General features: G+C 61.1%; 111 protein-coding genes and 2 pseudogenes (2 of these 113 cut by a window edge). 63 read left to right on the top strand and 50 right to left on the bottom strand.

Annotated features, from left to right (window positions below; genetic code table 11):
• Positions 1 to 228 carry the 3' end of an HlyD family secretion protein gene (locus NXC14_RS17570; protein ID WP_085779220.1) on the top strand. Its footprint begins 996 nt before the window's first position, so only the last 228 of its 1224 coding nucleotides appear in the window; its start codon lies beyond the left edge, outside the window; its stop codon occupies positions 226 to 228.
• Positions 221 to 1762: a DHA2 family efflux MFS transporter permease subunit gene (locus tag NXC14_RS17565; protein ID WP_085779219.1), complete on the top strand. Its 1542-nt coding sequence runs from the start codon at positions 221 to 223 to the stop codon at positions 1760 to 1762. Before NXC14_RS17570 ends, NXC14_RS17565 begins: the two co-directional genes overlap by 8 nt.
• On the opposite strand, the gene NXC14_RS17560 is transcribed toward NXC14_RS17565, so the two are convergent.
• The 3 genes from NXC14_RS17560 to NXC14_RS17550 all read right to left on the bottom strand — a co-directional run bounded on the left by NXC14_RS17560 (position 1763) and on the right by NXC14_RS17550 (position 3675).
• On the bottom strand, positions 1763 to 2362 hold the full coding sequence (locus NXC14_RS17560; protein WP_198175532.1) for a DNA-3-methyladenine glycosylase: 600 nt from the start codon (positions 2360 to 2362) through the stop codon (positions 1763 to 1765).
• A gap of 66 nt (positions 2363 to 2428) precedes the next feature.
• Positions 2429 to 2743 (bottom strand): hypothetical protein, encoded by a 315-nt coding sequence (locus NXC14_RS17555; RefSeq protein ID WP_085779217.1) that lies wholly within the window; start codon positions 2741 to 2743, stop codon positions 2429 to 2431.
• A gap of 23 nt (positions 2744 to 2766) precedes the next feature.
• Positions 2767 to 3675 (bottom strand): LysR family transcriptional regulator, encoded by a 909-nt coding sequence (locus tag NXC14_RS17550; RefSeq protein ID WP_085779216.1) that lies wholly within the window; start codon positions 3673 to 3675, stop codon positions 2767 to 2769.
• A gap of 116 nt (positions 3676 to 3791) precedes the next feature.
• Between NXC14_RS17550 and NXC14_RS17545 the strand changes: the two genes are divergently transcribed.
• Positions 3792 to 4535, top strand: a complete 744-nt coding sequence (locus NXC14_RS17545; protein ID WP_085779215.1) for an SDR family oxidoreductase — start codon at positions 3792 to 3794, stop codon at positions 4533 to 4535.
• Between the two features lie 242 nt (positions 4536 to 4777).
• Here NXC14_RS17545 and NXC14_RS17540 read toward each other — a convergent pair whose 3' ends face one another.
• A complete protein-coding gene (locus NXC14_RS17540) occupies positions 4778 to 5689 on the bottom strand; it encodes a LysR family transcriptional regulator (protein ID WP_085779214.1) in 912 nt (303 codons plus the stop codon).
• A gap of 163 nt (positions 5690 to 5852) precedes the next feature.
• On the opposite strand from NXC14_RS17540, the gene NXC14_RS17535 reads away from it, so the two are divergent.
• The 5 genes from NXC14_RS17535 to NXC14_RS17515 all read left to right on the top strand — a co-directional run bounded on the left by NXC14_RS17535 (position 5853) and on the right by NXC14_RS17515 (position 14470).
• Entirely contained in the window at positions 5853 to 6668 is an 816-nt protein-coding gene (locus NXC14_RS17535) for an alpha/beta hydrolase (RefSeq protein ID WP_085779213.1), read from the top strand.
• Positions 6669 to 6714: 46 nt separating this feature from the next.
• Positions 6715 to 7905, top strand: coding sequence for an efflux RND transporter periplasmic adaptor subunit (locus NXC14_RS17530; protein WP_085779212.1), 1191 nt, complete (start codon positions 6715 to 6717; stop codon positions 7903 to 7905).
• A gap of 118 nt (positions 7906 to 8023) precedes the next feature.
• Positions 8024 to 11224: a multidrug efflux RND transporter permease subunit gene (locus tag NXC14_RS17525; protein ID WP_085779211.1), complete on the top strand. Its 3201-nt coding sequence runs from the start codon at positions 8024 to 8026 to the stop codon at positions 11222 to 11224.
• 285 nt (positions 11225 to 11509) lie between these two features.
• Entirely contained in the window at positions 11510 to 13294 is a 1785-nt protein-coding gene (locus NXC14_RS17520; protein WP_085779210.1) for an IlvD/Edd family dehydratase, read from the top strand.
• Between the two features lie 327 nt (positions 13295 to 13621).
• On the top strand, positions 13622 to 14470 hold the full coding sequence (locus NXC14_RS17515) for a GNAT family N-acetyltransferase (protein WP_085779209.1): 849 nt from the start codon (positions 13622 to 13624) through the stop codon (positions 14468 to 14470).
• A gap of 2 nt (positions 14471 to 14472) precedes the next feature.
• Here the strand turns inward: NXC14_RS17515 and NXC14_RS17510 are convergent, their stop codons facing one another.
• Positions 14473 to 15390, bottom strand: a complete 918-nt coding sequence (locus NXC14_RS17510; protein WP_085779208.1) for a DMT family transporter — start codon at positions 15388 to 15390, stop codon at positions 14473 to 14475.
• A 192-nt stretch (positions 15391 to 15582) separates the two neighbouring features.
• Between NXC14_RS17510 and NXC14_RS17505 the strand changes: the two genes are divergently transcribed.
• Together NXC14_RS17505 and NXC14_RS17500 are read left to right on the top strand one after the other, a co-directional pair.
• Complete coding sequence (locus tag NXC14_RS17505; protein ID WP_085779207.1) at positions 15583 to 16881, top strand: adenylosuccinate synthase; 1299 nt, start codon at positions 15583 to 15585, stop codon at positions 16879 to 16881.
• 60 nt (positions 16882 to 16941) lie between these two features.
• Complete coding sequence (locus NXC14_RS17500) at positions 16942 to 19428, top strand: hypothetical protein (protein ID WP_085779206.1); 2487 nt, start codon at positions 16942 to 16944, stop codon at positions 19426 to 19428.
• 296 nt (positions 19429 to 19724) lie between these two features.
• Here NXC14_RS17500 and rpoH read toward each other — a convergent pair whose 3' ends face one another.
• Both rpoH and NXC14_RS17490 read right to left on the bottom strand, forming a co-directional pair.
• Positions 19725 to 20633: an RNA polymerase sigma factor RpoH gene (gene rpoH, locus NXC14_RS17495; protein ID WP_085779205.1), complete on the bottom strand. Its 909-nt coding sequence runs from the start codon at positions 20631 to 20633 to the stop codon at positions 19725 to 19727.
• Between the two features lie 189 nt (positions 20634 to 20822).
• Positions 20823 to 21848 (bottom strand): RluA family pseudouridine synthase, encoded by a 1026-nt coding sequence (locus tag NXC14_RS17490; RefSeq protein ID WP_085779204.1) that lies wholly within the window; start codon positions 21846 to 21848, stop codon positions 20823 to 20825.
• A gap of 41 nt (positions 21849 to 21889) precedes the next feature.
• On the opposite strand from NXC14_RS17490, the gene NXC14_RS17485 reads away from it, so the two are divergent.
• Together NXC14_RS17485 and NXC14_RS17480 are read left to right on the top strand one after the other, a co-directional pair.
• Positions 21890 to 22273 carry a hypothetical protein gene (locus NXC14_RS17485; protein ID WP_085779203.1) on the top strand — a complete coding sequence of 128 codons (384 nt, stop codon included), beginning with the start codon at positions 21890 to 21892 and terminating at the stop codon, positions 22271 to 22273.
• 6 nt (positions 22274 to 22279) lie between these two features.
• A complete protein-coding gene (locus tag NXC14_RS17480; RefSeq protein ID WP_085779202.1) occupies positions 22280 to 23101 on the top strand; it encodes an RNA methyltransferase in 822 nt (273 codons plus the stop codon).
• Between the two features lie 3 nt (positions 23102 to 23104).
• Here NXC14_RS17480 and NXC14_RS17475 read toward each other — a convergent pair whose 3' ends face one another.
• Together NXC14_RS17475 and NXC14_RS17470 are read right to left on the bottom strand one after the other, a co-directional pair.
• A complete protein-coding gene (locus NXC14_RS17475) occupies positions 23105 to 24265 on the bottom strand; it encodes a hypothetical protein (protein ID WP_085779201.1) in 1161 nt (386 codons plus the stop codon).
• Between the two features lie 116 nt (positions 24266 to 24381).
• Entirely contained in the window at positions 24382 to 24969 is a 588-nt protein-coding gene (locus tag NXC14_RS17470) for an EipA family protein (RefSeq protein WP_085779200.1), read from the bottom strand.
• 194 nt (positions 24970 to 25163) lie between these two features.
• On the opposite strand from NXC14_RS17470, the gene NXC14_RS17465 reads away from it, so the two are divergent.
• Both NXC14_RS17465 and NXC14_RS17460 read left to right on the top strand, forming a co-directional pair.
• The gene (locus NXC14_RS17465; protein ID WP_085780171.1) at positions 25164 to 25811 is read left to right on the top strand and encodes a histidine phosphotransferase family protein; all 648 of its coding nucleotides are present in this window, start codon (positions 25164 to 25166) and stop codon (positions 25809 to 25811) included.
• Positions 25812 to 25929: 118 nt separating this feature from the next.
• Complete coding sequence (locus NXC14_RS17460; RefSeq protein ID WP_011426567.1) at positions 25930 to 26292, top strand: response regulator; 363 nt, start codon at positions 25930 to 25932, stop codon at positions 26290 to 26292.
• 217 nt (positions 26293 to 26509) lie between these two features.
• On the opposite strand, the gene ctrA is transcribed toward NXC14_RS17460, so the two are convergent.
• Positions 26510 to 27211 carry a cell cycle two-component system response regulator CtrA gene (gene ctrA, locus NXC14_RS17455; protein ID WP_007533606.1) on the bottom strand — a complete coding sequence of 234 codons (702 nt, stop codon included), beginning with the start codon at positions 27209 to 27211 and terminating at the stop codon, positions 26510 to 26512.
• A gap of 438 nt (positions 27212 to 27649) precedes the next feature.
• Between ctrA and NXC14_RS17450 the strand changes: the two genes are divergently transcribed.
• The gene (locus NXC14_RS17450; RefSeq protein WP_085779199.1) at positions 27650 to 28003 is read left to right on the top strand and encodes a flagellar export protein FliJ; all 354 of its coding nucleotides are present in this window, start codon (positions 27650 to 27652) and stop codon (positions 28001 to 28003) included.
• Positions 28004 to 28159: 156 nt separating this feature from the next.
• Here NXC14_RS17450 and NXC14_RS17445 read toward each other — a convergent pair whose 3' ends face one another.
• Entirely contained in the window at positions 28160 to 28438 is a 279-nt protein-coding gene (locus NXC14_RS17445; RefSeq protein WP_085779198.1) for a GNAT family N-acetyltransferase, read from the bottom strand.
• A 135-nt stretch (positions 28439 to 28573) separates the two neighbouring features.
• Here NXC14_RS17445 and NXC14_RS17440 point away from each other — a divergent pair, with 135 nt between their 5' ends.
• The gene (locus tag NXC14_RS17440) at positions 28574 to 29041 is read left to right on the top strand and encodes a paraquat-inducible protein A (protein WP_085779197.1); all 468 of its coding nucleotides are present in this window, start codon (positions 28574 to 28576) and stop codon (positions 29039 to 29041) included.
• Between the two features lie 21 nt (positions 29042 to 29062).
• Here NXC14_RS17440 and NXC14_RS17435 read toward each other — a convergent pair whose 3' ends face one another.
• The gene (locus tag NXC14_RS17435; RefSeq protein ID WP_007533628.1) at positions 29063 to 29338 is read right to left on the bottom strand and encodes a DUF1153 domain-containing protein; all 276 of its coding nucleotides are present in this window, start codon (positions 29336 to 29338) and stop codon (positions 29063 to 29065) included.
• A 488-nt stretch (positions 29339 to 29826) separates the two neighbouring features.
• Between NXC14_RS17435 and NXC14_RS17430 the strand changes: the two genes are divergently transcribed.
• Complete coding sequence (locus tag NXC14_RS17430; protein WP_085779196.1) at positions 29827 to 30027, top strand: helix-turn-helix transcriptional regulator; 201 nt, start codon at positions 29827 to 29829, stop codon at positions 30025 to 30027.
• Here NXC14_RS17430 and NXC14_RS17425 read toward each other — a convergent pair.
• Together NXC14_RS17425 and cysQ are read right to left on the bottom strand one after the other, a co-directional pair.
• Complete coding sequence (locus NXC14_RS17425) at positions 30004 to 30729, bottom strand: sugar transferase (protein WP_085779195.1); 726 nt, start codon at positions 30727 to 30729, stop codon at positions 30004 to 30006. The genes NXC14_RS17430 and NXC14_RS17425 overlap by 24 nt on opposite strands.
• A 585-nt stretch (positions 30730 to 31314) precedes the next feature.
• Complete coding sequence (gene cysQ / locus NXC14_RS17420; protein ID WP_085779194.1) at positions 31315 to 32112, bottom strand: 3'(2'),5'-bisphosphate nucleotidase CysQ; 798 nt, start codon at positions 32110 to 32112, stop codon at positions 31315 to 31317.
• 533 nt (positions 32113 to 32645) lie between these two features.
• Between cysQ and NXC14_RS17410 the strand changes: the two genes are divergently transcribed.
• The 6 genes from NXC14_RS17410 (at position 32646) to NXC14_RS17385 (ending at position 38179) form a co-directional block, all read left to right on the top strand.
• Positions 32646 to 33548, top strand: a complete 903-nt coding sequence (locus NXC14_RS17410; protein WP_064811172.1) for a branched-chain amino acid ABC transporter permease LivH — start codon at positions 32646 to 32648, stop codon at positions 33546 to 33548.
• 4 nt (positions 33549 to 33552) lie between these two features.
• A complete protein-coding gene (livM, locus tag NXC14_RS17405; RefSeq protein WP_085779193.1) occupies positions 33553 to 34944 on the top strand; it encodes a high-affinity branched-chain amino acid ABC transporter permease LivM in 1392 nt (463 codons plus the stop codon).
• Complete coding sequence (locus tag NXC14_RS17400) at positions 34944 to 35819, top strand: ABC transporter ATP-binding protein (RefSeq protein ID WP_064804536.1); 876 nt, start codon at positions 34944 to 34946, stop codon at positions 35817 to 35819. Before livM ends, NXC14_RS17400 begins: the two co-directional genes overlap by 1 nt.
• On the top strand, positions 35819 to 36562 hold the full coding sequence (locus NXC14_RS17395) for an ABC transporter ATP-binding protein (protein WP_176536353.1): 744 nt from the start codon (positions 35819 to 35821) through the stop codon (positions 36560 to 36562). Before NXC14_RS17400 ends, NXC14_RS17395 begins: the two co-directional genes overlap by 1 nt.
• Positions 36563 to 36580: 18 nt before the next feature.
• Entirely contained in the window at positions 36581 to 36934 is a 354-nt protein-coding gene (locus NXC14_RS17390; RefSeq protein ID WP_085779192.1) for a DUF6867 family protein, read from the top strand.
• 120 nt (positions 36935 to 37054) lie between these two features.
• Positions 37055 to 38179, top strand: a complete 1125-nt coding sequence (locus NXC14_RS17385; RefSeq protein ID WP_085779191.1) for a branched-chain amino acid ABC transporter substrate-binding protein — start codon at positions 37055 to 37057, stop codon at positions 38177 to 38179.
• Positions 38180 to 38372: 193 nt separating this feature from the next.
• Here the strand turns inward: NXC14_RS17385 and NXC14_RS17380 are convergent, their stop codons facing one another.
• Together NXC14_RS17380 and NXC14_RS17375 are read right to left on the bottom strand one after the other, a co-directional pair.
• Positions 38373 to 39290 carry a response regulator transcription factor gene (locus NXC14_RS17380; RefSeq protein ID WP_085779190.1) on the bottom strand — a complete coding sequence of 306 codons (918 nt, stop codon included), beginning with the start codon at positions 39288 to 39290 and terminating at the stop codon, positions 38373 to 38375.
• On the bottom strand, positions 39283 to 42666 hold the full coding sequence (locus tag NXC14_RS17375) for an ATP-binding protein (protein WP_085779189.1): 3384 nt from the start codon (positions 42664 to 42666) through the stop codon (positions 39283 to 39285). The genes NXC14_RS17380 and NXC14_RS17375 overlap by 8 nt, the downstream gene beginning before the upstream one ends.
• Positions 42667 to 42843: 177 nt before the next feature.
• Here NXC14_RS17375 and NXC14_RS17370 point away from each other — a divergent pair, with 177 nt between their 5' ends.
• The 19 genes from NXC14_RS17370 to ureG all read left to right on the top strand — a co-directional run bounded on the left by NXC14_RS17370 (position 42844) and on the right by ureG (position 59780).
• On the top strand, positions 42844 to 44748 hold the full coding sequence (locus NXC14_RS17370) for a phosphatase PAP2 family protein (RefSeq protein ID WP_085779188.1): 1905 nt from the start codon (positions 42844 to 42846) through the stop codon (positions 44746 to 44748).
• 179 nt (positions 44749 to 44927) lie between these two features.
• A complete protein-coding gene (gene urtA / locus NXC14_RS17365) occupies positions 44928 to 46220 on the top strand; it encodes an urea ABC transporter substrate-binding protein (protein ID WP_085779187.1) in 1293 nt (430 codons plus the stop codon).
• Between the two features lie 111 nt (positions 46221 to 46331).
• Complete coding sequence (gene urtB / locus NXC14_RS17360; protein WP_085779186.1) at positions 46332 to 47957, top strand: urea ABC transporter permease subunit UrtB; 1626 nt, start codon at positions 46332 to 46334, stop codon at positions 47955 to 47957.
• Positions 47954 to 49117, top strand: coding sequence for an urea ABC transporter permease subunit UrtC (gene urtC, locus NXC14_RS17355; RefSeq protein WP_085779185.1), 1164 nt, complete (start codon positions 47954 to 47956; stop codon positions 49115 to 49117). The genes urtB and urtC overlap by 4 nt, the downstream gene beginning before the upstream one ends.
• Before the next feature lie 6 nt (positions 49118 to 49123).
• Positions 49124 to 49879 carry an urea ABC transporter ATP-binding protein UrtD gene (urtD, locus tag NXC14_RS17350; RefSeq protein WP_085779184.1) on the top strand — a complete coding sequence of 252 codons (756 nt, stop codon included), beginning with the start codon at positions 49124 to 49126 and terminating at the stop codon, positions 49877 to 49879.
• Between the two features lie 72 nt (positions 49880 to 49951).
• A complete protein-coding gene (locus tag NXC14_RS17345) occupies positions 49952 to 50470 on the top strand; it encodes a hypothetical protein (protein WP_085779183.1) in 519 nt (172 codons plus the stop codon).
• A gap of 18 nt (positions 50471 to 50488) precedes the next feature.
• Entirely contained in the window at positions 50489 to 51184 is a 696-nt protein-coding gene (gene urtE / locus NXC14_RS17340; protein ID WP_085780169.1) for an urea ABC transporter ATP-binding subunit UrtE, read from the top strand.
• Between the two features lie 151 nt (positions 51185 to 51335).
• Positions 51336 to 52157, top strand: coding sequence for an urease accessory protein UreD (locus NXC14_RS17335; RefSeq protein ID WP_085779182.1), 822 nt, complete (start codon positions 51336 to 51338; stop codon positions 52155 to 52157).
• 28 nt (positions 52158 to 52185) lie between these two features.
• Positions 52186 to 52488, top strand: coding sequence for an urease subunit gamma (locus NXC14_RS17330; protein ID WP_064695492.1), 303 nt, complete (start codon positions 52186 to 52188; stop codon positions 52486 to 52488).
• Between the two features lie 9 nt (positions 52489 to 52497).
• Complete coding sequence (locus NXC14_RS17325) at positions 52498 to 52749, top strand: DUF1272 domain-containing protein (RefSeq protein ID WP_085779181.1); 252 nt, start codon at positions 52498 to 52500, stop codon at positions 52747 to 52749.
• Between the two features lie 10 nt (positions 52750 to 52759).
• Complete coding sequence (locus tag NXC14_RS17320; protein WP_018243288.1) at positions 52760 to 53065, top strand: urease subunit beta; 306 nt, start codon at positions 52760 to 52762, stop codon at positions 53063 to 53065.
• Positions 53066 to 53082: 17 nt separating this feature from the next.
• Entirely contained in the window at positions 53083 to 53490 is a 408-nt protein-coding gene (locus NXC14_RS17315; RefSeq protein WP_085779180.1) for a lysozyme inhibitor LprI family protein, read from the top strand.
• A 1-nt stretch (position 53491) separates the two neighbouring features.
• Complete coding sequence (locus tag NXC14_RS17310; RefSeq protein ID WP_085779179.1) at positions 53492 to 54130, top strand: Urease operon accessory protein; 639 nt, start codon at positions 53492 to 53494, stop codon at positions 54128 to 54130.
• A 3-nt stretch (positions 54131 to 54133) separates the two neighbouring features.
• Positions 54134 to 55846, top strand: a complete 1713-nt coding sequence (gene ureC / locus NXC14_RS17305; protein ID WP_085779178.1) for an urease subunit alpha — start codon at positions 54134 to 54136, stop codon at positions 55844 to 55846.
• 12 nt (positions 55847 to 55858) lie between these two features.
• Entirely contained in the window at positions 55859 to 56530 is a 672-nt protein-coding gene (locus tag NXC14_RS17300; RefSeq protein WP_157131425.1) for a TIGR02117 family protein, read from the top strand.
• A 330-nt stretch (positions 56531 to 56860) separates the two neighbouring features.
• A complete protein-coding gene (locus NXC14_RS17295) occupies positions 56861 to 57724 on the top strand; it encodes a GGDEF domain-containing protein (RefSeq protein ID WP_085779176.1) in 864 nt (287 codons plus the stop codon).
• 76 nt (positions 57725 to 57800) lie between these two features.
• Entirely contained in the window at positions 57801 to 58403 is a 603-nt protein-coding gene (ureE, locus tag NXC14_RS17290) for an urease accessory protein UreE (protein ID WP_085779175.1), read from the top strand.
• A 6-nt stretch (positions 58404 to 58409) separates the two neighbouring features.
• Entirely contained in the window at positions 58410 to 59081 is a 672-nt protein-coding gene (locus tag NXC14_RS17285; protein WP_085779174.1) for an urease accessory UreF family protein, read from the top strand.
• 87 nt (positions 59082 to 59168) lie between these two features.
• On the top strand, positions 59169 to 59780 hold the full coding sequence (ureG, locus tag NXC14_RS17280) for an urease accessory protein UreG (protein WP_085779173.1): 612 nt from the start codon (positions 59169 to 59171) through the stop codon (positions 59778 to 59780).
• A 300-nt stretch (positions 59781 to 60080) separates the two neighbouring features.
• On the opposite strand, the gene NXC14_RS17275 is transcribed toward ureG, so the two are convergent.
• The 6 genes from NXC14_RS17275 to NXC14_RS17245 all read right to left on the bottom strand — a co-directional run bounded on the left by NXC14_RS17275 (position 60081) and on the right by NXC14_RS17245 (position 69089).
• Entirely contained in the window at positions 60081 to 63401 is a 3321-nt protein-coding gene (locus NXC14_RS17275; RefSeq protein ID WP_085779172.1) for an efflux RND transporter permease subunit, read from the bottom strand.
• 12 nt (positions 63402 to 63413) lie between these two features.
• On the bottom strand, positions 63414 to 64604 hold the full coding sequence (locus NXC14_RS17270) for an efflux RND transporter periplasmic adaptor subunit (protein WP_085779171.1): 1191 nt from the start codon (positions 64602 to 64604) through the stop codon (positions 63414 to 63416).
• A 398-nt stretch (positions 64605 to 65002) separates the two neighbouring features.
• On the bottom strand, positions 65003 to 65974 hold the full coding sequence (locus NXC14_RS17265) for an ABC transporter substrate-binding protein (RefSeq protein ID WP_085779170.1): 972 nt from the start codon (positions 65972 to 65974) through the stop codon (positions 65003 to 65005).
• Between the two features lie 59 nt (positions 65975 to 66033).
• On the bottom strand, positions 66034 to 67164 hold the full coding sequence (locus NXC14_RS17260; protein WP_085779169.1) for an ABC transporter permease: 1131 nt from the start codon (positions 67162 to 67164) through the stop codon (positions 66034 to 66036).
• The gene (locus tag NXC14_RS17255; RefSeq protein ID WP_085780168.1) at positions 67161 to 68090 is read right to left on the bottom strand and encodes an ABC transporter permease; all 930 of its coding nucleotides are present in this window, start codon (positions 68088 to 68090) and stop codon (positions 67161 to 67163) included. The genes NXC14_RS17260 and NXC14_RS17255 overlap by 4 nt, the downstream gene beginning before the upstream one ends.
• A gap of 213 nt (positions 68091 to 68303) precedes the next feature.
• On the bottom strand, positions 68304 to 69089 hold the full coding sequence (locus NXC14_RS17245) for an ABC transporter ATP-binding protein (protein WP_085779168.1): 786 nt from the start codon (positions 69087 to 69089) through the stop codon (positions 68304 to 68306).
• 94 nt (positions 69090 to 69183) lie between these two features.
• Between NXC14_RS17245 and NXC14_RS17240 the strand changes: the two genes are divergently transcribed.
• Positions 69184 to 69597: a cupin domain-containing protein gene (locus tag NXC14_RS17240; RefSeq protein WP_011426527.1), complete on the top strand. Its 414-nt coding sequence runs from the start codon at positions 69184 to 69186 to the stop codon at positions 69595 to 69597.
• 58 nt (positions 69598 to 69655) lie between these two features.
• Here the strand turns inward: NXC14_RS17240 and hydA are convergent, their stop codons facing one another.
• The 4 genes and pseudogenes from hydA to NXC14_RS17225 all read right to left on the bottom strand — a co-directional run bounded on the left by hydA (position 69656) and on the right by NXC14_RS17225 (position 73181).
• On the bottom strand, positions 69656 to 71110 hold the full coding sequence (gene hydA, locus NXC14_RS17235) for a dihydropyrimidinase (protein WP_085779167.1): 1455 nt from the start codon (positions 71108 to 71110) through the stop codon (positions 69656 to 69658).
• Positions 71107 to 71700, bottom strand: a complete 594-nt coding sequence (locus tag NXC14_RS17230) for an endonuclease domain-containing protein (RefSeq protein WP_348630259.1) — start codon at positions 71698 to 71700, stop codon at positions 71107 to 71109. Before NXC14_RS17230 ends, hydA begins: the two co-directional genes overlap by 4 nt.
• A gap of 15 nt (positions 71701 to 71715) precedes the next feature.
• A pseudogene (locus NXC14_RS33955) lies at positions 71716 to 71928 on the bottom strand (hypothetical protein); the annotation flags it as partial.
• Entirely contained in the window at positions 71928 to 73181 is a 1254-nt protein-coding gene (locus NXC14_RS17225; RefSeq protein ID WP_085779166.1) for a Zn-dependent hydrolase, read from the bottom strand. The pseudogene NXC14_RS33955 and the gene NXC14_RS17225, both read right to left, overlap by 1 nt.
• A gap of 299 nt (positions 73182 to 73480) precedes the next feature.
• On the opposite strand from NXC14_RS17225, the gene NXC14_RS17220 reads away from it, so the two are divergent.
• A complete protein-coding gene (locus NXC14_RS17220; RefSeq protein ID WP_085779165.1) occupies positions 73481 to 74125 on the top strand; it encodes a TetR family transcriptional regulator C-terminal domain-containing protein in 645 nt (214 codons plus the stop codon).
• Positions 74126 to 74154: 29 nt separating this feature from the next.
• On the opposite strand, the gene NXC14_RS17215 is transcribed toward NXC14_RS17220, so the two are convergent.
• Positions 74155 to 75054, bottom strand: a complete 900-nt coding sequence (locus NXC14_RS17215; protein WP_085779164.1) for a LysR family transcriptional regulator — start codon at positions 75052 to 75054, stop codon at positions 74155 to 74157.
• A 102-nt stretch (positions 75055 to 75156) separates the two neighbouring features.
• Here NXC14_RS17215 and NXC14_RS17210 point away from each other — a divergent pair, with 102 nt between their 5' ends.
• Positions 75157 to 76179, top strand: coding sequence for an NAD(P)-dependent alcohol dehydrogenase (locus NXC14_RS17210; protein WP_085779163.1), 1023 nt, complete (start codon positions 75157 to 75159; stop codon positions 76177 to 76179).
• A 40-nt stretch (positions 76180 to 76219) separates the two neighbouring features.
• Here the strand turns inward: NXC14_RS17210 and NXC14_RS17205 are convergent, their stop codons facing one another.
• Positions 76220 to 76630, bottom strand: coding sequence for a rhodanese-like domain-containing protein (locus NXC14_RS17205; RefSeq protein WP_085779162.1), 411 nt, complete (start codon positions 76628 to 76630; stop codon positions 76220 to 76222).
• A gap of 69 nt (positions 76631 to 76699) precedes the next feature.
• On the opposite strand from NXC14_RS17205, the gene ftrA reads away from it, so the two are divergent.
• Positions 76700 to 77698 (top strand): transcriptional regulator FtrA, encoded by a 999-nt coding sequence (ftrA, locus tag NXC14_RS17200; RefSeq protein ID WP_085780166.1) that lies wholly within the window; start codon positions 76700 to 76702, stop codon positions 77696 to 77698.
• Between the two features lie 99 nt (positions 77699 to 77797).
• On the opposite strand, the gene NXC14_RS17195 is transcribed toward ftrA, so the two are convergent.
• Positions 77798 to 79369, bottom strand: a complete 1572-nt coding sequence (locus NXC14_RS17195; RefSeq protein WP_245362164.1) for an alpha-glucosidase — start codon at positions 79367 to 79369, stop codon at positions 77798 to 77800.
• 617 nt (positions 79370 to 79986) lie between these two features.
• On the opposite strand from NXC14_RS17195, the gene NXC14_RS17185 reads away from it, so the two are divergent.
• The 3 genes and pseudogenes from NXC14_RS17185 to NXC14_RS17175 all read left to right on the top strand — a co-directional run bounded on the left by NXC14_RS17185 (position 79987) and on the right by NXC14_RS17175 (position 82477).
• Positions 79987 to 80988, top strand: coding sequence for a TIGR03885 family FMN-dependent LLM class oxidoreductase (locus NXC14_RS17185; protein ID WP_085779161.1), 1002 nt, complete (start codon positions 79987 to 79989; stop codon positions 80986 to 80988).
• 79 nt (positions 80989 to 81067) lie between these two features.
• Positions 81068 to 81502 (top strand): DUF6766 family protein, encoded by a 435-nt coding sequence (locus NXC14_RS17180; RefSeq protein ID WP_085779160.1) that lies wholly within the window; start codon positions 81068 to 81070, stop codon positions 81500 to 81502.
• A 160-nt stretch (positions 81503 to 81662) separates the two neighbouring features.
• Positions 81663 to 82477: pseudogene (locus NXC14_RS17175) on the top strand (SIR2 family protein).
• On the opposite strand, the gene treZ reads toward NXC14_RS17175, so the two are convergent.
• From treZ to NXC14_RS17150, 5 genes are all read right to left on the bottom strand, one after another.
• Positions 82478 to 84472: a malto-oligosyltrehalose trehalohydrolase gene (gene treZ, locus NXC14_RS17170; RefSeq protein ID WP_085779159.1), complete on the bottom strand. Its 1995-nt coding sequence runs from the start codon at positions 84470 to 84472 to the stop codon at positions 82478 to 82480.
• Between the two features lie 141 nt (positions 84473 to 84613).
• Positions 84614 to 85927, bottom strand: coding sequence for an NAD-dependent dihydropyrimidine dehydrogenase subunit PreA (preA, locus tag NXC14_RS17165; RefSeq protein ID WP_064811151.1), 1314 nt, complete (start codon positions 85925 to 85927; stop codon positions 84614 to 84616).
• A gap of 15 nt (positions 85928 to 85942) precedes the next feature.
• Positions 85943 to 87304, bottom strand: coding sequence for an NAD(P)-dependent oxidoreductase (locus tag NXC14_RS17160; RefSeq protein WP_085779158.1), 1362 nt, complete (start codon positions 87302 to 87304; stop codon positions 85943 to 85945).
• A 399-nt stretch (positions 87305 to 87703) separates the two neighbouring features.
• Positions 87704 to 88699 carry a sensor histidine kinase gene (locus tag NXC14_RS17155; protein WP_176536356.1) on the bottom strand — a complete coding sequence of 332 codons (996 nt, stop codon included), beginning with the start codon at positions 88697 to 88699 and terminating at the stop codon, positions 87704 to 87706.
• A gap of 192 nt (positions 88700 to 88891) precedes the next feature.
• On the bottom strand, positions 88892 to 89686 hold the full coding sequence (locus NXC14_RS17150) for a response regulator (RefSeq protein ID WP_020922074.1): 795 nt from the start codon (positions 89684 to 89686) through the stop codon (positions 88892 to 88894).
• A 251-nt stretch (positions 89687 to 89937) separates the two neighbouring features.
• Between NXC14_RS17150 and NXC14_RS17145 the strand changes: the two genes are divergently transcribed.
• Complete coding sequence (locus NXC14_RS17145) at positions 89938 to 90144, top strand: NepR family anti-sigma factor (RefSeq protein WP_011426508.1); 207 nt, start codon at positions 89938 to 89940, stop codon at positions 90142 to 90144.
• A 9-nt stretch (positions 90145 to 90153) separates the two neighbouring features.
• On the top strand, positions 90154 to 90711 hold the full coding sequence (locus NXC14_RS17140; RefSeq protein WP_011426507.1) for an RNA polymerase sigma factor: 558 nt from the start codon (positions 90154 to 90156) through the stop codon (positions 90709 to 90711).
• 347 nt (positions 90712 to 91058) lie between these two features.
• Here NXC14_RS17140 and NXC14_RS17135 read toward each other — a convergent pair whose 3' ends face one another.
• The 7 genes from NXC14_RS17135 to NXC14_RS17105 all read right to left on the bottom strand — a co-directional run bounded on the left by NXC14_RS17135 (position 91059) and on the right by NXC14_RS17105 (position 96085).
• Positions 91059 to 91457 (bottom strand): hypothetical protein, encoded by a 399-nt coding sequence (locus NXC14_RS17135; protein ID WP_085779157.1) that lies wholly within the window; start codon positions 91455 to 91457, stop codon positions 91059 to 91061.
• A gap of 9 nt (positions 91458 to 91466) precedes the next feature.
• Positions 91467 to 91811 carry a DUF883 family protein gene (locus tag NXC14_RS17130; RefSeq protein ID WP_085779156.1) on the bottom strand — a complete coding sequence of 115 codons (345 nt, stop codon included), beginning with the start codon at positions 91809 to 91811 and terminating at the stop codon, positions 91467 to 91469.
• 147 nt (positions 91812 to 91958) lie between these two features.
• The gene (locus tag NXC14_RS17125; RefSeq protein WP_085779155.1) at positions 91959 to 92753 is read right to left on the bottom strand and encodes a heme ABC transporter ATP-binding protein; all 795 of its coding nucleotides are present in this window, start codon (positions 92751 to 92753) and stop codon (positions 91959 to 91961) included.
• Between the two features lie 23 nt (positions 92754 to 92776).
• On the bottom strand, positions 92777 to 93889 hold the full coding sequence (locus tag NXC14_RS17120) for an iron ABC transporter permease (protein WP_085779154.1): 1113 nt from the start codon (positions 93887 to 93889) through the stop codon (positions 92777 to 92779).
• 2 nt (positions 93890 to 93891) lie between these two features.
• Positions 93892 to 94821, bottom strand: coding sequence for an ABC transporter substrate-binding protein (locus NXC14_RS17115; protein ID WP_085780164.1), 930 nt, complete (start codon positions 94819 to 94821; stop codon positions 93892 to 93894).
• An 11-nt stretch (positions 94822 to 94832) separates the two neighbouring features.
• Positions 94833 to 95882: a ChuX/HutX family heme-like substrate-binding protein gene (locus NXC14_RS17110; RefSeq protein WP_085779153.1), complete on the bottom strand. Its 1050-nt coding sequence runs from the start codon at positions 95880 to 95882 to the stop codon at positions 94833 to 94835.
• Between the two features lie 20 nt (positions 95883 to 95902).
• Positions 95903 to 96085 (bottom strand): hemin uptake protein HemP, encoded by a 183-nt coding sequence (locus NXC14_RS17105; RefSeq protein WP_085780163.1) that lies wholly within the window; start codon positions 96083 to 96085, stop codon positions 95903 to 95905.
• A 177-nt stretch (positions 96086 to 96262) separates the two neighbouring features.
• Between NXC14_RS17105 and NXC14_RS17100 the strand changes: the two genes are divergently transcribed.
• The 5 genes from NXC14_RS17100 (at position 96263) to NXC14_RS17080 (ending at position 99286) form a co-directional block, all read left to right on the top strand.
• Positions 96263 to 96688: a hypothetical protein gene (locus NXC14_RS17100; protein WP_085779152.1), complete on the top strand. Its 426-nt coding sequence runs from the start codon at positions 96263 to 96265 to the stop codon at positions 96686 to 96688.
• Positions 96689 to 96828: 140 nt separating this feature from the next.
• On the top strand, positions 96829 to 98178 hold the full coding sequence (locus NXC14_RS17095; RefSeq protein ID WP_085779151.1) for an energy transducer TonB: 1350 nt from the start codon (positions 96829 to 96831) through the stop codon (positions 98176 to 98178).
• Positions 98179 to 98285: 107 nt separating this feature from the next.
• Positions 98286 to 98693 carry a DUF2325 domain-containing protein gene (locus tag NXC14_RS17090; RefSeq protein ID WP_085779150.1) on the top strand — a complete coding sequence of 136 codons (408 nt, stop codon included), beginning with the start codon at positions 98286 to 98288 and terminating at the stop codon, positions 98691 to 98693.
• Positions 98690 to 98962, top strand: a complete 273-nt coding sequence (locus NXC14_RS17085) for a hypothetical protein (RefSeq protein WP_085779149.1) — start codon at positions 98690 to 98692, stop codon at positions 98960 to 98962. The genes NXC14_RS17090 and NXC14_RS17085 overlap by 4 nt, the downstream gene beginning before the upstream one ends.
• A 9-nt stretch (positions 98963 to 98971) precedes the next feature.
• Positions 98972 to 99286, top strand: a complete 315-nt coding sequence (locus NXC14_RS17080; RefSeq protein ID WP_085779148.1) for an antibiotic biosynthesis monooxygenase — start codon at positions 98972 to 98974, stop codon at positions 99284 to 99286.
• 264 nt (positions 99287 to 99550) lie between these two features.
• Here NXC14_RS17080 and NXC14_RS17070 read toward each other — a convergent pair whose 3' ends face one another.
• Positions 99551 to 99922, bottom strand: coding sequence for a DUF423 domain-containing protein (locus NXC14_RS17070; protein WP_085779147.1), 372 nt, complete (start codon positions 99920 to 99922; stop codon positions 99551 to 99553).
• A gap of 2 nt (positions 99923 to 99924) precedes the next feature.
• The gene (locus NXC14_RS17065; RefSeq protein WP_085780162.1) at positions 99925 to 100314 is read right to left on the bottom strand and encodes a group II truncated hemoglobin; all 390 of its coding nucleotides are present in this window, start codon (positions 100312 to 100314) and stop codon (positions 99925 to 99927) included.
• Positions 100315 to 100479: 165 nt separating this feature from the next.
• Between NXC14_RS17065 and NXC14_RS17060 the strand changes: the two genes are divergently transcribed.
• From NXC14_RS17060 to NXC14_RS17045, 4 genes are all read left to right on the top strand, one after another.
• Positions 100480 to 101043, top strand: a complete 564-nt coding sequence (locus tag NXC14_RS17060) for a TetR/AcrR family transcriptional regulator (RefSeq protein WP_085779146.1) — start codon at positions 100480 to 100482, stop codon at positions 101041 to 101043.
• Between the two features lie 19 nt (positions 101044 to 101062).
• Complete coding sequence (locus NXC14_RS17055) at positions 101063 to 101404, top strand: SMR family transporter (protein ID WP_085779145.1); 342 nt, start codon at positions 101063 to 101065, stop codon at positions 101402 to 101404.
• Between the two features lie 194 nt (positions 101405 to 101598).
• On the top strand, positions 101599 to 102384 hold the full coding sequence (locus NXC14_RS17050) for a ThuA domain-containing protein (RefSeq protein ID WP_085779144.1): 786 nt from the start codon (positions 101599 to 101601) through the stop codon (positions 102382 to 102384).
• Positions 102385 to 102393: 9 nt separating this feature from the next.
• Positions 102394 to 103437 (top strand): Gfo/Idh/MocA family oxidoreductase, encoded by a 1044-nt coding sequence (locus NXC14_RS17045; protein WP_085779143.1) that lies wholly within the window; start codon positions 102394 to 102396, stop codon positions 103435 to 103437.
• A gap of 149 nt (positions 103438 to 103586) precedes the next feature.
• Here the strand turns inward: NXC14_RS17045 and NXC14_RS17040 are convergent, their stop codons facing one another.
• The 6 genes from NXC14_RS17040 to NXC14_RS17015 all read right to left on the bottom strand — a co-directional run bounded on the left by NXC14_RS17040 (position 103587) and on the right by NXC14_RS17015 (position 109807).
• Complete coding sequence (locus NXC14_RS17040; RefSeq protein WP_064705948.1) at positions 103587 to 103982, bottom strand: DUF1236 domain-containing protein; 396 nt, start codon at positions 103980 to 103982, stop codon at positions 103587 to 103589.
• Positions 103983 to 104112: 130 nt separating this feature from the next.
• Positions 104113 to 105225 (bottom strand): ABC transporter permease, encoded by a 1113-nt coding sequence (locus NXC14_RS17035; protein ID WP_085779142.1) that lies wholly within the window; start codon positions 105223 to 105225, stop codon positions 104113 to 104115.
• 1 nt (position 105226) lies between these two features.
• Positions 105227 to 106354 (bottom strand): ABC transporter permease, encoded by a 1128-nt coding sequence (locus NXC14_RS17030; protein WP_085779141.1) that lies wholly within the window; start codon positions 106352 to 106354, stop codon positions 105227 to 105229.
• On the bottom strand, positions 106351 to 108096 hold the full coding sequence (locus NXC14_RS17025) for an ATP-binding cassette domain-containing protein (RefSeq protein WP_085779140.1): 1746 nt from the start codon (positions 108094 to 108096) through the stop codon (positions 106351 to 106353). The genes NXC14_RS17030 and NXC14_RS17025 overlap by 4 nt, the downstream gene beginning before the upstream one ends.
• Positions 108093 to 109106, bottom strand: a complete 1014-nt coding sequence (gene hlyD, locus NXC14_RS17020; RefSeq protein ID WP_085779139.1) for a secretion protein HlyD — start codon at positions 109104 to 109106, stop codon at positions 108093 to 108095. Before hlyD ends, NXC14_RS17025 begins: the two co-directional genes overlap by 4 nt.
• Positions 109103 to 109807, bottom strand: a complete 705-nt coding sequence (locus NXC14_RS17015; protein WP_085779138.1) for a CerR family C-terminal domain-containing protein — start codon at positions 109805 to 109807, stop codon at positions 109103 to 109105. The genes hlyD and NXC14_RS17015 overlap by 4 nt, the downstream gene beginning before the upstream one ends.
• A 177-nt stretch (positions 109808 to 109984) precedes the next feature.
• On the opposite strand from NXC14_RS17015, the gene NXC14_RS17010 reads away from it, so the two are divergent.
• Together NXC14_RS17010 and NXC14_RS17005 are read left to right on the top strand one after the other, a co-directional pair.
• Positions 109985 to 110305: a hypothetical protein gene (locus NXC14_RS17010; protein ID WP_157131424.1), complete on the top strand. Its 321-nt coding sequence runs from the start codon at positions 109985 to 109987 to the stop codon at positions 110303 to 110305.
• 239 nt (positions 110306 to 110544) lie between these two features.
• Complete coding sequence (locus tag NXC14_RS17005) at positions 110545 to 110859, top strand: hypothetical protein (RefSeq protein WP_085780161.1); 315 nt, start codon at positions 110545 to 110547, stop codon at positions 110857 to 110859.
• Positions 110860 to 110877: 18 nt separating this feature from the next.
• Here the strand turns inward: NXC14_RS17005 and NXC14_RS17000 are convergent, their stop codons facing one another.
• Entirely contained in the window at positions 110878 to 111894 is a 1017-nt protein-coding gene (locus NXC14_RS17000) for an NAD-dependent epimerase/dehydratase family protein (RefSeq protein ID WP_085779136.1), read from the bottom strand.
• Between the two features lie 215 nt (positions 111895 to 112109).
• Here NXC14_RS17000 and NXC14_RS16995 point away from each other — a divergent pair, with 215 nt between their 5' ends.
• Positions 112110 to 112235, top strand: partial view of an endonuclease/exonuclease/phosphatase family protein gene (locus NXC14_RS16995; RefSeq protein ID WP_085780160.1) — the 5' end (the start) only. It continues 831 nt past the right edge of the window; only the first 126 of its 957 coding nucleotides appear in the window; the start codon lies at positions 112110 to 112112; its stop codon lies off the right edge, out of view.

Here is a 112235-nt window from a genome sequence, read left to right as displayed (position 1 = left end):
GCTTCGAGTTCCAGCTTCTCGCTGTTGCCGGCGCAGAACACCACCGGCAACTGGGTGAAGGTCGTGCAGCGTATTCCGATGCGCGTCAGCATCGAGGATGCCGCAGGCAAGCCGCCGTTGCGCGTCGGCATGAGCACGGTCGTCGATGTCGATACCGGCCATGCCCGCGGCCTGCCCGATTTCGTCAACACGCTTCTGGGCTGGCCTCAGGGCAAGGACCATGAGTAACGCTCCTGTATCTCCGGCGACCCGGGTCGCCAATCGCGGCGCGATCACGGCCTGCGTCATTCTCGCCGTCATCATGCAGGCGCTGGACACGACGATCGCCAACGTGGCGCTGCCCTATATCCAGGGCAGCGTGTCGGCCTCCGCCGACCAGATCAACTGGGTGCTCACCTCCTACATCGTTGCGGCGGCGATCATGACACCGCCCTCCGGTTTCCTCGCCGCCAAATTCGGCCGCAAGCGCGTGCTGCTCGTCGCTATCGCTGGCTTCGTGGCCGCCTCCGTTCTCTGCGGCCTGGCGCAATCGCTGAACCAGATCGTTGCCTTCCGCCTGCTGCAGGGCCTGTTCGGCGCCTCGCTGGTGCCGCTTTCCCAGGGCATTCTCCTCGACATCTATACGGTGGAGGAACGCGGCTCGGCCATGGCGCTTTTCGGCGTCTCGGTCATGGTCGGGCCGGTGCTCGGCCCGGTCATCGGCGGCTGGCTGACCGACAATATCAGCTGGCGCTGGGTGTTCTATATCAACGTGCCGATCGGCGCGCTCGCCTTCATGGGCATCGTTGTCTTCGTTGCCGAGACCAAGCGGGATGCGCGCGCCAAACTCGACTGGTTCGGCTTCGGGATGATGAGCCTGTTCATCGCCGCGCTGCAGCTCTTCCTCGATCGCGGCGAGCAGCTCGACTGGTTCTCTTCGGGCGAGATCGTGGTCGAAGCGATTGTCTGCGCCGCCGCCTTCTATCTGCTTCTGGTGCACACGCTCACCGCAGAGAAATCCTTCGTCAATCCGAAGCTGTTACTCGACCAGAACTTCACGGTGAGCATGATCTTCATCTTCGTGGTTGGCGTGACCTACCTCGCCTCGCTGGCGCTGATGACCCCCTATCTGCAGACGCTGATGGGCTATCCCGTCATTACCGCCGGCATCGTCATGGGGCCGCGCGGGCTCGGCACCATGCTCTGTATGTTCATTGCCGGGCGGCTGATCGGCAAGGTCGATACGCGCTTGCTGCTGGTGCTCGGTCTCGGCCTGACTGCCTGGGCGATGTACGATATGACGGGATGGACGCCTGATGTTTCGCAATGGACGATCGTCTCGGTCGGCTTCATCCAGGGCGCCGGGCTCGGCTTTCTCTTCGTGCCGCTGACGACGATCGCCTTCGCGACGCTGCCCGCCCAAATGCGTGGCGACGGCACCGGCCTCTATAATCTGTCGCGAAACATCGGCTCGGCGGTCGGCATCTCGATCGTCTCGGCACTGATCGTCGAGAACACGCAGAGCAATCACGAGTCGATCGCAGCCTATGTGACGCCTTTCAACCACGCCTTCAATGCTGTCGCGGCGCAGGGGTTGAGCCCGCTCACGGCCGCCGGCCGCGCTTCGCTCAACGAGATGATCACGCTGCAATCGACGATCATCGCCTATATGGACGATTTCAAGCTCTTGATGCTGATGTCGCTCGCGGTCATTCCGCTGGTGCTATTGCTGCGCAAGCCGAAGGCCGCGCCTGCCGTCGACCACAGTGCGGTCATGGAGTGATCAGCGAAACGGCTTGCTGAGAAAACGCGATCCCTGAATGCCGAAGCGCCACGGTGCTTCGGCATTTCTCGTGATGCCGATGCGTTTCCCCACAACAATCGGCACCGGCGTGGACGGCGTCAACGCATAGGGCGGGCGGTCGAGCAGTCTGTCATTGATTTCGATGTCGACGCCGAGCGCCTGGCAGAGCTTGCCCGGGCCGCTGCAGAGCGCCGTCAGCATATCAGTGCCGCGCCGCTCCGTCATAGCGGCAATTCCCGTTTCCGGCTCGAGCGCCCGGATCAGCACGGCCGAGCCCGGATGACAGACGAAGTTCAGGCACCAGTACATGCCGTAGATGCGGTAGATGTAGACATTGCCGGGCCGGCCGAACATGGCGCCATTGCGCCTGGTGGGCCCGCGAAAACTGTGCGAGGCTTCGTCATCGGGGAAATAGGCTTCGGTCTCGGTGATGCGGCCGCCGGCGCCATCCACGCTCAGATGGCAGCCGAGCAGGGCGCGGGCCACAGTGATCGCATCGCGCTCGAAAAACGCCCTGAGGCCTTCGCCGGCAAGCGTGCCGTCGCCGATCGCGCCTTTTGTCATTCCACCATCGGTCATAACCGAGGCAGATAACATTCGCTGCCGCCGCCGTCATCCCAAAACCACTTGATGGGGCTGGCCGCGTCAGCGGCCGGCATTCGGATTACGCATGGGGATCGAGGATGATGTAACCGAGACCGGATCGCTCGCGGGGAAGGAATCTTCCAGGCCTTCCTCCAGTTCCTCTTCGAGCAGGGCCGGATCCTTACTGCGCGCGCCGTCACCATGGGCCGGTTCGATTGCTGCCGCAAGCAGGGCCTTTGCACGCCGGATCGCGTTTTCCAATGTCAGTTCGGGTGCGCTTCGCAGCGTTACGGCAATGCTGTCTTCGCCCTCACCGCCGAATTCGACGACGAAGCCATCTTCCGTCTGGTAGACGGTGATATCGCTGAGTGCCATGGCTCTTCCCCTAAACGCTTATATTAGCAAAGCGTGTTTTTGGAATTTTGTCGAGCGAAGAGCTTCACCAGCCAATCGATGAAAACGCGGACGCGGGGCGAAAGCTGGCGGTTGCGGGGGTAGAGCAGGGAAGCCGGGGTCGGGGTCGGTGGAAAATCCCGGAGCACGTGGACCAGCGTGCCGTCGGACAGATCTTTTTCGGCGTGGTAGCGCGGGATGTGAATCAGGCCGAGGCCCATCCTCGCTGCCGCAACATAGCTTTCAGCGGCGTTGACCGTGATCGTCGCTGGAATGGTTATGTTACGTGCCGCACCGCCGATGGTGAATTCAAGCGGGAGCAGACTGCCGGTGCTGCTGGAGTGGAAGCCGACCATGCGATGGCCGGCAAGCCGGTCAGGATGCTGCGGCGGGCCGCGGGCGGCGATATAGGCGGGAGAGGCGAGCGTGACCTCATCAAGCATGGCGACGCGCCTGATGACCATGTCGCTGTCGGCAGGCGTGCCGACGCGCAGCACGCAATCGATGCCCTCGCGCACCAGATCGACCAGCCGATCGCCTTCGCTCATATAGAACTCGATCTCGGGATAGGTCTCCAGAAAGGACGGCAGGCTCGGCAGCACGAAATGGCGCGCGAGCGTGCCGTGCAGATCGACGCGCAGCAGGCCTTTCGGTCTGGCGCCTGCAAAGGCTCCTTCCGCATCCTCGATGTCGGCGAGGATCGACAGGCAGCGCTGGTAGTAGGCCTCGCCGTCGAGCGTCGGGCTGACATGGCGTGTCGTGCGCTGGAGCAGGCGCACGCCGAGGCGGGCCTCGAGCTGCTTGACCGCGTCGGTAACGGTCGAGCGCGGCAGGCCCGTGTCTTCCGCTGCGAGGGTGAAGCTGCGGCGCTCCACAACACGGCAGAACACACGCATGGCATCGAATCTGTCCATCTTGTTTGTTCGTGTTCTCCGGATAGTGATGCCGGAGAATGCACGATTAACCGGCACAAGAAAAGGCGCATCTTCTTCTCATCGAAAACGCGCTGCGGCGTAAAAGGAGAAGAACAATGGCTTCCAACAAAGACAGCAAGGTCGCACTCGTCACCGGCGCTTCCCGCGGTATCGGCGCGGCCGTTGCCAGACGCCTCGCCAGGGAGGGTTTCACCGTCGTCGTCAACTATGCCGGCAGTGCGGCAGCGGCCGAGGACCTCGCCCGGGAGATCGAACAGGCTGGCGGCAGGGCGCTGACGGCCAAGGCGGATGTCAGCAATGCTGAAGCCGTCCGGCGGATGTTCGACGCTGCGGAAGGCGCCTTTGGCGGCGTTGATGTGCTTGTCAACAATGCCGGCATCATGATGCTGTCGCCGCTCGCCGAGACTGACGACGAAAACTTCGATCGCCAGATCGGCGTCAATCTCAAGGGCACGTTCAATACACTCAGGGAAGCGGCCCGGCGTCTGCGCGATGGCGGCAGGGTCATCAACTTTTCGACTTCGGTCGTCGGCTTGAAGCTCGAAACCTACGGCGTTTACGCCGCCACCAAGGCCGCCGTCGAAACGCTGACGGCAATCATGGCCAAGGAGATGCGCGGCCGTAACATCACCGTCAACGCCATTGCGCCCGGGCCGGTGGCGACCGATCTTTTCCTCAATGGCAAGACGGAGGAACTCATTACCCGCATGTCGAAGATGAATCCGCTGGAACGGCTCGGATCGCCCGAGGACATTGCCTCCGCAGTCGCCTTTCTCGCCGGCCCGGACGGCGGCTGGATCAATGGTCAGACACTGCGCGCCAACGGCGGCGTGATCTGATGAAGGCGCCCTCATCGCAATCATGTGATTGAAGATTGTAGGTCTCCCCCCTTACAATCGTGTGGAGAGTGCCTATAGTTGTTTTATCGCGAGAGAGTGGAGTTCCCTGACGCTCTCTCCCGAACCTCCAGAGCCTGCCGCGCCCAGTCTGCGGCGCGACAGGTCCGATGTTCAAATTTTACGGCCCGTCGAAGGTTTCTCTGCCTTCCGGGCCGTCTCTGTTTGCCGCCGCGTGGCATGCTCTAGAAATCGTTCAGCTTGGCCTCGACCAGGAGCTTGACCAGCCAATCGACGAAGACGCGGACTTTGTTGCTGAGGTGGCGGTTCGGCGGATAGACCACATAGAGCGGCACCGGGTCACGGCGCCAGTCCGGCAGCACGCGGACGAGTTCGCCCCGCCGCATCGGTTCACGCGCCATGAAGGTCGGCACCTGCGCGACGCCGAGCCCCGTCAGGGCCGCGGTCAGATAGGTGCGGCTGTCATTGACCGAGGCAATGCAGCGTGGGGTCGTCTCGACCATTTCGTTGCCCCTGCGGAATTCGAAAGGCAGCGTCCGGTTGTTCTGGGCGCGGAAATAATTGACGGAGTAGTGCGTGGTCTCCAAATCCTCAGGCCGTTCGGGCATGCCGAATTTCTGAATGTAGCTCGGCGAAGCGCAGGTGATCAGCTCCATCTCCGAAACCCGCCGGGCGATCAGTGACTGATCGGTGGGCGTACCGGCCCGCAGCGCGCAATCGACGTTTTCGACCAGATAGTCTACCGTGCGGTCCCCGACGCCCAGGTCCAGACGGATATCGGGATAGCGCTGGTAGAAGTCGCAAAGTGCCGGAACGACAATGGCGTCGGCAAAAGCGCCGCTCATTTCGATGCGCAACCGCCCACTCGGCAGGCTTTGCGAATTGGAGAGGCTGCCATCGAGTTCCTCCAGCTCGGAGATGATCTGGGCGGCGCGTTCGTAATAAAGTGCACCGTCGGTGGTCACCATGACCCGGCGCGTGGTGCGGTTCAGGAGCTTGGTGCGCAGATGCGCTTCGAGGCCCTGAATAAGGTTGGTCACCGTCGCCTTGGGCATGGCGAGCATGTCGGCGGCGCGGGTGAAGTTGCCCGTCTCCACGACGCGGATGAAGACGCGCATTGCCGAAAGTTGATCCATCGGTTTCAATCCGCAGTTTGCGTTGCACCATTATTCGAGAATCGGAACAGTGTTATCGTGATATTGCTTCTTATTCCCTGTTCTGAATAACAATATCTTTTTTATACGAAATGCAAGCGGCAGGTGTTGTGTGCCTGCGGTTGCGTGCAAAGAGACCGGACCGATGACGGTAGAATGGAAGGACATGATGCTGGACAAGGTGGCCATCGGCCCCGTTTCCGCGCGTGTCTACCAGGGCGCCGATTACGGCAAGGGTCCGCCCATCGTGCTTTACCTGCATGGGGGCGCATTTCTCGACAGCGAAACGAATGTTGACCGGCCGGTTGCCGTCAGTCTCGCCAAAGCCGGCGCCATCGTCGCCGCCGTCGACTACAGCACACTGTCCGGCAACCTCTTTCCGAAGGCATTGGAAGTCTCCTTCTCCGTTTTCACCTATCTCGCCAACAAGCGCGCCGCCGGTCTCGGCGACCGGAAGTCGCTGCTGTTTGTCGCCGGCGAGGAGGCGGGCGGCAATGTCGCGGCCGGAGTGGCGCTCAAGGCGCGCGATCAGATGCCGCACGCGCTCGACGGCCAAGTACTGATTTCACCGCTGCTCGATCCCTTCATGGGCACGTCGTCCATCCGCAAGGCCGAAGCGATCGGCATGCGGCAGCGCTGGGCGGACGGCTGGAGCCATTATCTGAGCGGTGGCGGCTGCCACCCCTACGCGGCCCCCTGCCTCTGTTCGCGTCTTTCAGGCGTCGCGCCGGCGCTGATATTCACCGCGGAGGATGATCCCCTGCACGACGAAACACTTGGTTACGGTGCCCGCCTGAAAAAGGCCGGCGTCGGTGTGCGCCAGCATGTCCTTCCCGCCGGGACGGGCTGGCCCTCGATTTATGGTGGGAAATCTGGGGAGACACCCGACTGGCAGGAACACGTCAGCCGCCATTTCGGAAGTTTCCTTCAGGACGTAAGCGTCCAACCGCAATTGCATTGAAGAAGATCTGATATTTCGGCGGCCTGAGGCCGCAAGGAGAGTACTGATGACGTCCAGAAGCAAGCGCTGGGCCCTCGTGGGCGCCGGCATAGGACTTATTGCGTCCGTTTCAGGCGCTGCATTGTTTTTCGAGCTGCCGATGAGCACGACGGCTACGGCAGCTTCCGCTCCCGCGCAGCCTCCTGCCGTACCGGTGACGGTGGCCATGGTCGAAGCCCGCGACGTGACGGCCTGGGAGACCTTTTCCGGCCGTCTCGAAGCGGTCGATCGTGTCCAGGTCCGTCCCCGTGTCGAAGGCGCCATCCTTTCGGTGGCTTTCCGTGAGGGGGCGCTGGTGAAGCAGGGTGACCTGCTCTTCACCATCGATCCGGCTCCTTACCAGGCTAGCGTGGCGCAGGCTCAAGGCCAGGTCGCTTCGGCCGAAGCCAAGGTCAGCCTGGCGCAGACCGAGCTTGACCGCGGCCGCAGGCTGTCCGACAACCGCACCATCTCCCAGAGCGATCTCGATCAGCGCCAGAGCGCGCTGGCCGAGGCGCAGGCAGGACTGCGATCAGCGCAGGCTGCGTTGCAGTCGGCCCAGCTCAATCTCGATTACACTCAGGTGCGGGCGCCGGTTTCCGGCCGCATCGGCAAGATCGAGGTGACGACAGGCAACCTGGTTGCGGCCGGATCGGCTTCGCCTGCGCTGACGACACTCGTTTCGGTTGATCCGATCTATGCGAGCTTCAACGCCAGCGAAGAGATGGTGACCCGCGCTCTCGCCCAGTTGCCGCAGACGGATGGCGCTCTGCCGCCCGTCGAAGAGATTCCGGTCGAGGTCGGCACGCTCGCCGACGAAGGCACGCCGATCAAGGGCAAGCTGCAGCTGATCGACAACGAGGTCGACGCATCGAGCGGCACCATCAGGGTGCGCGCCGTCTTCGATAATCCGGGCGGACGCCTTATCCCCGGCCAGTTCGTGCGCGTGCGCATGGGCCAGCCGAAGGCTGAGAACAAGATCGTCATCAGCGACCGCGCCGTCGGCACGGACCAGGACAAGAAGTTCGTCTTCGTCGTCGACGGCGACAACAAGGTCGCGTACCGGCAGGTCCAGCTCGGTGCTCTGGCTGACGGCCAGCGGGTGGTTGAAAGCGGCCTCACCGCCGGCGAAAAGATCGTCGTCAACGGCTTGCAGCGCATCCGTCCGGGCGCCGTCGTCATTCCGCAGATGGAAGAGAAAGTCGCGACCGCGCAGTAAGACGCAGCCTTCCCCTCTCGGGGAGGGCCAATATCCGAAATGACAGGACCCGCCGGCGGCTCCCCAAACCGCCGGAAAGGGACGTTGCATCCATGTTCACCCCGGAGAGGGCTTTGATATGAACATCTCCAGATTCTTTGTCGACCGGCCGGTCTTTGCCGGCGTTCTTTCGGTCCTCATCGTGGTTGCCGGCCTGATCGGCCTGCGCGCGCTGCCGATTTCCGAATATCCAAACGTCGTGCCGCCGTCGGTCGTCGTGCGCGCCACCTATCCCGGCGCCAATCCGAGCGTCATTGCCGAAACGGTGGCAACACCGCTCGAAGAGCAGATCAACGGCGTCGAGGACATGCTCTACATGTCGAGCCAGGCAACCTCGGATGGCGTGCTCAACGTAACCGTCACCTTCAAGCTCGGCACCGATCCAGACAAGGCGCAGCAGCTCGTCCAGAACCGCGTCAGCCAGGCCGAACCGCGCCTGCCGGCGGAAGTGCGCGCGCTCGGGATCACCACAGTCAAGAGCTCGCCCGACTTCATCATGGTCGTCAACCTTGTCTCCGACGGGAACAGCCACGACATCACCTATCTTCGCAACTACGCGACCTTGAACATCAAGGATCGGCTCGCCCGCATCCCCGGCGTCGGCCAGGTGCAGGTCTTCGGCGCCGGCGATTATTCGATGCGTGTCTGGATCGACCCGCAGAAGGCCGCCGAGCATGAACTTGCCGCCAGCGACATCAGCAACGCGATCAGCTCGCAGAACGTCCAGGCGGCCGCCGGCATTATCGGGGCGTCGCCGAGCCAGCCGGGCGTCGACCTGCAGCTCAACGTGAATGCACAGGGCCGCCTGCGCACGCCCGAGGAGTTCGGCAACATCATCGTCAAGACGGGGGCCAATGGGGAGATCACCCGCCTTCGCGACGTCGCCCGCATTGAGCTTGGTGCCGCCGACTATACGCTAAGGTCGCTGCTCGACGGCAAGCCGGCCGTTGCCGTTGCCGCCCTTCAGGCGCCCGGCTCGAATGCGATCGAAATCGCCGACAATGTGCGCGCAACCATGGATCAGCTGCAATTGGCCATGCCTGAGGGCGTCAAATACGAGATCGTCTACGATACGACGAAATTCGTGCGCTCCTCGATCGAGAAGGTCATCGACACGCTGCTCGAAGCCATCGCGCTCGTCGTCCTCGTCGTCATCGTCTTCCTGCAGACATGGCGCGCGTCGATCATTCCGCTGATCGCGGTTCCGGTCTCGATCATCGGCACCTTCGCGGTCATGTATGTCTTCGGCTTCTCGATCAACGCGCTCAGTCTGTTCGGGTTGGTGCTAGCGATCGGTATCGTGGTGGACGACGCCATCGTGGTGGTGGAAAACGTCGAGCGCAATATCGAGCATGGCCTGTCGCCGCGCGCGGCCACCTATAAGGCGATGAAGGAAGTGTCCGGTCCGATCATCGCGATCGCATTGGTGCTCGTCGCGGTCTTCGTGCCGCTCGCCTTTATCTCTGGCCTGTCGGGTCAATTCTACCGTCAGTTCGCGCTGACGATCGCGATCTCGACCGTCATCTCGGCCTTCAACTCGCTGACCCTGTCACCGGCGCTTGCCGCCCTTCTGCTGAAGGGCCACGACGCGCCCAAGGACTGGCTCACGCGCTTCATGGACGCGATCTTCGGTTGGTTCTTCCGTGGCTTCAACCGCGTCTTCGGCGCAGGCTCGAATGCCTATGGCAAAGGTGTTGGCGGCCTGGTGTCGCGCAAGAGCATCGTCATGGTGGTCTACCTGGCGCTGGTCGGCGCGACCTACAGCATGTTCACCACGGTTCCCGGCGGCTTCGTGCCGTCGCAGGACAAGCAATATCTGATCGGCTTCGCTCAGCTGCCGGATGCCGCAAGCCTCGATCGCACGGAAGACGTCATCAAGCGCATGACCGATATCGCGCTCGCGCAGCCCGGCGTCGCCAATGCAATCGCCTTCCCCGGCCTGTCGATCAACGGCTTCACCAACTCCTCGAATGCCGGCATCGTCTTCGTGACGCTGAAGGATTTCGAGGAGCGCAAGACGCCGGATCTTTCTGGCGGCGCCATCGCCATGGCGCTGAACCAGAAATTCGGCGCAATCCAGGATGCCTTCATCGCCATGTTCCCGCCGCCGCCGGTCAACGGTCTCGGCACGACGGGCGGTTTCAAGCTGCAGATCGAGGATCGCGCAGGCTTGGGCAACCAGGCGCTCGACGAGGCGACCAAGGCAGTGCTTGCCAAGGCCTACCAGACGCCTGAGCTCGCCGGGCTGTTCTCCAGCTTCCAGATCAACGTGCCGCAGCTCTATGCCGATCTCGACCGCGCCAAGGCCGAGCAGCTCGGAGTGTCCGTCACCGACGTCTTCCAGACGCTGCAGATCTATCTCGGCTCGCTCTATGTGAACGACTTCAACGCCTTCGGCCGCACCTACAGCGTCCGTGTGCAGGCCGACGCGAAATTCCGCGCTCAGCCGGAAGATATCGGTCAGCTGAAGGTTCGTTCGGCGTCGGGCCAGATGATCCCGCTTTCGGCACTTCTGAAGGTGGAGCCGAGCACGGGTCCGGAGCGGGCGAACCGCTATAACGGCTTCCTCGCCGCCGATATCAACGGCGGGCCGGCGCCGGGCTTCTCGTCCGGCCAGGCACAGGCGGCGATCGAGAAGATCCTACACGAGACGCTGCCTGCTGGCATCGACTTCGAATGGACGGACCTGACCTATCAGCAGATCCTTGCCGGCAATTCGAGCGTCGTCGTCTTCCCGCTCGCGCTGTTGCTGGTGTTCCTGGTGCTTGCCGCCCAGTATGAAAGCCTGACCCTGCCGCTGGCGATCATCATGATCGTACCTATGGGCGTCCTGGCCGCTCTGACAGGCGTCTGGCTCACCGGCGGAGATAACAACATCTTCACCCAGATCGGCCTGGTCGTCCTTGTCGGCCTGTCGGCGAAGAACGCGATCCTCATCGTGGAATTCGCTCGCGAACTGGAGTTCGAGGGCCGGACGCCGCGCGAAGCCGCGGTCGAAGCCAGCCGCCTGCGCCTTCGCCCGATCCTCATGACTTCCATGGCCTTCATCATGGGCGTCGTGCCGCTCGTCGTCTCGACCGGCGCCGGCGCGGAAATGCGCGCGGCGATGGGCGTTGCGGTGTTCTCGGGCATGATCGGCGTGACTTTCTTCGGCATCTTCATGACGCCGGTGTTCTACGTGCTGCTGCGGCGGCTGACGGGCAATCGCCCGCTCATCCAGCACAAGCCGGACGAACACAAGGAGGAAGAGGCCGAGGTCATTCGGCTCGCGGCGGAATAAGCGGAATTCAACCTTCCTTTGTCGAGTAAATCGGGCGGGAACTTCGGTTCTCGCCCGTATCGTTTTGTGACACCCGATGAAAATGCGTTACGTTCATCAAAACGGTTGCAACCGTGGAGGAGGGGACTATCAAAGGCGGATAGCAGCTGGGAGGATCGGCGCGGGCCCCGCTGTCCGGATAAGCAAGACCGGCAAAGCCGACGCGCTTGCGGAAGTTGGTGAGGCGGACTGCAGCGCTTGGCTTCTAAATTTCGAAGAGAAGAGTGGCCGATCGGGAGGATAATGATGACGGACCGCCAACCGAAGAAACGCCGCCTGCGTTCGCAGGATTGGTTCGACAATCCCGATCATATCGACATGGCGGCGCTCTATCTCGAGCGTTTCATGAATTACGGCATCACCCCGGAAGAGCTGCGCTCGGGCAAGCCGATCATCGGGATTGCCCAAAGCGGCAGCGATCTAACGCCCTGCAACAGAGTGCATATCGAGCTCGCCAAGCGCGTGCGCGACGGCATTCGCGACGCAGGCGGAATACCGATCGAGTTTCCGACACATCCGATCTTCGAGAACTGCAAGCGTCCGACCGCCGCCCTCGATCGCAATCTTGCCTATCTCGGCCTCGTCGAAATCCTCTACGGCTATCCACTCGACGGTGTCGTGTTGACTACCGGCTGCGACAAGACCACGCCTTCTGCGATCATGGCTGCTTCGACGGTCGATATTCCGGCTATCGTGCTTTCCGGCGGTCCGATGCTCGATGGCTGGCACGAAGGGGAACTGGCCGGTTCCGGCACCGTCATCTGGCGGATGCGGCGGAAATATGCGGCAGGCGAGATCGATCGGGAGGAGTTCCTGCAGGCAGCGCTCGACTCGGCTCCGTCCGTTGGCCATTGCAACACGATGGGCACAGCCTCAACGATGAATGCGCTGGCGGAAGCACTCGGCCTGTCGCTCACCGGCTGTGGCGCCATCCCGGCCGCCTACCGCGAGCGGGGGCAGATGGCCTACCGCACCGGACGGCGCGCCGTCGAGATCGTGTTCGAGGATCTGAAGCCATCGGATATCCTGACGCGGGCTGCTTTCCTCAATGCGATCCGCACCAATTCGGCGATCGGCGGCTCGACCAATGCGCAGCCGCATCTGGCTGCGATGGCGAAACATGCCGGTGTCGAACTTTATCCCGATGATTGGCAGGTGCACGGCTTCGATATCCCCCTTTTGGCCAATATCCAGCCGGCCGGCGCCTATCTCGGCGAGCGCTACCACCGCGCCGGCGGCACGCCGGCGATCATGTGGGAGCTGCTGCAGGCCGGAAAACTCGACGGCGATTGTCGCACAGTGACGGGGAGGACCATGGCCGAGAACCTCAACGGTCGGCAGGCCAGCGACCGGGAGGTCATTCGGCCATTCGACGAACCGCTGAAGGAGCGGGCGGGCTTCCTCGTTCTCAAGGGCAATCTCTTCGATTTCGCGATCATGAAGATGAGCGTCGTCTCGGAGGATTTCCGCCAGCGCTATCTTCTGGAACCCGGGCGGGAAGGTGTATTCGAGGGCAAGGCGGTGGTTTTCGACGGTTCCGAGGATTATCACAAGCGCATCAACGACCCCGAACTCGGCATCGACGAGGATACCATCCTCGTCATCCGCGGCGCGGGGCCGCTCGGCTGGCCGGGATCGGCCGAGGTCGTCAATATGCAGCCGCCGGATCATCTGTTGAAGCGTGGCATTCGCAGCCTGCCGACAATCGGCGACGGGCGTCAGTCGGGCACCGCCGACAGCCCGTCGATCCTCAATGCATCACCGGAAAGCGCTGCCGGGGGCGGCCTCGCCTGGCTTCGCACCGGCGATATCATCCGCATCGACTTCAACCAGGGGCGCTGCGACATGTTGGTCGACGACGCGGAGATCGAGCGGCGCAGGAGCGACGGTATTCCGCCGGTGCCGGCAGATGCCACGCCATGGCAGCAGATCTACCGCCGCTCGGTGACGCAGCTGTCGGACGGCGCGGTTCTGGAAGGTGCGTCGGAGTTTCGCCAGATCGCGAAAAACCCGCCACGGCACAACCATTGATTCTGGCGCAGGGCAGCGATAGTGGCTAATTTCCGCTGAAATGCTTCCCGTCCTCCGGGTTGAGTAAGCGAGAGATTTCGGCGCGACATTTATCCGCGCCGGAAGTTATTGGGCGCCAAGTAATTTTCTTGAGCTTGCAACGGCATTGTTTCATGGTAATGCGGAAACGAAGCTTACTGCATTGCATCGAAAACGATTATACGCGTGGTCAAGACCATCGGCGCGGCTTCTCCATCGTTCGTCCGGTGCGATCGGGTGGCGGTGATCTGAAAATTGCTTTGCCGTCGGCGGGATGGACTTGCGGGACATTCAATCTGGGAAGGTCGCATGAATTCGGAATTTGCCGTTCGTTCGATGCGGCCCGGCGAATTGGAACTCGTGCTCGAATGGGCGCGTCAGGAGGGGTGGAATCCGGGTCTCGACGATTCGCTTGCATTCCTCGAAGCCGATCCGTCGGGATTTTTCGTCGGCTCTATCGGTGAAGTCCCCGTCGGCTCGATCTCGGTCGTCAAATATGGGGACAGCTTCGCCTTTCTCGGCCTCTACATCGTCCACCCGGATTTCCGCGGCAAGGGTTACGGCAAGGCGATCTGGGAAGCGGGGATTGCCACGGCGGAAGGCCGAACGATCGGTCTCGACGGCGTTGCCGCGCAGCAGGGGAACTATCGCAAGGCCGGCTTCGAGCCCGCCTATTCCACCATTCGTTACGGCGGTGTTGCCTCCTCTTTGCCGGCCTCCACGCTTGTCGCGCAGCCGGTGCTGGACTCACGCCTGGAAGGATTGCAGCGTTATGATGCGGCGATCTTTCCGCAGCCGCGGGATGCCTTCCTCGCCGCCTGGTGCACCAGCCGCAAGGGGCGGCGTACGGCCGTAGTCCGCAAAAGCCACAAGATCCGCGGTTACGGCACGATTCGCCGCTGTTACGAGGGCTACAAGATCGGCCCGCTTTTCGCCAACGATGCAGACAGCGCCGCGGCACTGCTTGCCGGATTGATCCCCGAGGCAAAGGGCGCTCAGATCTTCATCGATATCCCCGCCGACAATCGCGAGGCGATTGCACTTGCCGAAGGCATGGGTCTTCAGCCGGTGTTCGAGACCATGCGGATGTATCGAGGACCCGCCCCGGCGATCCCGCTGAAACACGTCTTCGGCGTGACGACGCTGGAGCTTGGTTAAGCCTAATCCACGGGGGAGGCGGGCACGGTTGGAGCGGACGCTTTCGGCCGGCCCTTTTCGGCGATTGCGATGCCGCCGAGCGTCAGCATCAGCGCTACCATATGGAAGGACTGAAGCCTTTCTCCGATCAGTACGACGGAAAGCAGTGTTCCGAATACCGGCACGAGATTGATGAAGAGACCGGCGCGGTTGGCGCCGATAGCCTCAACGCCTTTGATATAAAGGATCTGCGCCAGCAATGAGGGGAAGATCGCTGTATAGAAGGTGATGCTCCAGCCGGCCTGGTCAGGCCACTGCGCAGCGCTGCGGCCGATCTCCCAGAGAAGCAGCGGCAGCGAGGTCAGCATGGCGGCGAGGGCAGGGAAGGCCATTAGCGTGCGCCAGTCGACCGGCGGTTTCCAGCGCAGGAAAATCGTGTAGAGCGAATAGGCGGCAATAGCGATCAGCATCAGCCCGTCGCCGCGGTTGAGCTGCAACTGCAGCAGCGTGGCGAGGTCGCCATGGGCGGCGGTCAGCGCCACGCCCATCAGCGTCATGCCGAAGCCGAGACATTGCGCCAGCGAGATGCCAGTGCGGAAAAAGAAAAAATTCAACAGGAAGATCAGCATCGGAATGCCGGCTTGCTCGATGGCGACGTTGATCGCCGTTGTATATTGCACTGCCGAATAGAGCATGGCGTTGAAGAGCGTGTAGCCAATGGCGCCGTAGCAAAGAAGCAGCGGCAGGTTTTTCCTCGCCACGGGCCAATCCTTCTTCAGTTGCGGCACAGATATGATGGCGATGAACGCGACGGCGAGGAACCAGCGCAGAAAGGTCAGCATCATTGGGCTGATATGGCCGACCGCGAGTTTGCCGGCGACGGAGTTGCCGCCCCAGCAGAGGGTGGCGATGACGAGGCAGATATAGGCTGTGGCTTGCAAGAGCGTTCTTCCTCGTCTTCTTGCGATCGAAGTTCGGATTTTTCCCAGGGGAAATAGACTGCCGGCTGCTGATTTGTCACGTAAAAAGCCCAATCGTCTGTGACAACAGGGTCGCTTTCCCAAAAACAAAGCTTTATAGATGCGCGGGTTTGAGCAGGTGCGCGGTTTTCCGCCGGTAACAGGAAGAGTTGGATGACGAACGTAGTCGTGGTCGGTTCGCAATGGGGTGACGAAGGCAAAGGCAAGATTGTCGATTGGCTTTCGGAACGTGCGGATATTGTCGTGCGCTATCAGGGCGGCCACAATGCCGGCCATACGCTCGTCATCGACGGCACGAGCTATAAGCTCTCGCTGTTGCCCTCCGGCGTCGTGCGTCCCGGCAAGATGGCGGTGATCGGCAACGGCGTCGTCGTCGATCCGCATGCGCTGATCGCTGAGATCGGCCGACTGGAGGCGCAGGGCGTGACGGTTACGCCTGACAATCTGCGCATCGCCGACAATGCGACGCTCATCCTGTCGCTGCATCGCGAGCTCGACGCGATGCGCGAGGATGCCGCGTCCAACAGCGGCACCAAGATTGGCACGACGCGCCGCGGCATCGGTCCGGCCTATGAGGACAAGGTCGGCCGCCGCGCCATCCGGGTCATGGATCTCGCCGATCTCGACAGTCTTTCCGGCAAGGTCGACCGTATCCTGACGCATCACAATGCGCTTCGCCGCGGCCTCGGAGTCGCCGAGATCAGCCACCAGGCGATCATGGACGAGCTGACCTCAATCGCCGATCGGGTGCTGCCATTCCGCGACACGGTCTGGCTTTTGCTTGATAGGGAGCGCCGCAAGGGCGCCCGCATCCTGTTCGAAGGTGCGCAGGGCAGCCTGCTCGACATCGATCACGGCACCTATCCTTTCGTGACCTCCTCCAACACCGTGGCTGGCCAGGCGGCGGCCGGTTCCGGCATGGGGCCAGGCTCGCTCGGCTATATCCTCGGCATCACCAAGGCCTATACGACACGCGTCGGCGAAGGCCCGTTCCCGACGGAGCTGACCGACGAAATTGGCCAGTTCCTGGGTGAGAAGGGGCATGAGTTCGGTACCGTGACAGGGCGCAAGCGCCGCTGCGGCTGGTTCGACGCGGCACTGGTGCGTCAGTCGGTTGCGACCAACGGCATTACCGGCATCGCGCTTACGAAGCTCGATGTGCTCGACGGTCTCGAGGAACTGAAGATCTGCGTCGGTTATATGCTCGACGGGGAACAGATTGATCATCTTCCCGCAAGCCAGGGAGCGCAAGCTCGGGTCGAACCGATCTATGTCACGCTTGAGGGATGGAAGGAATCGACCGTCGGCGCCCGCAGCTGGGCGGATCTTCCGGCACAGGCGATCAAATATGTTCGCCAAGTCGAGGAACTGATCGGGGCGCCGGTCGCGCTCCTTTCCACCAGCCCGGAGCGAGACGACACGATACTTGTGACCGATCCGTTTGAGGATTAAGGTCACGGCCCACTGTGGAGGACAGTTCGGCAGAAGGTCGGACTTCTTGAGAAAGTAAGAATGGCGGATTTTATTGCAGTTATTCGGCGGGCCGTCGACGGCTTGGCTGAAAACACCCCCGAGATGCGGGTGAAAGTCTACGAACGTGCTCGCGGTGCAGTGCAGCGGCAGCTCGAGAACATGAAGCCGCGTCCGCCGGAAGCCATGCTGCAACGCCAGCTCGAAAAGCTCGAGGCCGCCATCCGCGAAGTGGAGGCTGAAAACTCCGAAGCGCTGCCCCTCGAGGAGACGGTCGGCGCCGGTGCTGCGCCGGAAACCTTGGAAGAACAAGCGGTTCCTGACGAAAGCACCTTGCCGCCTGCGCCCCAGACCGCTGTCGGCGAGCCGGCCGGTGAAGCCGATGTGGAACCGGCGACGGCCGACGCCGCCCATGAGCCGGATCACCATGAAGCTGACACACGGCAGGAAACTGAGGAAGAGGTCGCGGCCGAGGAGCCGCTTTCCGCGGAAGCTGAGGCCGCACAAACACCTGTTTCCGCTGAGACAGCTGCACCCGCCGAGACCTATTGGCATCCCTCGCATGAGGAGGAGGCTCCGGCCGAGGAATGGCATGCCGGCGAGGCGCGTGACGTCGCCGCCGAAGAAATGCAGCCGGAACATCACGGCTTCGAAACGCCACCTGCCGATCATTCTTACGAGGAAGCCGACGAGCATCGTGCCGATGAAGAGCATCCCGTGGAGGCCGAGGAGATCGCGGCCGAACCGGCGATGGCGGAAAGCCGTGAGCCCAAGGCCGAGGCCGCTTACGAGCCCATCGAGTCGTTTCAGCCGATCACACGCGGCCTAGAGCATGCATCCAACCGGCTCGTGGAGCCGGTCGCCGATTTCAATCGTGCCCAGGAATTCGTCGAACATAGCCGCGAGCAGCCGCTGCAGGCGGATGCTGCGGGACATTTCGATCCTGTCTGGGCCGAGCCTGCCGTCGAGACGCCGGCTCCGGCGCCCAAGGATGCGGAGACCGAATGGGCCGAAGAGGAGCTCCGCCAATATTCGGAAACGGCGCCAGTTACCGCCGACGCTTCGGCGCGTGCCTTCGAAGACGTGATATCGAGCCTCGAAAAAATGGCGCCCGCCGCTGTCATGCCGGCCGCCAAGGAAGCTTTCTCCTGGGAGAAGGCTGCCTTCGACGACCTGCCGCCGCTCGAGGCGGGCACCGACAAGAAGACGCCGGTGTCCTCGCATTTCGACGACGTTGATGTCTTTGCGGAGGTGCACGACGGCAAGCCTACACCTCCCGCCGGCGCGCCGAGCGAGGCATGGCGCGAAGCGAAGGCGCTGCGGGGCTATGACCGCCGCGGCCCGATCGCCACTGACGATGACGACGCCAACCCGGCGATGGATATCGATCAGATCGTCGCCTCGAAGCTGCAGGGCAAGAATTTCCGCATGGAACCGAAGCGCCGCCGCTTCGGCATCGGCACGATAATTACTCTTCTCTTCGCGCTTATCCTGATCGGTGGCGGCGCCTATGCCGGCTGGGTGAACAGAGAAGCGCTGGTGGCGATGGTCGATGGGCTTGTCAGTTCGGCACCGTCGCAGGCTACGAGGAACGAGGCGGCAATGACGCCGGCGGGCTCCGAGACGCCGGCCCAGCCCGCGCCGACGCCAGCCCAGCCAGCCGCACCAGAAGCACAGAATACGCCGCCGGCGCCGGCACAGCCTAACCAGCAAGTAGCGTCCTTGAACAATGACGGCGCGGCGGCCAATTCCAAATTCACGCAACGACTGCTTTCCGACGGGACCGAAGTCGACAGCGGCCCGGCGACGGTGCCGGGAACGCCGACGGCTGAAGGAAAATCGGTGGCCGAGCAGAACGTCGCGGCGGCGGATACGCCGGCGGCCAGTGCGCAAGGCGATGCGGCCCCGCCCGAAACGCTGACGCCCAACGGTCCTGCGGCATCGCCGCAGCAGGCTGCGCCGGTTGGTTCGTCGGAAAAAATGTTCCTCTATGAGGAGCGTATCGGCCAGAGCTCGCCGACGGCGATCGAGGGAACAGTCGTCTGGACCGTCCAGCACGAGGCCGGCCAGGACGGCCGGCAGGAAGCGACGGTACAAGGCAATGTCACCGTTCCCGAGCGCAACCTCTCGGCTCTCGTCACCTTCAAGCGCAATTCCGATCCGTCGCTTCCGGCGAGCCATCTCGTCGAGATCGTCTTTTCGGTGCCGCCCAATTTTGAAGGCGGCAGCATCGAAAGCGTCCAGCGCATCTCGATGAAGCGCACCGAGCAGGATCGCGGCGATGCGCTGATCGCGGTTCCGGCCAAGATCACGGATGATTTTCACATGATCGCGCTCAACGACTATCCCGATGCGCGCAAGGCCAATCTCGATCTGCTGTCGACCCGCAACTGGATCGATATTCCGATCACCTACCGCAACGGCCGCCGTGCGCTGCTGACGATGGAGAAGGGTGGTACGGGAACGGATGCCTTCAATACAGCCATCAAGGAGTGGACTGCACTCGGGGATGTCTCGACGAGCCAGTGAGTGGGTCTCGGTGCGTTGTGCCACCGGCCCCCTCATCCGCCTGCCGGCACCTCCCCGCGGGGGAGAAGGGAATCGTGGCAGCGTCCTGTCTTTCTTAAAGCATTCCTTTTGGATATGAGGGCGAGCAGCTTTCTTCTCCTCTTCTCCCCAGGGGGAGAAGGTGGCCCGAAGGCTCGGATGAGGGGGCTGCACGGCACGCCCTTCAACGTCCTTCCTGCCGGCATCGCCCGCCACAAAACAAAAACGCCACCTCCCGCATCCGGAAGGTGGCGTTTCCAACCGTCAGTTCAGTTCTATCAGGCCGTGGCTTCGACGACGCGAATGGCCTTGGCGCGTTCCAGGGCTTCCTTGCGGACAGCATCCTGCACCTTTTCAAAGGCGCGGACCTCGATCTGGCGGACGCGTTCGCGGCTGATGTCGAACTCGGCCGAGAGATCCTCCAGCGTCACCGGATCCTCGGCAAGGCGGCGGGCTTCGAAGATGCGGCGCTCGCGTTCGTTCAGAACACTCATTGCTTTTGCCAGCATGCGCCGGCGGGTTTCGAGCTCATCCTGTTCGATCAGCACGTCTTCCTGGCTGTCGTGGTCGTCCACAAGCCAATCCTGCCATTGACCGCTGTCGCCTTCGGCCGCCTTGATCGGCGCGTTCAGCGAAGCGTCGCCGGAGAGACGGCGGTTCATCGAGATGACCTCCTCCTCCGAGACATTCAGCTTGGTGGCGATTTCCGAGACGTGCTCCGGCTTCAGGTCGCCGTCGTCGATCGCCTGGATGCGGCCCTTCAGCCGGCGCAGGTTGAAGAACAGGCGCTTCTGGTTGGCCGTCGTGCCCATTTTCACCAGCGACCACGACCGCAGGATGTATTCCTGGATCGAGGCCTTGATCCACCACATGGCGTAGGTGGCGAGGCGGAAGCCGCGTTCGGGATCGAATTTCTTGACGGCCTGCATCAGACCGACGTTGCCTTCGGAGACAACTTCGCCGATCGGCAGGCCGTAGCCGCGATAGCCCATCGCGATCTTCGCGACGAGGCGAAGATGGCTGGTGACGAGCTTATGGGCAGCGTCGCGGTCGCCATGCTCGGCATAACGCTTGGCCAGCATATATTCCTGCTGCGGCTCCAGCATCGGGAACTTGCGTATTTCGTCTAGATAACGGTTGAGACCGGCTTCGCCGGCGGTAATGGACGGCAAGGTATTTCGGGCCATATTGCACCCTCCTAAAGTGAATTCCGGTTCCCGATGGAAACGCGCCCCCGCGTTAAAAGGCGAACCGGGACGTGCGGCTTTTGTTCCAAGCCCGCACTAAGTCCATATACAGATAAGTATGGCGAAACGGCGGTTCAAGGTGCTGCTCACGCAGGTGTGAGGCGGCGAGAGCGGTATCCCGGACCGCCTTTATCGTCGCAAAGCTTCGACCAGTTTCATCATATCGTCCGGCAGCGGCAATTCGAAATGCATGAGTTCGCCGGTGCGGGGATGCTCGAATTGCAGCATGAAGGCATGCAGTGCCTGACGGCGGAAACCGTTGACGATCTTGCGGATTTCTTCGGGCAGAAGATTGGCCTTGGTCCTGAAGCCGGCGCCATAAACGGTGTCGCCAACGAGCGGATGACCGATATGGGCCATGTGCACGCGGATCTGATGGGTGCGACCGGTTTCCAAGTGGCACTCGACCAGCGAAGCGAGCGCGGTCGCGTCAGGGTTTTCCTGGAAGCGCTCGATTACTTCGTAGTGGGTGATCGCCGCGTCCGCATCCTGGCTGTCGGGGCGCTTGACGGCCCGGCGGGTGCGGTCGCCGGTGGCGCGGCCGAGAGGCGCATCGATTGTTCCCGACAGAGTGCGGGGACGGCCCCAGACGACTGCCCGATAGGCCCGCTCCAGCGGCATGGTGCGGCCGTGGTCGGCAAATTGAAGCGAGAGGTGGCGATGGGCGACGTCGTTCTTGGCGACGACCATGACGCCTGTCGTGTCCTTGTCGAGACGATGGACAATGCCGGGACGGCGCACGCCGCCGATGCCTGAGAGCGTATCGCCGCAATGATGGATCAGCGCGTTGACCAGCGTTCCTGTCCAGTTGCCAGAGCCGGGATGGACGACCAGACCCGCCGGTTTCGATATGACGATAAGGTCATCGTCCTCATGCAGGATGTCGAGCGGGATATCTTCACCCTTTGGGGTCGGGTCCTCCGGCTCGGGCAGGGTGATCTCGAAACTGTCGCCGACGCGCACCTTGCGCTGCGGATCGGTAACCTGCTCGCCTCTCAAAGAAACCAGCCCCTCCTTGATCAGCGCCTTGATGCGGCTACGGGAAAAATCCTCACCGACCTGCGCCGTCAGCCAGGCGTCGAGCCGGCCTTCGGCGGTTTCATCGGCGGTCAGGACTTTTCTAATGCCGGCTGCTTGTTTAAAGGGGTCGCTCAAGACGCTTCTTCTCCGACGTATTTTTAGAACGGAACGCACAGATGACAGCAATCGAGCCAGACGACCAGGAAGAGAAGCCCCTTGATCCGGCGATGGAAAGTGTCCGGCGCAAGATGGTCCGCCTGCAGATTGTTTCCGGCGCCATCATGTTCGTCAGCCTTATGGCGGTCTTCGGCGCTGTTGTCTACAAGACGATGCGCGAGCCCAAGGAGACTGCGTCCACTGCCGCAGCCTCCGGCGTGCCTGCGGATGCACCGCTTGCGGCGAGCCTCTCCCTGCCTCTCGGGTTCAAGGTGCAGTCCACCTCGTTTTCGGCGGGACAGATGCTGTTCTATGGAGAAACGGTTGAAGGCACGAGGAAGGCGCTGGTATTCGATCTGAGGACCGGCCGCACGGTCGCCGACGTCACCGTCGGGGGAAATTGAGGCGGGATGGTCGCCCCGATCGTCATCGACAGCGCCAACGATCCACGCATCGCCGAGTTTCGCGATATAAGAGAGCGTGACCTGACGGGCCGGGAAAACCGCTTTATCGCCGAAGGCACTGTCGTGCTGCGCATGCTCGTCGAGGCGCATGCGGCACGTCGCGGCTTCTCGGCCGAGAAAATCCTGCTGCTGCGCAATCGCGTCGACGGCCTGCAATCCATCCTGGAACGGTTTCCGGCTAGTGTGCCGGTTTATGTCGCCGAGGCCGAAGTGCTCGATGGTGTCGTCGGCTTTCATCTGCATCGCGGCGTTCTCGCCCTTGGAAAGCGAGAGGACCGTGGCGAGGCGGCACTTCTCGACGCATTGCCGGAACGGGCGCTGGTGCTGGTCGGCTGCGGCATTTCCAACCACGACAATGCCGGCTCGATGTTTCGCAATGCTGCTGCCTTCCGGGCGGATGCTGTGTTGCTCGACGAAACCTGCTGCGATCCGCTCTATCGCAAGGCGTTACGTGTGTCGGTCGGCTCGGTGCTTAGCGTTCCGCACCGGCGCGGCGGCAAGGCGCTGGACCTGCTCCGGACGCTTGCCCAACGGGGCTTTGCCATCTGGACGCTTTCGCCGCACGGAAAGACCGACATCCGCGCCATTCCCGCTGCGGCACGCATGGCGCTCGTCATCGGCACGGAGGGGGAGGGCTTGCCGGAGGCGCTGCTGGCGCGGTTTCAGAGCGCGCGCATTCCCCAATCGGACGAGCTCGATAGTCTCAACGCGGCAACTGCGACAGGGATCGCATTGTTTTCCATGGCCTCCGCCATGGGGCGGCTATGAGCTTTAACGCAGCGGATTGGCGATGATGGCGGCCGCCCTGTCTGCAAGACTGACGCGATCGCTCGGATTTTTGTTGCCGGCATCCGGCAGTAGCGCGCGGATCGGCGACGAAGGGCCTTCGTTGAGTGCGGTCAGCGCCACCATGTTGGCGGCGATCGAGGCGATCTCCTCGCGGATCGCGCCATCGCGTCCGGTGACGGACTTTGCCTTCTGCAAGCGTTCGGCAAGGGCGGCGCTGCGCTTGCGGACATCCTCGCCTATCTCAGCCGTCACAGCGGCCATGTCGAGCACGGATGCGGTCGTGTCTTCGACTGTCAGTTCCGTCGGTAGTTCTGCCGCTATCTTGGCCAGGCCGGCGTCGCGCAGCACCCGGTTGATCTTGCGGATCTCGGCATTGGCGGCTTTCAACTGCTCCTTCAACTTGGCGATCTCCTGCTGACGGCGGGCGAGCTGCGTTTCCTTCTCGGAGGCGGAAGCACTTTCGCGCGCAGCCTTGTCCTCCAGGCGGATCACCAAATGCTGCTGCTGCGTCAGTTTCTGCTCGACATCCCTAGCCCGCTTCTGCAGCAAGTTGACGTCCTGGCGCAAGGTGTCGCGTTCGTCGCACAACGCGTTGGCGCGGAATTTCAGGCTTTCCGCTTCGGTCTCACGCGCGGCGAGATCGATTCTCAGCCCGTCGGCCTGTTCGCTGAGTTTGCTCAGCCGCGTCCGCATTGCCGTCAGTTCGGCCTCCTTGTTGGCGGCGGATTGTTCGGCAATATGCAGATTGGTCTTCAGTTGGCTGATATAGCTCTCATCCTTACGCAGGTGCGAGCGCTGCTCGGCCGCCTCGACGTGCATCTCGCCGATCTGGGCCTGCAATTCGCCAATCTCGGCGGCGAGCCTGCCGGCATCGACGGCGAGCGCATCGTGGCGCAGCTGGAGAGACAGGGATTTCTCGCGCTCACGCAGAAGGTCCTGGGTGGTGCGGGCATTTTCGGCGGCATGAAGCGCGCGCACCATATCCTTCTGGGCGCGAACCTCCTGCGGGCTCAGGGGCATTGTCGCCTTCAGGCGGTTCTCGGTATACCAGACAATGCGGCGGTGAACGGCCGGCGAAACCAGAAAGACGAGGAAGGCCGCGGTCAGGAAGCCCAATCCGAACAAGAGAGCGTATTCGATCACGGCGCGGCCATCGGTTCGACAGTTAATGCGGGGTCAGCCGCGATGATTAAAGAGGCATGGCACGCATGGCAAGGCCGCCGGCGCCGGCGGCGGCCGATTCCTGCCGCTTTACGGCCTCAGAAGGGGTTCCAGGTCGGCGCTTGGGTGATCTTGAGATAACCCACATTGACCCCGAGGCGGGCGCCGACGCCGGTGCGGATCGGCACAACCAGCACGTCATTGTTTTTCAGCACCGTCATGCCGAAGCCGGCGATCACATAGGCCGAACCGCTGACGCCGCCGAAGCGGGCATAGATGCCGTCGATAGAGGGCAGGTCGTAGACCAGCATCATGACGCGCGAACCCTGGCCGCCGTAATCGATGCCGAGAGACGGGCCCTGCCAGTAGAGCGGATGCTCGCCGGCATTCTTGGTGTTGAGTTGGCCCTCGCCGTAGGTGAGACCGGCGATGAAGGCGCCGCCGCCTTCCTGCCCGAGAATATAACCGTTCGGCAGGCCGTATTTCTGGAAGGCGCTCTCGACCACCTTGGCAAGGCCGCCACTGGCTGAGCCGAAGAAGGAGTGGCCGGTATCGATGATTTCCTGCATCGTATACTGCCCGTTGTTCTGGGCGGCGGCCGGCGCGGCAATCATCAGCGAGGAGAAGACGAGGGCCGAAAGCAACCTGCAGAAGCCAATGAATCGGTGCGGAAATCGAGGGCGCATGATGTCATCCGTTCGTCGTTTGGCTGGAGCGGGCACCCGCTCGCGTCGATTGCTGCATTTTGCGCCGATGATCTTAACAATCGGTTTACCAAATATGGTGTCATTATGGCGCGGAATACGATCGCAAACTTCGCGCAATTTTGATGAAGCATATTTGCGGGCGCGATGAGATTGCCGCCTTTCAGGAGACGATGATGTCCAAGAACCCGAACCTCACCCTGTCCGGCCCGGATCTGGCCGCGCTTCTCTGCAGCCGCGTTTGCCACGACGTCATCTCGCCCGTCGGCGCGATCAACAACGGCCTGGAACTCTTGGATGAAGGCGGCGCTGATTCCGATGCAATGGATCTGATCCGCACCAGTGCGCTCAACGCCTCGGTCCGTTTGAAATTCGCGCGCCTCGCCTTCGGCGCCTCCGGATCCGTCGGGGCCTCGATCGATACCGGCGAGGCCGAGCGGGCCGCGAAGGATTTTGCACTCGCCGAGAAGAAGACCGAGGTGATCTGGAATGGACCGCGTGCCATCGTCGCCAAGAACCGCGTCAAGCTGCTGCTCAACCTCTTCCTCGTCGCCTATTCGGCGATTCCGCGCGGCGGGGTGCTCGAGGTAACGCTCGAAAATCCCGAATTCGACGCCAAGTTCACGCTGACGGCGAAAGGCAAGTTGATGCGTCTGCCGCCGAAATTCGTCGAGATATCGACGGGCACGATCGAGGAAGCGATCGACGCCCATTCGATCCAGCCGTACTACGCCGTGCTTCTGGCCGAGGAGTGCGGAATGACGCTTGACCACAGCGCAAGCCCGGACGAACTGGTGTTTACTGCGACGGTTGCTGCGGTCTGATTTTCGGGTGCAGCAGCATGCTCTCGCCCGTCTGGTAACGATTCCTTAGCCTGATGGACCTATTCTCTTAGGTTGTGGAAGACCCCTCGTTACGACGAATGCGGGGAAAGGAGCAGTCATGCAAAGGTTCATGATCACCGATAATTCGGATATTGTCCGTAAGGTCGGCAAGCGCATTCTCTCCGAACTCGACTTTCTCGTCAGCGAGGCCTCCAATGCCGCCGAGGCGCTGCAGCGCTGCCAGACAGAGTTGCCGGAATACCTGATCGTCGATTCCGGCATGGAAGGTGCGCTCGATCTCATCGCGGCCATCCGCGCCATGGACGGCGGCAAAGAGGTCAAGATCTATTACTGCGTTATCGAGGCGGATCTAAAGAAGCTGATGGCGGGTAAACGAGCCGGCGCCACCGATTTCCTGCTGAAGCCGTTCGATCGTAAGATCCTAACCGCGGTTTTCGGAAACCGCGCGATTGCTGCCTGACAGCAGCTTTCTTCCCGGCCGCATCGGCCGTCCCCGAGCATAGTGCCGAAAGCGCCGCCGGGCTCCGGCTGACGCTGCGCTTTTCCTTGACCGGGATATCAGCCTATTCGACCAGATCAAGCGGGCTCCCTCTAATGCGACGGCAGCGCCGGCGGTACAAACGAAAAATCCCGCCGAAAGGGCGGGATTTCTTCATCCGATAAGGGGGATCGGAAGATCAAGCGGTTTCCGCATATTCGGTGCCATCCGGCTCGCGAAGAACGTAACCACGGCCCCAGACGGTTTCGATGTAGTTGGCGCCGCCGGCGGCGTTGGCGAGCTTCTTGCGCAGCTTGCAGATGAAGACGTCGATGATCTTCAGTTCCGGCTCGTCCATACCGCCGTAAAGGTGGTTCAGGAACATTTCCTTGGTGAGCGTGGTGCCCTTGCGAAGCGACAGCAGCTCCAGCATCTGATATTCCTTGCCCGTCAGGTGGACGCGCTGGCCTCCGACTTCGACAGTCTTGGCGTCAAGATTGACGATCAACTCGCCGGTCATGATGACCGACTGGGCGTGACCCTTGGAGCGGCGAACGATAGCGTGGATGCGGGCGACCAGTTCGTCCTTGTGGAACGGCTTGGTCATGTAGTCGTCGGCGCCGAAGCCGAGGCCGCGAACCTTGTCCTCGATGCCTGCCATGCCCGACAGAATCAGGATCGGTGTCTTGACCTTGGAAAGCCGGAGAGTGCGGAGCACTTCATATCCGGACATGTCGGGCAGGTTCAGATCGAGAAGGATGATGTCGTAATCATACAGCTTGCCCAGATCGACGCCTTCTTCACCGAGATCGGTGGTGTAAACATTAAAACTTTCTGATTTGAGCATCAATTCGATGCTCTGCGCCGTAGCGCTGTCATCCTCGATGAGAAGTACCCGCATAATTATCCCCTTTACCGCCGCCGAAAGGTGGTCTGGCCCCCAACACGCTACCCGAACAAGCTACGTGATTTGGAAGCTGCCACGAAATGGTTAACAAATTCTAATTCACTCTGGCAAGGAGTATCGAATTTATTAAATAATTTTTCCATTTCTCTGTTTTCCAATAGGAATCTCAAAAAGGCGTTCCTCAACTTTAACATTAGGAAACAGCGCTAAGTGATTCATCCGACTCGCCAATGAAAAGGTTCGAACTTCATGCCGTGGCATTTACCGACCCTTAAATCATCGGGCCTATCATTAACGATGCCCGTAAACGAAAGGTTACCAGCGGTAGGTTTTTGTTAATATCGCAGGAAATTTTTTAGCAAACCGTGTCAAAGCGGCGCGCAGGGCGGTTTTCAAGTTGAGCCGGGGTCTCGCATCACGGGAGTAATGCGTATGAAGTCGCGAGAAAGTCTCGTTCGCCTGAAAGAGTTTCAGGTGAACGAAAAACGACGTCAATTGCAGCAATTGCAGATGATGATGTCCGAATTCGAACGGATGACGAAGGATCTGGAGAGCCAGATCGTCGTCGAGGAAAAGAAGTCCGGTATATCCGACCCGAATCACTTTGCTTATCCGACCTTCGCCAAGGCCGCGCGTCAGCGGGCCGACAACCTGCAGGTTTCAATCAAGGAACTGAAGATGCAGGAAGAGGCGCTGGAATTGGCGCTTGAGGAGATGCAGGCGGAATTTGCAAGGGCGACGGCGCTGGAAGAACGTGACAGCGGCGCCCGCGCCGCCAGGGCCTGAGAGAAAATGCGGGCGCCGGCGTCGGCGCCCCGGGATTCGCCAGAGAGAAGCCATGTATGATGGGCGTGCCGTCCGTCATACATGGCTTTTGGTGTTTCCCTTGTTTTGCGTCCGCACGCCGCCGCTCCACGCGACGACCGCTTCAAGCGTCGCGAATCAGTTCACGACATCCTGCCATTCCGGATGACGTTGTGCTTGCGCCTTGAAGAACGGACAGAGCGGAATGATCTTCCAACCGCCGGCGCGGGCCGCTCCCACCGCGTGAAGCGCCAATGCCTGGCCGACGCCCTTGCCACGCAGGGCATCGGGAACCGCCGTGTGATCGATGATCACGAGCTTCGGCGACGCACGTGAATAGGTCATCTCCGCCTCGTGTCCCTCGACATCCACGGCATAACGGCCGCCGGATTCGCCTTCCTCATTTCGGATATCCATCGTCTTTCCTCGTACTCAGATATTTATTGCAGCCGACGGTGACACGGCGGCGCGGTCGTGCCAAGCGGGTGGAACAGATCCTCAGGGAGACGCAGTGTTCATGAAAAATGTCGGATTTGCGCGAGGTCTTTGGGAATGAGCGCGCTTTCGATCGTCCGCCCTGCTCTTCTCGTGACAGCGCCGTTCCTCCTGGCGCTTGGCCTGATCTTGCCGCTGGTCCGTTTCGAGACGCTGTATTTCTTCGATCAGACTCCGTCGCTCATCGAAATCGTCGTCTCGCTCTGGAAAGGCGGAGATGGGCTGCTGGCGCTGATCGTCGCGCTGGTCTCGATCGTGCTTCCGTTTCTGAAGATGATCGGGATTGCGGCGGAAGCGACGGCTGCCGGCAGCGGGGCCGGGAGCCTCTTCTATCGTCGCGTCGTGCCGCATCTGTCCAAGTGGTCAATGATGGACGTACTGCTTGTCGCGATCGTCATTGCGGCGGCGAAGACAACGGGGTTGGCGGATGCCTTCACGCAGCCCGGCCTCTGGTGCTACGCGGCCTCGTCAATGATTTCGGGCCTTCTTCATTCCCTGATGGGAGATGCGTCGGGCCCGAAATAAGTGGCGACGAATGGCGCGTGATCAGTGGCGATACTGCTGGATGCGGGTGGTGCGCAGCCCGGCGAGGCCGTGGCTGTTGATCGACGACTGCCAGGAAAGAAATTCTTCGACCGTGAGCGTGTAACGCTCGCAGGCCTCTTCCAAGCTCAACAGGCCACCGCGAACAGCCGCGACAACCTCTGCCTTGCGGCGGATTACCCAGCGCCGCGTATTGGGCGGCGGAAGGTCCGCGATGGTCAGGGGGCTGCCATCGGGGCCGATGACATATTTCACTCGGGGACGTATCATTTCGGTCATTGGACTCTCTACACAACGCAAGACCACGAGCGCCACTCTAGCCTGCCACATTTAAAAATTGCCTAAGCCCAACGTAAGACTTTGATAACAAATTTAGGTGCCGGAGTGGCCGGTGAACGAGCGAAAAAAATCTTGCCGGCTCTCACGAGCACGTCGATCTCTTCTATGGCATCAGACCGGTGACGCCGATGAAGCGTACGGTTCCGCCGATCTTCTGCGAGGATGGATCGATTGCGGGCGGTGCTGCCAATCAGGAAAATTGCCGCCTCGACGCGCTGTTCCAGGTGTCCGGCCTGAACATCCCTTCGCATTGCACGACACTGACCGGAAGCAATACATTTTCGCTACTCGGGCAGCGATGTCGGCACGGGAGTACTCTGTGGCAATGCGCTATGGCTGCGTGAGATTCTGGACCGCCTCTCACGCAACAGCAATCCGGAAGATGGCTTGCCGGAAACGTCTAGCCGGCGCCAGATCGAAGAGCTGCGTTGTCGGCGAAACGCACGAGCAGCGATGAGATTGCGATCATTCTCGATCTCTCGTCGCACGCGGTCGATGGTTATCTGAAGAGCGCGATGTCCAAGCCATATACGGTCAACCGCACGCAGGAGATCGCCAGAACGGCACCGGCCGCCCTGGGGCAGCCGGCCCTTTCTCACAAAAGTTTAGAAGCCTTTTCCGCCGGTTAGTTCGGATACGACGGTCCCGGCGATGATTCGCATATCCATCAAAATCGAGAAATTCCCGACATAATAAAGATCACAAGCGATGCGGGCGCGCGCCTTGGCGGGACGATCGGTCGGACCGCGCAGGCCACGCATCTGGGCAAGACCGGTCATGCCGGGGCGCATCGCATGGCGCTGATGATATTCGGGTACGAGCTCTTCATAGAGCATGCCGCCGGCGCGCATGCCGATTGCATGGCAGCGAGGACCGACGACCGACATGTCGCCCAACAGCACGTTCAACAACTGCGGCAACTCATCGATATTCGTGCGGCGCAGAATAGCGCCGATGCGGGTGATGCGCGGGTCGTTCTTCACCGTCTGGGCAACGCCCGAGACATCGCAAAGATCGGTGCGCATGGAACGGAACTTGTAGACCTTGATGGCCTTGCAGTTCTTACCCCAGCGGGTCTGCTTGAACAGCACCGGTCCTGGGCTGTCGAGCTTGATCAGCAGGGCTATGAGGAGAAGGAAAGGAGCGAGGACGAGGAGGGCGCTCAACGACGAAACTATGTCGAACGCCCGCTTCAGGGCGAGGTCCATCCACGGCGCCTGGGAGGCATCGCTGTGGATAACAGGGGTCTGAATCTTCAAGCTCGGCTGCTGGCGGCGGCTCGGTCGGAAGGAATCAGTCGAAATGGTGTTGTTTAATTCCGTGATGCTCAAGGATCGTACTCTGTTGTCTTCGAGGGGCGCGGCGGCAATAGGCGATCAATGGTTTGCCCTGTGACCAGGGCTGCACTCAGGTGTTGGTAACCCTACTAAAACGGAAAAATGCGACAATTGTGTAATGGTGTCCAGAGAAATATCGCATCGCAACAAATCTTTCGCACCTGCGTTAAGTTGAGGCAAGCTCATGATATTTCGTTAAGAATTACAATTTCGTCAAGGTTTCTAGGCCTTTGGCCATGGCTTCCATGGGGCTGTCCTCGTGTTGTTTCGACACGCGACCGACGGTCGGCTGACGGCATTTTTAACGAATTCCGACGTGAATTTTTTTGCCGGATATGTTCGGCCGTTCTCAAAGTGTGTCAGAATATGACAAAATCAAGGCCGAATCGACAAGCTCCAAACTGTGAGCGATGGAGAGGCAAGCCGGCCGGAATCACGCGACCGCCCCGGCCAAATCGCTTTCCAATTTGTGCGAGGGTGTGCTGTGCGATCGAGCGCGGTAGGGAATGCCGCGGCAGGCGCAGAACATCATAACGGGCGGCATCGCGCTATCACGGCATTTGCCGAATGCCTGGATGGTCACGCGGGTTCGAGAACGCGTTTCCTGCCGCCCCAGGAGATGAAGTTGGGGTTGGCAAAGTCGAAATCCGCCGCCGCCCCCGTCTTGCCATAGGTCAGCAGCGCCCCGTCGAGCGTCACTGTCGACCCTCCGGCGGCGCGCAGCACCGCGTCGCCGGCCGCGGTGTCCCACTCCATCGTGCGGGTGAAGCGTGGATAGACGTCGGCCTTGCCTTCCGCCAGCAGGCAGAATTTCAGCGAAGAGCCGATATTGGTGCATTTGGAGATCGCATGATCGGCGAGGAAGGTTCCTGTCTCCGGGCTGTTGTGACGAAGGCTTGCAAGTGCCAGCCGATCGTCCGGCTGCTCGCGCACGGCAATTGCGGTGCGTGCCCTAATGGTGAAATCCTCGGTGACATCAAGCCTTTCGGCACGGCCGCGTTCTCCTGAGAAGGCGAGCCCGAGCGCCGGCGCGTAGACGATCCCGGCGACCGGGGCGCCGTTCTCGATATAGGCGATGTTGACGGTGAATTCCTGCCGTCCGTCGACGAATTCACGGGTGCCGTCGAGCGGGTCGACGAGGAAGAAGCCCCGGCCGCTGATGTCGGGCACGTTGCCAGCGGCAACCGACTCTTCCGCCACGACGGGTATGTCGGGATAATCCCTGGAGAGATGGGCGAGGATGATGCGTTCGGCCTCCTCGTCGGCAACCGTAACCGGACTTGCGTCCGCCTTCATGGCGATGGGAAAGCCTTCGCGCAAAACCGCGATGATGGCCTTACCGGCTTCGAGCGCCGCCTTTTCAAATGTGGTCAGCATTGTCCTTTGCCGTTCGCCGCGCCGCGAGCGCCCGCTGTCGCTCGTCGTCAACCATCCCTGTCGCACCAGATATCGATATGGTGGTTCTCGCCGCGCCCCGAACCCCGAAAACGCAGATAGTTGATGCTACCATAAGTTCATGCAGCTGTCAGTCGAGGATGGCGGCATTTGCATGTGAAAAACCATTCGCAAAAACTGCGGGCTCAAGGGTTGAATTTGCGCTTTCTTCCAGCCTTGCGGAATAGCTTACGTGGGAAGCGACGCAGGAAATCGAAGGCGCGCTTGCCGGATGGTTAAGCCGGCAGAGGATTTTGGCTAAAAATGGGTCGGGCTTTGCCGATTTTCTGTGGATTCTGGTTCAAAATGCGCCATTTACGCCTGTTCGAACAAGAATCTGCTGGAGTAGCCCCTTTTTGTCTTCACATTTTCAACGAAACCGGTATGGATGCGGCCCATGAGGTTCCTTGAACGGGGAGCCGAATAACCAAAAAGAGATGCAGCATCCTCGGCTCGCATCCAGGGGAAAACGACATATGGAGTATTTCGTCCAGCAGCTCTTCAATGGGCTGACGCTCGGATCCATCTATGGCCTCGTGGCTATCGGCTATACGATGGTTTATGGCATTATCGGCATGATCAATTTCGCCCATGGCGACATCTTCATGCTCGGTGGTTTCGCCGCTCTTATCGTCTTTCTCGTCCTTACATCCATCTTCGCAGGTCTCCCGGTGGCAATTTTGCTGCTGGCCATGCTTGTCGTTGCGATGCTGATGACGAGCTTGTGGAATTGGACGATCGAGCGTGTTGCCTACCGTCCGCTGCGCGGATCCTTCCGCCTTGCACCGTTGATCACCGCAATCGGCATGTCGATCGTGCTGTCCAACTTCATCCAGGTGACGCAGGGACCGCGCAACAAGCCGATTCCGCCGATGGTGAGCTCGGTTTACCAGTTCGGCAACATCTCGGTGTCGCTGAAGCAGATCATCATCATCCTGATCACGGCGGTGCTGCTGACCGTCTTCTGGTATATCGTCAATCATACTGCGCTTGGCCGCGCCCAGCGCGCCACGGAGCAGGATCGCAAGATGGCGGCGCTGCTCGGGGTCAATGTCGACCAGACGATCTCGATCACTTTCGTCATGGGGGCGGCGCTGGCTGCCGTCGCCGGGACGATGTATCTGATGTATTATGGCGTCGCTTCGTTCGCCGATGGTTTCACGCCGGGTGTGAAGGCGTTTACCGCAGCCGTTCTCGGCGGCATCGGCTCATTGCCGGGCGCCGTTCTCGGCGGGCTGATGATCGGCCTGATCGAATCGCTGTGGTCGGCCTATTTCACCATCGCGTATAAGGATGTGGCGACCTTCGCCATCCTCGCTTTCGTGCTGATCTTCAAGCCGACGGGCATCCTGGGACGGCCGGAAGTCGAGAAGGTATAACGTCATGGCAAACATCGAGAATTCTGCAGGCAAGCCCGATGCCGGACTTGTCCGCAAAGGTCTTATCGAAGCCCTTTTCGCCGCCGTCCTGTCGCTCGGCATGTTTGTTCTTTATGTCGGTCTGAAGACCGATCAGAACATCAATAACGAGCTGATCATCATCCAGCGCTGGGGTCTGCTGGCGATTTTCGTCGCCATCGCGGCGATCGGCCGTTTCGCCATGGTCGTTTTCATCAAGCCGAATATCGACCGCCGCAAATTGCGGAAGGCGCGGGAGGGCGATCTCGACATTTCGACCGAGAAGAGCTTCTTCCATCGGCATTTCCTGAAGATCGCGCTGATTGCGCTGCTGCTCTATCCGATGGTAATCGTGGCGGCAGTCGGCGCTCAGGGTTCATTGAAATGGGTCGACAATTTCGGCATCCAAATCCTGATCTATGTGATGCTCGCCTGGGGGCTGAACATCGTCGTCGGCCTCGCGGGCCTTCTCGATCTCGGCTATGTCGCCTTTTATGCGGTCGGCGCTTATTCCTATGCCCTGCTGTCGAGCTATTTCGGCCTGTCCTTCTGGTTGCTGCTGCCGCTTTCCGGCATCCTGGCTGCGCTCTGGGGCGTCATTCTCGGCTTCCCGGTGCTGCGTCTGCGCGGCGACTATCTCGCCATCGTCACGCTCGCCTTCGGTGAAATCATCCGCCTCGTGCTGATCAACTGGACCGACGTGACCAAGGGAACCTTCGGTATCTCAAGCATTCCAAAGGCAACGCTCTTCGGCATTCCCTTCGATGCGACGGCCGGCGGCTTTGCCAAGCTCTTTCACCTGCCGATGTCTTCCGCATACTACAAGATTTTCCTCTTCTACCTGATCCTGGCGCTGTGCATGTTGACGGCTTACGTCACCATCCGCCTGCGGCGCATGCCGATCGGGCGTGCCTGGGAAGCGCTGCGTGAAGACGAGATCGCTTGTCGTTCGCTCGGCATCAATACGGTGACGACCAAGCTGACGGCGTTTGCGACCGGAGCCATGTTCGGCGGCTTCGCGGGTTCGTTCTTCGCCGCTCGCCAGGGCTTCGTCTCGCCGGAATCCTTCATCTTCCTGGAATCGGCCGTCGTTCTCGCCATCGTCGTTCTCGGCGGCATGGGCTCGCTGACCGGCATTGCGATCGCCGCGATCGTCATGGTGGGCGGTACCGAAGCGTTGCGCGAAATGGATTTCCTGAAAGCAGTCTTCGGGCCCGACTTCACGCCGGAACTCTACCGTATGCTGCTCTTCGGTCTCGCAATGGTGGTCGTCATGCTGTTCAAACCGCGCGGTTTCGTCGGATCGCGTGAACCAACCGCCTTCCTCAAGACACGCAAGGCCGTATCCGGAAGCTTCACCAAGGAGGGCCACGGTTGATGAGCCCCGTCACCAATACGATGTCGAGCGACACGCTTCTCAAGGTCGAGCACCTGTCGATGAAGTTCGGCGGCCTGATGGCCATCAACGACTTCTCCTTCGAGGCCAAGCGCGGCGACATCACCGCGTTGATCGGTCCGAACGGCGCCGGCAAGACCACCGTCTTCAACTGCATCACCGGCTTCTATAAGCCGACGATGGGGATGATCACGCTTAATCAGAGAAGCGGCAAGCAGTACCTGCTGGAGCGTCTCCCGGACTTTCGTATCACCAAGGAAGCCAAGGTGGCGCGCACCTTCCAGAACATCCGGCTGTTTTCCGGCCTGACGGTTCTGGAAAATCTGCTCGTCGCCCAGCACAACAAGCTGATGCAGGCGTCGGGTTATACCATTCTCGGCCTCATCGGCATCGGCCCTTATCGGCGAGAAGCCGCCGCAGCCGTCGAGTTGGCGCGTCATTGGCTTGAAAAGGCCGATCTGATCGAGCGTGCAGACGATCCAGCAGGCGATCTGCCTTACGGCGCCCAGCGCCGTCTCGAGATCGCACGTGCAATGTGCACGGGCCCGGAATTGCTCTGCCTGGACGAACCGGCCGCAGGCCTCAACCCACGCGAATCCGCTAAGCTCAACGAGCTTCTGCAGGGCATTCGCGCCGATACCGGAACCTCCATTCTCCTTATCGAGCATGACATGTCTGTGGTTATGGAAATCTCCGATCACGTCGTCGTCCTCGAATATGGCCAGAAGATTTCCGACGGCACGCCGGATCATGTGAAGCACGATCCAAAGGTCATTGCGGCCTATCTCGGCGTCGAGGATGAAGAAGTGGAAGAGGTGATCGCAACCGTCGAGCAGCTCGAAGGAGGCGCAAACTGATGGGCGATGCAGTCATGACGGGTCAACCGCTTCTTCAGGTGAATGGCGTCGAAACTTATTACGGCAATATCCGCGCGCTGGCCGGCATCGATGTCGAGGTCAACAAGGGCGAGATCGTCAGTCTGATCGGCGCGAATGGCGCCGGAAAGTCGACACTGATGATGACGATCTGTGGCAGCCCCCAGGCCCGTAAGGGATCGGTCGTCTTCGAGGGTCGCGAGATCACCCGTATGCCGACCCATGAAATCGCACGCCTGCGCATCGCGCAGTCGCCGGAAGGGCGTCGCATCTTCCCGCGCATGACGGTCATGGAAAACCTCCAGATGGGCGCGGGTCTCGACAATCTCAAATATTTTGCTGAGGACGTCGAGAAGATCTTCACGCTCTTCCCGCGTCTCAAGGAACGCCATGCCCAGCGCGGCGGCACGCTTTCGGGCGGCGAGCAGCAGATGCTGTCGATCGGCCGCGCGCTGATGGCGCGTCCGAAGCTCTTGCTGCTCGACGAACCTTCGCTCGGCCTGGCGCCGCTGATCGTCAAGGGGATTTTCGAAGCGATCCGGAAGCTCAACGAGCAGGAAGGCCTCACCGTGTTCCTCGTTGAGCAGAACGCATTCGCGGCACTGAGGCTTTCGCACCGCGCTTATGTGATGGTGAACGGCAAGGTGACGATGAGCGGCTCCGGCAAGGAACTGCTCGCCAATCCGGAAGTCCGCGCCGCCTATCTCGAAGGCGGAAGACACTAGTCGAAGGGAGAGTTTAACATGCAGGGACTTTTCTTCGAAAGTGACGACGGCGTTCGCGTCGTCATCCGCGCCCTCGTGGTTCTGATCGGTTTCTGGACGGCCTGGCGAGCCGGCAAGGCTGTTGCTGACGGCTGGAACAATTATCCACTGGCCGTCGTCTACACCTTCCTCCTTGCCTGGGCGATGCAGTTTCTACACCACGCCCTGTTCAATGGGCCGATGCTCAGCGCCCTCTACTATGGCATCGACTTCGTGACCTTGCTTGTCTTCTCGACGGCAGGCTTTCGCTTTCGCCGTACCAATCAGATGGTCAACAACTATTACTGGCTGTACGAAAAAACTTCCGCGTTTTCGTGGAAGGACAAACATTGACAGTCCGTTGAAACTAGGCATGAATTGCCTTCAGAGCGGAACAGCTTTCCTGGCGCAGTCTATGGTGGGTAATGCGTCGGGCCTTGGACCGGAACCCGCCCAAAAATTGGGAGTAACAATATGAAGAAGTCTCTTCTGTCGGCAGTGGCTCTGACGGCGATGGTCGCCTTCAGCGGCAACGCTTGGGCCGACGTCCTCATCGCTGTCGCTGGTCCGCTGACCGGCCCGAACGCCGCTTTCGGCGCTCAGCTTCAGAAGGGTGCCGAGCAGGCAGCCGCCGACATCAACGCTGCTGGCGGCATCAATGGCGAGCAGATCAAGATCGAGCTCGGCGACGACGTTTCCGACCCGAAGCAGGGCATTTCCGTTGCCAATAAATTCGTTGCCGACGGCGTCAAGTTCGTCATCGGCCACTTCAACTCGGGCGTTTCAATCCCGGCTTCGGAAGTCTATGCCGAAAACGGCATCCTCGAAATCACCCCGGCCGCTACGAACCCGAAGTTCACGGAACGGGGCCTCTGGAACACGTTCCGCACCTGCGGCCGTGACGACCAGCAGGGCGCCATCGCCGGCAAGTATCTCGCCGACCATTTCAAGGACGCCAAGATCGCCGTCATTCATGACAAGACCCCATACGGTCAGGGCCTTGCAGACGAAACCAAGAAGGCGATGAATGCCGCCGGCCTGACGGAAGTCATGTACGAAGGCATCAACGTCGGCGACAAGGACTTCTCGGCCCTCATCGCCAAGATGAAGGAAGCCGGCGTCTCGATCATCTATTGGGGCGGTCTGCACACCGAAGCCGGTCTCATCATCCGTCAGGCCGCAGACCAGGGCCTGAAGGCAACGCTGGTTTCCGGTGACGGCATCGTTTCGAACGAGCTGGCCTCGATCGCTGGTGACGCTGTCGCCGGTACCCTGAACACCTTCGGCCCCGATCCGACGCTGAACCCGGCGAACAAGGAGCTCGTCGAAAAGTTTAAGGCTGCTGGTTTCAACCCGGAAGCCTATACGCTCTACTCCTACGCTGCGATGCAGGCGATTGCCGGCGCTGCCAAGGCTGCCGGTTCGGTGGACCCTGAAGCCGTCGCCACGGCCATGAAAGAAAAGGGTCCGTTCCCGACGGTGCTCGGCGACATTTCGTTCGACGAAAAGGGCGACCCGAAGATTCCTGGCTACATCATGTACGAATGGAAGAAGGGCGCGGACGGCAAATACACCTACGTCCCGCAGGAGACTAAGTAAGCTTAGCTTCCTCTCTAGGAATATGATCATTGAAGCCCGGTTCACCGGGCTTCTTTTTTGGCGGCGCTTCGTCCACCGGGCGGTCAGCCGGTGAAGCGGCGCTGGCTTGGCCGGATGGAGAAGGTGGTACTGCTGCTGCTTGTCAGCGGTGCGGTGGAGGAGACGTGATCCCCGGAACGCCTTCCGCTATCCATCACATCTCATGCAGCACATGCGTCGCCTTCACGGCGGCCGATGCGCGATTCTCTACCCCGAGTTTCACGTAGATCTGTTCGAGGTGCTTATTCACGGTGCGCGCTGACAAACCCAGTATTTCGCCGATGTCACGGTTGGCCTTGCCCTTGGCGATCCAGAGCAGCACTTCGGATTCTCGTTGGGTGAGCGAAAAACGTTGGCGCAGCATCTCGTCGTCACTACGGTGGCTGGCGGCGGTGAGGCGGAAGAGATATTCATCCGGGCCGATCGCGCCAAGGAAGGCAAGCTGCAGCGCTGCCTGGCCGGCATGGCTGATTGAGATGATGCCGTCTCGTCCCGCGCCTGGGCGGTCGCGCATCCAGCCGGCAATATGACGGACGACGATCTCCATGCCGTCGTCACTGCCCATGGCGGCATTGACCAGCCGCGTTGCCTGCGGCGTCGACCAGTGGATCGCACCATCGCCCTTGACCGCCAGCAGGTGACGGCCGGCAGCGTCCAGTGCAACGCGGGCGCTCTGGGCCGAGCGGGCATTGCGCAGATGGACGCGGATGCGGGCGCGCAGTTCGTCGATGTTGATCGGTTTGGTGAGGTAATCGACGCCGCCGGATTCCAAGGCGTGCACGACATGCTCGGTCTCCGTCAGGCCGGTCATGAAAATCACCGGCACCTGGCCGACGGCGGCATTTGCCTTCAGCCTGCGACAGGTCTCAAAGCCATCCATCACAGGCATCACAGCGTCGAGCAGGATCAGATCAGGCGTGATGCGCTCGACGATGCCAAGCGCTGCCGTGCCCGAGGTGGCGATGAGAACGGAGAAGCCGGACTGTTCGAGCGCATCCGTCAGGAAACCGAGTGCCTCCGGCGAGTCGTCGACCAGCAGAACGATGTCGCGGGGGAGGGCCGGCTCAGCCAATGGATTCCACCTTTTCGTCGAAGTCGTGCAGGAAGGACATGAAGCCGGCCAGATCGAAGGCGGCCACATAGGGTCGAAGAGCCTCCGTGAATGGCCGATTTGCCTCCACCTTGGCAAGGTCCGAAAGCTTGGCTTCGATGCCCTTGATGTAACCGATCTCGCCGAGCCGTAGCAATTCCTGCACATGGGTTGCACCCGGGCCTAGCAGCTGCGCCTCGATCTTTGCAGGAGCGGCGGGCGCGTCATCGGCATAGACCCAATTCAGGCCGAGATGCAGGGCAAGCTTGTCACGCAGTTGGCGAATGTCGATCGGTTTGCCGATAGCGTCATTGTGGCTGTCGTCGCTGTCGCTCAGAACCGTCGCATCGCCAATATTGGCCGAAAGCATCAGCATTGGTGCCGTCTGGCCGGCCTCACGCAGACGCGAGACGAGCTGCCAGCCGCTCATGCCGGGCATCAGAATATCGACGAGGAACAGATCGGGCTGGATGCCGTCGATCAGTGTCAGACACTCGGCGCCGCCTGCCGCCGTCAGCACGATGAAATCGAGCGGCGCCAGGATTTCACGCATCATCTCGCGGTGATCCTCATTATCGTCGACGACGACGATGGTGCGGCGCGGACCGTCGTAGCCGACGATGCGTTTTTCCTGCGGCGGTGCGGCGGCGCGCATGACGGCGGACAGCATGAGCCGCACACGGAATGTCGAACCTTCATCCTTGACGCTGGATACCGCAATCTCGCCGCCGAGCGTGTTGGTCAGAAGCCGGGTGATGGTGAGGCCGAGGCCGAGGCCAGGCATCGGCCGCACGCTGTCTGCCTCGCCCCGCTGGAAAGGTTCGTAGATGCGTGTCAGGTCTTTTTCGGCAATGCCGCGGCCGGTATCGGTGACGGTGAAGGTCGCGACCTGGCTGCGATAGGCGACATCGAAGGCGACGCTGCCTTCGTCGGTGAACTTGATGGCATTGGAGAGCAGGTTGACGAGGATCTGGCGCAGGCGCTTTTCGTCGGTGCGGACGAATTGCGGCAAAACAGGCGAACGGTCATGTAGAAAGACAAGTCCCTTGGCCTGCGCCTGCGGGCGGAACAGCTCGACGATCTGGTCGAGGAAGTCATGGATATTGATCTCGTTGGAATAGACCTGCAGGCGGCCGGCCTCGATCTTCGAAATATCGAGCAGGCCGTCGATCAGCCCCGAGAGATGTTCGGCGCTGCGGCGGATGACCTTGATCGAGGATTGGCGCGGCGCCGGGATCGTTTCGTCGCGTTCGAGGATCTGGGCATAGCCGAGCACGGCGTTCAAAGGTGTGCGCAGCTCGTGGCTGAGGCCGACGACATAGCGGCTCTTGGCGCGGTTGGCGGCCTCGGCCGTCTCCTTGGCGTTCTGAAGGGCCGCATCGGTTTTCTTGTGGGCGGCGATTTCTTTGAGCAGCAGCGTGTTCTGGCGCGAGGATTCCTCCTCGGCGACGACGCGACTATCATGGGCGAGCACATAGAACCAGCAGACGACGCCTGATATCACCGAGAAGACGAAGAAGACGATCAGAATGGTGCGATTGACCACCTCTGCCGTCTCCGGCGAGGCGGAGGCGACCTGATGGGCGATCATCGCCAGGATCGCGCCGATGGCGGTCAGCGCCAGCGCCACGGCGATGCCGTAGCGGCCAAGGCGTGTCGTCAGCTTGCCCAGAACGCTCTCCGGCAGCAGCCTCCTCGCGACGGTTCCGACCTGTGCGTTGAAACGCGCGGCCGGCTTGCACATGTCGTGGCAGCGGCTGTCGAGCGAACAGCAGAGCGAGCAGATCGGGGCTGCATAGGCCGGGCACCAGGCCATATCCTCCGGCTCGAAAGGATGCTCGCAGACAGAGCAGGTGATGCTGGTCAGATTCTTCCAGCTCTGGCGCGGCTTGCGGGCGAGATAGAACTTGCCCCTCGTCGCCCAGGCAATGGCAGGCGAGGCAGACAGCGCGATGACGAGGGTGATATAGGGAGCAAGCGACGCGGCCATCTCGCCGAAAGCGCCGAAGTGGGCGATCAGCGATATCGTCGCCGACAGCGTCATGGCGCCGAGGCCGACCGGGTTGATGTCGTAGAGATGGGCACGCTTGAACTCGATGCCGGCAGGCGCGAGCCCCAGCGGCTTGTTGATGAAGAGATCGGCGGAGATCGTGCAGAGCCAGGCCATCGCGATGATCGAGAAGATGCCGAGCGTCTCCTCCAGCAGCCGGTAGATGCCGAGTTCCATCAAAAGCAGGGCGATCGCAACATTGAAGACAAGCCAAATAACGCGGCCGGGATGGCTGTGGGTCAGCCGGGAAAAGAAATTCGACCAGGCGAGCGAGCCGGCATAGGCGTTCATCACGTTGATCTTGAGCTGCGAGACGACAACGAAGGCGGCCATCAGCAGTAGCGCAGCATTGTGCCAGGGAACCATGTAGCCGAAGGCGGTGAGGTACATCTGCGCGGGATCGGCGGCGCGGTCGAGGGGAACGCCGGAAGTGAAGGTGAGCACGACCAGGAAGGAGCCGGCAAGCAGCTTCGGCGCGCCGATGATAACCCAGCCGGGTCCGGCAAGGAAGACGGCTAGGCGATGGCGCCATTTGCGCTGCAGCACCGGCGGCAGGAAGCGGAGGAAATCGGCCTGCTCGCCGATCTGCGACATCAGCGCCAGAATGACGGCGGAGGCGGCGCCGAACTCCATCAGATCGAAGTCGGCGATGGTACCGGGCGGGCCGGAAGCGTGGCGGATGCCGGAAAAGGCGCGCCAGAGATCGAATTTCTCCCAGTCCATGAAGGCGATGAAGATGAAGGGCAGGATGTTCAGCACGATCCAGAAGGGCTGGGTGATCAGCTGGAACTTGCTGATCAGCCGCACGCCGTGCGTCACTAGCGGGATCACCATGACGGCGCTGATGATGTAGCCGATCCAGAGCGGAATGCCGAGGGTGAGCTCCAGGGCCCCGGACATGATCGAGGCCTCTATCGCAAACAGCATGAAGGTGAAGCTCGCATAGATCAGCGAGGTGATGGTCGAGCCGATGTAGCCGAAGCCGGCGCCGCGCGTCAGAAGATCGATGTCGACGCCATGGCGTATGGCGTAGCGGCTGATCGGCAGGCCTATTGTCAGCATGACGATCGAGGCGACGATGATGGCGTAGAAGGCGTTGGTGGTGCCGTAGGAGAGGGTGATCGCCCCGCCGATCGCTTCGAGCGCCAGGAAGGAGATAGCGCCGATTGCCGTCTGCGAGATGCGCTCAGACGAAAAATGGCGGGCGCTCTTTGCGGTGAAGCGCAGCGCATAGTCTTCAAGCGTCTGGTTGGCGACCCAGCGATTATATTCGCGTCTCACCGGAATGATGCGTTGGCGCGCTGTCATGCCCTCTTTCCGGCACTCTCGTTGGGCTCATCGTTTCCACGGCAGTTTTGGCGGGATGGACGGGAAAGGCAAGGGGTGAGCACTGGCGGATTTGCAGAACAGTCATATTTTTGAAACGGCTCTGTCACATATCCGCTCTAACCCTACCGCCACTCGTTAAACATTTCGGGTATACTCATGTCTGTTTCAAAACTTTGCCGCCTGAGCACCGCTCTCGTCAGCCTTCTTTCGGTCGTGCCCTCGCTTGCCGCCGCAGAGCAAGCCACAAGCGCGAAAGCGCCCTATGCCGAGACCGGAAACACCAACAAGCGCGGTGACGCTTGCTTCTCGACGGCCGACACCAACGCCGCCGTCCATCTTCTCTCCGGCTTCCTCGAAGTATGGATGCCGCGCACGCCTTTCGTCGATGCCGGTGTGGAAGCCGCAGCCAAGGACAATTGCCCTGCAGTCGCCAAGTCAGATTGGGACGGCATTCCCTTCAGCAAGACCGACGGCCAGATCGTCAACAAGCCAGTCCATGATGCTAATATCGCCTATGTCGTGAAGGCGACGAAGGCGCGAACGGCCGAGCAGGCGGTTGCCGCCTATCTTGACGATCGGCGCGGCAAGAATGCCAGCATCGTCGATGGTCTCGGTCCGCTGACGGATGCCTGGAAGGCCGGTTCCAAGCAGATCACCACGATCACTGAGGTGGCGGCCGACGCGACGACGGTCAAATATGACGACAAGGGCAACAATCGCGGCGCCGGCAGCAAAGCGGATACGGAAAACAAGACCGACGCCAACCCGGACATGGGCCTCGCCATCGACTTCATCAATGCCGCAAGCGGCGATGGCTCGACGGAGCCCGCCAAGCGCTATTTCAAATATGCCCGTCCCTATCGCTGGAGCCCGGACGTCTCGGTCGTCCCGACGCTCGAGCCCGCCAAAAGCAGCAAGCCGGTCGAGGACGGTGGCTTCCCCAGCGGACATACGGCGGAAGCCTGGCGGGATGCGCTCGCCATGGCCTATTTGGTGCCGCAGCGATTCCAGGAAATGATCGCGCGCGCCAGCGAAATGGGTGAAGACCGCATCCTTGCAGGCATGCACTCTCCGCTCGACGTGATGGGCGGCCGCATGCTCGGAACCGCCACGGTCGTCTATAACCTGAACAAGTCCGACAATTCAGCGCTGAAGAGCGCTGCCTACGCCCAGGCGCAGTCATGGCTGATCGCCAAGTCGGGTGTTGCCGATGCGGGTGCGCTCGAAGTCGCCGCCCATGCAGCGCCGCTTTCGGCGGACCGTTTCGCCGATCACGAAGCCAATCGTGCCTATGTGCTGCAGCGCCTGAGCTATGGGCTGCCGACGATCCATGCGACCGATCAGCCGGCCCGCGTGCCGCAGGGCGCCGAAGCGCTTCTGGAAACCCGTCTGCCCTATCTTGATGGTGAACAGCGCCGCGAGGTGCTTGGTACAACGGAAATCGCCTCGGGCTATCCGCTGCTCGACGACGCGGAAGGCTACGGCCGCCTCAACCTGTTTGCCGCCGCCGACGGTTACGGCGCCTTCGAACAGGACGTGACCGTGACGATGGATGCGGCAAAGGGCGGCTTCAATGCGATCGATACCTGGCGCAACGACATCGGCGGCAAGGGCAGACTGGTGAAGCGCGGCAGCGGCATTCTCGGTCTTTCCGGCGCCAACAGCTATGCCGGCGGCACCGTGCTGGAAGAGGGCGTGCTGGTTGCCGGCTCTCCCTCGGCCCTCGGCGCCGGCGGGTTGATGGTCAATGGCGGTTCGCTCATCGTGGCCGCCGACAAGCCCTTAGCCGTGGGCGGCGACTATCAGCAGCTCGCCAGTGCGACGGCGAAGCCGACGCTCGGCGCGAATGGCGCCGGCACGCTGGTCGTTGCAGGCAAGGCGGCGCTTGCCGGCGATCTTGACGTGGCGCTCGCCCATGGCTTTGCGCCGGCGCCGGGAACGAAGATCGAAATCCTGAAGGCTGCCGCCATTACCGGCACCTTCGGCAAGTTCACCATCTCCGGCCACAGGGCGACCCTGTCTTACGGCCCGAACTCGGTCACCTTGACGATCGACGGCTAATATCGAACCGACCGGGCACCCCTGCGGCGGGGATGCCCTCCTCGTCATGACTGCGCATTCGGCCCCTGCGCCTACGTCATTTTGCGTATGTGTTTTTGCGCTGCAGCACCCGATAGTCCTCTCGGCAACAGTTAACTCCGTTTCCGGCCTGTTGCGGAACAAGAGAGGGGATCAACCATATGAATCTCAAATCCACGATTACGGGTGCCGCGCTCGGCGCCATCATGACAGCTTCGGCTGCCTTCAGCAGCGCGATTGCCGCCGACGATACGATCAAGGTCGGCGTGCTGCATTCGCTCTCGGGCACGATGGCAATTTCCGAAACCACACTGAAAGACGCCATGCTGATGCTCATCGACGAGCAGAACAAGAAGGGCGGCCTTCTCGGCAAGAAGCTCGAAGCTGTCGTCGTCGATCCGGCGTCCGATTGGCCGCTCTTTGCCGAAAAGGCGCGTGAGCTGATCGAAAAGGACAAGGTCGCCGCGGTCTTCGGTTGCTGGACGTCGTCCTCGCGCAAGTCGGTGCTGCCGGTTTTCGAAGAGCTGAACTCGCTGCTCTTCTACCCTGTGCAGTATGAAGGCGAGGAATCCTCGCGCAACATCTTCTACACGGGTGCGGCTCCGAACCAGCAGGCGATCCCGGCTGTCGACTATCTGATGAAGACCGAAGGCGTGAAGCGCTTCGTGCTCGAAGGCACCGACTATGTCTACCCGCGCACGACCAACAAGATCCTGGCAGCCTATCTCGAATCCAAGGGCATTCCGAAGGAAGACATTCTCGTCAACTACACGCCGTTCGGGTTCTCCGACTGGCAGACCGAGGTCGCCAAGATCAAGGAATTCGGCTCTGCCGGCAAGAAGACCGCCGTGGTCTCCACGATCAATGGTGACGCCAATGTGCCGTTCTACAAGGAGCTCGGCAACCAGGGCATCAAGGCGACCGACATTCCGGTTGTCGCCTTCTCGGTCGGCGAAGAAGAGCTTGCCGGCCTCGACACCAAGCCGCTCGTCGGCCATCTCGCTGCCTGGAACTACTTCGAGTCGGTGGAAAGCCCCGCCAACAAGAAGTTCATCAAGGAATGGCACGCCTTCACAAAGAACGACAAGCGTGTGACGAACGATCCGATGGAGGCCGCCTATATCGGCTTCAACGCCTGGGTGAATGCCGTCGAGGCCGCCGGCACCACCAATACCGATGCCGTTCTCGATAACATCATCGGCGTCACCGTTCCGAACCTCTCCGGCGGCTATGCCACCGTCATGCCCAACCACCACATCACCAAGCCGGTGCTGATTGGTGAAATCCAGGCCAACGGCCAGTTCGAAATCGTCCAGCAAACGCCCGCTGTCGTCGGCGACGAATGGTCGGACTATCTGCCGGACTCCAAGGACCTGATCTCTGATTGGCGCAAGCCGTTGAACTGCGGCAACTTCAACGTTGCCACCGGCAAGTGCGGCGGCAAGGGCTCCTGAGGAGACCCATCCGCTGATAGCCTGAAGACTTCCGTCCGGAGCCGATCCGGGCGGAAGCTCCATCTTTACCGCTGCGCCGCAAGGCCGACGACACTCAAGGCGAGAGAGCCGATGTTTCGCGCCATCCAGATTCTCCTTCTGACATTTTGTCTGATGCTTTCGGGCCTGACGCTTTCTGGGACCGGCCTTCGCGCCGAGGACGACGTGCACGCTCTCGTCGATGCGCTCGGCGTCGGCGGCTTTCCCGAGCGCGACGCGGCCATCCGGGCGCTTGCCGCTTCCGGGGATACGCATGTCAGCCAGATCCTGCAGCAGCTGAGCGACGGCCAACTCTACGTCAATTCGGAGGGTGGTCCCGTGCTCGTGCAGGGCGGGACGGAGGACGAGCCCACCTATTCCGATCCGATCACCGGGGAGGCGGTTGCCGATGTTGATCCCGACTTGATGTCGAAGGTCAAGATCAACAATGCACTGCGCACCACGATCACGACGATGATGAGCCAGCTGACGCTTCTGAGCCCGGATCGCTCGGCGCGGCTCGCTGCGGCCGAGGGCATGCTTAGGGATGCCGATCCTGCCAATCTCGAACTCCTGAATTCGGCTCTTTCAGCCGAGAAGGATGGCGAGATCAAAAACACGATGGAAGCGGCGCGGGCCGTGATGGTGCTGAAGAGCGATGCCGGTCTCGAGGAGAAGCGGGCTGCCATCGATATGATCGCCGCCCGCGGCGGCCGCGATGCGCTGACGATCCTGACGACGGCGATGGCGAATGCGCCCGACGATCTGAAGCCCGCGATCCAGACGGAGATCAATTCGATCAACCGTGACCTGGCGCTCTGGGACGTCGTCCAGAACGTCTGGTACGGCCTGTCGCTCGGCTCGGTGCTGCTCTTGGCCGCTATCGGCCTTGCCATCACCTTCGGCGTCATGGGCGTCATCAACATGGCGCATGGCGAGATGGTGATGATCGGCGCCTATACGACCTATGTCGTGCAGGAAACGATCGCCTCGGCCTTCCCCTCGCTTGCCGATTATTCACTGGCCTTCGCGGTGCCGGCTGCCTTCCTCTTCACCGGTCTGGTCGGTCTCGTCATCGAACGTTCGGTGATCCGCTATCTCTACGGCCGCCCGCTGGAGACCCTGCTTGCCACCTGGGGCGTGTCGCTGATCCTGCAGCAGGCGATCCGCAGCTATTTCGGCCCGACCAACCGCGAGGTCCGCAATCCGAGCTGGATGTCCGGTGCCTTCGATTTCGGCGGGCTGGTCATCACCTGGAACCGGCTCTGGATCATCGCCTTCTCTGTGGTGGTATTCCTGACGCTCCTGATGCTGCTCAAGCGCTCCGCCTTCGGGCTGCAGATGCGGGCGGTGACGCAGAACCGGCGCATGGCTTCCTCCATGGGCATCCGCACCGGCTGGGTCGACGCCTTCACCTTCGCGCTCGGCTCCGGCATCGCCGGCATGGCCGGTGTGGCGCTCTCGCAGATCGATAACGTCTCGCCGAACCTCGGCCAGAACTACATCATCGACAGCTTCATGGTCGTCGTATTCGGCGGGGTCGGCAATCTCTGGGGCACGCTGGTCGGCGCCCTGTCGCTCGGCGTCGTCAACAAGTTCCTTGAGCCCTTCGCCGGCGCCGTGCTCGGCAAAATCCTGGTGCTCGTCCTCATCATTCTGTTCATCCAGAAGCGTCCGCGCGGGCTCTTCGCACTCAAAGGAAGGGCGGTGGAAGCATGATAACGGCCTTCCTTCTCCGATCGCTCGATCGCAGGATCACAATCGCCGTCGCCCTGCTGCTGGCGGTCGCCATTCTCGTGCCGGTGCTGAACCTCGCCACCGGGCCAACCCATCCGCTTCACGTCCCGACCTACATCATGGCGCTGTTTGGCAAGTATCTGACCTATGCGCTGCTGGCGCTGGCGCTCGATCTCGTCTGGGGCTTCTGCGGCATCCTTTCGCTCGGCCACGGCGCCTTCTTCGCGCTCGGCGGTTATGCGATGGGCATGTATCTGATGCGCCAGATCGGCTCGCGCGGCGTCTACGGCGATCCGATCCTTCCCGACTTCATGGTGTTCCTGAACTGGAAGGAGCTGCCCTGGTTCTGGTACGGCTTCGACCAGTTCTGGTTCGCGGCGCTGATGGTGCTCCTCGTGCCTGGGTTGCTCGCCTTCGTCTTCGGCTGGTTCGCCTTCCGCTCGCGCGTCAACGGCGTCTACCTCTCGATCATCACCCAGGCGATGACCTATGCGCTGCTGCTTGCCTTCTTCCGCAACGACATGGGTTTCGGCGGCAATAACGGCATGACCGATTTCAAGGACATCCTCGGCTTCAACATCCAGGCAGACGGCACGCGCGCAAGCCTCTTCGCCGCGACCGCGATCTTTCTGGCGCTATCGCTGACGATCGCCTCGGCAATCGTCCGCTCAAAGTTCGGCAAGGTGCTCGTCGGCGTACGCGACGCCGAAAGCCGCACACGTTTCCTCGGCTACCGCGTCGAGCATTTCAAGCTCTTCACCTTCGTCGTCTCGGCGATGATGGCGGGCATTGCCGGCGCGCTCTACGTGCCGCAGGTCGGCATCATCAATCCCGGCGAATTCGCGCCCGCAAACTCCATCGAAGTCGTCATCTGGACGGCGGTCGGCGGGCGGGGAACGCTGATCGGGCCGATCATCGGGGCGATCCTCGTCAATGGCGGTAAGACGATTTTCACCGGTCTCTTCCCCGAGTTCTGGCTGTTTGCGCTCGGCGGTCTCTTCGTCGCCGTTACGCTGTTCCTGCCGAAGGGCGTCGTCGGCACCATCGCGCACCAACTCGGCAAACGGAAGGCCGTCACCGACGCTGTACCCCCGGCGGCAGAGGAAGATGACATCGAAGCGAAAATCCAGGCAGCGGAGTGAGCGCCCATGATTCCCGACGTCAAACCCAACAGCGTGCTCTATCTCAGCGGCGTCTCCGTTTCCTTCGACGGCTTCAAGGCGCTGAATTCGCTCTCGATCGTCATCGAGCCCGGCGAGCTTCGCGCCATTATTGGCCCGAACGGCGCCGGCAAGACGACGATGATGGATATCATCACCGGCAAGACCAGGCCTGATGAGGGCGAGGTTTTCTTCAACGGGACCGTCGACCTCACCAAGAAGGATGAGGCCGACATCGCTCAGCTCGGCATCGGCCGCAAGTTCCAGAAGCCGACGGTCTTCGAAAGCCATACGGTCTGGGACAATCTGGAACTGGCGCTGAACCGCCGCCGCTCCGTCTTCTCGACGCTGTTCTATCGACTTTCGAGCGAAGACAGGACGCGCATCGATGAGATTCTCGAAACCGTGCGGCTGACCCACCGCCGCGACGAATTGGCTGCCAATCTATCGCACGGGCAGAAGCAATGGCTGGAGATCGGCATGTTGCTTGCCCAGGAGCCGAAGCTGCTGCTCGTCGACGAGCCGGTCGCCGGCATGACGGATGCGGAGACAGCGGAAACGGCGATTCTGCTCAAGAATATCGCGAAGACCCGGTCGGTCGTCGTCGTTGAGCACGACATGGGCTTCATCCGCGACCTCGGCGTCAAGGTGACCTGCCTTGCGGAAGGATCGGTGCTGGCGGAGGGATCGATCGATTTCGTCAGTTCGGATCCGAAGGTGATCGAGAATTATCTAGGAAGGTGAGGAATGCAACTTCCAGGCTTGAACCTGACAATGGAAGACGCTCTAAAACGAGCGGGGTTTACTGTGGGGTTTATGGCTTTTCTCGGTATTCTGGTCGCGGCGCTCAGCGGCGCGGTCATCTGGTATTGGCGTTTTAAAATGGTGCGCGAGGCGGGAAACGAGATCATCGATTCCGTCGAGCGCATGCGGGGCGCTTATAAGCGCAGGAAGTTTCGCAAGCAGGCCGAGGTAGCGCCGCTGGCCTCGATTGCCGATCCGGCGATTGCGGCGGTGGCCTTTTTCTTCTGCCTTGCCAAGGAGAAGCCGATGTATGTCGACGCGGCGAAGGACGTTATCCGCAGCCGCATGAAAGGCATCATCCGGCCGGGCGACCTGGAAGAGGTGTTGGTTTTCGGCGAGTGGGCTTCCAAGAACGTCACCAGTCCGGAAGATCCGATCCGCCGGTTCCGGGATCTCTGGTTAAAGGCGCTCGACATGCAGGAGCGCCAGCAATTGATCGGCATTGCCGAGGACGTGGCCGAGACCGGCGGCGAGAGAACGAAAGATCAGGACTACGCCCTGCAGACGCTGAGGCGCAGTCTGATGAACTGATGGGGAATGGGTGAACGGATGCTGACAGTCGAGAACGCAAATCTGCATTATGGCGCGGCGCAGGCGCTGCGCGGCATCTCCATCAAGGCGGAGATGGGCAAGATCACCTGCGTGCTGGGGCGCAACGGCGTCGGCAAGAGTTCGCTGCTGCGCGCCGTCACCGGCCAGCATCCGCTGTCGGCCGGCACCGTCACCTTCAACGATACAAAACTGAACGGCCTGCCGCCCTTTGCCCGCGCCAAGCAGGGCATCGGCTATGTGCCGCAGGGGCGTGAAATCTTTCCGCTGCTTACCGTCAAGGAAAATCTCGAAACCGGCTTCGCTCCGCTTGGCCGCCGCGACCGCAACATTCCTGACGATATCTTCAGTCTCTTCCCGGTGCTGAAATCGATGTTGTCACGGCGCGGCGGCGATCTTTCCGGCGGGCAGCAGCAGCAGCTGGCAATCGGGCGCGCCATGGTGACGCGGCCGAAAATTCTCGTGCTCGACGAGCCGACCGAGGGCATTCAGCCGTCGATCATCAAAGATATCGGCCGGGCGATCCGCTATCTCCGCGATTCCACAGGCATGGCGATCCTGCTTGTCGAGCAATATCTGGATTTCTGCCGGGAGCTTGCCGACTATGTCTACATCATGGACCGCGGCGAGATCGTGCATGAAGGGCTTGCCGGAACTCTGGATACGCAGGAAGCTCGCCGCCATCTGACCGTCTGACCGGCAAATGCCGCAATTTGCGGCAGCGAGAACGACGGCTCGTTGATCTCTTCTGCGCGGACCGCAGCCCTTGTCGGGCGGCATGGGAATTGCTTGGTTTCCGTCATTCGCGCGCGTGAATGGAAAGCGGTGGCGCGATTGAAAGGACGACATGACGAGTGCGGCAGTGAGTACCAGACCGCAAAGAGCGGAGGGACGGGGGCATCTGGCGGCAAGGCTGCTCGATGGGCGCACTCGTATTCGCGAGCTCTATCAGGAGGGCGCGGCGAAGATCCGCTTGCCTGATACTTTCGACGCCTCGATGGAAGCCGTCATCATCAACACCGCGGGCGGGCTGACCGGCGGCGATCGGCTGGACTGGAGCGTTGTTGCCGGCGCGGGCACGAAGATCGACGTTACCACCCAGGCCTGCGAAAAGATCTACAAGGCGTCGGCCGGCACAGCCGAGGTGACGACCCGCATCGAAGTCGGCGTTGGAGCGCGCGTCGACTGGCTTCCGCAGGAAACGATCCTCTTCGACAGAGCAGCGCTTTTCCGCCGCCTGGACGTCGATCTCGACGAAAGCGCCGAATTCCTGGCCGTCGAAGCGGTGCTGCTCGGCCGCAAGGCAATGGGCGAGGCGGTGGAGACTGGGCTCTTTCGTGACCGCTGGCGTATCCGCCGCTCGGGCCGGCTGATCCATGCCGAGGAGCTTAGACTTTCCGAGGGTATCGCGGCATTGACCGCGCGTCAGGCCGTGCTCGGCGGGCAGGTGGCCTTTGCGACGCTGCTTTATGCCGGTCCGCTGGCTGAAGCCTATCTCGGCAAGGTGCGGCCGCTCGTCGAAGGGATCATGGGCGGCGCGAGCGCCTGGAGCGACAAGCTCGTCGTTCGCCTTGCCGCAGCCGACGGTTTTACGCTCAGAAAAATCCTGATTCCGGTCATTTCCGTCTTGCGCAACGGTGCGCCTGTGCCGAAAGTCTGGAATCTATGAAGCGAAGCATGAGGCAGATGGGCAAGCAATGAACCTCACTCCGAGAGAAAAAGACAAGCTGCTGATTTCGATGGCGGCGATGGTGGCACGGCGGCGGCTGGAGCGCGGCGTCAAGCTGAACTATCCCGAAGCGATTGCGCTGATCAGCGACTTCGTCGTCGAAGGCGCCCGCGACGGCCGTCCCGTCGCCGAGTTGATGGAAGCCGGCGCCCATGTGATCGGCCGTGATCAGGTGATGGAGGGCGTTGCCGAGATGATCCACGACGTGCAGGTGGAAGCAACGTTTCCCGACGGAACCAAGCTCGTCACCGTACATGAACCGATTCGGTAGGGAGAGAAAATGCTGGAACTGAGACCCAATTGCGAATGCTGCGACAAGGATCTGCCGCCGGAGAGCGCTGAGGCGCGGATCTGCACCTACGAATGCACCTTCTGCGCCGATTGCGTGGACGGCGTGCTGAAGGGCACTTGCCCCAATTGCGGCGGCAATCTCGTCGCCAGGCCCATCCGGCCGGCCGCCATGCTCGCCAAACATCAGGCGTCGACGAAACGCGTGCTGAAGGCCGAGGGCTGTGCGCCCAGAGCGGCTTAAGGAGAATGAGATGATTCCGGGCGAGATCATTGCCGCAAGCGGCGACATCGAACTCAATGCCGGCGCGCAGACGGTGACGCTGGAAGTTTCCAATACAGGCGACCGGCCGGTGCAGGTCGGCAGCCACTATCATTTTGCCGAGACCAATGCCGGGCTTTCCTTCGACCGCGCGGCGGCGCACGGGAAACGTCTTGATATTCCGGCCGGGACGGCCGTGCGCTTCGAGCCGGGGCAGACGCGTTCGGTGACGCTGATCCCGCTTTCCGGCAAGCGCGAGGTTTACGGCTTCCGCCAGCTCGTGATGGGCAAGCTTTAGAAGAACGGGAGAGGTGATTGCGTCTGAATATCTGCCTCATCGGGGCGGCGATGCTGTTTGTGGCCGGCCGTGTGTCCGCGCAGGATGTCGATTGCAAGAATCCGCAGACGCAATCGGACATGACCTCCTGCGAAGAGGCGGGCCATGAGGCTGCCGACAAGGCGCTGAACGAACAATATAAGAAGACACGCGCCGCCATGGCGGCGATCGACAAGGATCTCGACGGCGACATGAAGGGTGCTGAAAGGGCGCTGGTCAAGGCGCAGCGCGCCTGGATCGACTATCGCGACGCAGAATGCGATGCCTTCGGCTTTCAGGCCCGCGGCGGCACGATGGAGCCGATGCTGGTTGCCGGATGTCTGGCCGAAGAGACGGATAAACGCACGAAAGAGCTGAAACAGCTCGAAGACACGATGAGCAACTAGGGTGATCGAAAAGATCGTAATCGTCGGCAATGGCGAGATTGGGGAAGGACAGGCAGGCATCATCGATGCCGCCGATTTCGTCATCCGCTTCAACGATTGCCGTTCCTACCGCACTGGCGGCAGCCGCACGGATGCCGTCGCGGTCTGCAATACCGGCCGGCCGGCAAAGGCAATGCTCGGCTCACCCGAGTGGCGCGCCCATCCCGGTGTTGTTTCGGCGCGCGAAATCTGGAGCGTGCGCGACCCGGAAAAATTTGCCGCGATGCGGGCGCCGCTTGCCGTCTCGCATCCCGATCTCGATGATTTCTGCGACGACTATACGGATGCGTTCGCTGCCTTCTGCGCGGAAACCGGCAAGGCGCATATCGTCATCGGCAAGACGGTCTACGAGGCCGTCGACGCCTCGCTTTCGGCCTTTGAGCCGGCGCCTTATGTGGTGCCGAGCAGCGGCATGATCGTCACCGCCGAGGTGCTGGACAAATATGCCGAGGCCGAGGTGATGCTGGCTGGCTTCGGTCACGTCGGCTGGGAATGGCACCCGTTTGCGGCCGAACGGCAGCTTGTCGATACTTATGTAGCCGCTGGCCGCCTCACACGACTCGGCGAAAAAACACTTGTCTCTTCCTTCCACGGAGCCTGATGAATGCCCTACAAGATCTCCCGCGCCGCCTATGCCGGCATGTTCGGACCGACCACCGGAGACAAGGTGCGCCTTGCCGATACGGAGCTCTTCATCGAGATCGAGAAGGATTTCACCACTTATGGCGAGGAGGTGAAGTTCGGCGGCGGCAAGGTGATCCGTGACGGCATGGGCCAGAGCCAGGTGACACGGGCGGACGGCGCGGTCGATACGGTCATCACCAATGCGGTGATCGTCGATCATTCCGGAATCTATAAAGCCGATATCGGGCTGAAGGGTGGGCGCATCGTTGCCATCGGCAAGGCCGGCAATCCCGATATGCAGCCGGGCGTCAACATCATCGTCGGCCCGGGCACGGAGGCTATCGCCGCCGAAGGCAAGATCGTCACCGCAGGCGGCATGGATAGCCATATCCATTTCATCGCGCCGCAGCAGATCGAGGAAGCGCTGATGTCTGGCATGACCTGCATGCTCGGCGGCGGCACGGGACCGGCGCATGGTACGCTCGCCACCACCTGCACGCCGGGTCCCTGGCATCTGGCGCGTATGATCGAGGCGGCGGACGCCTTCCCGATGAACCTTGCCTTTGCCGGCAAAGGCAATGCCTCGCTGCCGGGAGCACTGACGGAAATGGTGCTGGCCGGCGCCACCTCGCTGAAATTGCATGAGGACTGGGGCACGACGCCTGGCGCCATCGATTGCTGCCTGTCGGTCGCCGACGAATATGACGTGCAGGTGATGATCCACACCGATACGCTGAACGAAAGCGGCTTCGTCGAGGATACGATCGGCGCCATCAAGGGCCGCACCATCCATGCCTTCCACACGGAAGGAGCGGGCGGCGGGCACGCGCCAGACATCATCAAGATCTGTGGGCAGCCGAACGTCATCCCGTCGTCCACCAATCCGACGCGGCCCTATACGGTCAACACCATCGCCGAGCACCTCGACATGCTGATGGTCTGCCATCACCTGTCGCCGTCGATTCCCGAGGACATCGCCTTTGCCGAAAGCCGTATCCGCAAGGAGACGATCGCGGCCGAAGACATCCTGCACGATATCGGTGCCTTCTCGATCATTTCGTCCGACAGCCAGGCCATGGGCCGCGTCGGCGAGGTGGCGATCCGCACCTGGCAGACGGCCGATAAGATGAAGCGCCAGCGCGGCCGACTGAAGGAGGAAAAGGGCGACAACGACAATTTCCGCGTCCGCCGCTATATCGCCAAATATACGATCAACCCGGCGATCGCCCACGGTCTCAGCCATGAGATCGGCTCGGTCGAGATCGGTAAGCGCGCCGACCTCGTGCTCTGGAACCCAGCCTTCTTCGGCGTGAAGCCCGACATGGTGCTGCTCGGCGGCTCGATTGCCGCCGCCCCTATGGGCGATCCGAATGCCTCGATCCCGACGCCGCAGCCGGTGCACTATCGGCCGATGTTCGCCTCCTATGGCCGCAGCCTCACCAATTCCTCCGTCACCTTCGTCAGCCAGGCGTCGCTCGATGCCGGGCTGAAGAGCAGGCTCGGGGTCGCGAAGGAACTCGTGGCGGTAAAGAATACGCGCGGCGGCATCTCCAAGGCGTCGATGATCCACAATGACCTGACACCGGAGATCGAAGTCGATCCGGAGACCTATGAAGTCAGGGCGAACGGCGAACTGCTGACCTGCGAGCCCGCGACGGTGCTGCCAATGGCGCAGCGCTATTTCCTGTTCTAGGCCAGTCATTCCGTGCTGAGGGGGATGCGCTGGCTGTTGCGGATCGTGCTCCTGCTCGCAACTCTGGCAGCGGGCGGAACCTTCATTCCCCGGCCGCTGATTGCCCCGGTCAAGGCGTCGTCGGCGGAGGCAATCCACCGCATTCTCCTCCTATCGGGATCGATTCATACCGATATTGCCATTCCGCTCGATGAGGAGACGCGGGCGGCATTTTCCTTCCTCGACGAGCCGGATTTTCCGCTCGGTCATCAGAATGCGGAATGGCTCGTGATCGGCTGGGGCGGCCGCGCCTTCTATCTCGAAACACCGACCTGGGCTGAGCTGAAGCCGCTGCCGGTGCTACGGGCGCTGACGATAGATCGTTCGGTGCTGCATGTGGATCTCGCTGGCCATATTGCCGAGCCGCAGTCTGATGTTACGGCCTTCGATATTGGTGATGATGAATTGGCGCGGCTGCGCGAATTCATCGCGGACAGCTTCGTCCGCAACGCGGGCGCGATCGCGCCGATCCCGGATGCGGGTTACGGGGAGATCGATCGGTTTTTCGAAGCCAAGGGATACTTCAATGCCCTCTTCGGCTGCAACACCTGGACTGCCGCTGCACTCCGCTCGGCAGGGCTTCGGACTGGCTTATGGAACCCTCTTCCACAATCATTGCGATTGTCTGTTGATGTCTACAATTGACGCACTCGCTGGCCCATCCGCTCTTAAACGAAATTGTGAATGGATTTCTCTGTAAGGTTGTAAAAATCGCTAAAACACCGCAGTTTTTCTTGAGCTAGACCATTCTGAAACAGCTCGGCGCAAGATCGTGGCAAAGCTATTATATATCAACACATTAGCTGCTTGTGTACGTTGTTCGATTCAGGGATTGAAGACTTGCAGCCCCTGCTAGAAAAAATCTAACCACCGAATCGTCTGAAATCGTTCGAATTTTAGCGAATCGATTAAGACACCCGCAGCAATTGGGCTCTTATCAATGCCTTGAAACGCCGGGCAGGAAGGTCGATTCTCATGAGAAATTGGATGTCGCTGCAGGCCGATTTTGGCCATTTTCTATATCGCAGGCAGGTCTATGTCTTTGCGTTGAAGATGAGCTTTCTTGCCGTCATTTTCTCCGGCGTTATCATTGCGCTGACGATACCGCCACTCGGTTTTCTCGGGCTGTTGCCGGTGACCCTTTCGCACGCGATCGGCTTCGGCGCCATTTTTTCCTGGCTTGTCGGCGGCACGGTTTCCGGCATGATGTCGCTGGCGGCGGGTTTTGCAATGCATGAACTGACGCTGTCGCGGGCGGAGTTCGAAAAGCTCAGCCGCACGGATACCCTCTCCGGCCTGTTGAACCGGCGCGCCTTCACCGAGGCGCTGGATCGGATCGAAGGCGACGCCTCGCTCGTTATTTTCGACGTCGACCGTTTCAAGGCGATCAACGATCGTTTCGGCCATGCCTGCGGCGATGCGGTTATCACGGCGGTCTCGGCGGTGCTGCTTTCCGCCTTCGACGAATCGTCCGTCGTTGCGCGCCTCGGTGGCGAGGAATTCGGCGTCATCGTCTCCGGCGAACCGCTGGAGAAACGGTTGGAGCGGATCCAGGCCGTGCAGTCCGATATCGCCAACAGACCGCTCGTCGCAGATGGGAATCATATTGCCATCACCATTTCCGGCGGCGTGGCCGATCTCATTCCTGGGCGCAGCAAGCAGCAGGTCTATGCCTCGGCCGATCGGGCGCTTTATCTCGCCAAGGCGCTCGGACGCAATCGCGTCGTGCACGAACGGGAGGGACTGCATCATGCCTGGCACGGGCTCGCCGAAACCAGTGCCAACACAGAGGGCAGGGGGCTGGGGAGCGACAACATGATGCAGGCCTACGGAATATAAAAGCCGGCCTCCCATTGGTGCTTGCATCGGGAAGGGCTATTTTGCATGGTCGTCGTCTCATCAAAACGGACATATCATGCAGCGCGTCACCTCCTATCTTCCCGCCGGAACCCCTTCCTCCCATCCGACTGCCCAGGTCAAGCTGCCGCATGATCTGCGGCATTTGCGCCGCAAGCTCCTGCATCTGGAGAATGGCGAGATGGTCATGCTCGACCTCAAGGATCCGGTGCTCTTCGCCGATGGCGACCTGCTTGTGCGCGAAGACGGCGAACTGATCGAGATCCTTGCCGCCGACGAGAAGCTCTTCGAGATTCGCGGACGCGACCGCACGCATCTGGTCGAGCTTGCCTGGCATCTCGGCAACCGTCATCTCGCCGCCCAGATCGAGGAAGACCGCATCGTCATCCTGCGCGATCATGTCATCCGAACCATGCTGCAGGGGCTCGGCGCCACCGTGCTCGATATCGAAGAGCCCTTCCAGCCTGCGCGCGGGGCCTATCATTCACATGGCGGACATTCGCATGACCAGGCGCATGCGCATCATGACCACGGGCACAATCACAACGCTGGTCATGACCATGATCACGCGCATGGCCATGACCACAAACATGATCACACCTGCGACCATGATCACCACCATGGTCATGGGCACGGGCATCACGGCCACAAACACGATTGAGGCTCGATGAGCGAAGATCGTGAATTGCAGGCATTGTTGCGCCTGATCGCATGGTTTTCACCGGCCTTTCCGATCGGCAGTTTCGCCTATTCAGGCGGGTTGGAGCGGGCGGTAGCCGATGGGCTCGTGACCGACGCGGCCTCGCTTGCGGACTGGATCGGCACGCTGATCGGCCATGGCTCGGTCTGGAACGATGCGGTGCTTCTGGCGGAGAGCCACAGGCGCCAGGCCGAGGCTCCGGGCCTTGCCGAAATCGCTGCGCTTGCCGAAGCGCTTGCCGGATCGCGTGAGCGCCATAAGGAAACGATGCTGCTCGGCGAGGCGTTCCTCTTGGCGGCGCGAGCCTGGCCGGACGAGGTCTTCGAAAGACTGCCTGGGAAGACCGCCTATCCCATTGCGGTCGGAGCGGTTGCGGGCGCCCATGCTATAAGGCCTGAGAAGGTGCTCGCGGTGTTCCTGCATGCCTATGCCTCACAGACGGTTTCAGCAGGTATCCGTCTCGGCGTCGCCGGGCAAAAGGATGGCGTTGCCATACTTGCCGGGCTTGAAGAGCAGATTGCGGGGATCGCGCGGCGGGCGGCAGCCTCAACCCTCGACGATCTCGGTTCGGCGACGGTGCAGGCCGATATCGCCAGCCTGCGCCACGAAACCCAGACGATCAGGCTTTTCCGCTCGTAACTACTAAATTATCCCGCAACTGCGTCATTTGACGGTGGCGCATGCCGGCGGCGTCGCTATCATCGGAATCCTATTGGAGTACGCCATATGAAATCAAGAAACGGACCTCTGCGCGTCGGCATCGGCGGGCCGGTCGGGTCGGGCAAGACGGCGCTGACGGAAAAGCTCTGCAAGGCGATGCGGGACGACTATTCTGTCGCCGTCGTCACCAACGACATCTATACGACCGAGGATGCCGAGGCGCTGGTGCGCATGCAGGCATTGCCTTCCGATCGCATCGTCGGCGTCGAGACGGGCGGCTGCCCGCATACCGCCATCCGCGAGGACGCGACGATCAATCTTCAGGCGATCGCGAGCCTTAACGAGCGGATCCCCAATCTCGATGTCGTCTTCATCGAGTCAGGCGGCGACAATCTGGCGGCGACCTTTTCGCCGGACCTCGCCGATATCACCATCTATGTCATCTCGGTCTGCCAAGGGGAGGAAATCCCGCGCAAGGGCGGGCCCGGCATCACCCGCTCCGACCTGCTCGTCATCAACAAGAAGGATCTGGCACCCCATGTCGGCGCCGATCTTGAGGTGATGGAGCGGGATGCGACGCGCATGCGCGCCTCACGCCCCTTCGTCTTCTCCGATATGAAGCGTGGCGATGGCGTCAGCTCGATCGTTCGTTTCTTGAGAGAGCAGGGCGGGCTCTGAGGGACAAGCCCGCCGCATCTGGCGGATGGCGGCGAGGGTGGCGAAACAAAAACGGGCCGGGAGATCGCTCCCGGTCCGTAGTTTGTTGACAACGTCTCTTCCGTCGTGCTCGGGCTCGTGCCGAGCATCTAACCACCGCGATTATCTGACGGGTAAACATTTATTTCCAGGTATTTAATTGGGCCGGCATAGATCCTCGGCAGAAGGCCGAGGATGACGTCGGGGGTTTTGCATGCGGTTTGTCAGCAGCCCGACGAGCGGGAGGTCGCTCCCGGCCCGTCTCGTTTCCTGAGGCTTTGCTCACTCCGCCGCAAACGGCGGCAGGCGGAGCACATTGGTGTCGTTGGCGCCCTTGCGCTTGCTTTCCGGCTTTTCGATCGCGGTCAGGCGCTCGTCCAGCGCATCGATATCGCTGCGGTTCTCGCGGGTCACGCGGGTAAGATCCTCGCGCGAGAGCGGCAGGTCTTCCTCATCCTTCCTGCCGACCAGGCGTCCAAATATCCAGCCGAGCAGGCGGGACAGATCGTCCATGATGAGAAAGAAGGAGGGAACGACGACGAGCGACAGCACCGTCGAGACGATGATGCCGCCGATCACGGCGATTGCCATCGGCGCGCGGAACGAGCCGCCTTCGCCGACGCCGAGCGCCGACGGCAGCATGCCTGCCGACATGGCAATCGAAGTCATGATGATCGGCCGGGCGCGTTTGCGGCCGGCCTCGACCATGGCTTCAACACGGGACATGCCCTGATGGCGCATCTCGATTGCAAAATCGACGAGCAGGATGGCATTCTTGGTGACGATGCCCATCAGCATCAGAATGCCGATCATGACAGGCATGGACAGCGGATTGTTGGTGATGATCAGGCCCGCCGCGACGCCGCCGATCGCGAGCGGCAGCGAGAACAGGATGGTGAAGGGCTGGATCACATCCTTGAAGAGCAGGATCAGCACGGTCAGTACCAACATGAGGCCCATCAACATGGCGTTGACGAAGCTCTGCTGCATCTCGGTTTGCACCTTGGTGTCGCCGCTTTCCGCGAGGTGTACCGTGGCCGGAATGTTGGCCGCCTTGACGATCTCGCGGAAACGGGCCGAGGCGGTGTCGAGCGCTACACCCTGCGGCAGGTCGGAACCGATAGAGACGACCCGGTTACGGTTGTTGCGCTTGATCGAGCTTACGCCTTCCGAATAGTCGATATTCGCGACGCTCGAGAGCGGAACGGTGCCGCCGCTGGCGGTCTGGATCTTCAGCGCCCGGATGGCGGCAAGGTCGCGGCGCATGTCAAGGGCCGCCTGGACGCGGATCGGGATCTGGCGATCGTCGAGCGAGATCTTGGCGAGGGCCGCATCGACATCGCCGATGGTGGCGACGCGGATCGTCTCGGAGATCTGCTGCGGCGTGATGCCGAGACGCGCCGCCTCGTCCTTGCGGGGATAGACCTGCAGTTCCGGACGCGGCAGGGCGCCGTCGGCGCTGACATTGGCGAGCAGCGGGTCGGCACGCAACTTGGATTCCAGAATGCCGACGGCTTCGTTCAGGTCCTTCTCGTTTTTGGAGAGGAAGTTGAAGGAGAGGTCGCGTTCGCCGCGGTCGTTAAGCTTCAGGATATGGACATCGGGAATATCGCGCAGCTTGGCGAAGACTTCCTTTTCAATATCCCATTGCGGGCGCTCGCGGCCGTGGACTTCCACCTTCGGCAGCATCGGGCCGATGACCGGGATATGGCCGAGCACGTCGTTGACCACCTTCTTGACCAGCGACTGGTCGAGCTTGTGGAGCGCCAGCGTAATGGTCGCACGGCGCAGTTCGAGATCGCCCTTTGGCGACGCGCCGCCGAGGACGAAGACGCTTTCGACGCCGTTGAGGTCCTTGACCCTGTCATAGATCGCCTTCGTCGTCTTCTCGGTGTCGTCGAGCCGCGCATTGGGCGGCAGTTCAACAGAGAGAACGATGCGCGAGGCATCTTCGGGCGGCAGGAAACTGCCTGGAACCTTCATCAGCAGCATAACCGAGCCGACGAGGAAACCGATCGCCGCAAGCAGCGTCAGATATCGCGAATATTTGTGCCCGGTCGTGGCGCGGATCAGGCGCGTATAACCCTTCATCAGCAGACCGTCATTGTCGTGATGGTCGTCGACACCGTCTTCGGCGCGCATGAGATAGGCGGCCATCATCGGGGTGATGAGGCGTGCCACCAGCAGCGAGAAAAAGACGGAGAATGCGACGGTCAGGCCGAACTGGATGAAGTACTGGCCCGGAATGCCCGGCATGAAGGAAACTGGCACGAAGACCGCGATGATGGTGAAGGTGGTGGCGATGACGGCGAGACCGATTTCATCCGCCGCCTCGATCGCCGCCCGATAGGGCGTCTTGCCCATCTTGATATGGCGGGCAATGTTCTCGATTTCCACGATCGCGTCGTCGACCAGGATACCTGTCGCGAGCGTCAGCGCCAGGAAGCTGACGAGGTTCAGCGAGAAGCCCATCATGTCCATGACCCAGAAGGTCGGGATCGCAGAGAGCGGGAGCGCGATGGCCGAGATCAGCGTCGCGCGCCAGTTCCTGAGGAACAGCAGCACGACAATGACGGCGAGCAGGGCGCCTTCGAGCAGCGTGTGGATGGCGGCTTCATAGTTGCCGTAGGTGAAATAGACCGAATCGTCGATCATCTCGATCTTCACGTTCGGATTTTCGCTTCGCACCTTGTCGAGGCTCTGCGCGACCGTCTCGGCGACGCTGACCTCACTGGCGCCCTTCGAGCGGAAGACGCCGAAGGTAACGACGGGCGTATCGTTGAAGCGCGAAAAGGATTTTGGCTCCTCATAGGTGTCCTTGATGACGCCGAGATCGGACAGTTTGACGAAACGGCCGCTCGGCAGCGCAATCGTCGTGTCTGCAAGTTCGGCGACATTGCGGGCGTCGCCAAGAACGCGGATTGCCTGTTCGCTGCCCGCCACCTGGCCGCGACCGGAGCCGAGATCGACATTGGTGCCGCGCAGCTGATCGTTCACGCTTGCAGCTGTGATGCCGTAAGCATCGAGCTTGCCGGGCGCGAGTTCTATGCGCACTTCGCGTTCCGCGCCGCCATAACGGTCGACGCGGCCGATGCCAGCCTGGCCCTGCAGCGCTCGCTTGATCGTATCGTCGACGAACCAGGAGAGTTCTTCCAGCGACAGGTCGGGTGATGACACGGCGAAGGTCTGGATCGCCTGGCCCTCGACATCGACCTTGGTGACGATCGGTGCTTCGGCCGTTGCCGGCAGATCGCTGCGGATGCGGTCGATCGCGTCCTTGACGTCCTGCACGGCCTGTTCGGTCGGCACTTCCATCCGGAACATGACGTTGGTCTGCGAGCTGCCGTCGGTCACCGTCGACTGGATTTCGTCAATGCCGGTGATGGAGGCGATCGCGTCTTCGATCTCCTTCGTCACCTGCATTTCGAGCTCGGCCGGCGAAGCGCCGCTTTGCGTAACGCTGATCGAGACGAGCGGTACGTCGATATTCGGGAAACGCGTGATCGGCAGCGTGTTGAAAGACTGAATGCCGATGAGGATCAGCAGGCAAAAGGCCAGCAGCGGTGCGATGGGATTTCGAATGGACCAGGCTGAAAAATTCATCGGATGGTCTCTTTAGTTGGAAGCCGAGGGCTGTTCACGCACCGGCGTGATATGGTCGCCGTCGCGAACATAGGCGCCCGCCTTGGCGACGACCTCGTCGCCGCTCTTCAATCCATTGACGATCTCGACATAGGCGCCGTCCTGGATGCCGGTCTCGATCTTGGCGAATTTCACCACGCCGTCCTCGACCTTGCGGGCGGAGGAGCCTTCGTTGCCGGTGAGCACCGCCGTCAGGGGAAGCGATACACCCTCGGTTTCACGGACGATGATCTCGGCGCTGCCATACATGCCGGAACGCGCCTTGCTGTCATCGTCGATGGAGATATGGACGAGGCCGAGGCGGGTCACGGAATCGACGGTGGGTGAAACCAGGCGCACGGCACCGGAAAGCTTTTCGCGGCTGCCGGAAAGGGAAATGGTTGCCTTCTGGCCGGCCACAATCCTGATAATATCGCTTTCGGCGACTTCGGCGACAAGCTCGATATCGCCGTTGCGGATGATGGTGAATAGCGGATCGCCGTTACCGGCGGCGATCGCGCCGACCTTGGCGTTCTTAGCCGAAACCACACCGGCAACCGGCGTCTTCACATCGGTGCGGGCGAGCTTCAGATCGGCGTCTGCGATCTGGCTGTCGAAGACCTTCAGATCGGCTTCGGCGACCTCAATCGCCTGCTCGGCGGAGACGACTCGGGCGTTGGCGGCAGCGGCGGTCGCATCGGCCTGCTCGACCTGGGCTGTAGAAACCGTGCCCTTCTTGCCCATTTCCTGGGCGCGGGCCTGCTGCTGCCTTGCCTGTTCGGCATTGGCCTGCGCTTCGATGAGCTGGGCGCGCAGTTGGGCAAGGCTTGCCTCGCCCTTGGCCTTCGTCGCCATCATCTGGCTTTTCTCCAGGACCAGGGCGTCGTCATTGAGCGTTGCCAGCGTGCTTTCAGCCTGGACCTTGTCGCCGACATCGGCTTTCAGCGTGCGAATCGAAAGGCCTTCGACCTGCGGCTGGATATAGACTTCCTCCACCGGCTTGACCGTTCCGGTGCCGATAACACGGTCGACGAGGGTGCGATTGACGGCTGTGGTGACAACGATCGCCGGCAGGTTCTGCTGCGGCTTTGCGACCTGCGCTTCCTGCGAAAAGGCGGCGGATGCAGCCAGCGCCGCTGCAAAAAGGGTGGATGCGCCTAAACTTCCAGTCGGCTTGCGTGCCATGCGTTTTCGTCCAATCTCGTCATAAGGTTAGCCGAATTCGCGCGTCTGCCATTGAGCTCGCGACCAGGCCACTGCCTTTCCTGCATTCTCAGGGGTATCCACACGTCATTTGCCGTCTTCATCCCTCGCCGGCAAATCGGCTTCTAGTTGGTATCGATTTGCTCGATATGCAAGCCCGGCAGAAAACAATTCCCCATGAGCCGATAATAATTACCATCATAACCTGAATCAATCATCGCAGAGTTATGCGAACATGACGATCATTGATCCCGCTTCTCCCCTAATGACGTTTGACGCCGGAAAAATGCGACATCAGCGACGCTGTTTTTCGTGTCGTCCCAAAAATGAGAAACGCGCGGAAATTTTCTCCGCGCGTTTCGCTTTACTTCCTGCCGTCTTTACTTGGATGCGGCGTCTGTGATCTCGTGTGTCCAGGCCCCCGAGGGCTCCTTGTTGATGATCTTCTGGTCGAGCAGAGCCTTCGCCGTGCGGGCATAGAGCGCTTCGTCCAGCTTGCCGGAGCCGTCGCCGACCAGCTTGGCAACTTCGCCCATCATACGCTTCTGGTGGTTCTCGTCCTGGCCGCCGTTGTCCACGACGATCTCGGCGGCTTCATCGGGGTTCTCGGTCGCATATTTCCAGCCCTTCATCGAGGCGCGGACGAACTTGACCATCTTCTCCTTGAATGCCGGGTCCTTCAGCTTGTCTTCCATGGCGTAGAGGCCGTCCTCGAGAAGGTCATTGCCCATTTGCGTATAGTTGAAGACCGTCAGTTCCTCCGGCTTGAAGCCAGCGTCGATCGCCTGCCAGTATTCGTTGTAGGTCATGACGGAGATGCAGTCGGCCTGCTTCTGGACGAGCGGCTGTACGTCGAAGCTCTGCTTCAGCACGGTGACGCCGTTCGGGCCGCCTTCGGTGGAAAGACCCAACTTGTTCATCCAAGCGAAGAAGGGGTATTCGTTGCCAAAGAACCAGACGCCGAGCGTATGGCCCTTGAAGTCGGCCTCGGTCTTGACCGGGCCGTCCTTACGGCAGATCATTTCCAGGCCGGACTTCTGATATGGCTGGGCGATGTTGACCAGCGGAACGCCCTTTTCGCGGGCAACCAACGCGCCGCCCATCCAGTCGACGATGACATCGGCGCCGCCACCGGCGATCACCTGCTCAGGCGCGATATCGGGACCACCGGGCTTGATGTCGACGTCGAGGCCCTCTTCCTTGTAGAAACCCTTCTCCTGGGCGACATAATAACCGGCGAACTGGCTCTGTGTGACCCATTTCAGCTGCAGCACCACCTTGTCGGCGGCCATAGCATGGGCCGCTGCAAGCGACATGGCGCTCGCCATCATTGCAACCATCAATTTTTTCATTTTCTTGTCCTTACCCTCTGAAGTTATGCCCGGACCCAATTTGCGAGGCCCGCGCGCGCCTAGCCACCACGGATAGACGGATGCCAGAACGTCACCGCCCGTTCTGTCAGGGCGATGATGCCATAGAAGATCGAGCCGGCCAGCGCCGCGACGGCGATTTCCGCCCAGACCATGTCGACATTCATGCGGCCGATCTCGGTCGAGATGCGGAAGCCCATGCCGACGATCGGCGTCCCGAAGAATTCCGCAACGATGGCACCAATCAGAGCCAGCGTCGAGTTGATCTTCAGTGCGTTGAAAATGAAGGGCATCGCCGCCGGAAGCTTGAGCTTGAGCAACGTCTGCCAGTCGCTCGATGCGTAGGTGCGCATCAGGTCGCGCTCCATGCTGCCGGAGGCGGAAAGGCCTGCCACGGTGTTCACCAGCATTGGGAAGAAGGTCATGATGATGACGACGGCGGCTTTCGACGGCCAGTCGAAGCCGAACCACATGACCATGACCGGAGCGATGCCGATGATCGGCAGAGCCGACACCATGTTGCCGATCGGCAGCAGGCCGCGGCGCAGGAAGGCGATGCGGTCGGCCAGCACCGCGACGACGAAGCCGCTGAGGCAGCCGACGATATAACCGATCAGCACCGCCTTGAAGATCGTCTGCCTGACGTCGTCGCCGAGGATGGGCAGAGAGGCCATGATGCGGGTGCCGATGGCGCTAGGCGGCGGCAACAGGATGAAGGGGACGCCGGCACCGCGCGTGATCGCCTCCCAGAGGATGAGAATCCAGGCGCCGAAAATCGCCGGAATCAGCAGTTCGAGCACCGATGCACCGAAGGCGGCGGCAGGCGGCACTTTCGAAAGCTCCGTGACGCATCGCCAGGCGAGCAGCCACGCGGCGAAGAGCAGCAGGAAGTAAGCCCGCGTTGCCGTGCCCTCGTTGCCGGAAATCGCTGCAAGCAGCAGCCAGGCGGCGCCATGGGCGCCGATGAACAGCACGGTGGCGCGATAGGCCGGCGGTTGCGGTGCAAAGGACAGGAGAGCGGCCGCGGCGATGACGATGAAGATCAGGCTTGCGGTGCCATCGGTTAAAGGACGGGCCGCGCCCTCGGCCAGAAGCGGTAAGGCAGCAGCCAGCGCCGCGATGCAGAAAAGAAGAGCGGCCGCGCCTTGCCAGGAGAAGCTCAGACGTCTCATGCCGGCCTCCCGCCCATGGCGCGGTCGACGATCTTCGCCGTAAGGCCGACAATCGCTACCAGAACGCCTGCAAGCAGCGAGCCGGCGACCAGCGCTGCCCAGATATCGATGGTCTGGCTGTAATAGGAGCCGGCGAGCAGCTTCGAACCAATGCCGGCAACGGCGCCCGTCGGCAATTCGCCGACGATGGCGCCGACGAGGCTTGCGGCGATCGCGACCTTCATAGAAGTGAAGAGAAAGGGGATCGAGGCAGGGACGCGCAGTTTCCAAAAGGTCTGCATCGGACTGGCGTTATAGGTGCGCATGAGGTCGAGATAGAGGAGTTCGGGTGACCGCAGCCCCTTCACCATGCCTACGGCGACCGGAAAGAAGGAGAGGTAGGTGGAGATCAGCGCCTTGGAGACGAGGCGGGAGGCGTCGGAATCGAGATTCAGCAGATGCGCCAGCGCATTGTCGCCGGTCAGCACGTTGTAGGAGATGATGACGATCATCGGCGCGATAGCGAGGATCGGGATTGTTTGGCTGGCTACGAGCCAAGGCATCAGCGAGCGGTCCATGGCGCGGTTATGCACGATCAGCACGGCGAGAAGAATGCCGAGCAGCATGCCGAAACCGAAGCCGAGCAGGGTGGAGGAGAGCGTTACCCAGCTGTGATAGACGAGGCTGCGGCTGCTCGAAAGGCTGCGCAGGAAAGTGTTCTCATAGACATTCTCAGCCACCTGATGCGGTGCCGGCAGGATCGGCTTCGGCTGCGCCAGCGTCCTGCCGATGAATTCCATCGTGGTCGGCGTGACGCCGGCGCGGCTGTCCATGTCACGCTGGAACGGCGCGTTCATGAGAATGGCGGCGACATACCAGATGGCGACGAGGGCGAGCAGGATGGTGGTGACGGGGACGATCTTGTCCTTGAATGTGTCGGATTTCACAGGGATCGCCTCCATATATCGGCACCGCGTGGGCGGTTACCCCCCTCTGCCCTGCTGGGCATCTCCCCCACAAGGGAGGAGATCGGCAAGGAGATGGCGGGTCGTTCCCCAATGCTCCCATGCTGGGCTAGGGGGCCTTCGGCATGTCGATCTCCCCCCTTGTGGGGGAGATGCCCGGCAGGGCAGAGGGGGGTGGCCCAAGAGCGCAATGGCCTAAACCTCATGGCTATGCCCCGTCCTCAGCCCCTCGCGGACGCGGTGGGCGATTTCCAGGAACTCTGGCGTGTCGCGGATGTCGAGCGGGCGTTCGGCCGGAAGCGTGGAGTCGATCACGTCGGTGACGCGGCCGGGGCGCGGCGACATCACCACGATCTTGGTCGAGAGGTAGACGGCTTCAGGGATGGAGTGGGTGACGAAGCAGATCGTCTTGTTGGTGCGGGCCCAGAGTTTCAGCAGCTCTTCGTTCAGATGGTCGCGGACGATCTCGTCAAGCGCGCCGAAGGGCTCGTCCATCAATAACAGGTCGGCGTCGAAGGCGAGCGCGCGGGCGATCGAGGCGCGTTGCTGCATGCCGCCGGAAAGCTGCCAGGGGAATTTCTTCTCGAAGCCGGAAAGACCGACGAGATCGAGCGCCTCGGCGATGCGCCTCGTCCGATCGGCGCCGCGGTAGCCCATGATCTCCAAGGGCAAGGCAATATTGTTCTCGATGGTGCGCCAGGGATAGAGCGCCGGCGCCTGAAAGACGTAGCCGTAGGCGCGGGCTTTGCGCGCCTCCGCCGGCGTCATGCCGTTGATCGAGATTTCGCCCGAGGTGCTCCTTTCGAGATCGGCGATGACGCGGAGGAAAGTCGTCTTGCCGCAGCCGGACGGGCCGATGAAAGAGACGAAATCGCCCTTGCGGACATCGAGATTGACATCGCTCAGCGCCCGCACCGGGCCGTCATTCGCCTGGTAGGTGAGACAGAGGTCCTTGGCGGATACGACGGAGGGTGCTTGCATCAATGCGACCGATCTTGTTTTCCCCGCTTGACGGCGGTTTGCATGTTACCATCGCTGCCGGCTTTGCCGGCGGCGCAATTCTTGGAGGAAGAAAATGGACGCGACATCAAAACCCACCTGCCACATCGTTCGTCCCAAGCACGCCTATGACGGCAAGCAGGGGCTCAGCTATTTCGAAGGGATAGCGGCCGAGACTGTCGGCGCCACGGGCATCTGCATGCACCTCCTGACGATCCCGCCCGGCGTGCGTGCCAAGGCGCACCTGCACGAGGCGCATGAGACGGCGATCTACGTGCTCTCCGGCGAGGCTCATACCTGGTACGGCGACCGGCTGGAGCATCACGTCATCACCCATGCCGGCGAACTGTTCTACATCCCGGCCGGCGTGCCGCATATGCCTGCGAACCTCAGCAGCACGCCCTGCACGGCGGTCATTGCGCGCACCGATCCCCACGAGCAGGAAAGCGTCGTGCTTCTGCCGGAACTGGACGCGCTGGTGCCGGCGTGAAGTCATCCGCATGAAGGCGTCGTTCCCCGGCTGATGGCCGTATCGCTATGCTCCATCGTCATACGCCGGTTGCCGGGATGCCACTGCGTTCCACTTTGCGCGGAGAAGTGATCTCCTTCCAGGTGGACAGCGCCCTGCTGACGGCTGTCACCGGTTCGCGCCTGACGAACTCGCCGTGGCCCTCGCGGGTCTTGATCGTGCTTTCCTCGATCGCGACGACCCCGCGCGTCAGCGTGTAGCGCGGCAGGCCAGTCACTTCCTTGCCCTCGAAGACATTGTAGTCGATCGCCGACTGCTGGGTCTTGGACGAGATTACCTTCGAACGGTTCGGGTCCCAGACGACGATATCGGCATCGGCGCCGACGAGGATCGCGCCCTTCTTCGGATAGATGTTGAGAATCTTGGCGATGTTGGTCGAGGTGACGGCGACGAATTCGTTCATGGTCAGTCGGCCGGTGTTGACACCGTGTGTCCAGAGCATCGGCATGCGGTCTTCCAGGCCGCCTGTGCCATTCGGGATCTTAGTGAAGTCGCCGACGCCGAAACGTTTCTGCGCCGTGGTGAAGGCGCAATGGTCGGTCGCGACCACCTGCAGCGAACCGGAGGCGAGCCCCGCCCAGAGGCTATCCTGATGCTGCTTGCTGCGGAAGGGCGGCGACATGACGCGACGAGCGGCGTGATCCCAGTCGGGATTGGAATATTCGCTCTCGTCGAGCGTCAGGTGCTGGATTAGTGGTTCGCCATAGACGCGCATGCCCTTGGCGCGGGCCCGGCGGATCGCTTCATGCGCCTGCTCGCAGGAGGTGTGGACGATGTAAACAGGGCAGCCGGCCATGTCGGCGATCATGATGGCGCGATTGGTGGCCTCACCCTCGACTTCAGCCGGCCGGGAATAGGCATGCGCCTCGGGGCCGTTATTGCCTTCGGCCAGCAGCTTTGCCGACATGGAGGCGACCACGTCACCATTTTCGGCATGCACCAGCGGCAGGGCGCCGAGCTCGGCGCAGCGCTGGAAAGAGGCGAACATCTCGTCGTCATCAACCATCAGCGCGCCCTTATAGGCCATGAAGTGCTTGAAGGTGTTGATGCCCTTGTCGCGGACGATGGTCTCCATCTCCTTGAAGACCTGCTCGCTCCACCAGGTGACCGCCATGTGGAAGGAATAGTCGCAATTGGCGCGGGTGGATTTGTTGTCCCACATGGTCAGCGCTTCGAGCAGCGACTGGCCAGGGGCGGGAAGGGCGAAATCGACGACCATGGTCGTGCCGCCGGAAAGGGCCGCGCGCGTGCCGCTCTCGAAATCATCGGAGGAATAGGTGCCCATGAAGGGCATTTCGAGATGGGTGTGCGGGTCGATGCCGCCCGGCATGACAAAACAACCGGAGGCGTCGAGCGTTTCGTCGCCAGAGAGGTTCGGACCGATCTCGACGATCTTGCCGCCATCGATCTTGACGTCAGCCTTGTAGGTGAGGTCGGCCGTGACGATGGTGCCGTTCTTGATGACTGTGGTCATGATCGTTCCCTCTTCTTTTCTTTGCATTCGCCTGGTGAATAGAAGCTGACCGTTTCCTCGCTGGCTTCAAGTCGGCCTTCCAATGCTGCCAGGATTGTTTCGAGTACGGAGCGTCTTTCGCGAGAGACTTCCTGATTCCAGAAGCGCAGGACAGAATAGCCATTTGCATTGAGCCATTCGGTTCGGCGTTGATCGCTGACGCTTTCGGCATGCTGGAAGCCATCGACTTCGACGATCAATCGTTTTTCGCGACAGAGGAAATCGACAATGAATGGGCCGAGAGGAACTTGCCTTGCGAACTTATAGCCGTTCAAGCGGCGGGCCCGCACGTCGCTCCAGAGGTGGTATTCCTCTTCGGTTTCGTTGCGGCGGAGGGTTCTGGCCTGGTCCGTCTTGTTGGCGCGGTGTTTCCGGATGTCCTGCTTGATAATCTTCTTCGCACCGGGGGCCCCCTCATCCGCCCTTCGGGCACCTTCTCCCCGAGGGGAGAAGGGAGGAGCCGCGACGTCCACCCTTCCCTTCTCCCCAGCGGGGAGAAGGTGGCCCGACGGGTCGGATGAGGGGGCTCCGGGCGCTATGTCAGCCGTTATGACTTCGTTATGGAAGCTCTTGTCCTGCTTAGCCTTGTTGGGACGATACTTCCGCATATCCGCTTTGATAATTCTGGCCGCACCGGGGGCCCCCTCATCCGCCCTTCGGGCACCTTCTCCCCGAGGGGGGAAGGGAGGAGCCGCGACGTCCATCGTTCCCTTCTCCCCGGCGGGGAGAAGGTGGCCCGAAGGGTCGGATGAGGGGGCTCCGGGCGCCACGTTAGACATCACACCACGATCTCCGCCGTCTCGACCACCGCATGGAACAGCACATCGGCTCCGGCCGTCGCCCATTCCTTGGAGATTTCTTCCGCCTCGTTGTGGCTGAGCCCGCCGACGCATGGGCACATGACCATGGTGGCAGGCGCGACCTTGGCGGCCCAGCAAGCGTCGTGGCCGGCGCCGGAGATAATGTTCATGTGGCTGTAACCGAGCCGTTCGGCGGCGGAGCGAACCGAGGTGACGAGCTTTTCGTCGAAGGTGACCGGTGCGAAATGGCCGATCGCCTCGATGGAACAGCCGACGCCCAGCGCGTCGCAGATGCCAGGAGCCTCGGCCTCGATCTTTGCCCGCATGCGATCGAGCTTGGCCTTGTCGGGCGAGCGGATGTCGACAGTGAAGACCACTTTGCCCGGCAGCACGTTGCGGGAATTCGGCGAGAAGAAGACTTGGCCGACGCCGCCGACGGCCCCCGGCTGCTCGCTCATCGCCACGCCTTGGACCATTTCCAGGATGCGCGACATGGCAAGGCCGGCATTGACGCGCATGTTCATCGGCGTCGAGCCGGTATGGGCCTCCTTGCCGGTCAGCGTGAATTCCAGCCACCACAGGCCCTGACAGTGGGTGACGACGCCGATCTGCTTTTCCTCGGCTTCGAGGATCGGACCCTGCTCGATATGATATTCGAAATAGGCGTGCATCTTGCGGGCGCCGACCTCTTCGTCGCCGACCCAGCCGATGCGCTTCAACTCGTCGCCAAACAGATTGCCCTCTGGATCCCTGCGGTTATATGCGAAGTCCAGGCTGTGCACGCCGGCGAAGACGCCCGACGCCAGCATGGCAGGGGCGAAGCGTGCGCCTTCCTCGTTCGTCCAGTTGGTGACGACGATGGGGTGCTTCGTCTTGATGCCGAGGTCGTTCATCGTGCGCACGATTTCGAGGGCCGAGAGCACGCCAAGCACGCCATCATATTTGCCGCCGGTTGGTTGGGTGTCGAGATGCGAACCGACATAGACCGGCAGGGCGTCGGGATCAGTGCCGGGGCGGGTGGCGAACATCGTGCCCATGCGGTCGACACCCATGGTCAGGCCGGCCTCGTCGCACCATGTCTTGAAAAGCCTGCGGCCCTCGGCATCCGAATCCGTCAGCGTCTGGCGGTTGTTGCCGCCGGCGATTCCGGGGCCGATCTTCGCCATGTCCATGAGACTGTCCCAGAGACGGTCGCCATTGATGCGCATGTTCTCGCCTGGTGCTGCCACCATTCTTCAAGCCCTCACCTGTTTGCGGCAGTCATGCAAGGGGCATGCCCGCCTGTTCCCGTGGTCCTTTCCCGCGCCTGTTGTTGGTTTTGTCGAGCGCCGGAAAATCGCCAGTTGCCTTTGTTTTTCATCTGGCGGATATTTGACCGATTGGTAAACATTACAACTTCCACCGCGGGGCTCAAGACGAAAATCACGAAATTTGCCGATAAAAATGCGGGCAGTTGCTCAAGAAAGCGCCAGGGGGCGCCTCTGCCGAAACTTGAGGGAAGAAGTTGAATATCAAGGGGAAACAATAGCCGATGGCTATTCCGAGAGCAGCGAAGACCCAGAGGCGAACGCGAATCCAGGAGGAGAAGGAAGAGCAGATTCTGGAGGCGGCGCTCGACGTGTTTTCGGCACGCGGCTTTCGCGGTTCGACGATCGACCAGATCGCCGAAGTCGCGGGCATGTCGAAACCCAATCTTCTCTATTATTTCCGCACCAAGGAAGCGATGCACCGGGCGCTGATCGACCGGGTCCTCTATACCTGGCTGGAGCCGCTGCGGGCCTTCGACGCCGAGGGCAATCCGGAAGAAGAAATCCGCAGCTACATCAGGCGCAAGCTGGAGATGGCGCGCGATTTTCCGCGCGAGAGCCGGCTGTTCGCCAATGAGGTGCTGCAGGGCGCACCGCATATCGAGGACGAATTGAAGGGGCCGCTGAAGCAACTGGTAGACGAGAAGGCGGAGGTCATCCGCGCCTGGACGAAATCTGGCAAGATCGTTGAATGCGATCCCTACCACCTGATCTTCTCGATCTGGTCGACGACCCAGCACTATGCGGATTTCGACGTCCAGGTGCGCGCGGTGCTGGGGCAGGAACATTCCGGCGAAGGGCGCTTCGAGGATGCCGCGCGGTTTCTGGAGCAACTCTTTATTGGCGGGCTGCGGCCGGAGGGTGGCTAACAGCTCGATTTCCTGAGAGGATGCCTTTTTCAGCTCATGATCGCCGGCAGTTCCGCGGCCAGCGTATCGATGGCAAGACGCACTTTCGGCAGCATCACCGGCGATCGCGGCCAGACGGCATAGGCTTCAAATATGGTTGATGGTGTATCGGTCAGAACCCGCACGAGTTCACCTGAGAGGACCTTGTCCCGCACCAGCCAGCAGGTCAGCCAGGCAAGCCCGCGGCCTTCAACCGCGGCGTCTGCGATCGAAGCGAGATCGTCGAGCCGCAGCCGTGATTTCGGCAGAACTTCGCGTGGGGGACCGGCCGGAGCCGGGAAGGTCCAAGCCTTGTCATTGTCACCCCTGCGATAGACGATGCCATGATGGCGGGCGAGATCGTCGATCGTTTGCGGCACGCCATAGTTTTCGAGATAAGCGGGCGAGGCGCAGACCATCATGGACTGCCGGGCGATCGTTCGCGCCATCAGGTCGGGACTGTCCTTCAGCGGACCGTTGCGGACGGCAAGGTCGAAGCCGTCCTCTAGGAGATCGACGACCCGATCGCTGAAGGATAAGTCCAATTCGAGATCGGGGTGGTCGTCGAGCAGGCGGGTCAGGATCGGAGCGGCGCAATGGCGTCCAAACAGCGCCGGCATCGATACCCTCAGCCTGCCGCGGACCTCGCGCCTGCCCGATTCAAGTTGGGCCTCGCCGATCCGGATTTCCTCGATAGCTTTCAGGCAGCGCTCATAGAAGAACCGGCCCTCGTCGGTCAGGCTCTGGGTCCGGGTCGTGCGGTTGAAGAGCCGGACGTCGAGTCGCTGTTCGAGCCTTGCGATCGTCTTGCTGACTGCCGAGCGGGTGAGGTGAAGCCGTTCGGCGGCGGCGGAGAAACCGCCGGCTTCGACCGTCTGGACGAAGATCGAAATCCCCTTCAATTGCTCCATCTTTGTTTCCTTTATGGCACCAGTTCGACGACATAATATCGCAACAGGCGATGAATATTCAACGATATACCTGCTGCTCCTCCAATCGAGAAGGAGCAGGAGATGCAGACGACAAAGCAGTGGCAAACCGATGCCGTTGGGCCGGAGGCCAATCTGAAGATCGGTGAAGCGAGAATTCCCGACGTGTCTGGCAGGATGATCCGGGTGCGGACGCAGGCGGTCTCCCTCAATTTCCGCGACAGGCTTGTGCTCGAAAGCGGCATGGGACTGCCGCTGCAGTTTCCCTTTGTCCCGGCCTCGGACATGGCAGGCGTGGTTGAGGCCGTCGGGCCGGATGTCACACGCTTCAAACCCGGAGATCGAGTTATATCCACCTTTTCCCCGGATTGGATCGATGGACGCGGCCCGGGCAACGCGCGTAATCTACCCTACCAGACGCGCGGCGGCTTCCATCCGGGCGTGCTGACCGAACACACCGTGTTTTCCGAGGAGTGGTTCACGCATGCGCCGAAAACGCTCGATGCCGCTGAAGCGAGCACGCTGCCCTGCGCCGGACTGACGGCATGGTTCGCACTGATCGAATGCGGCAAGCTCAAGGCTGGCGACAAGGTGCTGGTGCAGGGAACCGGCGGCGTCGCGCTCTTCGGCCTGCAGATCGCCAAGGCGCATGGCGCCGAGGTCTTCATTACGTCAGCCAGTAGCGAAAAGCTCGACCGGGCGCTGGCGCTCGGCGCCGATCATCTGATCAACCGGCACGAGGGCGACTGGGTGGCGCAGTTCCATCAACTGACCGGCGATTACGGCGCCGACCACGTGCTCGAAATCGTCGGCGGACCACATCTCGGCCAAGCGCTGAAGGCTGTGGCGATCAACGGCCGCATTTCGGTGATCGGCGTCCTCGAGGGTTTTGAGCTCTCGGCGCCGGTGGCGCCACTGCTTCTCAAGGCGCCCGTCCTGCAGGGAATTACGGTCGGCCACCGCAGGGCACTGGAGGATCTGGTGCGCGCCGTCGACCAGACCGGGCTGAAGCCTGTTATCGACAGGCGTTATGGCTTCGAAGAGCTGCCGCAGGCGCTCGATCATCTCTATCGAGGCCCCTTCGGCAAGATCGTCATTGAGTTTTGAGACATGAGGCTCCCTGCGCATCGTGGAGGGGAGCCTTCTGTTATTCGGCAGCGATGGTTTCGGTTTCGAAGGCAAAACCCTCATCGGCCCAACCGGTCATGCCGCCGATCATCAGCTTGGCTCTGAGGCCGAGCTTGGCAAGGCGAAAGGCCGCCTTGTCGGCGCCGTTGCAATGAGGACCAGCGCAATAGACGACGAAGAGCGTGTTTTTTGCCCATTCCGACATGCGATGTGCGGTCATCTTGCCGTGCGGCAGGTTAATCGCGCCCGGCACATGGGACTGCGCAAACAGTGCCGGCGAGCGCACATCGAGAAGAACGAAATCGACCTTTCCAGCTGCGAAAGCGGCGCGGACATCCGAACAATCGGTCTCGAAGGCGAGCTTAGCGGCATAATGGGCGGCGGCGAGGTCAGGCTCGGCGGCGGGGATTTCGGAGACGGCGCTTGGCATCGGTCTTTCCTTTCGTGCTGGATTGCCCCCTGATATCGCCGATGTTAAAGCTCGGCGAAATTGGCCATCGTGACTGACAGCGTAAAGATCATGCCAAACATATCTCCGAAGACGAACGGACCGCTGGTCGCGGTGCTTGCCTATGACGGGCTCTGCACCTTCGAATTCGGGATAGCTTATGAGGTCTTCGGCCTGCCGCGTCCCGAGATGGGCGAGGGGTGGTATCGCTTCTCCGTCTGCGGCATCGAGCTGGGGCCGCTTCGCGCCGCCGGCGGGTTGACGGTCGGGGTCGACAGGGGGCTGGAAGTCCTCGACGCGGCGGACCTGATCGTCGTGCCCGGCTGGCGGTCGATCGATGCGCCGGTGCCGGAACCGCTTGCCGCCGCTCTCAAGGCAGCGCATCAGCGCGGCGCGCGCATCATGTCGCTCTGTTCCGGCGTTGCAGTCCTTGCCGGCGCCGGACTGCTTGCCAACCGCAGGGCGACAACACATTGGCGCTATGTCAACTCGATCGCGGAGCGTTATCCCGACATCACGCTCGACGCGGATGTACTCTACATAGATGAGGGCAGCCTGCTGACAGCGGCCGGCAGCGCCGCAGGCATCGATCTCTGCCTGCATGTGGTTCGCGGCGATTTCGGCTCGGAGGCGGCAAACAGCGTCGCCCGCCGCCTCGTGGTTCCGCCGCACCGCGAAGGCGGGCAGGCGCAGTTCATCGGCGCGCCGGTTCCGGAGGAACGTGAGGGCATACGCCTCAGCCCGCTGATCGACTGGATGCGCGCAAGCCTTGCCGAGGAGCAGCCGATCAGCCTGCTCGCCAAAAAGGCCGGCATGAGCATGCGCACTTTCCAGCGCCGCTTCGAAGCGACGACGGGTCTCAGCGTCGGCGAATGGCTGCTGAAGGAGCGGCTGCGCCATGCGCGCGACCTTCTCGAAAGAGAACTTGCCGTATCGCTCGACGATATCGCGATATCAAGCGGCTTCGGCACGTTGGCGACGATGCGGCACCACTTCCGCAAGCGGCTGGGCACGAGCCCGCACGCCTATCGGAAGTCATTCGGCGGCTGATCGCGTGATGCCAACATAGGGTGCAACTTTTCAAAGAGTTCGAGATCGCCGAAAACCGTCACTCCGTCGGTTGGCAAAGCGCGCACTGGCTCGAGAGCTTCACTTACATTCTATCGCGAAGGTTTCGTATGGCTTGAGCTCAACAGTTTCGCCGATCATGTGCACTGGTTCATAATTGCAGATGAGGCATTCTCCGTTGATAGCGAGCTCCGTCGGCAAACTCAGCGTAATGTCCCTGGGTGTGAAGTTGGCGACCACTATGATCCAGCTCCTGTCGAGCGTGCGGGTATAAACGAAGACATCGGGGTGCTGGTCGAGCCAGGACCGGTACTCGCCATAAACGATAACAGGGTGGGTTTTCCGGAGAGCGATCAGCTTGCGATAATGATTCCAGATCGACTTCTCTTCCTTGATGGCCGCTTCGGCGTTCACCTTCGGATAATTGGGATTGACCTCGATCCAGGGGACGCCTGTGGAAAAACCGCCATAGGGGGCAGCACTCCATTGCATCGGCGTGCGGGCGTTATCGCGGCCGTTCTCGTTTGCTCCGCGGATGAATTCCTCCGGTGAAAGGCCGGCCTCCACGTGCAGTCTGTGCATGTTGATAGTTTCGATATCGCGATACTGTTCGATGGAGGTGAAGGGGACGTTCGTCATGCCGATCTCCTCGCCCTGATACACGAAAGGCGTGCCCTTCAGGAGATGCAACGCGGTCGCCAGCATCTTCGCCGACTCAACGTGATAGCCGGTGATATTGCCGTAGCGCGAGACTGCGCGCGGAAGATCATGATTGCCCCAGAAGAGCGAATTCCACCCATCTTCGGATAGAGCAAGCTGCCATTTGCTGAGGACGGTCTTGAGGTTTACGAGGTCGAACGGCTTCGGGCGCCATTTCCCATAAACCGCGTCCCATTGCTGGGTGACGTGCTCGAACTGGAAGATCATCGACAGTTCCCGGCGTTCACGCCCGGAATAGAGGAGCGCTGCGCCGGGTGTGGCGCTCCAGGCTTCGCCGACCGTCAGGATATCGCGGCTGCCAAAGGTCTTGGCATTCATCTCCTGCAGATAATCGTGCAAATGTGGTCCGTCCTTGACGAGCTCCTGATCCACCTGCTTGCCGATATAGTCGATGACATCCATTCGAAAGCCTGCAATGCCGCGCTCGAGCCACCAGTTCATCATGTCGTAGATTTCCGACCGGACCTTCTCGCTCTCCCAATTGAGGTCCGGCTGGCGACGGGAAAACATGTGCAGGTAATATTCGCCGGTGGCGGGATCGAGCGTCCAGGCCGGCCCGCCGAAGGAGGATGTTAACCGGTTCGGCGGTCCTCCGTCCGGGGCGGGCTTGCGCCAGATGTAGAAATCGCGGAATGGGTTGTCCAGGTCGCGGCGAGATTGAAGAAACCACGGATGCTCGTCGGAGGTGTGGTTCACGACGAGGTCGAGCATGATGCCGATCCCGCGGTCTTTCGCCTCCGCCACCAGCTCGTCGAAATCTGCGAGCGAGCCGAACTCGGGGGCGATGTCCCTATAGTCGGATATGTCGTAGCCGTTGTCGTCCATCGGCGACCTGTAGATCGGCGACAGCCAGATGATGTCGATCCCGAGTTTCTTCAGGTAATCGAGCTTCGAGGTAATGCCCGGAATCGCCGATGCCATCTCCGTTACAATCGCAGAAGCTGCGCGGATAGACCTGATAGACAGTTGCCGTATGCCACCATTTCGGTTGGAGAGGTGATCGCGTGGGACCTCCCAGCGGTGTCGTGGACTGATCCATCGGAAGCTTTCCTACTTGTTTGGGATCTTTGGAGAACACCGGTGGTGCGCTTGGGTTCCATCGGGCCAGACCTCATCCCCACTTCCCGTTCGTAGCCGTGGCGCGGCTCAAGGAACCCCCTCCCTCCGGAACCGTTAGAAGGTGTGGCAACAGAGATTATCGGGAGACCGTCGCGGTGCCGAACCAAAGCAGCAGCTGGTATGCATAGGCTATCCCATATTCGAAGGTGCAGAACCCGTCCTAGGCAAGCACCGCGACCAGCAGTGCGGCTGCCGATGCAATGGTGGTCGGAGAGGAAGGCGGGGTTCTCCAGTGCGAATGTCGGAAAACTGTGTCAGCCGATCGTCGCCGACGGACCGTTTTCCTGCAAGACGGAAATCGATTTTAGCGGCATGCAGCCCAGGAAGTTCAGAGATCTCATCGGCGATGTGGAGTTCGAAGGTATCCTCCAACCACGCCCGGAGCTCGAGCCCTATGCCAACCATTGGTTTGTTTCGGAAGGAAACGGATCATGACGCTCATCGGTTATCACGCATCCCATGAACAATTTTCGCCAAGTGAGCTCCTTGGATATGTGCAGGCGGCGGAAGCTGCAGGTTTCGGCGCCGTGATGTCGTCCGATCATCTGACGCCATGGAGCGAGAGGCAGGGTCAGTCAGGCTTTGCTTGGGCTTGGTTAGGGGCGGGCCTCCAGGCGACGCGGTCTATTCCCTTCGGTATCATAACCGTCCCTATGGGCTGGCGTTATCATCCGGCGATTACTGCACAGGCCGGCGCGACGATCGCAGAGATGTTTCCCGGACGGTTGCCGTGGATCGCGGTCGGCAGCGGGCAAGCCATGAATGAACACGTCATGGGGGAACGCTGGCCTTCCAAGGCAGAAAGAAATGAACGACTGCGAGCGGCGGTCGAGATCATACGGGACTTATGGTCGGGGAAGCTTGTCAGTCGGTCAACGCCGATCAAAGTCGATCAGGCGCGGGTCCATACCCTGTCGAACAGGCTTCCCCGCATTGTCGCCGGTGCTCTTTCGCCCGAAACGGCCGAGTGGGCGGGAGAATGGGCGGATGCGCTTATCACCATCAACCAGCCGCCCGACAAGCTCGGCGAAGTCGTCGATGCCTTCCGCCGTGGCGGCGGGAAGGACAAGCCGCTCTATTTACAGGCGCATGTGTCCTATGCCGACTCCGAAGGCGAAGCCAGGGCAAACGCTTTTGACCAATGGCGGAGCAACGCGATTTCGGCCGCGATCTCGGAAACGCTTCGTTTGCCGGAGGAGTTCGACGAGGCGTGCCTGAAGGTGCGGCCCGAAGACATGGATGAGCATGTGCGCATCTCGGCCGATCCGCAACAGCATGTCGAGTGGCTGGAAGCTGACATCGCGATGGGATTTGAAGAGATCTACATTCATAATGTCGGGCGCAATCAGTGCGAATTCATAGAAGTCTACGGACGCGAGGTCCTGCCCGTTTTCAGAGCCGGCGCGACAGTTCCGATTTCTCGATCCGGGTAAACTTGAAGGGCAGGCCAGGAACCAGCTGATCGGACTTCTATTGCGGCTGACGCACCAGTAGCCTGCCAAAGGAGGTATCATGTTCAAGAAATACGCCTACGCCTGGATCACAGTCGGCTTCTTTCTATTTTCGCTCGCCGGCCATTGGTTATTTGGCTGGTTCGCCTTTGTCGGCGAGCAACAGAGCCACGGTCAAGCCCCTGATATCAATGCCTACCTGATGGAGATGAGCCGAGACACCTTTGAAAACTGGCAGTCCGAATTCTTGCAGTTGCTCTGGCAGGTCGTCGGTCTTGCCTACTTTCTCTATATCGGCTCTCCGTCTTCGAAGGAAAACGATGATCGCACCGAAGCGAAACTGGACGCTCTGATCAGATTAAATGCCGGACAAAAAGCTGAAGCGATTATCGACGAGATCGATAAGCACTTCATGAGAACCGGTGGACATGCGGGACCCTATGCCCACGAGCTGGAGACGCGCAGGGGCCCCCAGAGGACCGGCGACGCCACTTAGGCAGGCTAAGCTGGACCACGGAGCTGCCGGTTCGGTTGCATCCTTGCAGTCGGCCGCTTAGGCACCTCACGGAGGTACGCTAGCGAACGGAAACAAGTCCCTCCAGACGACGTTCGATCTATGGCAGTCAGGAGAATTTGTGCCACACGATGAACAGATAATGGCGATCGCCGGTGCGCTTGAACGCCGGCAGGCCATCTTGTTCGTTGGGGCAGGCATATCGATGAATGTCGGCTTGCCGTCGTGGAACTGCCTCGTCGACCACATGTTGGTGGATCTCGGCCTGCCGTCGTCGTTCGCCGCCGAGCACGGCACCACCTATCAGGAAATCGCCGAATATTACCGGCTGAAGCACGGGTCATTGTCTCAGTTGGTCGCATGGATGAAGCGCGAGTGGCAGATTTCGCCGGAGCAACTGAGGAGTTCGGAGTTGCATCGGCTCATCGTGGAACTGGACTTTCCTCTCGTTTACACCACAAATTATGATGCAAATCTCGAAATGTCCTATGAGACATTCGAACGGCCGTTCACCCGGATCACAAGTGCGAAAGACATGGCGGCCGCGCCAGCCGGCAAAACGCAGATCGTCAAATACCACGGTGATTTCTCCGATCCCGACACGCTGGTGCTGACCGAGTCGGATTATTTCGACCGCCTCTCATTCGACGCTCCCTTGGATATTAAATTCAGGAGCGATGCCTTCGCCTCGACGTTGCTGTTCATCGGCTACAGCATGTCCGATCTGAATATACGCTTTTTGCTGCATCACTTGTGGTCAACATGGCGGCGGACAGGACTGGACCGACACCGACCACCTCTTTTTCTCTAATGCACGAGCCAACCGAAGTCCAGGTGCATGTTCTAAAGAGGTGGGGTGTTACCGTCCTCAGTGGCGAGGGCGAGAATTCAGGCCACTCCCTCGCTCAGTTCCTCGAACGTCTGCTTGAACGCCGAAGGCCGGGTGCCTGCCGTTAGCTACCGGGAGTCTCCGGCTCGCAAAATGCCGGCCTGCCATTCCTCCATCGGCACTGCCGAGGCGTTTTGCCGGTGGTCGACTTTTACGGGGGCGAGAACCAGGGCGATATCCCCGTTCAATACCCAACGCTTCTGAAAGTCATAGGGGCGGCGTCCGCTGCCACCGTAGGCGGCATCTTCACTCGACCACCAGAGATGCCATTGGTGACCTCTTGGTGAAGCAAAAAGCGGGTCCGGCAGACTGTCGATCACGAGATCATTGCCGAAGTTGATCAGCAATAGTCTCTCCTCAGACGGTTTTTCCGCGAAGAATCTGAGGAGGAAGGCGGTGCTGGAGGCGCTGGACAAGATACTGCCGTCCAATTGCCCGTCACGGGCGCAGGCTTGGCGGGAAAATGCCTTTTCTGTCTGACGCAGATTCAGCAGGTCGCGATGAAGCTGAACGACTGCCGCGTTCATCTCCCATTCGGCCCAATCAAGCTTCACCTTGTCGAACGTCTCGCGAGCACATGGATCCGCCATGTGTCTGATGAGTTCTTCATCCCGCAGGTTCGGGAATTGACTGATAAAATCGCGCCGTCCCTGCCGTACGATGTCGGCGATTTCTCCGGTGTGATCAGCGAAATAATAGAACGGGGAAGAGGAACCAAACTCCTGCCCCTGAAAGAGCATGGGGGTCTGCGGCCCCAGCAGCTGGAGCGCCGTCAGGGCTCGAAGGCGAGCCGGCGATGTTATGTGGCCGATCCTCGCTCCTGTGCCGGAGTTAGCGACTTGATCGTGGTTTTGGAGAAAGTGTACGAAATTCCACGGCTTGAGGTCGAGCCCCGCAGTGCCCCGTGGTTTGTCCTGCCAATCATATCTTTGTCCCTGAAACAGGCAGCCATATTTGGCGGCAGAAACGAGCTCCTGAGCGGTACCACAATAATCATGAAAATAGGCTTCGTTGCGGCCCGTCAGCGCCACTGTCGCGGAGCGGTGGAAATCCTCATTCCACAAGGCGTCCAGCCCATGCCCTCCCACCTCAGCCTGCCGCACCATACTGGTTTGTTGCGGCTCATTTTCGCTGACGAGATAGATTTGACGCTGTCTCGCTGCTGCGCGAGCTTCCCTGGCGATAACCGTGACGATGTGTTCGCGGCTTGAGTCGAATAAGGCCTGCGTTGCATCGATGCGCAGTCCATCAAAATGAAATTCGTCGATCCAATAAGCCGCGTTCTTTGCGACGTACTCGCGAACGCCACGGCTGTTCGGTCCATCGAAGTTGATCGACTTGCCCCACTCGTTCGAATAACGCTCGGTGAAATAGTCTGGTGTGAATTCGCAAAAACGCTCACCTTTACCGAAGTGATTGTAGACGACGTCGAGGATCACCCCAATGCCGATCCGGTGGGCTTCGTCGACAAAGGCGCGCACATCCTCCGGTGGTCCATAGAGTCGGGTCGGAGCATAGAGCAACGTGCCGTCATAACCCCAGCCGAACTCGCCTTCAAATTCGTTGATCGGCATTACTTCCAGGCAGTTGATGCCAATCGACCGGAGTCTTGCCAGCTTTTCCCTGGCCGCCGCAAAGGTCCCCTCCCTTGTGAAGGTGCCGACGTGCATCTCATAGAGAGCGGCTCCGAAGGGGGACATTCCTTGCCAATGGTGATCGCGCCACTGATACCGCGTCGGATCCACGACGACTGATGGCCCCGATGGACCCTCCGGCTGAAAACGCGAGGCAGGATCGGCAAGAAGATCACCTGCGTTCTCGAAGTGAAACCAGTATCGCGTCCCTGCAGCCAGACCGGGCAGATAGAGGCAGAAGTAGCCGCCTTTCTCCGCCGTCATCTCGTATCCGGAATTTTCCTCGATGACGAGGAAACAGCGTTCCCTGGCAGGGGCCCATAGCCGGAACGAAACGCCGCCGGCATCAACCTCCGCTCCGATCGGGAGGCGTCGGCTCCAACGGGGGGGTGCCGGTCTCGATTTTTCGCTGCTTGAGTGGTCGTGCATGGCTCTCTCGCGGAGATCGCCTGTGCTAACTTCGACAGCCTCATGATGTTCCCGCTTCAGGGTCGTCCATCAAGCCGGAAATCCGGATTTGCAATCTAGCGTTACGCCGCGGACGCGCTGGTCCGCGGCGTTGCGAAGCCGTCACTCCGCCGCCTGGCGCGCCATCGGATTATTCGGGTGGGTCGTCCAGTTGGCATAGTTCGGATCGACGACGCGGCCGGTGCGCTTGTCGATGGTGCCGGCGGCAAGCGGTTCCATGGTGATGCAGTTCTCGACCGGGCAGACGTTGACGCAGAGATTGCAGCCGACGCATTCCTCTTCGATCACCTCGAAATGGCGTAGCCCGTTGACGACGTTGGTGATTGCCTGGTGCGAGGTGTCTTCGCAGGCGATGTGGCAGCGGCCGCATTTGATGCAGGCATCCTGGTCGATCTTCGCCTTGGCGACATAGTTGAGGTTCAGATACTGCCAGTCGGTGACGTTGGGCACTGCGCGGCCGGTGATGTCGTCGAGATTGCGATGGCCCTTTTCGTCCATCCAGTCGGAGAGACCCGTTATCATCTCCTGCACGATCTTGAAGCCATAGGTCATCGCCGCCGTGCAGACCTGAACGTTGCCGGCGCCGAGAACCAGGAATTCGGCCGCGTCCCGCCAGGTGGTGATGCCGCCGATGCCGGAGATGGGCAGGCCGTAGGTTTCTGGATCGCGTGCGATCTCGGCGACCATGTTGAGGGCGATCGGCTTGACCGCCGGGCCGCAATAGCCGCCATGGCTGCCCTTGCCGCCGACCGTCGGGTTGGGAGCGAAGTTATCGAGATCGACCGACACGATCGAATTGATCGTATTGATCAGCGAGACGGCATCGGTGCCGCCGGCCTTGGCGGCGCGGGCGGGGCGGCGGATATCGGTGATGTTGGGCGTCAGCTTGGTGATGACGGGCATGCGGGTGTACTGCTTGCACCAGCGCACGACCATTTCGATATATTCCGGGACCTGGCCGACGGCGGAGCCCATGCCGCGCTCCGACATGCCATGCGGACAGCCGAAATTGAGTTCGATGCCGTCGGCGCCGGTCTCCTCGACCAGAGGCAGGATCGACTTCCAGGCCTGTTCCTCGCAGGGCACCATGATCGAGGCGATCAGCGCCCGATCCGGCCAGTTCATCTTCACCTGCTTCATTTCACGCAGGTTTGTATAGAGGTCGCGATCGGTGATGAGCTCGATATTGTTGAGGCCAAGCAGGCGGCGGTCGGCGCCGAAGATCGCGCCGTAGCGCGGACCGTTGACGTTGACGACGGGCGGGCCTTCCTCGCCGAGCGTCTTCCAGACCACGCCGCCCCAGCCGGCCTTGAAGGCGCGCTCGACGTTATAGGCTTTGTCGGTCGGCGGCGCGGATGCCAGCCAGAACGGGTTCGGGGATTTGATGCCGACAAAATTGTTGCGGAGATCAGCCATTGTTCATTCTCCCCTTCAAGCAACCGCGACAGCCGGAGCGGCTGTTGCGGAGAGGGCGCGATGGATGGATTCAGCCGCGTCGCGGCCGTGGGCGACGGCGGAAACCGTGAGGTCCTCGCCGCCGAAGACGCAGTCGCCGCCGGCCCAGACGCCGTCGAGCGAGGTGCGGCCTTCGACGTCGACCGCGATGCGGCCGGACTCCATGCGCAGCGAACCAAGGTCCCCGGCATCAAAGGTCTGGCCAATCGCTTTGAAGATCTGGTCGGCGGCAATCACGCCGGTCTCGCCGGTGCCGACGAGGCGGCCCTCGACGATCTTGGTGTATTCCACTTCGATCGCGGCAACTTTGCCGTCCTGCGACAGGATCGATTTCGGCGCCAACCAGTGGCGGATGATGACGCCCTTCGAGCTGGCAAGATCCTGCTCGTATTCGGAGGCGTTCATGTGCTCCTTGCCGCGGCGGTAACAGATGGTCACCTCTTCGGCGCCAAGCAGCTTTGCCTGCACGGCAGCGTCGATCGCCGTCATACCGCCGCCGAGCACGACGACCCGACGGCCGATCGGGATTTCGCTTTTGTCTTCAGCCTGGCGGAGCGCTGCGATGAAATCCACGGCGTCCTCGACGCCGGCTAGGTTTTCGCCCTCGATACGCAGCGCATTGACGCCGGCAAGACCTATGCCCAGAAAGACGGCGTCATATTGCGACTGCAGATCGGAGAGCGAAAAATCGCGGCCAAGGAGGGCGCCGTGGCGGACGTCGATGCCGCCGACCGAGATGATGTAATCAACTTCCTGCTGGGCGAAATCGTTGACCGTCTTATAGGTGGCAATTCCGTATTCATTGAGGCCGCCGGATTTTTCCCTGCCGTCGTAAATCGTGACGGAATGACCCTTCACGGCGAGACGATGGGCGGCGGCAAGACCTGCTGGGCCGGCGCCGACGACGGCGATCTTCTTTCCTGTCGCTTCGGCCCTGACATAGAACTGTTTGCCGACCTGCATGGCGGCATCGGTCGCATAACGCTGCAGGCGGCCGATCTCGACTGGCCGTTCCTCGGCCGTGTTACGCACGCAGGCCTGTTCGCAGAGCTCTTCGGTGGGACAGACGCGGGCGCACATGCCGCCGAGGATGTTCTGGTCGAAGATCGTCTTGGCCGAACCCAGCGTATTGCCGGTCGAAATCTGGCGGATGAAAAGCGGAATGTCGATCGAGGTGGGACAGGCCGTCATGCACGGCGCGTCATAACAGAAATAACAGCGGTCGGCGGCGACCAGCGCCTCGTGATTGTCAAGGCGCGGATGCAGATCGGAAAAATTAGCCTCATACTCGGCGGGCGAAAGCCGGCCGGCATGAATCCCAGTTTCCAGTCGTTCCATTGAAGTTCCCTCATTATTTGTAAACGGCCTGTGAGGGAAAGCGTAACCCAGGTTTAAAAATTTATCAAACGGTAAAATTTTGACGGATCCTCATGGAAGAGGTGCCGGTAAATAACTGTTTTTTAAAGATCAATTTCTTCAGTCTGGACCAATGATTTATCTGAGCGTGCGGCGAGGGAAGGGCATCGGAAAAAAGATTAAAAAAACACGATTTTTTTCGAATGGCAGGGAACCAAACTTAAACTTCGCCGTTATTGCGGTATCCGGATGGTGATCGCATCGACCCAACATGCGCGCCCCCAACCCACCATCCGGACGTACTCACGGTCCCCTCCCGGTGAGTGAAGACAGCCGGTGCGCCGCCCTCGCACCGGCTGTTTTTCGTTGTGGTGTCGCGCTTCACACTCGCTTGAAGATCTCGAATTCGGTTTCCGGAATAGTCAGCCGATATTCGATGCGGCCGGGCACGAGGTTCAATTCAGCCTTGCCGTTGACCGACGAGGGCACGACACGCTCCAGCACGGTGCGGCCGAAGCTGTTATCGCTGAATTCATGGACTTCAGACTGATCCTGCAGCACTTCGGCCCAGGCGATCTCGATCGCCTTCCTGTCGTTGATCATCGCTTCACGGCAGTTCAACGTTATTGAGGCGGCGCCGCCTGATATTGCCCCGTAGGAAGCGGAGTTGACAATGAGCTCGTGGAGGGCGAGGCCGAGATGCACGGCGGCATTCGGCGTCAGATGGGCATTGATGCCGTAGATCGGCATGGAGCCTGATGTCTCCGGCCAGTAGGGAGCGAACTGTTTTTCAGCGAGTTCGAAAAGATAGGCGCCCCGCCAGCTCGAATCCGTGACGAGGTCCTGGGAATTCGAAAGCGATTGCAGCCTGCCGCGGAACTTGAGGAGGAAGCTGTCGAGGGAGAGCGTGTTGCGCGCTGTTTGAGTCGCAATGCCCTGAATGATAGCGAGAAGGTTCTTCGAGCGGTGCGAGAGCTCACGCAGCAGCGATTTCAGCACTTTTTCGCGATGCCGGCTTTCAGTGACCTCCGTCATCACGGACAGAAGTCCAAGCGTGCCGCGGTCGCCAGTGCGTTGGATCTTCAATTCGTAGGTACGCAGTTCGCCGTCGACATCGATTTCGACCTCGGCATTGTTGGGAATGCCAGTCTCCAGCACCTTGCGCTTCAGCGCCGTCAGATATTGTCCATGGACATCACCGAAAAGGGCGGAATCACTGCCGCCGGGCATAAAAAGCGCTGCGAAATGCGGCGGCAGATTTTCGGCGTAGAAGATTGAAAGCCGGGCGTCCTGGCAGAGGATCGAAATCCCGGCGCTGCCGAGCGCCCGCTCCATCATTGCGGCTTTGCCTTCGAAGGTGAAAGGCGTGCCCGACAATGGTTCAGTCGTATTCACTCGGCCGCCTTTCCCTGTGACATCTCGGAGCATCGCTGAACGGAACGCCCCGCCCGAAACCGCCTGCCAACTCTAGAATAAAGCGCTGCAAAAACAGTTAAAGCCATCGGGGCGCCCGGTAGCACCGGAACGCCTGTCTCGGCGGTTTGGTTCCGAGAACCGGAAAATTGCGTCTCAGGCGGCTACCTTGGTCGATTCATTGAAGAAAAGAGCTTGACTGATCAGTGCCTTGACCATGTCGGGATTGAACGGTTTGGTGACGAGGAAAGTGGGTTCGGGGCGTTCGCCCGTCAAAAGCCGTTCCGGGAATGCGGTGATGAAGATCACCGGCACGCTCGACGTCTTGAGGATGTCGTTGACCGCGTCTATGCCGGAACTGCCGTCGGCAAGCTGGATGTCGGCGAGCACCATGCTCGGTTTCGTCTTGTTGTAGAGCGCGACGGCTTCGGCGTGCGTGCGGGCAATGCCGGTGACGCGATGGCCGAGGCTCTCGACCATCTGCTCGATATCCATGGCGATCAGCGGTTCATCCTCGATAATCATGATGTCGGTTGCGACCTGACGGGAGATTTCCTGCGAGGCCTTGTCGAGCAACTGCATGACATCCTGTTCATCGAGTTCGAGAATTTCCGCGATTTCTGCAACGCGGAAATTCTCCACCGACGCGAGCAGGAAAGCCTGGCGGGCGCCGGGGGAAACCTTGGACAGATTGAGTGTGGCGCGCTGTTCCCATGCATAAGGGGAAGTCGGCTCCGGAATCTGCACCGCAGTGGAACCAAATAGTTGCGTGAACAGTTTGTAAAGCGCGACCCGGTCATTGGCCGTATCCGGGAAAATCGACAAATCGGCTATAATGGCTTCAAGAACGGCAGCGACGTAAGCGTCGCCTGAAGTCTGGGTGCCGGTAAGGGCGCGGGAATAGCGACGCAGATAAGGAAGGTGCGGCGCAATTCGAGTGGAAAGTGTCATTAAAGGCTCCCGTATGCAGGCCGGTCGTGGGTTCAATGGCCAGTTAACGCTGCCTTGGTAAAAAAGTTCCGGAACGGTAGGAACTTTTTTTGTCGCGCCGCATTATTCCACCCGACAAAGAAAGGGCGAGCGTAGCATTTTGATCCATGCCGCGGCAAATATCAGCGATATCGATAGTGGAACGGTCGGTGTCGGTGGTTGATCTCTTGATTGCACGCCTTTGTAACAGATAACGGTGAGAAGACGAGTTGATGACTACACGCAATAAAGAGGCGGCGGATCAGCGGAAGCTGGAGCTGCGGGCAAGCGATATTCTGGACCCGAACAACCAGATCGGCGTCAAGCTGCGGTCGCTCTATGCCGCGGCACAAGAAGAGGCGATCCCCGATCGTTTTCTCGATCTTCTCGAAAAGCTCGACCATGCTGAAATGATGGCTTCTGCCAAGATGGCCGAATAGGATCGTCGCATGGAAGAGAAACTGCAACCCAGCTTCAAGCGGGAATTGCTGGCGGCCCTCCCTAGCCTTCGCGCTTTTGCCATTTCGCTGATCGGACGGCACGATCGCGCCGATGATCTCGTTCAAGACACCATCATGAAAGCCTGGGCCAAGCAGGATCATTTCGAGATGGGCACCAATATGAAGGCCTGGCTCTTCACGATCCTGCGCAACGAGTTGTACAGCCAGATGCGCAAGAGTGGCCGCGAGGTGCAGGACAGCGACGGGCTGTTCACGGAATCGATGGCGATGCATCCCTCGCAATATGGCGCGCTCGACCTGCAGGACTTCAAGAAGGCGCTCGACCAGTTGCCGCCGGACCAGCGCGAAGCGATCATCCTCGTCGGTGCTTCGGGCTTTTCTTACGAGGAAGCCGCCGAAATCTGCGGCTGCGCCGTCGGCACCATCAAGAGCCGCGTCAACCGCGCGCGGCAGCGCCTGCAGGAACTGCTGCAGATTTCAGGCGAGGCCGATTTCGGCCCCGACGCCACTTCGGCGCCTCTAACATCGAAGGCTTTTGCGTTCTGAAAAGCGACTCTGCTTGAAAAGGACGCCGGCTGCTTCTTGGGCGCGCCGGCGTTTTGCTTCGTTGCACGGGGAGGACGCTGCACGGTGGTTGTTATTCGAGGCACTACCTCTCCTCCCTCATTCCTGTGCCTGTCACAGGAATCCAGCGCGCCCAAGCCGTTGGCCGCGAACGACTCTAACCTTTGAAGCTTTTTCATTCACGGCGCAGACGCGCCGTGGCTGGATTCCTGTGACGAGCACAGGTGAGGGAGAGTGGAGTGGGAGTCCTGTCCCAATCTTCTGCTTGCGTGTAGAAAGGGATAGCACACCTTCCTACCTCTCTTCTTGTGGGCGAGCGAGTGGCTCCCCTAATCCTCCCGCTTCGAGCCGATCAGATTGGCCGCGACGATGGCCGCCAGGACGCCGGCAGTGAGCAGCGGCTGGGCGCGGACGAGGCCGATGCCTACCGTCGCCAGAGATTCCAGCGCCGCTCGGCGATCGCGGGCTCGACGTGCCTCGCGGGCGTTGATGATCGACATCACCACCAGCATGATGACTGCGATCAGCAGCGCGCCGAAGGCCAGGAAGAGGACGGCGGCGAGGGGACCGTAGATGCCAGCGAGCCAAATGGCGCCAGCGGCCACCGCCAGCGCATAGGCTGTAAGGAGGAACAGCGCGGCAAGCGCGACGAAGATGCTGTTACGTTTGACGCGCGCAACGGTCCGATGCACGCTCGCGCCCGTGAGCAGACTGAGGATCGAGAGCATCGAGCTTCCTCAGCGACGGGCGAGGAAGGCGATGGCCAAGCCCAAAGCGGCAGCGGCGCCGATGGTTGCCAGCGGATGATTGCGCACCGTCTCGCGCATTTCGGTTGCGCCGCGCTCATAACCGTGCTGCAGCTCGCGCAGCAGTTCCTCGCTGCGGCCGAGCAGTTCCTCAAAGCCGGCGCTAGCCTGGCTGCGAATCTTCTCGCTCTGGTGGCGCGAGTTCTTGCCGACGAGGCGCGTCAGTTCGGCGAGCTCGTCGCGCAATGCCTCGATCTGTTCTTCGATCCCGGATTCAAGATGGTGGAAGGTGCCGTTGCGGCGGCTGCGGCCGGACTGGAAGATAGAATAGCTCATGGCTGTCTCCATTGGCTGGGGCGCGCGCGGGCCCGCCTGTTTCGCACGAGGGTCACCACCGTCCGTTGCATGAATGATGTCGCCCGGCATTGACCCAGATCATTGCCGACAACGTGTTGAAGGGGCAAAAGTTCCGCCCGCGCAGGCTCAGGCATGGGAGAGGGCGCTGTGGGCGAGCACGAAAGGCGTGCCATCAGCCGGGATCTGATTGATCCGCAGCGCGCAGCCAAATACCGAAAGCATCGTCTCGTCGGTCAGCACCTCTTTAACTCTACCGGCGGCGGCGAGCCGGCCGGATTTCATCAGCACGATGCGATCGGCAAAAAGTGCTGTCAGGTTGAGGTCGTGCATGACGGCGATGACGCCGCCGCCGCGCTCGCACAACGTGCGGGCGAGGGACATGATGGTCAGCTGATGGCTGATGTCGAGGCTCGAGACCGGCTCGTCAAGCAGCAGCCAACAGGGCTTGCCATCAATGATGGGTTCCGAGATCTGGCAGAGCACGCGGGCAAGCTGCACGCGCTGCTGCTCGCCGCCGGAGAGTTCCTGGTAGAAGCGGCCTTCGAAACCGGTCAGATCGACCGAGGCGAGGGCGGCCGCCGTCGTCTGATCTGATTTGTCGGGGTGCGGGTTCAGGCCCGCGGTCAGGCCCATGCGGACGATCTCGCGCACAGTGAAGGGAAAGGAGATGGCGCTTGCCTGCGGCAGCACGCCGCGAATGGCGGCAAGCTGCCAGGGCTTCAGCCCCTTCACCTCATCGCCGTCGATGCGCACGGAGCCGTCATAGGCAAGCTCGCCGGAGATTGCTTTCATCGTTGTCGTCTTGCCGGAGCCGTTCGGTCCGGCGATCGCCGTCAGTTCACCGGCCTTTGCGCTGAAGGAGACGTCGCTGACGATTGATTTGCCGGAAAGGCGCACGGAGAGGCCGGACACTTCGATCATCTGCACGTCACTCACAAGGTTGCTCAGAGGGCAAGGCGCGAACGCTGCTTCAGCAGGATCCACAGGAAGAATGGGCCGCCGACCGCTGCGGTGATGATGCCGATCGGCAGCTCGGCAGGATCGACCAGGGTGCGGGCGAGCACGTCGGCGAAGATCAGCAGCGAACCGCCGAGAAGGGCTGCGGCGGGCAGCAAGAAACGATGATCCGGCCCAATCGCCATGCGCAGGACATGCGGCACGACGATGCCGACGAAGCCGATTCCGCCGCTGACGGCCACGGAAGCGCCGGTCGCGGCCGCGACGCCGACGATCGCGACATTCTTCAGCCGCTGCACCGGCACGCCCATATGAAAGGCGGCTGCCTCGCCGAGCGTGATGGCATTGAGGCCGCGCGCCAGGAAGGGCAGGACGGTGAAGGACAGGAGAATGATCGGGCCGGCGGTGGCGATCTTCGTCCAGGTGGCGCCGGCAAGCGAGCCCATGCTCCAGAAGGTCAGGTCGCGCAGCTGCTGGTCGTTCGCCAAGTAGATCAAGAGGCCGGTGAGCGCCAGCGCAAGCGCGCCGAGCGCGATGCCGGCAAGCAGCATCGTCGCCACCGAGGTCTGGCCATGCCGTGTCGCAATCCCGTAGAGCAGCAGCGTCGTCGCGAGGCCGCCGCCGAAGGCGGCCGCGGGCAGCGCATAGATGCCGAAAAATGCCTGGAGCGGGGCTGCGAGGCCGCCGCCGAGCACGATCATGGCGACCGCGCCGAAGCTTGCGCCAGAGGAGACGCCGACGAGGCCGGGATCGGCCAACGGATTGCGGAACAGGCCCTGCATCACCGTGCCGGAAACGGCAAGCGAGGCGCCGATCAGGAAGCCGAGGATCGCCCGGGGCAGGCGGATATCGAAGATGATGATGCGGTCACGGGCGCTGAGCGCCGTCTCCGTGCCCGTCATGTTGCGGATCACGTCGAGGATCGATGCATCCGAAGCGCCCGTCGTCACCGAAAACAGCATCGAGAAGACCGAGCCGGCGGCGAGCACGGCGATCGCCAGCAGGGCGAGCCGCGTCCGGTCGCCTGCCTGGCTGATATCACGCATCTCTTCCATCTGGAATGGTCGCCTTCGCTCCGTCATGGCTTGAGGCAGGGCCATGATCAGCCCCCGTAGATCGCCGCATTGAGGTCACGCACCGCGCTCGCCGTACGCGGGCCGAAGCCGAGCAGGTAGACGCCGTCCATCCGGATGATCGCCTTCTTCTCTCCGGCCGGCGTCAACGCGATTGCCGGCTGGGCCAGCAGGTCTTCGTTCCTGGTGCCGGCGCCGTCGCCGCGGTTCATCATCAGGATGATGTCGGGCTTGGCTTCAATGATCGCCTCGTCGGTAAGCGGCTTGTAGCCCGGAAATACGCCGACGGCATTGACGGCGCCGGCAAGCTTGATCATGCCGTCGGCCGCCGTGCCGGTGCCCGAGGCCATGATCCGGCCGTTCTGGGCGCTGAGTATGAAGAGAACGCGCTTGCGCTCGGCCTCCGAGCGCTTTTCGGCATCGGCGATCGCCGTGTCGAGATCGGCAGCGACCTTTTCTTCGAGCGTCTTTGCCTTGTCAGGCACGCCGAGCAGCGTGCCGACGCGGTCGATCTTGGCGATGATGCCGTCGCGGGTAAAGGCATTCGGCACCGTCTCGAACGGAACGCTGGCATTCTTCAGCACAACAAGCGCCTCCGGCGGACCGGAGCCTTCGACGGCGATGATCGCCGTCGGGTTCATCGCAAGGATGCCTTCCGGCGAGAGCGCCCGCATGTAACCGACATTCGGGAGCTTCAGCGCTGCCTCCGGATAGAGGCTCGTCGTGTCGCGGGCGATCAGCCGGCTTTCCTCGCCGAGGGCGTAGACGATCTCGGTGACGTCGCCGCCGACCGAAACGAGGCGCGACGTATCGAGCTTATTTTCCTCGGCGTGAGCGGTGCGGATGAAAGTGAAGTGCTTGCCGGCCGGCGCCGTCTGGATCAGCGGCAGCGCCATGACGGCGGCCGTCAGGGCCAGTTCCCAAAGGCGGATCCGGCGCAGGTTTTTACGCATCGTCATCGCTGTGGTCCTCATGCGGCGGCACTTGCTGCCCGCGGCAGGTTTTCCATGATCTCGCGCCATTCGGCGCGCTCGTCGGAGCCTTCCTTCCGCTTGCCGAAGAACTGGATGATCATCTCGCCCGCGGCATTGTAAGCCTCCAGCGAGGTGACGTGGCCGTCCTTGGTCGGCTTGCGCACGGCCCAGGTCTCGGCAATGTGATCCTGGCGCAAATGCAGGTGGAAGTTCGGATCCATGATGTTGATCCATGGACCCATCGCCTGCACGTTGAAGATCGGGCCGGAATGGATCTGGACGATCCCGTTATTGGCGACGAAGCACATGATCGGCAGGCCCGATTTCACCGAAGCATGCGTCATTCCCGCCGTCGCAGTGTTGTCGAGCTTCCAGGCATAGTCGTCGCCGACGGTGCGGATGGCCGCCTGGCGGCCGATCTTCAGGCGCTTCAGCATGCCGAAGAATTCGTGGGTATCGGTGAGCTTGCTCCAGTTGTCGCGCAACTCGTCGCGGCTGACATCGGCAGCTTCATCGGCGGCATTCGAGACCTCGGCCTCGAGCAATTCCTGCGACTGGTCTTCGAGTTTCAGCTCGGCGACGATCGCGTGATAGGCCTCGATATCAGAGTTTGGGCGCAGGTGAATCTTGTGCACCGCGTTGCCTGCCTTGTCGAAATATTGCAGGCTGAGGCGCTCCTGGTCGCCATCCTTCTTCGAGACGGCGAAGCCATGCTCCCAGCGGCTCGGGAAGATGCGCAGGTCGATATTCTCGCCGAGAACGATCGCGCTCTGCACGCCTGATTTGATGTTTTCGAAGACGCCGATCTTTTCGTGCACGGCGCTTTCGTTGCGCGACAGCGCCATCACTTCGCCGAGGCGCTCCACGCGCTCGAGAAGCTTCAATGCGCTGCCGTCGATGCGGGTGACGCTGATGCCGGTCTCGGCCGCGACGAGGGCTGCTTCGGAAATCTTCAGCCGGGCGGCCATATCGCGCTCGCGCATCTTCGGATTTTCGGCCCGAAACGCGCGGATTTCTGCTGGAGCCGGTCTTTTCTGCTCGGTCATGTCTTACCTACTTATTGGCCCTATTTATTGAGAATGAGTTTGCCCTGGCGGGTGATCTTCAGGCGGTAAACCAGCCCGTCGTGTCTGATCATGATCTCGTTCGTGCCGCGGAAAAGATCCGCGCTTTCGACGATCCGGTGCTGCGCCGCCGGCTGGTTGGGCATTGGCGCATGTTTAAAGGTGTCTGGCTTTTCAACCATCATTTCGGTTGGCAATTCCGTGAGGCCGGCGATCAGAAGGTCTCCGGCTGCGTTTACAATTAACTTGACTTTCTTACTCATAGTTTTTTAAAGACGCAATAGAAGACTAACGTAGTCAAGTTTTTGAGATTGCTGATACGAAGCCGTCCGCTGACGGCTCGCGACAATGCGGAGAAGATGATGACGGGTAGGTTTGCGGCCGTTGCGGCCGGCTTGGTGATGACGGTTGCAGGCGTAGCCCAGGCGCAGGAGGCGGCGCCCGCAGCCTCCCTCGATGTCGAACTCAACGCGCTGGCGCCCTCGCAGAAGGGCTGCATGATGACCTTCGTGGCGCTCAACAAGCTGCCCGCCGCCATCAACAAGGTTTCCTTCGAGCTCGCCTTCTTCAACGACAAGAATGCCGTCGACCGCATCACCGTTCTCGATTTCCGCGATTTGCCGCAGGGCAAGAAGCGCGTGCGCCAGTTCGACATGCCGAATGTCAAATGCGAGAGCGTGACCCGCATCCTCATCAACGACACGCCGGTCTGCGATGGGCCGGCCGCCGGCGAATGCATGAAGGGTCTCGTCACTCGCTCGCAGATCTCCGTTCCCTTCGAAGGTTAGAGCATTTCGGAAATGCTCTAACTCTTTGGTTTTACGCAATTCCGGACGCAAAACCGCTGCGCACTTTTGCTGGAATTGCTCAAGAAGACGCCGGGCATGAACCCCGGCGGACTTGTTTCCGGCTGTCCGAGGCGTAAAGAATGGCGATTTCAGCGAAATCCAAATCGAGACACGTGCTCATCGGGGAGGCGGACGCCGACACCAGCCTGAATGACAACACGCCCGGCATGCACCCCGGCCACGAACTTCCCGAACTGCGAAACGCGCAGCGGCAGCCGGCGGGGGAGACGGTCATCCATTACACACGTTTTGCACAGATCTCTTCCTTTCCCGACCATCCGGAAGCCGAACCGGCCGCTCCCGCTTCTGCGCCGCCAATGGATGCGGCGGTGGAGAAGCAGGAAGACGAGCAGAAGCCGGTGCGGCAGCGGGTGGCGCTGACGTGTGCCGGTTCGTTCCTTTTTCACGCAGGTTTGGTGGTTGCTCTCAGCTTATTTGTGTCACGACCCCCGGACGAAGCAATCGAAGACGCTGGTGAAGCTGTCAGCGTCGTCGTTTATGGCGATTCTGACGTTAACCAGACATCGGCGGGTGATCCGGAATTAGAACGGCAGCCTGAGCAAGTTGCGGCGGAAGAAGTTGAACCGACTACAGTTCAATCGGAAGAGGCCACTGAGCTAAATGCTGCGGCCGTGCCGCCGGAGCAGATCCAGCCAGTAGAAACCGCAACGACGGAGTCCGTGCCGCCGGTGCAGGACGTTACGCACGTTTCCCCTAAGACCGTTGTTGCCGCCGAGCCAGAGGTGCTTGTCTCCGAGAGTCCTGCAGAATCTTCCGTCATTCAGCCGACGGCGACGCTCTTGCCCGAACAGCCGACGCCTGAAGCCCAGCGGGCATTAGTACCGGCAGAGATAGCGCCAATGGCGCTACAGCCCACCGAAGTTCCGCCGGAAGAAATAAAACCTGTCGAGACTGCAGAGACCTCGCCGGAGCCTGAAGAAAAGCCGGTGACAAAACCGAAGCCAAAGGCTGACAAGCCGAAACCGGTCAAAAAGAAACAGCTCCATAAGAAGGCAAAACCTGCGGGTGGGGACAAGGGCTTAGATCGTGAAGACCGGACGAGGGGCGTGGTCAGCGGTCAGAACGGGCCGGAAATTGATGGAACATCAACCGCGACGGGCGGAAGTGATGGAGTGGGAAGCACGGCCGTAGCCAACTACCCGGGCAAGGTACAGAAGCGGATCCGGCGCGCTGTTCGCGTACCCAATGAATACAAGAACAAGGGCGGTAGTATCACCGTCAGGGTTCAATTGACGATTAACGGGACCGGTAGGGTGGCATCGGTTTCCGTTGCTCGCAGTTCGGGTGTTGCGGAGTTGGATAAAGCTGTTTTGGATGGTGTGCGGCGCGCGGCGCCGTTCCCACCTCTGCCTTCCGAATGGGGGAAGGCTAGCTGGACCTTTTCCCAGGAGGTCCAGGTCACGAGATAATATGATAAAGATAATCAACTTTATACTTTACTGCAAAAATCAAGTTTAGTAAGGTCCATCCGCACACGCAGGAATCGTGTGACGATCAACGAGCGAACGGGTGGCATATGGCTCGCAAGGGCAAGAAGGGATCGAACCGGGAGGTCCGCGACAGTGCGGGCGAGGAGGCCGGCCAGGCATCCAACGGACGAACCAAACTGGATGGCCGCAGTTTCCTTTATGTCGGCGGGCGCGACTGCCAAGTGGCGCATCTGCGCCAGATCGCCAGCAATTTCGGCGCCGAACTCATTCATCACGATGGCGGCCTGCGCGAGGCGGTTTCGCGCATCGACACCTTGCTTCCCTCTGTTGATTGCGTGTTCTGCCCCATCGACTGTATCAGCCATGATGCCTGCCTGCGCGTGAAGACCGGCTGCAAGAAGTTCAGCAAGGCCTTCATCCCGCTTCGAAACGGCAGCAAGTCCAGCCTGGAACGTGCGCTGCAGACGATGAACGAACGAGACAATTCCCGATGAACGACAAGTGCCCCGACGGCTTGACCATGATCGGCCTGCACAAGCTCGCCGCGCAGAGCGGTGGCGGCCTCGTGCCCGAGCTTTACGAGCTTTTTCAGCAGTATGCCGAACGCCGGCAGATCTACCAGAATGTGACGCTGTTCCCGATCTGGGAGGCGCGAATGCCCGGGGAAGCGGCGACAAGACCGCTTGGCGCGGCGGCGGCAAATGGCAATAATATTCTCGCCTTTCCCTCGCCTGCTGTAAGGGCCGCCAAGAGGAAGGCGTAAGGAGACTTCATGTATATCGCAATGAATCGCTTCAAGGTGGTAACCGGAACCGAGGGCGATTTCGAGACGGTCTGGCGCAATCGCGATTCCAGCCTGGCCGCGGTGCCCGGCCTCGTCGAATTCCGCCTGCTGCGTGGCAAGGTCAATGAAGAAGAGGAGTATACGCTCTATTCCTCGCACACGGTCTGGAAGAGCGAAGAGGATTTTCAGAACTGGACGAAGTCCGAGAATTTTCGCGCGGCGCACCGCAATGCCGGAGACCGCAAGGCGATGTATAAGGGTCCGCCGGTTTTTGAGGGTTTTAATGTGGTCGACGGGATTTGATGGCAGTTTTTACGAGTGGAAGGCGAGGCGTTCCCCACGCTCATTCCTGTGCCCGTCACAGGAATCCAGCCACGGCGCGTCCGTCCCGTGAATGACCCGTAGGGCCTGAAGAGAGTCTCCCGCGCCCAAGGACTTGGGCGCGCTGGATCCCTGTGACGAGCACAGGGAAGAGAGGGCAGCGGACTCCCATCAGCCGCTCAGTTTGCGGATGGATACTCTGCTGCAACGTACCCTCATAGACAAGCGGCCGAGTTTTCCAAGCCCCTAAAACCGCACGCGAAAGACAGCACCTGCCGCCACAGCCAGCCAGCCGAGCATCATCGCCCAGCCGCCGGTCGGCGCGGCGTAGGGGAAGAGGCCGGAGCCGGAGAAGCGGAGCGTAACAAGATCGCCGGCAAAGAGCAGGGTTCCCACGATCATCAGAAAACCGGCGAGCCAGGCGGTTTTGAGCTTGGCGGTGCCGAGGGCCAAAGCGAGCAGGGCAGGGGCGTGTGCAAGGCACATGGCGGAGGCGGATGCCGCAAGGTTGGCCTCACCGCCGCCATGGGCGGCAAGCGCGGCGAGCGCCACGCCGGCCACGCCGAACAAGCCGGCGAAGAGATAGAGCACCGGCTCGATGCGCGCGTTCAGGCTCATGACTATTCCTTGTTCTGCATATGATAGGCAAGGCGCTCGACCGGCGCCCAGATGAGATCGCGCAGCGCCTGACTTGCGATCGTCTCGTCGAGCGCGCGGCGGAAGCAGAGCAGCCATTCGTCCCGTTCGATAGGCCCGATTTCGGCAACGAAATGGCGGCTGCGCAGGCGCGGATGGCCGCGCTTGTCGATATAGAGCGGCGGGCCGCCGAGATAGCCGGTCATATATTCGTAGAATTTCTCTTCGCTGCCTTCGAGGCTCGGCGGGTGTACGGCACGCACGTTTTTTGCCTCCGGCAGCGTATCCATCAGCGCATAGAAGCGGTGCGTCAGCGCCCGTACGGCGGCATTGCCGCCGATCGCTTCGTATAGAGTGGTGACCTTCTCCGTCACGAAACCATTCCCCGATATCATTCTACTCCCGATCCTTCATGCACCTGATGGAAAACAACCACAACTGTCATCAAGGTGCCGCGGCATTTCGCGCATGATGCCTGGGGCCAGGGGTTTGCAGCGATTCTCCTTGACAAAACCGTCTGGACGGTATCTTTATGACGCATGTCAAACGCTCATCACCGCAAGAAACAACCGGCTCTCGTGCGCCAGGAATTGCTGGAGGTCGCAGCGCGCCTTGCCGCCAGCGAAGGCATGGCGGCCGTGACACTCGATGCGGTCTCCGCCGCCTCCAGCGTCAGCAAGGGCGGATTGCTGCATCACTTCCCGACGAAGAATGCGCTGCTCGACGCGCTGTTCGAGAGCCTGCTCGAAAGGTTCGATGCGGATATCGAGGAACTGATGCGCGGCGATCCCGTGCCGCAGGGACGCTTCACCCGGGCCTATCTCAGGGCGGTCTCCGGTCTCAAGGATCGTCCCGACGATTCCAGGAGCTGGACGCAGGTGACGATCGCGCTTCTCGCCGAACCCAGGCTGCGCCTTCGCTGGCGCCAATGGGTGCAGGCGCGGGCTGAGGAATATGTCGGCACCGACTCCTCGCTCGATGCTCAGATCGTGCGGTTCGCCGCCGATGGGCTGTGGTTTGCCGACACGTTGGAGAGCCATGACATCAGCAGTGCCCTGAGGCGGAATCTCATCAGCCGTCTTGTCGAGCTCACGGGAAAGTAATCCGAAAAAGGAATTCGTCATGAGCCAGGCCGCCATCTACGGGCTGCTCTTTGCAGCCGTCGTGCTCGAAGTCATCGGCACTACGGCGCTGCAATTGTCGCAGCAGTTTACCCGCATCGGGCCGACGGCGCTTGTCGTCGCCTGTTATGCGGCGGCCTTCTATTGCCTGTCCTTGACGCTGAAGAGCATTCCCGTCGGCATCGCCTATGCGATTTGGAGCGCTTTGGGAATCGTGCTGATTTCGTCGGTCGGCCTGATCTTTTTCAAGCAGCGCCTCGACCTGCCGGCCATTGTCGGCCTCGGGCTGATCATATCGGGCGTCATCGTCGTCAATCTGTTCTCGAAATCCGTTTCTCATTGATTTCATTGTTATATCTCAGAAGGCTCTCCGGAGTCTCACGAGAGAAAATTTCCCCTTTGTCAAACTTCTGACAAAGCGTTATGTGTTGCTCGGACGTTATGGAGATCGAGGCGCACCCAGCGCCTTTTTCCAAAGCGCTTTGAATTCTGCCTTTCCCGCCTAAACGATCCTTCCAGCTTCCAGAGGAGCACAGCATGGCCATACGCACCGTTGTGTGGGGTGAAAACATTCACGAGAATACCAATGCGATCGTCCGGGGCATCTATCCGGAAGGCATGCATATGACGATCGCCAATGCGCTGAATACCGATCCTGGCATCTCGGCGACGACGGCGACGCTGCAGGAGCCGGAGCATGGGCTGAGCGAAGCCCGGCTTGCCGAAACCGATGTCTTGACCTGGTGGGGCCACAAGGATCACGGCGCGGTGTCAGACGTCGTCGTCGAGCGCGTCGCCAAACGCGTCTGGGAAGGCATGGGCCTTCTCGTGCTGCATTCCGGCCATTTCTCGAAGATCTTCAAGCGGCTGATGGGAACACCCTGCGCGCTGAAATGGCGCGAGGCGGGTGAGCGCGAGCGGCTGTGGACGATCAACCCGCGCCATCCGATCGCCGCCGGCATCGGCGAGCATTTCGAGCTGGAGAACGAGGAAATGTATGGCGAGCAGTTTTCGGTGCCGGAGCCGCTCGAAACCGTGTTCATCTCCTGGTTCCAGGGCGGCGAAGTGTTCCGCTCGGGCCTGACCTGGCGCCGCGGCGCCGGCAACATCTTCTATTTCCGCCCCGGCCATGAGACCTATCCCACCTATCACGACGCCACCGTCCAGAAGGTGCTGATCAACGGCGTCAAGTGGGCCTACAACCCTGAAGGCGCGTTGACTGGCATTGCCGACGCTCCAAATGTGCCGGTGGAAAAGGCATTGGAGCCGATCGTCGAACGCGGCCCGAAACTGCACCAGGCCGGCGAAGCCGGTTACCGCTGAGGAGCATCCATGCGACTACTCGTTCTTGGCACGGGCGTGATGGCGAAAAGCCAGCTCACCCACTTCAGCAAAATCGACGGGGTGACGGTGGTTGGCGCCGTCGACACCGATCCCGACCGGCTTTCCGCCTTTGCCGACAAGTTCAATATCGAAAAGCGGTTTCATTCGTTGGATGAGGCGATCGCCTGGGGCGAGTTCGATGCGGCGACGAACATCACGCCCGATCGCATCCATCACCCGACCACCATGGCGCTGATTGCGGCCGGCAAACATGTGCTCTGCGAGAAGCCGTTGGCGGAAAACTATCCTAAGGCGCTGGAGATGACGGAAGCGGCCGAAAAGGCCGGTGTCATCAACATGGTGAACCTCACCTATCGCAACGTTGCGCCGCTGCAACGTGCCCGCGAGATGGTGCTATCAGGCGAACTCGGCACGATCAAGCATGTGGAGGCCTCCTATCTCCAGAGCTGGCTCGTCTCGCGCGCCTGGGGCGACTGGCGTACCGAATCGACCTGGCTGTGGCGGCTTTCCACCGGCCACGGCTCGAACGGGGTGCTCGGCGACGTCGGCATCCACATCCTCGATTTCGCTGCTTACGGCGCCGCGACCGACATCGACCACGTCTTTGCCCGGCTGAAAACCTTCAACAAGGCGCCGGGCGGCCAGATCGGCGAGTATATGCTCGACGCGAATGACAGCTTTACCATGGCCGTCGATTTCGCCAACGGCGCGCTCGGCGTCATCCATGCCAGCCGCTGGGCGACGGGCCATCTGAATGAGCTTAAGCTGCGCATCTATGGCGAAAAAGGCAGCCTTGAAGTCATCAATCGCCCGGCTGGGTCCGAGTTGCGCGGCTGCCTCGGAGAGGATGCCGAGACCGCCAGCTGGAAGGAGATCGAAGCGCCGCCGGTGCCAACCAACTACCAGCGCTTCGCCGAAGCGGTGGCAAGCGGCATCCAGCCCGACCCGAACTTCCGCCACGCCGCCAACCTGCAGAAGGTCCTCGATCTCGCCATGGTGACGGAGCGCGACCGGCGCGAGCTGAAAGTCTGATCTCCGCTTGGGATATGGAAGCCGCCGTTCAGACGGCGGTTTGCCGTGCTATCGCGCGCCGATTGATTGTTGGTGCAATCGTAGAAAAAAGCCCCGCCGAAGCGGGGCCGGAGGTAGTCGAGCCGCAGCAGGCGGTCTCGATCGCTTGATTATTCGATGACCTGCACGACTCTATGGGTGCGGGGTTCAACGATCACACGACGATCGTTGACGACCGTATAGGCGTATTTGGGGTTGTCGGGCACCGGAGTGACGACGACATCCGCCGGAAGCGGCTTGCCGACGACGATCGGCTGTTCAACGACCACGCGGGAGGTCGGGGCCGGCTGCTGCTCGACATAGGTGACGACCTCGCGCGGCGGCGGGTCAATAGCGGCACCGGCGACACCGCCGGCGATGCCGCCTACTGCGGCACCCACAGGACCACCGACGATCGCGCCGGTGATAGCGCCACCAGCTGCACCGGTGACTGCTCCGTCAGCCAGAGCGTTGGTGGCAAGCGACGACAGCGCAAGGGCGCCGGAGACAAGTATGATCTTGTACATTTTGCTTCTCCTTTGCTGGGGTTGCACTCGACTAACGACGTCGCCAAATCGAGGTTCCCGCAGCAAAGAGTCACGCTTTGGAAGGCGTGTTTACATTCTGTGAGGCGGCCGCTGCATGTGTGGGACGGGGTTATTCCAGGCGCCGGCGGAAGAGCCAGGCAGCGGCGCTGAGCGTCACTGTAGCGATCAGCGCCAGTGGGATGGTCTGGTTCACCACCTCGCTCAAAGGGATATCCTTGAGGAATACGCCTTTGACGATCACCAGGAAATAGCGCAGCGGATTGACGTAGGTTATCGGCTGCAGCCAACCCGGCATGTTTTCGATCGGGGTCGCGAAGCCCGAGAGCAGCATGGCCGGGACCATGAACAGGAAGGCGCCAAGGATCGCCTGCTGCTGCGTCATCGACAGCGCCGAGATGAAAAGACCGAGGCCGGCCACAGAACCGAGATAGAAGATCGCGCTGCCGTAAAGCAGGAAGAGCGAGCCGCGCAGCGGCACCTCGAAGAGGAAGACGGCTGCGAGGATATAGACGGTTATATGGAAGAGACCGATCATCATCGGCGGGATCAGCTTGCCGATCAGGATCTCGTGCAGGCGCAACGGGGAGACCATCAGCTGATCGAAGGTGCCGAGCTCGCGCTCGCGGGCGATCGACAGTGCCGTGACGATCAGGCCGATCAGGAGCGCGATGCTGGCGATCAGGTTCGGCACCATGAACCATTGATAGGTGAGGTTCGGGTTAAACCAGTTGCGCGGCACGAATGAGACGGTGCTGGCGCCGGCGCGTTTGCCGGCCGGCGTCTCGGCAGCAAGCGCCGCACCGATCTGCGAGAGGTAGCCCGCGACGATCTGCGAGGCGTTGGAGCGGCGGCCGTCGAGCACCACCTGCAGGTCGGTCGGCGTTCCCGCTTCGATATTGCGGGAGAAATCCGGGCCGATTTCGATCGCGGCGATGACCGTCTGATTGTCTATCGCCACCTGGACCTCAGCCTGTTCGGCGGCGATCCCGATATTGCGGAAGGTCGGCGAGCCATCGATACGCTCGATCAGCTCCTGGCCCCAATGGCCGTTGTCGCGGTTGAGGATCATGACGTCCACATTGCGCACTTCGAGCGTCGCCGCATAGGAGAAGACGAGGAGCTGGACGACCGGCGGGCCGATCAAGATGGCGCGTCCCTTGGGGTCGCGCAGCACGGCGAGCAATTCCTTGACGATGAGGGCGTAGAGCCTTGTCCATCCCATCTCAGCCGATCCTCTTTCTGGTGCTGCGTGCGGCCAGGACGAACATGACGCCGCCGATCAGCAGCATGACCGAGATTGCCTGTCCGAACATCGGCCAGATGTCGCCAGCGAGAAACACCGTCTGCAGGCTGGGGATCAAGTAGCGGGCCGGCACGATGAAGGTGATCCACTTGATGATCCTGGGCATGGAATTGATCTCGAACAGGAAGCCCGAAAGCAGGAAGGCCGGCAGGAAGGCGGAGATCAGCGCCAGCTGCGAGGCGAGAAACTGGTTCTTGGTTGCCGTCGAGATCAACAGGCCTTGCCCCAGCGCCGGGATCAGGAAGGCGGCCGACAGGGCATAAAGGCCAGCGACCGAGCCGCGGAACGGCACGCCGAAGAGAAAGACCGCAAGCAGAACGCAGAGCGTCATCGACGTCAAGCCGAGCAGAAAATAAGGCAGGATCTTGCCGGCAAGCAGCTCGACGGCCGTCACCGGGGTCGCCATCATTGCTTCCATCGTCCCGCGCTCCCATTCGCGGGCGACGACGAGTGAGGTCAGCAGCGTGCCGACCAGCGTCATGACGATGGCGATCGAGCCCGGCACGAGGAAATTGCGGCTGGTCAGCTCCGGATTGAACCAGAAGCGCTGCTCGACTGTGATGGCGGGACTGTGGGAGGCGACGTCCGCCTGCCTCTGCTGTTCCCAGTTGGCAACGGCGCCCTGCGCATAGTTCTGGACGAAGTTCGCCGTGTTCGGATCGGAGCCGTCGACAATCACCTGGACCTGCGGGCGGTTGCCGGCGGTATAACGGGTGGTGAAATTGGCCGGGATGACGACGATGCCGCGCACCTTCCCGATCACGAGATCTTCTTCGAACAGGCGGCGGTCACGGCTGATCGCCACGTCGAAATAGCGCGAGGCCCGGAAGCTGGCCGCGAGGTCCTGCGTCAGCGGCGTCATCTCCTCGGTCACGAGGCCTATGCGGGTACGCGTTGTATCGAGCGAGACGCCGTAGCCGAAGAGGAAGAGCAGGATCAGCGGCAGTACGAAGGCGATGAGGATGCTGCTCGGGTCGCGGATCGCCTGGAAGCTTTCCTTGCGCACCAGAGCTGCAAGACGCCGGAGCCGGCGGGAGGAAATGCTCATGCTGCATCCTCCGCTTCCGATTGCTGCACCAGCGCGATGAAGGCGTCCTCCATCGTCGGGTCCGGCGCATCCTTTGTCGCGACACGTGCCTTCAACTCATCGGGAGAACCGAGCGCGATCGAACGGCCGCGGTAGATCAGCGAAATGCGGTCGCAATATTCCGCCTCGTCCATGAAATGGGTGGTGACGAGCACGGTGACACCCTTTTCGACCAGGCCATTGATATGCGTCCAAAACTCGCGGCGAGTGATCGGATCGACGCCGGAGGTCGGTTCATCGAGGAAGAGGGCGCGCGGTTCGTGCATGACGGCGCAGGCAAGTGCCAGGCGTTGCTTGAGCCCGAGCGGCAGATCCTTGGCGGCGTCGCGGGCATGGCGGCCGAAATCGAAAATGTCGGCCATCAGCTCTATGCGCTCGCGCCTGCGCTGGCCGCGAAGGCCATAGACGCCTGCGAAGAATTCCAGGTTCTGCATGACTGTAAGATCGCCGTAGAGAGAGAATTTCTGCGCCATATAGCCGAGTTGGTTGCGTGCTTCGGCGGCATCGCGACGGAGATCGAAACCGGCGACGCGGCCTTCGCCGCCGGTCGGCTTCAACAGGCCGCAGAGCATCTTGAAGGTGGTGGACTTGCCGGCGCCGTTCGGACCGAGCAGGCCGAAGATCTCGCCGCGGCGGATATCGAAGCTGATGTCGTCAGCGGCGGTGAAATCGCCGAAGCGCTTGGTCAGGCCCCTGGCCTCGATCACCGGCCGGTCACCCTCGGCTTTCAGCGGCTCTTGCGCTTCGGCAAGCCGGGAGCGGCCGCGGGGGCCGCCGCCGAGCATATCGACGAAAGCGTCCTCGAAACGCGGTGGGGCGGGGGAAAGCGATGCGCCGTCGCCGGCCTTGCCGATATCGGGGGTCTTGCCGCTGGCCGCGACGAGGCGGATCGCCTCGCCCTGAATCACCCCGTCGATGACGCCATCGGCCTGCAGGAGTTCGGCGAGAACCTGCCGATGGCGGCCGGTGACATCGGAGACCCGGAAGACGCGGTCGCGGACGCGCTCGGTCATTTCATTCGGTTTTCCCGAGAAGAGCAGTTTTCCCTGGTTCAAGAGCAGCACGTGGTCGCAGGCTTCGGCCTCATCGAGATAGGCGGTCGACCAGACCACGCCTATGCCTTCCCTAGTCAGGTTCTCGACCATCTTCCAGAGGTCGCGGCGCGAGATCGGGTCGACGCCGACGCCCGGTTCGTCGAGCAGCAGCAGGCGCGGCTTTTTCAGAAGCGCGCAGGCAAGGCCGAGCTTCTGTTTCATGCCGCCGGAGAGCTTTCCAGCGAGCCTGCCGGTGAAGCGTTTAAGGTCGGTGAAGGTCAGCAGCTCGTCGAAGGCGCCGGTGCGTTCGCTCTTCGGCAGGCCGCGCAAATCGGCATAGAGGTCGAGGTTTTCCTGCACCGAGAGATCCTCATAAAGACCGAAGCGCTGCGGCATGTAGCCGATCGCCGTCTGAATGCCGGCGGCGTTCTTTCTGGTGTCGAAGCCCAGCACTTCCATCGTTCCGGCGTCGGGCAGCATCAGGCCGGTCATCAGCCGGATCAGCGTCGTCTTGCCGGCGCCGTCGGGACCAACGAGGCCGGTGATCGCGCCGCCGCCGATGACGCCGGAGACGGCGTTAAGGGCTGCAGGCGCATCGCCGAAGCGTTTGGTAACGCCGTCGATCCGAACGAGCGGCCTGGCGTCCCGACCGGGTTCTGGGGCAGTCATTGTCCGCCTGTCGGCGGCGCGGACAGCCGCACGGTGACCGGCATCCCCTGCCGCAGGTCGGGGCCGGGCCTGTCGATGACGATCCTCAGGCGATAGACGAGATCGGTCCTCAGTTCAGGCGTCTCCACCGACTTCGGCGTGAATTCGGCGACCGGCGAGATGAAGCCGATGGTGCCTTCATAGGGTCTATCCGGCTGGGTATCGGAGGTGACGGATACTTTCATGCCGGGGTGGACGCGGCCGAGATCGGGTTCGGCGACATAGCTGCGCACCCAGACCGGCTCTGTCAGGGAGAGCACGAAGACGGTATCGGCCGGCGAGACGATCGCGCCATTCTCCCGCACCCGCGAGAGGATGACGCCGTCGTTCGGAGCGCGCAGTTCGGTATCTGCGAGCGAGGTTCGAGCTGAGGCGAGGGTGGCCTCGGCGGCCTTCAGCTGGGCGTCGGCGGCGGCGATGTCCTCGACGCGCGAGCCTTCCTGCAGCAGCTTCAGCGCCTCGATGGCGGATTGCGAGCGGGCGGCGGCCATCGCCTTTGCGGCGGTCGCCTGGTCGAGGTTCGCTTCGGAAATCGTGCCCTGCGGGCGAAGCTGGCGGGCGCGGTCGTAAGCGAGATTGGCATTCTGCAGATCCGCCAGGCTTTCGTCGTAGGCAGCTCGCGCCTGAGCGATCTCGGTCGACCGCGGGCCAGCCTTCAGCTTGTCGAGCGTCGCGCGAAGAGCCGCGGCATTGGCCTCGCCGGAGCGGACGGCGAATTCATAGGGCGCAGCGTCGAGCTTCGCCAGGACCGTGCCGCTCTTGACGACATCGCCCTCGTCGACGCGCAGTTCGGAGAGGCGGCCGCTGACGCGGAAGCCGAGCGAGACCTGACGGATATCGACATTGCCGTAAAGGACGAATTCGCGACGCGCCTCGGGCAGCCAGCCGAGCCTTTCGGGCAGGCCGTACCACCAGGCGGCGGCACCTGCGGCAAGGAGGAGAAGAATCACGAGGAGAAGGATGCGTTTCATGCTGCGCCTCTTTTCGGCGGGCCGATGACATCGACCAGTTCGGCAGCAAGGCCGCGCAGGATTTCCACCTGTTCCGGGCCGAAGGCGTCCCATTCCATCTGCGCGAGTACGGAGGCATGGGCGAAGCGGAAGATGAGGATGCTGCCGACGAGGTTGAAAGTGCGCAGACGCACATGTTCGGACGCAGGATCCTCGCCGAGAATGGCGCCGACCAGGCGCCGACCCATTTCGATCATCGGCCTCATGATGCCTCGATAGACCCGCTTGAAAGCTTCCGTCGGCTCCATCTGCTCGCGGATGAGGAATCGGGCCCAGGGTTCCGATTCCTTGGCGACGAAGAGCGTCACCATGGTCTGGAGAACTTCAGTCAGGAAAAGGCGGGCGTCGGCTTCGCCGAGCGGCTCGCCGGCCGCGTCGAGCGCCACCAGATGCGCTCCGATGCGCGCCCTCATGCCGCTGACATGCGCATCGATCCTCATCATCAGATATTCGGCGGTGGCGATGTAGAGGCCTTCCTTGCTGCCGAAATAATAGGGGATCGCCTGCAGGTTGACGCCGGCGGCTTCAGTCAGCTGGCGCGTCGAGGCGCCATCGAAACCGTAGCGCCCGAAGACATCGAGAGCAGCGGTCAGCATCTTCTGGCGCGCGATCTCGGCGCGGGCGGAGGCCGGGGGATTTGGAGTGTCACTGTTCTGGGTCATGACGGATTCATAACACCGAAGCTGTAGTAAGTCAATCGAATGATATGTTCTAGATGGCGGACCGCTTCGGACGCGGAAAAGGGCACGTTATGTCATCTCAGAGCTCGGGATGGCGGCTAAAGCGGTGCAGCGTCACGGAAGCGCAGAACCGCTCCAACCTTTTTGGATTTGTGCCGGATGGAAACCGCTTCGCACTTTTTTGGGATTGCTCTAACAGTGGGAAGCACCATTGACGACACTGATGCGTCCGGCGCCGACCGCGGGGAACGAAGAGCCGTTGTTTTTCTCGTTACGCGCTCATTTTTTGACACAAAACTGCCTTGCTCCTTCCCTATCGCCAGTGCGATGCGTATCCAAATCTATATTATCGCGCTCCTGCTCAGCGCCATCATGTGGTCGATCTCGTTCGATGCGGCGCGAGAGTCCTATCATGCCGCGCAGAGCGCGGGCCTGATGCCGAACCTGCATATCAACAAGAAGCTGGATCGCATCCTCTAAGCTGCGATTCGCGTCCGGGCATCGCTTCAGCCGCGGCGTGGCTGGTTTCGTCAGGCATGTCGATGTCCTTCCGTATAGAAAGTCAAATTTCCTAAAATTTGACCGATCCGCTTAAAAGCCCTGCAAATACTGACGTGTAGAGTGTTCTCATGAAGGCGGCCGAAGCGTGGACAGACGCATCGACCGCTTGGATCAGGGCGAGAGGAAAGCCCTGCGATCCGAAAACGGGGACTTTCGACATGCAGAAAACTCTTGCCGCCATCGCCTTGACCTCGAGCATAATTGCGGCTGCCGGGCCGGCCCTCGCCATCGGGCCTGCCGGTCTTGCCCAAGACCTGATGTATACGTCTGCCATCGGCCGTTCGCCCGAGATTCCGCTGACGACACGTGTGGGTTTCGTGCGGCCGAGCGTTCCCTTCGTTCTGCGCAGCCCGGCTGCCATCGAAGGCGAGGGCTATCGGCTCAAGGCCTATTCGAAGACCGTGACTTTTGCCATCGACTATGTGTTTGCAAAGACTATCGGCACCGTGGAAGCGCTCGCGTTTCTGCGCTAAGTCGCGAGGATGTTTGGATTAAGCGTCTAGTTCGCGACGAACCTCGAGATACCATTCGACGAAGGCTTTGACGCCGACATCGAGCGTTGTGCCGGGCTTGTAGCCCGTCAGCGCGACGAGCAGATCAGGGGCGGCGAAGGTGCGCGGCACGTCGCCCTTCTGCATGGCCAGCATCTTGCGGATGGCAGGACGGCCGAGCGCCTTTTCCACCGTTTCGACAAAATCCATCAGACTGACAGGCTGGCCGCCGCCGATATTTACGATGCGGAAAGGCGCCTGTCGCGAGAGCGTTTCGATGCTCGCGTCGGCCAAACGATTCTCTTCGCGCGGCGCAATGGCCGAGAGCCTGACGATCGCTTCGATGAGATCGTCTATATAAGTGAAGTCACGGCTCATATTGCCTTCGCCGTAGATCTCGATCGGCTGGCCATCGAGCATGTTCTTGGCGAATTTGAACAGCGCCATATCGGGCCGGCCCCATGGACCATAGACGGTGAAGAAACGGAAGGCCGTCGTCGGAATCTTGTGGAGATGGGCATAGCTGTGTGCCATCAGCTCCATCGATTTCTTCGTCGCGGCATAGATGGTCAGCGGTTCGTCGGCACGGTCGGTTTCGCGGAAGGGGACAGTCGCGTTGGCGCCATAGATCGATGATGTCGAGGCCAGCATCAGATGGCGGACTTCAACCCGTCGGGCGATTTCCATGATGTTCCAGGAGCCTTCGACGTTCGAATGTATATAGGCTTCGGGATTTTCCAGGCTGTAGCGGACTCCGGCTTGCGCGGCGAGATGGATCAGGATGTCAGGCGCGGCCGCAGAGACTGCCGCCTCCAGTGCCGGCCGGTCCTCAAGCATTGATATGACAGGCCGGAAGGCCGGAAACTGAGAGAGTGCCGCGTGACGCATCTCTTTCAGCTTGACATTGTAATAAGGAGTGAGGCCGTCGAAGCCCGTCACCTCATGCCCTTCCTGCAGCAGGCGCCTGGCCAGGTGGAAACCGATAAAGCCGGCAGTGCCTGTAATGAAGTAGCGCATTCCCACCTTTTTCTCGGCTCCCTGCCGCCGGCAAAAGCCGATTCTGTATAAAATGGGCCCCACTTACAGGATAAGAAGAGGGCGAGTCGATAGGCCTCTGAAAGATAAGCTCTGACCGGCGCCGCTGTCGTCGATGCGGGACGTTATGCTGCATTGCACCATGGCGGCTTGCATGTTATGGGCGGCGGGTCGTCTTGAGCATGATGCAGGAACCGATGAGAAACATAATTTATTGGATTCTCTCAGCGTTTCTGACCCTGGCGATCGCGATCGTGTCGCTGCGCTATCTCACGAACTTCTGGCTGCTGTCCTTCGTCTACAGCTTCCAGATCCATCTCGGC

Source organism: Rhizobium sp. NXC14, assembly GCF_002117485.1.
In the GTDB taxonomy this organism is placed as follows: domain Bacteria; phylum Pseudomonadota; class Alphaproteobacteria; order Rhizobiales; family Rhizobiaceae; genus Rhizobium.
Note: the sequence above shows the minus strand (reverse complement) of the source record. Positions and strands in the feature narration are given on the sequence as shown.

Bases quoted from the DNA above. Each gene is read 5' to 3' on its own strand.
- NXC14_RS17565 (WP_085779219.1), top strand. From the start codon at position 221: ATGAGTAACGCTCCTGTATCTCCGGCGACCCGGGTCGCCAATCGCGGC.
- NXC14_RS17560 (WP_198175532.1), bottom strand. From the start codon at position 2,362: ATGACCGATGGTGGAATGACAAAAGGCGCGATCGGCGACGGCACGCTT.
- NXC14_RS17555 (WP_085779217.1), bottom strand. From the start codon at position 2,743: ATGGCACTCAGCGATATCACCGTCTACCAGACGGAAGATGGCTTCGTC.
- NXC14_RS17550 (WP_085779216.1), bottom strand. From the start codon at position 3,675: ATGGACAGATTCGATGCCATGCGTGTGTTCTGCCGTGTTGTGGAGCGC.
- NXC14_RS17545 (WP_085779215.1), top strand. From the start codon at position 3,792: ATGGCTTCCAACAAAGACAGCAAGGTCGCACTCGTCACCGGCGCTTCC.
- NXC14_RS17540 (WP_085779214.1), bottom strand. From the start codon at position 5,689: ATGGATCAACTTTCGGCAATGCGCGTCTTCATCCGCGTCGTGGAGACG.
- NXC14_RS17535 (WP_085779213.1), top strand. From the start codon at position 5,853: ATGACGGTAGAATGGAAGGACATGATGCTGGACAAGGTGGCCATCGGC.
- NXC14_RS17530 (WP_085779212.1), top strand. From the start codon at position 6,715: ATGACGTCCAGAAGCAAGCGCTGGGCCCTCGTGGGCGCCGGCATAGGA.
- NXC14_RS17525 (WP_085779211.1), top strand. From the start codon at position 8,024: ATGAACATCTCCAGATTCTTTGTCGACCGGCCGGTCTTTGCCGGCGTT.
- NXC14_RS17520 (WP_085779210.1), top strand. From the start codon at position 11,510: ATGACGGACCGCCAACCGAAGAAACGCCGCCTGCGTTCGCAGGATTGG.
- NXC14_RS17515 (WP_085779209.1), top strand. From the start codon at position 13,622: ATGAATTCGGAATTTGCCGTTCGTTCGATGCGGCCCGGCGAATTGGAA.
- NXC14_RS17505 (WP_085779207.1), top strand. From the start codon at position 15,583: ATGACGAACGTAGTCGTGGTCGGTTCGCAATGGGGTGACGAAGGCAAA.
- NXC14_RS17500 (WP_085779206.1), top strand. From the start codon at position 16,942: ATGGCGGATTTTATTGCAGTTATTCGGCGGGCCGTCGACGGCTTGGCT.
- rpoH (WP_085779205.1), bottom strand. From the start codon at position 20,633: ATGGCCCGAAATACCTTGCCGTCCATTACCGCCGGCGAAGCCGGTCTC.
- NXC14_RS17485 (WP_085779203.1), top strand. From the start codon at position 21,890: ATGACAGCAATCGAGCCAGACGACCAGGAAGAGAAGCCCCTTGATCCG.
- NXC14_RS17480 (WP_085779202.1), top strand. From the start codon at position 22,280: ATGGTCGCCCCGATCGTCATCGACAGCGCCAACGATCCACGCATCGCC.
- NXC14_RS17470 (WP_085779200.1), bottom strand. From the start codon at position 24,969: ATGCGCCCTCGATTTCCGCACCGATTCATTGGCTTCTGCAGGTTGCTT.
- NXC14_RS17465 (WP_085780171.1), top strand. From the start codon at position 25,164: ATGTCCAAGAACCCGAACCTCACCCTGTCCGGCCCGGATCTGGCCGCG.
- NXC14_RS17460 (WP_011426567.1), top strand. From the start codon at position 25,930: ATGCAAAGGTTCATGATCACCGATAATTCGGATATTGTCCGTAAGGTC.
- ctrA (WP_007533606.1), bottom strand. From the start codon at position 27,211: ATGCGGGTACTTCTCATCGAGGATGACAGCGCTACGGCGCAGAGCATC.
- NXC14_RS17450 (WP_085779199.1), top strand. From the start codon at position 27,650: ATGAAGTCGCGAGAAAGTCTCGTTCGCCTGAAAGAGTTTCAGGTGAAC.
- NXC14_RS17445 (WP_085779198.1), bottom strand. From the start codon at position 28,438: ATGGATATCCGAAATGAGGAAGGCGAATCCGGCGGCCGTTATGCCGTG.
- NXC14_RS17440 (WP_085779197.1), top strand. From the start codon at position 28,574: ATGAGCGCGCTTTCGATCGTCCGCCCTGCTCTTCTCGTGACAGCGCCG.
- NXC14_RS17435 (WP_007533628.1), bottom strand. From the start codon at position 29,338: ATGACCGAAATGATACGTCCCCGAGTGAAATATGTCATCGGCCCCGAT.
- cysQ (WP_085779194.1), bottom strand. From the start codon at position 32,112: ATGCTGACCACATTTGAAAAGGCGGCGCTCGAAGCCGGTAAGGCCATC.
- NXC14_RS17410 (WP_064811172.1), top strand. From the start codon at position 32,646: ATGGAGTATTTCGTCCAGCAGCTCTTCAATGGGCTGACGCTCGGATCC.
- livM (WP_085779193.1), top strand. From the start codon at position 33,553: ATGGCAAACATCGAGAATTCTGCAGGCAAGCCCGATGCCGGACTTGTC.
- NXC14_RS17400 (WP_064804536.1), top strand. From the start codon at position 34,944: ATGAGCCCCGTCACCAATACGATGTCGAGCGACACGCTTCTCAAGGTC.
- NXC14_RS17395 (WP_176536353.1), top strand. From the start codon at position 35,819: ATGGGCGATGCAGTCATGACGGGTCAACCGCTTCTTCAGGTGAATGGC.
- NXC14_RS17390 (WP_085779192.1), top strand. From the start codon at position 36,581: ATGCAGGGACTTTTCTTCGAAAGTGACGACGGCGTTCGCGTCGTCATC.
- NXC14_RS17385 (WP_085779191.1), top strand. From the start codon at position 37,055: ATGAAGAAGTCTCTTCTGTCGGCAGTGGCTCTGACGGCGATGGTCGCC.
- NXC14_RS17375 (WP_085779189.1), bottom strand. From the start codon at position 42,666: ATGACAGCGCGCCAACGCATCATTCCGGTGAGACGCGAATATAATCGC.
- NXC14_RS17370 (WP_085779188.1), top strand. From the start codon at position 42,844: ATGTCTGTTTCAAAACTTTGCCGCCTGAGCACCGCTCTCGTCAGCCTT.
- urtA (WP_085779187.1), top strand. From the start codon at position 44,928: ATGAATCTCAAATCCACGATTACGGGTGCCGCGCTCGGCGCCATCATG.
- urtB (WP_085779186.1), top strand. From the start codon at position 46,332: ATGTTTCGCGCCATCCAGATTCTCCTTCTGACATTTTGTCTGATGCTT.
- urtC (WP_085779185.1), top strand. From the start codon at position 47,954: ATGATAACGGCCTTCCTTCTCCGATCGCTCGATCGCAGGATCACAATC.
- urtD (WP_085779184.1), top strand. From the start codon at position 49,124: ATGATTCCCGACGTCAAACCCAACAGCGTGCTCTATCTCAGCGGCGTC.
- NXC14_RS17345 (WP_085779183.1), top strand. From the start codon at position 49,952: ATGGCTTTTCTCGGTATTCTGGTCGCGGCGCTCAGCGGCGCGGTCATC.
- urtE (WP_085780169.1), top strand. From the start codon at position 50,489: ATGCTGACAGTCGAGAACGCAAATCTGCATTATGGCGCGGCGCAGGCG.
- NXC14_RS17335 (WP_085779182.1), top strand. From the start codon at position 51,336: ATGACGAGTGCGGCAGTGAGTACCAGACCGCAAAGAGCGGAGGGACGG.
- NXC14_RS17330 (WP_064695492.1), top strand. From the start codon at position 52,186: ATGAACCTCACTCCGAGAGAAAAAGACAAGCTGCTGATTTCGATGGCG.
- NXC14_RS17325 (WP_085779181.1), top strand. From the start codon at position 52,498: ATGCTGGAACTGAGACCCAATTGCGAATGCTGCGACAAGGATCTGCCG.
- NXC14_RS17320 (WP_018243288.1), top strand. From the start codon at position 52,760: ATGATTCCGGGCGAGATCATTGCCGCAAGCGGCGACATCGAACTCAAT.
- ureC (WP_085779178.1), top strand. From the start codon at position 54,134: ATGCCCTACAAGATCTCCCGCGCCGCCTATGCCGGCATGTTCGGACCG.
- NXC14_RS17295 (WP_085779176.1), top strand. From the start codon at position 56,861: ATGAGAAATTGGATGTCGCTGCAGGCCGATTTTGGCCATTTTCTATAT.
- ureE (WP_085779175.1), top strand. From the start codon at position 57,801: ATGCAGCGCGTCACCTCCTATCTTCCCGCCGGAACCCCTTCCTCCCAT.
- NXC14_RS17285 (WP_085779174.1), top strand. From the start codon at position 58,410: ATGAGCGAAGATCGTGAATTGCAGGCATTGTTGCGCCTGATCGCATGG.
- ureG (WP_085779173.1), top strand. From the start codon at position 59,169: ATGAAATCAAGAAACGGACCTCTGCGCGTCGGCATCGGCGGGCCGGTC.
- NXC14_RS17275 (WP_085779172.1), bottom strand. From the start codon at position 63,401: ATGAATTTTTCAGCCTGGTCCATTCGAAATCCCATCGCACCGCTGCTG.
- NXC14_RS17270 (WP_085779171.1), bottom strand. From the start codon at position 64,604: ATGGCACGCAAGCCGACTGGAAGTTTAGGCGCATCCACCCTTTTTGCA.
- NXC14_RS17265 (WP_085779170.1), bottom strand. From the start codon at position 65,974: ATGAAAAAATTGATGGTTGCAATGATGGCGAGCGCCATGTCGCTTGCA.
- NXC14_RS17260 (WP_085779169.1), bottom strand. From the start codon at position 67,164: ATGAGACGTCTGAGCTTCTCCTGGCAAGGCGCGGCCGCTCTTCTTTTC.
- NXC14_RS17245 (WP_085779168.1), bottom strand. From the start codon at position 69,089: ATGCAAGCACCCTCCGTCGTATCCGCCAAGGACCTCTGTCTCACCTAC.
- NXC14_RS17240 (WP_011426527.1), top strand. From the start codon at position 69,184: ATGGACGCGACATCAAAACCCACCTGCCACATCGTTCGTCCCAAGCAC.
- hydA (WP_085779167.1), bottom strand. From the start codon at position 71,110: ATGACCACAGTCATCAAGAACGGCACCATCGTCACGGCCGACCTCACC.
- NXC14_RS17225 (WP_085779166.1), bottom strand. From the start codon at position 73,181: ATGGTGGCAGCACCAGGCGAGAACATGCGCATCAATGGCGACCGTCTC.
- NXC14_RS17220 (WP_085779165.1), top strand. From the start codon at position 73,481: ATGGCTATTCCGAGAGCAGCGAAGACCCAGAGGCGAACGCGAATCCAG.
- NXC14_RS17215 (WP_085779164.1), bottom strand. From the start codon at position 75,054: ATGGAGCAATTGAAGGGGATTTCGATCTTCGTCCAGACGGTCGAAGCC.
- NXC14_RS17210 (WP_085779163.1), top strand. From the start codon at position 75,157: ATGCAGACGACAAAGCAGTGGCAAACCGATGCCGTTGGGCCGGAGGCC.
- NXC14_RS17205 (WP_085779162.1), bottom strand. From the start codon at position 76,630: ATGCCAAGCGCCGTCTCCGAAATCCCCGCCGCCGAGCCTGACCTCGCC.
- NXC14_RS17185 (WP_085779161.1), top strand. From the start codon at position 79,987: ATGACGCTCATCGGTTATCACGCATCCCATGAACAATTTTCGCCAAGT.
- NXC14_RS17180 (WP_085779160.1), top strand. From the start codon at position 81,068: ATGTTCAAGAAATACGCCTACGCCTGGATCACAGTCGGCTTCTTTCTA.
- treZ (WP_085779159.1), bottom strand. From the start codon at position 84,472: ATGCACGACCACTCAAGCAGCGAAAAATCGAGACCGGCACCCCCCCGT.
- preA (WP_064811151.1), bottom strand. From the start codon at position 85,927: ATGGCTGATCTCCGCAACAATTTTGTCGGCATCAAATCCCCGAACCCG.
- NXC14_RS17160 (WP_085779158.1), bottom strand. From the start codon at position 87,304: ATGGAACGACTGGAAACTGGGATTCATGCCGGCCGGCTTTCGCCCGCC.
- NXC14_RS17150 (WP_020922074.1), bottom strand. From the start codon at position 89,686: ATGACACTTTCCACTCGAATTGCGCCGCACCTTCCTTATCTGCGTCGC.
- NXC14_RS17145 (WP_011426508.1), top strand. From the start codon at position 89,938: ATGACTACACGCAATAAAGAGGCGGCGGATCAGCGGAAGCTGGAGCTG.
- NXC14_RS17140 (WP_011426507.1), top strand. From the start codon at position 90,154: ATGGAAGAGAAACTGCAACCCAGCTTCAAGCGGGAATTGCTGGCGGCC.
- NXC14_RS17135 (WP_085779157.1), bottom strand. From the start codon at position 91,457: ATGCTCTCGATCCTCAGTCTGCTCACGGGCGCGAGCGTGCATCGGACC.
- NXC14_RS17130 (WP_085779156.1), bottom strand. From the start codon at position 91,811: ATGAGCTATTCTATCTTCCAGTCCGGCCGCAGCCGCCGCAACGGCACC.
- NXC14_RS17125 (WP_085779155.1), bottom strand. From the start codon at position 92,753: ATGATCGAAGTGTCCGGCCTCTCCGTGCGCCTTTCCGGCAAATCAATC.
- NXC14_RS17120 (WP_085779154.1), bottom strand. From the start codon at position 93,889: ATGGCCCTGCCTCAAGCCATGACGGAGCGAAGGCGACCATTCCAGATG.
- NXC14_RS17115 (WP_085780164.1), bottom strand. From the start codon at position 94,821: ATGACGATGCGTAAAAACCTGCGCCGGATCCGCCTTTGGGAACTGGCC.
- NXC14_RS17110 (WP_085779153.1), bottom strand. From the start codon at position 95,882: ATGACCGAGCAGAAAAGACCGGCTCCAGCAGAAATCCGCGCGTTTCGG.
- NXC14_RS17105 (WP_085780163.1), bottom strand. From the start codon at position 96,085: ATGATGGTTGAAAAGCCAGACACCTTTAAACATGCGCCAATGCCCAAC.
- NXC14_RS17100 (WP_085779152.1), top strand. From the start codon at position 96,263: ATGACGGGTAGGTTTGCGGCCGTTGCGGCCGGCTTGGTGATGACGGTT.
- NXC14_RS17095 (WP_085779151.1), top strand. From the start codon at position 96,829: ATGGCGATTTCAGCGAAATCCAAATCGAGACACGTGCTCATCGGGGAG.
- NXC14_RS17090 (WP_085779150.1), top strand. From the start codon at position 98,286: ATGGCTCGCAAGGGCAAGAAGGGATCGAACCGGGAGGTCCGCGACAGT.
- NXC14_RS17085 (WP_085779149.1), top strand. From the start codon at position 98,690: ATGAACGACAAGTGCCCCGACGGCTTGACCATGATCGGCCTGCACAAG.
- NXC14_RS17080 (WP_085779148.1), top strand. From the start codon at position 98,972: ATGTATATCGCAATGAATCGCTTCAAGGTGGTAACCGGAACCGAGGGC.
- NXC14_RS17070 (WP_085779147.1), bottom strand. From the start codon at position 99,922: ATGAGCCTGAACGCGCGCATCGAGCCGGTGCTCTATCTCTTCGCCGGC.
- NXC14_RS17060 (WP_085779146.1), top strand. From the start codon at position 100,480: ATGTCAAACGCTCATCACCGCAAGAAACAACCGGCTCTCGTGCGCCAG.
- NXC14_RS17055 (WP_085779145.1), top strand. From the start codon at position 101,063: ATGAGCCAGGCCGCCATCTACGGGCTGCTCTTTGCAGCCGTCGTGCTC.
- NXC14_RS17050 (WP_085779144.1), top strand. From the start codon at position 101,599: ATGGCCATACGCACCGTTGTGTGGGGTGAAAACATTCACGAGAATACC.
- NXC14_RS17045 (WP_085779143.1), top strand. From the start codon at position 102,394: ATGCGACTACTCGTTCTTGGCACGGGCGTGATGGCGAAAAGCCAGCTC.
- NXC14_RS17040 (WP_064705948.1), bottom strand. From the start codon at position 103,982: ATGTACAAGATCATACTTGTCTCCGGCGCCCTTGCGCTGTCGTCGCTT.
- NXC14_RS17035 (WP_085779142.1), bottom strand. From the start codon at position 105,225: ATGGGATGGACAAGGCTCTACGCCCTCATCGTCAAGGAATTGCTCGCC.
- NXC14_RS17030 (WP_085779141.1), bottom strand. From the start codon at position 106,354: ATGAGCATTTCCTCCCGCCGGCTCCGGCGTCTTGCAGCTCTGGTGCGC.
- NXC14_RS17025 (WP_085779140.1), bottom strand. From the start codon at position 108,096: ATGACTGCCCCAGAACCCGGTCGGGACGCCAGGCCGCTCGTTCGGATC.
- hlyD (WP_085779139.1), bottom strand. From the start codon at position 109,106: ATGAAACGCATCCTTCTCCTCGTGATTCTTCTCCTCCTTGCCGCAGGT.
- NXC14_RS17015 (WP_085779138.1), bottom strand. From the start codon at position 109,807: ATGACCCAGAACAGTGACACTCCAAATCCCCCGGCCTCCGCCCGCGCC.
- NXC14_RS17010 (WP_157131424.1), top strand. From the start codon at position 109,985: ATGGAAACCGCTTCGCACTTTTTTGGGATTGCTCTAACAGTGGGAAGC.
- NXC14_RS17005 (WP_085780161.1), top strand. From the start codon at position 110,545: ATGCAGAAAACTCTTGCCGCCATCGCCTTGACCTCGAGCATAATTGCG.
- NXC14_RS17000 (WP_085779136.1), bottom strand. From the start codon at position 111,894: ATGCGCTACTTCATTACAGGCACTGCCGGCTTTATCGGTTTCCACCTG.